The organism is Enterobacter sp. BNK-18, from assembly GCF_047456135.1.
Classification (GTDB): Bacteria; Pseudomonadota; Gammaproteobacteria; order Enterobacterales; family Enterobacteriaceae; genus Enterobacter; species Enterobacter ludwigii.
This window is the reverse complement of record NZ_CP179899.1, coordinates 3370846-3486188: the sequence shown is the minus strand read 5'-3', so window position 1 is coordinate 3486188 and position 115343 is coordinate 3370846. Positions and strand designations below refer to the sequence as shown.

The window sequence follows — 115343 nt, the reverse complement described above, 5'->3', positions numbered from 1 at the left end:
CGTTTGCAGGCGACGCCGCGCGGTATCGGCGTGATGTGTAACTTCTATGCCGATAAAGCCGAAAATGCCACGGTGTGGGACGTCGAGGGTAACGAGTATATCGACTTCGCCGCCGGGATTGCGGTGCTGAATACCGGCCATCGGCATCCAAAAGTTATTGCCGCCATCGAAAAACAACTCCACGCATTTACCCATACGGCATACCAGATTGTCCCGTACGAAGGCTATGTGGCGCTTGCCGAGCGTATCAACCAACGTGTGCCTGTTGATGGGCCTGCCAAAACGGCTTTCTTCTCTACGGGAGCAGAGGCGGTCGAAAACGCGGTAAAAATTGCCCGCGCGTATACCCGTCGTCCTGGCCTGATCGCCTTTGGCGGTGCCTTCCACGGCCGTACCTTTATGACGATGGCGTTGACGGGGAAAGTGGCGCCGTACAAACTCGGTTTCGGTCCGTTTCCCGGATCGGTTTATCACGCACACTATCCAAATGATCTGTACGGCGTCAGCACGGTAGAAGCGTTAAAAAGCCTCGAACGCATCTTCAAAGCCGACATTGCGCCGGACCAGGTGGCGGCCATTATCCTGGAACCGGTTCAGGGGGAGGGGGGATTCAACGTTGCCCCCGCCGATTTTATGCTGGCCCTGCGCGAACTGTGCGATACGCACGGAATTTTGCTGATTGCCGATGAAGTGCAAAGTGGCTTTGCGCGAACCGGCAAGCTGTTCTCGATGGAACACCATTGCGTGAAGCCGGATTTGATCACCATGGCGAAAAGCCTGGCCGGCGGGATGCCGCTCTCGGCGGTCTCTGGCCGGGCGGAAGTGATGGATGCCCCCGCACCTGGCGGGCTGGGCGGGACTTACGCCGGCAACCCGCTGGCGATTGCCGCAGCCCATGCCGTGCTGGATGTGATTGATGAAGAGGATCTCTGCACGCGCGCGGCGCATCTTGGCCATCATCTGGTGGAAGTGCTGAACAAAGCGAAGGGCGACTGTCCGTTTATCGCTGATATTCGTGCTCAGGGCTCAATGGTGGCGGTGGAGTTTAACGACCCGCAAACCGGACTGCCGTCGCCGGAATTCACGCGTCAGGTCCAGGAGCGTGCGTTGCAGGAAGGTCTATTGCTGCTGAGCTGCGGCGTGTACGGCAACGTTATCCGTTTCCTCTATCCGCTTACCATCCCCGAAGTTCAGTTCCGTAAAGCGCTGGATATTATCTCCGCGTCGCTGACACGTTAAAGCCCTGGCCCGGCGGTGATCCCTGCCGGGCTTATCATATATTCATTTCAAATTAGCTATTCCAAAATCATAAAAATGGGGTATGTTTTAGCAGAGTATGCTGAAAAAGCGCGACTGTCATACCTATAACTGAAATAAAGCGCTACACAACAACATCACGACAATCGTAATAACCATAATAATGGGGAATCTCAGGATGAATATGAAGGGTAAAGCGTTACTGGCAGGATGTATTGCGTTGGCATTCAGCACGATGGCACAGGCCGATATTAAAGTGGCTGTCGTGGGCGCGATGTCCGGTCCGGTAGCACAGTACGGCGACCAGGAATTTACCGGCGCAGAACAGGCGGTTGCAGACATTAATGCTAAGGGCGGCATCAAGGGCGAAAAACTGCAGATCGTAAAATATGATGATGCCTGTGACCCGAAACAAGCGGTTGCCGTGGCGAACAAAGTGGTGAACGACGGGATCAAATACGTTATCGGTCACCTGTGCTCCTCTTCCACGCAGCCCGCGTCTGATATCTACGAAGACGAAGGCATTCTGATGATCACCCCGGCTGCAACGGCGCCGGAGCTGACCGCACGTGGCTATAAGCTGACCCTGCGTACCACCGGTCTGGATTCAGACCAGGGCCCAACCGCGGCAAAATACATTCTGGACAACGTGAAGCCGAAGCGTATCGCGATTGTTCACGACAAACAGCAGTATGGTGAAGGTCTGGCGCGTGCCGTGCAGGATGGTCTGAAGAAAGGCAATGCCAATGTGGTCTTCTTCGACGGTATCACCGCCGGTGAGAAAGACTTCTCCACTCTGGTGGCGCGTCTGAAGAAAGAGAATATTGATTTCGTTTACTACGGTGGCTATCACCCTGAAATGGGCCAGATCCTGCGTCAGGCACGTGCGGCCGGCCTGAAAACCCAGTTTATGGGCCCGGAAGGGGTGGCGAACGTTTCCCTGTCTAACATTGCCGGTGAGTCTGCTGAAGGCCTGCTGGTGACCAAACCGAAGAACTATGACCAGGTGCCTGCGAACAAACCGATCGTAGATGCCATCAAGGCGAAGAAACAGGATCCAAGCGGCGCGTTCGTCTGGACCACCTACGCTGCGCTGCAGTCTCTGCAGGCGGGTCTGAACCAGTCAGCCGATCCGGCTGAGATTGCCACCTGGCTGAAGGCTAACTCTGTCGATACCGTGATGGGGCCGCTTTCCTGGGATGCGAAGGGCGATCTGAAAGGTTTCGAGTTCGGCGTGTTTGACTGGCATGCTAACGGAACGGCGACCGACGCCAAATAAAAGCAAACGGCAACCTTTCGGTTGCCGTTTTAGTATTTGCACCCTCTCCTGTGGGAGAGGGGCGGGGTGAGGGCATCAGGCGGCATTCAGCAAACCTGACGTTTCTCCCACCCGTTTTCCTGCGCCGTAAACCCTAACGCCTGCATAAACGCCGCCATCACGCCGCGGTCTTCCACGCCCACGTCGGCCATCCACCAGGAGGTAACGTTCGGGTTTTCACGGATTATTTCTTCAATTAAATACTGCCCCACACCGCGACGACGGGTCACGTCACGTACGCGCAGTGAGTCCAGCGCCCCTTCGGTGCCGCTCAGCGTCACGCGAACCGCGGCGAGCAGACGCTCGTTAAAGCGCGCGGCGTAGATGCGGTGTGTCTCATCGACACGGAGCGACGAAGGGGAATATTCCGGCCAGATCTTGCCCAGGTCGATATGATCCTGGTCGCTAAAGGTCACCAGACGCACGATAGTCAGTTTCATTAGCTGCTTGTCCAAATCAAATTGAGTAGGGGCAGTGTACTCAATTTATTCCCTCAGCGGCTTCCTCTTTTTATCCCGGCCCACCAGGTGATTAGTTTTTTGGCAGCGCGAAGGGCAGTTTGAAAACACATGGATCGAAAAATAAGCAGAATTTTAACCTGAATGGCAGTGAATTATTCGGCGCTTTGTACCGTTATTTTATGCTGCAAACTGCAATTTTATTTGTTTATCTCTGCCTTGTTTCAGAATATTATCTTTGCTTAATCGCCTGAAAAATAGAGATTTTAGTCTGGTTTTTATGAAAAAACTGCGCTAAACCATTAAAGGCGCTGGTAAAAATAGCGTTGTGCATTAAAAGTACAGAATGCTTTTTAACCATAATAAAACAAAATATATACACGACATCACGAATGGGGATTCAGAGATGAAAAGGAACGCGAAGACGTTACTCGCGGGGATGGTTGCATTGGCGATTTCGCATGCAGCCATGGCGGAAGATATTAAGGTTGCTGTAGTGGGTGCGATGTCCGGTCCTGTTGCCCAGTGGGGGGATATGGAGTTCAACGGTGCTCGCCAGGCAATCAAAGACATCAACGCCAAAGGCGGCATCAAAGGCGACAAGCTGGTTGGCGTGGAATATGACGACGCCTGCGATCCCAAACAGGCCGTCGCGGTCGCTAACAAAATCGTGAACGATGGCATCCAGTACGTGATTGGCCACCTGTGCTCGTCGTCCACCCAGCCTGCGTCGGATATCTACGAAGACGAAGGCATTCTGATGATTACCCCGGGCGCAACCAACCCTGAACTGACTCAGCGCGGTTATCAGCACATCATGCGTACTGCCGGTCTGGACTCGTCTCAGGGACCAACCGCCGCCCGATACATCCTCGATACCGTCAAGCCGACGCGCATCGCCATTATTCATGACAAACAGCAGTACGGCGAAGGCCTGGCGCGTTCCGTTCAGGACGGGCTGAAAAAAGGCGGCGCGAATATCGTCTTCTTTGATGGCATCACCGCTGGCGAGAAAGATTTCTCCGCGCTGATCGCCCGTCTGCAAAAAGAGAATATCGATTTTGTTTACTACGGCGGCTACTACCCGGAAATGGGTCAGATGCTGCGTCAGGCGCGTTCGGTCGGGCTGAAAACCCAGTTTATGGGGCCAGAAGGCGTCGGTAACGCCTCCCTGTCGAACATCGCCGGGGACGCAGGCGAAGGCATGCTGGTGACGATGCCAAAACGCTATGACCAGGATCCTGCGAACAAGGCTATCGTAGACGCGCTCAAGGCGCAGAAGAAAGATCCAAGTGGTCCGTACGTCTGGATCACCTATGCGGCGGTGCAGTCTCTGGCAACCGCGCTGGATCGCACCGGCAGCAAAGAACCGCTGGATCTGGTGAAGGATTTAAAAGCACACGGGGCGAACACCGTGATTGGGCCGCTGAACTGGGATGAGAAAGGCGATCTGAAGGGATTTGAGTTTGGTGTCTTTAAGTGGCACGCCGACGGTTCGTCCTCGGTCGCCAAATAATTATCCCACCGCCCGGACCGCCGGGCGGGTATAAAAAGGTTTGCATATGTCCGAGCAGTTTCTCTATTTCCTGCAGCAGATGTTTAACGGCGTCACGCTGGGAAGCACCTACGCGCTGATCGCCATCGGCTACACGATGGTTTACGGCATTATCGGCATGATTAACTTCGCCCACGGCGAGGTCTACATGATCGGTAGCTATGTCTCCTTTATGATTATCGCCGCCCTGATGATGATGGGTATCGACAGCAGCTGGCTGCTGGTCGCCGCCGGGTTTGTCGGCGCGATTGTGATTGCCAGCGCCTATGGCTGGAGCATTGAACGCGTGGCGTACCGGCCGGTGCGTAGCTCCAAACGCCTGATTGCGCTGATCTCCGCCATCGGGATGTCGATCTTCCTGCAAAACTACGTCAGCCTGACGGAAGGCTCGCGCGACGTGGCGCTGCCAAGCCTGTTCAACGGTCAGTGGGTGGTCGGTGCCAGCGAGAACTTCTCTGCCTCTATCACCACCATGCAGCTGGTGATCTGGGTGGTGACCTTCGTTGCAATGCTCGCCCTGACGGTCTTTATCCGCTACTCGCGTATGGGACGCGCCTGCCGTGCCTGCGCAGAAGATCTGAAGATGGCGAGCCTGCTTGGCATCAACACCGACCGCGTTATCGCCCTGACCTTTGTGATTGGGGCAGCGATGGCGGCGGTCGCGGGTGTCCTGCTGGGGCAGTTCTACGGCGTTATCAACCCGTACATCGGCTTTATGGCCGGGATGAAAGCCTTCACCGCGGCGGTCCTGGGCGGTATCGGCAGTATTCCAGGCGCGATGATTGGCGGCCTGATCCTGGGCGTGGCCGAAGCGCTCTCCTCCGCGTATCTGAGTACGGAATATAAAGATGTGGTGTCGTTTGCCCTGCTGATTCTGGTTCTGCTGGTAATGCCTACCGGTATTCTGGGTCGTCCGGAGGTAGAGAAAGTATGAAACCGATGCATTTCGCAATGGCGCTCCTCTCAGCCGCCATGTTCTTCGTGCTGGCAGGCGTCTTTATGGGCGTCCAGTTAGAGCTGGACGGCACAAAACTGGTGGTGGATACCGCCGCTGACATTCGCTGGCAGTGGATATTCATTGGCACCGCGGTCGTGTTTCTGTTCCAGATGCTGCGTCCTGTGTTCCAGAAGACGCTGAAAAGTGTCTCCGGTCCGAAATTCGTTCTGCCGGCTCTCGACGGCTCAACCGTTAAGCAGAAGCTGTTCTTCGTGGCGCTGCTGGTGGCTGCGGTGGCGTGGCCGTTTGTGGTCTCTCGCGGTACGGTCGATATCGCGACCCTGACCATGATCTACGTGATCCTCGGTCTGGGCCTGAACGTGGTGGTGGGGCTGTCTGGCCTGCTGGTGCTGGGCTACGGTGGTTTCTACGCCATCGGGGCCTATACCTTCGCGCTACTGAACCACTATTACGGTCTCGGCTTCTGGACCTGTCTGCCGCTGGCGGGCCTGGTCTCCGCCGCGGCGGGCTTCCTGCTGGGCTTCCCGGTCTTACGCCTGCGCGGTGACTATCTGGCGATTGTGACCTTAGGCTTCGGCGAAATCGTGCGTATCCTGCTGCTCAACAACACCGAAGTGACCGGCGGCCCGAACGGGATCAGCCAGATCCCGAAACCGACCTTCTTTGGTCTGGAGTTCAGCCGTACGGCTCGCGAAGGGGGCTGGGATACCTTCAGCAACTTCTTTGGCGTGAAGTACGATCCGTCCGACCGGGTGATTTGGCTCTACCTGGTGGCGCTGCTGCTGGTGGTGCTTACCCTGTTCGTGATTAACCGTCTGCTGCGTATGCCGCTGGGCCGTGCGTGGGAAGCGCTGCGTGAAGATGAAATCGCCTGCCGTTCGCTGGGCCTCAACCCGACCCGCATCAAGCTGACTGCGTTTACCATCAGCGCCGCGTTTGCCGGTTTTGCCGGTACACTGTTTGCCGCGCGTCAGGGCTTTGTCAGCCCCGAATCGTTTACCTTTGCCGAATCTGCCTTTGTACTGGCGATTGTGGTGCTCGGCGGTATGGGCTCGCAGTTTGCCGTTATCCTGGCGGCCATTCTGCTGGTGGTCTCCCGTGAGCTGATGCGCGACTTTAACGAATACAGCATGCTGATGCTGGGTGGTTTGATGGTGCTGATGATGATCTGGCGTCCGCAGGGCTTGCTGCCGATGACCCGTCCACAGCTGAAGCTGAAAAACGGGCAAGCGAAAGGAGAGCAGGCATGAGCCAGCCATTATTATCCGTTAACGGCCTGATGATGCGTTTTGGCGGCCTGCTGGCCGTCAACAACGTGAATCTGGATCTGCACAAGAAAGAGATTGTCTCCCTGATTGGCCCTAACGGCGCGGGGAAAACCACGGTCTTTAACTGCCTGACCGGTTTCTACAAGCCGACGGGCGGCACCATCAAGCTGCGCGACCAGCATCTGGAAGGGCTTCCGGGCCAGCAGATTGCCCGCATGGGGGTGGTGCGTACCTTCCAGCACGTGCGTCTGTTCCGCGAGATGACGGTGATAGAGAACCTGCTGGTGGCGCAACACCTGCAGCTCAAAACCGGCCTTTTCTCTGGCCTGCTGAAAACCCCGGCCTTCCGCCGTGCTCAGGATGAAGCGCTCGACCGCGCCGCCACCTGGCTCGACCGTATCGGCCTGCTGCAGCATGCGAACCGTCAGGCCAGCAACCTGGCCTACGGTGACCAGCGTCGTCTGGAGATCGTACGCTGCATGGTGACGCAGCCAGAAATCCTGATGCTCGATGAACCGGCGGCAGGGCTTAATCCGAAAGAGACCAAAGAGCTGGACGAGTTGATTGCCGAACTGCGCGATCATCACGACACCACCATCCTGCTGATTGAGCATGACATGAAGCTGGTGATGGGCATTTCTGACCGTATCTACGTGGTAAACCAGGGCACGCCGCTGGCAAACGGGACGCCGGAAGAGATCCGCAACAACCCGGACGTGATCCGTGCATACCTGGGTGAGGCATAAGATGGAAAAAGCGATGTTAACGTTCGACAAGGTTAATGCTCACTACGGCAAGATACAGGCGCTGCACGACGTCAGCCTGCATATCAATCAGGGCGAAATCGTCACCCTGATTGGCGCGAACGGTGCGGGTAAAACCACGCTGCTCGGCACCCTGTGCGGCGACCCGCGCGCCACCAGCGGGCGGATTGTCTTTGATGGCAAAGATATTACCGACTGGCAAACCGCCAGAATCATGCGTGAAGCGGTGGCGATTGTCCCGGAAGGGCGTCGCGTCTTCTCACGAATGACGGTGGAAGAGAACCTTGCGATGGGCGGCTTCTTTGCTGACCGCGACCAGTACCAGTCCCGCATCAAATGGGTCTATGAGCTGTTTCCGCGTTTGTGGGAGCGCCGTATTCAGCGGGCCGGCACGATGTCCGGTGGTGAACAGCAGATGCTGGCGATTGGCCGCGCGCTGATGAGCCAGCCGCGTTTGCTGCTGCTGGATGAACCGTCGCTCGGTCTTGCGCCGATCATCATTCAGCAGATCTTCGACACCATCGAACAGCTGCGTAAAGAGGGGATGACCATCTTCCTCGTCGAGCAGAACGCCAACCAGGCGCTGAAGCTCGCCGACCGCGGCTACGTGCTGGAAAACGGCCACGTGGTGCTCTCCGATACCGGCGACGCGCTGCTGGCAAACGAAGCGGTGCGAAGCGCCTATCTCGGCGGCTAGATAAAAGCAAAAGCAAAAAGGCAACGTCAGTTGCCTTTTTTCATGCAGGGCACCAGACCGCACCGAACTTACCCCAACCGCCTTCACACAACCATCATCCGCCTGACGTTTTGTTGTCATCTCACTGTAAAGAAACAGTTATTTTTCTGTCATTCGAGCATGTCATGTTACCTCGCGAGCATAAAAACGCGTGATATCGCGCATCCGGCACAATAAGAGAGATGACAATGACATCGTTACGACACACAGCTTTGGGTCTGGCAATGGGGCTGACTTTTGCGGCGAACGCAATGGCTGTCACCACCATTCCGTTCTGGCATTCCATGGAAGGGGAGTTGGGTAAAGAAGTTGACTCCCTGGCGCAGCGTTTCAACGACACCCATCCGGATTACAAAATTGTGCCGGTGTACAAAGGTAACTACGAGCAGAGCCTGAGCGCGGGCATTGCCGCTTTCCGTACCGGTAATGCACCTGCGCTGCTTCAGGTTTACGAAGTCGGTACTGCGACCATGATGGCCTCTAAAGCCATTAAACCGGTCTACGAAGTGTTTAAAGACGCAGGTATCAACTTCGACGAATCGCAGTTCGTGCCGACCGTGGCGGGTTACTACACCGATTCCAAAACCGGTCATCTGCTGTCTCAGCCGTTTAACAGCTCCACGCCGGTGCTGTACTACAACAAAGACGCCTTCAAGAAAGCCGGTTTAGATCCGGAACAACCGCCAAAAACCTGGCAGGATCTGGCGGCGTACACCGCTAAGCTGAAAGCGGCGGGGATGAAGTGCGGCTACGCCAGCGGCTGGCAGGGCTGGATCCAGATTGAAAACTTCAGCGCCTGGCACGGCCTGCCGGTGGCCACCAAAAACAACGGCTTCGACGGCACCGACGCGGTACTGGAGTTCAACAAGCCAGAGCAGGTGAAGCACATCGCTCTGCTCGCCGATCTCAACAAGAAGGGCGATTTCAGCTACTTCGGGCGTAAAGACGAATCCACCGAGAAGTTCTACAACGGTGACTGCGCGATTACGACCGCCTCTTCCGGCTCTCTGGCGGATATCCGTCATTACGCAAAATTCAACTACGGCGTAGGCATGATGCCTTACGACGCTGATGTGAAAGGCGCACCGCAGAACGCCATCATCGGTGGGGCGAGCCTGTGGGTCATGCAGGGCAAAGACAAGGGCACCTACAAGGGCGTGGCCGAGTTCCTCGACTTCCTGGCGAAACCAGAGAATGCTGCCGAATGGCATCAGAAAACCGGCTACCTGCCTATCACCACGGCCGCGTATGACCTGACCCGCGAGCAGGGCTTCTACAGCAAAAACCCGGGCGCGGATATCGCGACGCGTCAGATGCTCAACAAGCCGCCATTGCCGTTCACCAAAGGCCTGCGTCTGGGGAACATGCCGCAGATCCGTACCATCGTAGATGAAGAGCTGGAAAGCGTGTGGACCGGGAAGAAAACCCCACAGCAGGCGCTGGATTCTGCGGTAGAGCGCGGTAATCAGCTGCTGCGACGCTTTGAGCAATCAACAAAGTCTTAATCATTTTACCCTCATCCTGTCCCTCTCCCTGCGGGAAGGGCTGGGGTGAGGGCTACCTATGCTGAGCTAAACTATGTCCTCATCCCGTCCGGTGTTCCGTTCGCGCTGGCTGCCGTATTTGCTGGTCGCGCCGCAGCTGGTCATCACCGTTATCTTCTTTATCTGGCCTGCGGGCGAGGCGCTCTGGTACTCGGTACAAAGCGTCGATCCGTTTGGGCTTTCCAGCCAGTTTGTCGGGCTGGACAACTTTACCGCACTGTTCCATGACAGCTATTACCTCGACGCCTTCTGGACGACCATGAAGTTCAGCGCGCTGGTCACTGTCAGCGGCCTTGTCGCATCGCTCTTTTTCGCGGCGCTGGTGGATTACGTGGTGCGCGGCAGCCGTCTGTATCAGACGCTGATGCTGCTACCTTACGCCGTGGCGCCTGCCGTCGCCGCCGTGCTGTGGATCTTCCTGTTTAATCCAGGGCGCGGGCTGATTACCCATTTTCTGGCGGAGTTCGGCTACGACTGGAACCACGCCCAGAACAGCGGTCAGGCGATGTTCCTGGTGGTCTTCGCGTCGGTGTGGAAACAGATCAGCTACAACTTCCTGTTCTTCTTTGCTGCGCTGCAGTCTATTCCGCGCTCGCTGATTGAAGCCGCGGCGATTGATGGTGCAGGGCCGGTCCGTCGTTTCTTTAGGCTGTCGCTGCCGCTGATTGCCCCGGTGAGTTTCTTCCTGCTGGTGGTCAACCTGGTTTACGCCTTCTTCGACACCTTCCCGGTGATCGACGCCGCCACGGCCGGTGGCCCGGTGCAGGCCACGACGACGCTTATCTATAAGATCTATCGCGAAGGCTTTGCCGGTCTGGATCTCTCGGCATCCGCCGCCCAGTCGGTCGTGCTGATGTTCCTCGTCATCCTTCTCACGGTAGTGCAGTTCCGTTATGTCGAAAGTAAGGTGCGCTACCAATGATCGAGAACCGTCGCGGGCTGACGATGTTCAGCCACACCATGCTGATTTTGGGCATCATCGTCATTCTGTTCCCGCTGTACGTGGCCTTCGTTGCCGCCACGCTGGACACCAAAGCGGTGTTTGATACGCCGATGACGCTGATCCCTGGTGGGCATCTTTTCGAAAACATGAAAACCATCTGGACCCAGGGCGTGGGCGCTAACAGCGCGCCATTCTGGCTGATGATGCTGAACAGCTTCATCATGGCGTTCGGTATTACGGTGGGCAAAATCACGGTGTCGATGCTCTCGGCCTTCGCCATCGTCTGGTTCCGCTTTCCCCTGCGTAACCTGTTCTTCTGGATGATCTTCATCACCCTGATGCTGCCGGTCGAAGTGCGTATCTTCCCGACGGTGGAAGTGATCGCTAACCTGAAGATGCTGGACAGCTACGCAGGTTTAACCCTGCCGCTGATGGCCTCGGCCACCGCCACCTTCCTGTTCCGCCAGTTCTTTATGACCCTGCCGGACGAGCTGATTGAGGCCGCGCGTATTGACGGAGCCTCGCCGATGCGCTTCTTCCGTGACATCGTGCTGCCGCTGTCGAAAACCAACCTTGCGGCGCTGTTTGTCATCACCTTTATCTACGGCTGGAACCAGTATCTGTGGCCGCTGCTGATTATTCAGGACGTCAATCTTGGCACCGCCGTGGCGGGCATCAAAGGCATGATCGCCACCGGTGAAGGCACCACGCTCTGGAATCAGGTGATGGCGGCGATGCTGCTCACCCTTATCCCCCCGGTCGTTATCGTTTTAGCCATGCAGCGTGCGTTCGTGCGTGGTTTAGTGGACAGTGAGAAATAAGATGGCAGGTTTAAAATTACAGGCAGTGACCAAAAGCTGGGACAACAAAACCCAGGTCATTCAGCCGTTAACGCTCGACGTGGCGGACGGGGAATTTATCGTGATGGTTGGCCCGTCAGGCTGCGGAAAATCGACGCTGCTGCGCATGGTTGCCGGGCTTGAACGTGTGACCAGCGGCGATATCTGGATCGATCGCCAGCGCGTGACCGAGATGGAGCCGAAGGACCGGGGCATCGCGATGGTGTTTCAGAACTACGCCCTTTACCCGCACATGAGCGTGGAAGAGAACATGGCCTGGGGGCTGAAAATCCGCGGGATGGGCAAAAGCCATATCGATGAGCGCGTGAAAGAGGCGGCGCGTATTCTGGAACTGGATGGCCTGCTCAAGCGACGTCCGCGTGAACTGTCCGGCGGACAGCGCCAGCGTGTGGCGATGGGGCGCGCCATTGTGCGTGACCCTGCGGTGTTCCTGTTCGACGAGCCGCTCTCAAACCTTGATGCCAAGCTGCGCGTGCAGATGCGCCTTGAGCTGCAGCAGCTGCACCGTCGTCTGAAAACCACCTCCCTGTATGTGACGCACGATCAGGTGGAAGCGATGACCCTCGCCCAGCGCGTGATGGTGATGAACAAAGGCGTCGCCGAGCAGATTGGCACCCCGGTAGAGGTATACGAGAAACCGGCCTCCCGCTTTGTGGCGAGCTTTATTGGCAGCCCGGCGATGAACCTGCTGGAAGGGCGGCTCAGCAGCGCCGGTACGCACTTTGAGCTGGAAAGTGGGATGGCGCTGCCCGTAAACGGGTACTATCGTAGCTATGCCGGGCGTAAGATGACGCTCGGTATCCGCCCGGAACATATTGGGTTAACCTCACAGGCGGAAGGCGGCGTGCCGCTGGTCATGGACACGCTGGAGATGCTGGGGGCTGACAACCTGGCGCACGGACGTTGGGGTGAACAAAAAATGGTGGTGCGTCTGGCCCATCAGGAGCGCCCTAAAGCAGGCAGCACGCTGTGGCTGCATCTGCCGGAAAATCACCTGCACGTATTCGACGGTGAAACAGGACAACGTATATGAGTAACTGGCCTTATCCCCACATCGTCGCCCACCGGGGCGGCGGTAAACTGGCGCCGGAAAACACGCTGGCGGCTATCGATATGGGCGCGCATTACGGTCACACGATGATCGAGTTCGACGCCAAGCTATCGAAAGACGGCGAGATTTTCCTTCTGCATGATGACAACCTCGAACGCACCAGCAATGGCTGGGGCGTGGCGGGAGACCTGCCGTGGCGCGATCTGCTGAACGTCGACGCCGGAAGCTGGTACAGCAGCGAGTTCAAAGGCGAGCCGCTGCCGCTGCTGGCGGAAGTGGCTGACCGCTGTCGTCTGCACGGCATGATGGCCAATATCGAAATCAAACCAACCACCGGCACCGGGCCACTCACAGGTAAAGTCATTGCGCTGGCCGCGCGTGAGCTGTGGGAGGGCATGACGCCACCCCTGCTGTCGTCGTTTGACATTGATGCCCTGGAGGCGGCGCAGGCGTCCGTTCCGGCGTTGCCGCGCGGACTGCTGCTCGACACGTGGCGTGATGACTGGCGTGAGCTGACCAGCCGTTTAGGGTGTGTGTCTATTCACCTGAACCACGCGCTGCTGGATGAGGCGCGGGTAAAAATGTTGAAAGAGGCGGGGCTGCATATCCTGGTCTATACCGTCAACAAACCCCAGCGCGCGGCAGAGCTGCTGCGCTGGGGGGTGGACAGTATCTGTACCGATGCGATTGACGTAATCGGCCCGAACTTTAGTTCTGCGAAGAATTAAGCATCCCGCCATTCGACGGTGACTGGGACGGCAGCATATGCTGCTGTCCGCTGCCCGACGAGGTCATCCCGCCCAGCATTCCGCCGTTCGGGTTAGGCAGCGGCTGCTCACGCACCTGACCCTGCTGTATGCGCTGGGTGTTGGTGTTCATCTGATTTTGCAGGCTTTGCTGCTGCATCTGGGTCTGCGTTTTCAACTGCTGGTTCAGCATCCCTTTCTGCTGTTGCTGCTGGCTCATCATCTCCGTTTGCATACGCTGCTGGCTTGGAATGACGTAGCCCTGCTGGTTCGGGTTGTTCATCGTATTGAGTGGCTGTGCGAGCGCGGCAAACGGAAGCAGCGCCGTAAGAATCAGTAAGCGTTTCATTGTCATCTCCCTTCTTTTGAGGCTTCTCTTAAGTTTACCCTGATTTCACCATGACGATGATTTTTTAGGAGTTGTGAACCAGGCTTAAGCGGGGAATATGGCCCTCTTCACCTGGAGAACAATAATGATGAAACCAACGTTTTTGCGCTGGATAGCGATCGCCGCGCTGATGGCAGGCGGCACATTTAGCGTGGCGGCCAACCCGCCAGCGGCTCCGCCAGTCTCGTACGGCGTGGAGGAAGATGTTTTTCATCCCGTGCGGGCAACGCAGGGTATGGTGGCGTCGGTGGATGCGCTGGCAACGAAAGTGGGCGTCGATATTCTCCGGCAGGGCGGTAATGCGGTGGATGCGGCAGTCGCGGTGGGCTATGCGCTGGCGGTGACGCATCCGCAGGCGGGGAACCTGGGCGGCGGCGGCTTTATGATGCTGCGGACCAAAGACGGCAAAACCACCGCCATCGACTTCCGTGAGATGGCCCCCGGACAGGCTTCCCGCGATATGTTCCTTGACGATCAAGGCAACCCGGACAGCAAAAAATCCCTGACCTCGCACCTCGCCTCCGGTACGCCGGGCACCGTCGCAGGCTTCTCCCTGGCGCTGGAAAAATATGGCACCCTGCCGCTCAACAAAGTGGTACAGCCTGCGATTAAGCTCGCCCGCGAAGGTTTTGTGGTGAATGACGCCCTGGCTGACGATCTTAAAACCTATGGCAGCGAAGTGATTCCGAATCACGAAAACAGCAAGGCTATCTTCTGGAAAGACGGTGAACCGCTGAAGAAGGGCGATAAGCTGGTGCAGAAGAACCTGGCGAAAAGTCTGGAGCTGATTGCGGAGCACGGCCCGGATGCGTTCTACAAAGGGGCGATTGCCGACCAGATTGCCGAAGAGATGCAAAAGAACGGTGGGCTTATCACCAAAGCGGATCTCGCGGAGTACAAGGCCGTCGAGCGTGAGCCGATTCACGGAAGCTATCGCGGCTATGACGTTTTCTCGATGCCACCGCCGTCTTCCGGCGGCATTCACATCGTGCAGATCCTCAACATTCTTGAAAACTTCGATATGCACAAGTTCGGCTTCGGCAGTGCGGATGCCATGCAGGTGATGGCAGAGGCGGAAAAACGCGCCTACGCCGACCGTTCAGAATACCTGGGCGACCCGGACTTCGTGAAGGTGCCGTGGCAGGCGCTGACCAATAAAGCCTATGCCAAATCGATTGCTGATGAGATTGACATCAACAAGGCCAAACCGTCGAGCGAGATCCGCCCGGGCAAGCTGGCACCGTATGAGAGCAACCAGACCACCCACTTCTCGGTGGTGGATAAAGACGGTAACGCGGTGGCGGTGACCTATACCCTCAACACCACCTTTGGTACAGGCATCGTGGCAGGCAACAGCGGGATTCTGCTCAATAACGAGATGGATGACTTCTCGGCCAAACCGGGCGTGCCGAACGTCTACGGGCTGGTGGGTGGGGATGCGAATGCGGTCGGACCGAAGAAGCGTCCGCTATCGTCCATGTCGCCTACCATCGTGGTCAAAGACGGTAAAACCTGGCTGGTGACAGGCAGCCCTGGCGGCAGCCGTATTATCACCACGGTGCTGCAGATGGTGGTGAACAGCATCGACTTTGGAATGAATGTCGCCGAAGCGACGAACGCACCACGTTTCCATCATCAGTGGCTGCCGGACGAGCTGCGTGTTGAGAAGGGCTTTAGCCCGGACACCTTAAAACTGCTGGAGCAGCGCGGACAGAAGGTGGCGCTGAAAGAGGCAATGGGCAGCACCCAGAGCATTATGGTCGGCCCGGACGGCACGCTGTTTGGGGCCTCGGATCCGCGTTCGGTGGATGATTTGACGGCGGGGTTCTGATTTTATTGCCCGGTAAGCGTCGCGTTACCGGGCAATTTATCACTTCAGCCGCGCCATGTAATACGCGTCCACATAGTCGCCGTTACGCAGGGCGAAGTTCCTGCCGGTCCCTTCGATTTCAAACCCAAACTTCTTATACAGCGCCAGTGCCGCAGGGTTATCCGCAAAAACCGTGAGCTCAATGCGTTCAATGCGCAACCAGTTGTCGCAGAGATTGACCATTTCGCGCATGAGCGCACGACCCACACCGCGTCCCTGTACATCAGCGGCCACGCTAATGCCGAACGTTGCAACGTGGCTGCGGCGGGGATTTTCCATCACATCGAGTGCCATATGCCCAACCACTCGCTGGTCAAGACAGGCGACGAGATGCCGTCTTCCCGGTTTCGTCGCGACCCGGTCATGCCACATATCCATTGAGGGATGGGGAAGTTGTAGCGTGTCGTGATACACCCCAGGATGCGACATAATGTCACGTAACGCTTCTGCATCGCGGGCTTCGATATGGCGTATCACAATCTCACTCATTCCTTCATCCTCAGTCAGTTAAACGTCCATTCCAACATCAGTGAGATTAAAATTTGAGTCAACTGCTAATTTTTGCAAAAAAGATTGGACAAGTGCGAATGAGAATGATTATTATTGCTATGCGTTCAGGAAGACCCCTACGGGAACCTGAAAGCACGACATTGCTCACATTGCTTCCAGTATTACTTTAGCCAGCTTTTAGCTGGCTTTTTTTTTGTCTTTTTTCGCCCGCTCCCCGTGGAAGAGGGCTGGGGTGAGGGCAAAACTTGCGCTATGGTTGCACTCAGTAACCTTAAAAAGGACTGAGCCATGACATTACATTGCGCATTTATTGGATTTGGCAAAAGCACCACGCGTTACCACCTTCCGTATGTTCTCAACCGCAAAGACAGCTGGCACGTTGCCCATATCTACCGGCGTCGCGCGAAGCCGGAAGAGCAGTCTCCCCAGTACTCCCATATTCATTTCACCAGCGATCTTGATGAGGTCCTCAACGATCCGCAGGTCAAACTGGTGATTGTCTGTACCCATGCTGACAGCCATTTCGAGTACGCAAAACGCGCGCTGGAGGCGGGCAAAAACGTGCTGGTGGAAAAGCCGTTTACCCCGACAATGGCAGAGGCGAAAACGTTGTTTGACCTGGCGAAGCGCAAAGGGCTGACCGTTACGCCGTACCAAAACCGCCGCTTTGACAGCTGCTTCCTGACGGCAAAAAAAGTGATTGAGAGCGGTAAACTGGGTGACATCGTCGAGATTGAAAGCCACTTTGATTACTACCGCCCGGTGGCCGAAACGCATCCCGGCCTGCCGCAGGATGGCTCATTCTATGGTCTGGGCGTGCATACGCTCGATCAAATCATCTCTCTGTTTGGCCGACCGGACCACATGGCGTACGACATCCGCAGCCTGCGCAACAAAGCCAATCCGGATGACACCTTCGAAGCCCAGCTGTTTTACGGCGACCTGAAAGCCATCGTCAAAACCAGCCATCTGGTGAAAATTGACTACCCGAAATTTATTGTGCATGGCACCCGAGGCTCGTTTATCAAGTACGGTATCGACCAGCAGGAGACCAGCCTGAAGGCGAACATTATGCCCGGCGACCCGGGGTTTGCGGCGGATGACTCCGTGGGCGTGCTGGAGTACGTCAACGCAGAGGGCATCACCGTTAAAGAGGACGTAAAACCCGAAGCGGGTGACTACGGACGCGTTTACGATGCGCTGTATGAGACCCTGACTAACGGTGCGCCCAATTACGTCAAGGAATCTGAAGTTATGACCAATCTCGAACTCCTTGAACGGGCCTTCGAACAGGCCTCTCCTGCCACGATAACCCTCGCCAGATAAGAAATTATGACTCCTCTTTGCTTGTTCTAAATTTTTGAACAGAGGAGTCAATTTTCACCCTCTATGATCCCAGGCCGTTTGCGTCCACACTTACTCCATCGAAACGAACTGAGGGTGAAACAATGATCTACTTACGCAAAGCAAACGAACGTGGTCACGCGAATCATGGCTGGCTGGACTCATGGCATTCATTCTCGTTTGCTGACTACTACGACCCGAACTTTATGGGCTTCTCCGCACTGCGCGTCATTAACGATGACGTGATTGATGCAGGCCAGGGCTTCGGTACCCACCCGCACAAAGACATGGAAATCCTGACGTATGTGCTGGAAGGGGCGGTTGAGCACCAGGACAGCATGGGCAACAAAGAGCAGGTTCCGGCGGGCGAGTTCCAGATTATGAGTGCGGGTACCGGGGTGCGTCACTCTGAATACAACCCAAGCAAAACGGAAAAACTGCACCTGTATCAAATCTGGATCATTCCGGAAGAAACCGGCATCACCCCGCGCTACGAACAGCGCCGCTTTGATGCTAAACAGGGCAAACAGCTGGTGCTCTCTCCGGATGCGCGTGACGGTTCGCTGAAAGTGCACCAGGATATGGAACTGTACCGCTGGGCGCTGGCAAAAGACGAACAGTCTGTCCATCAGATTGCCGCTAACCGCCGCGTCTGGATCCAGGTGGTGAAAGGCGAGGTGTCTATTAACGGCACGAAAGCTACCACGGCGGATGGTCTGGCAATCTGGGATGAGCAGGCACTGTCCGTGCATGCCGACAGTGAAAGCGAAATTCTGCTGTTTGATCTGCCACCGGTGTAATAAATCATAAATAAATGCCCATCCTTCCCTTTGACAGGGGAAGGATGGGCTTTGTCCGTGATAAACTGAGCAAATCTATCACTTACGATTTCTCAGGACGATGAAAAAGAAACGCCCCGTACTTCAGGATGTAGCCGATCGCGTCGGTGTGACCAAAATGACGGTCAGCCGGTTTTTACGTAACCCGGAACAGGTTTCCGTGGCGTTGCGTGGCAAGATTGCCGCTGCCCTCGATGAACTGGGGTATATCCCTAACCGCGCCCCCGATATTCTTTCGAATGCGACCAGCCGCGCGGTTGGCGTCCTCCTGCCTTCCTTAACCAACCAGGTTTTTGCCGAAGTGTTGCGCGGCATTGAAAGCGTGACCGATGCCTTTGGCTATCAGACCATGCTCGCCCACTATGGGTACAAGCCGGAACTGGAAGAAGAACGTCTTGAGTCCATGCTCTCCTGGAACATCGACGGTCTGATTTTAACCGAACGTACTCACACCCCCCGTACGCTAAAAATGATTGAAGTGGCAGGCATTCCGGTGGTGGAGCTGATGGACAGCCAGTCGCCGTGTCTCGATATTGCGGTGGGCTTTGATAACTTCGAAGCGGCGCGCCAGATGACGGCGGCTATCATTGCCCGCGGCCATCGCCATATTGCCTACCTGGGTGCACGTCTGGATGAACGTACTATCATCAAACAGAAGGGTTACGAGCAGGCAATGCTCGACGCCGGTTTAACACCGTACAGCGTGATGGTTGAGCAGTCGTCATCCTATACGTCGGGTATTGAGCTGATGCGTCAGGCACGACGCGAGTATCCGCAACTGGACGGTATTTTCTGTACCAACGATGACCTTGCGGTCGGTGCAGCGTTCGAATGCCAGCGTCTGGGGCTGAAGATCCCCGAAGACATGGCGATTGCCGGTTTCCACGGCCACGACATCGGCCAGGTGATGGAACCCCGTCTGGCGAGCGTCCTGACACCGCGTGAACGTATGGGCCGTATTGGCGCAGAACGCCTGCTGGCGCGCATACGTGGCGAGATGGTGACGCCGAAAATGTTAGATTTAGGTTTCACCTTGTCACCGGGTGGATCTATTTAAGCTGACAAATTTGAAGTGGGTCACACTTATTCACTTCGCGCACGTTTGGATATTGCTTCTCTTTTGCCCCGGCAGGACAATGTTACCGATAACTGTTACCCGTAACAATTGACTGAGGGACACCCTTTGAGCACGACTAATCATGATCACCACGTTTACGTCCTGATGGGCGTTTCCGGTAGCGGTAAATCTGCCGTGGCCAGCGAAGTGGCGCATCAACTTCATGCGGCGTTTCTTGATGGCGACTTCCTCCATCCGCGCAGCAATATCATGAAAATGGCCTCCGGCGAGCCGCTGAACGATGACGACCGCAAACCGTGGTTGCAGGCGCTGAATGACGCCGCGTTCGCGATGCAGCGTACCAACAAGGTCTCCCTGATCGTCTGCTCCGCGCTGAAAAAAACCTACCGCGACCTGCTGCGTGACGGCAACCCGAACCTCTCTTTCATCTACCTGAAAGGCGATTTCGAGGTGATTGAGAGCCGTCTGAAGGCGCGTAAAGGCCACTTCTTCAAAACCCAGATGCTGGTGACGCAGTTCGAAGCGTTGCAGGAGCCGGGTGACGATGAGAAAGACGTCTTAGTGATTGATATCGATCAGTCACTGGAGGGTGTTGTTGCCAGCACCATCGAGGTCATTAATAAAAGGCAGTAAGTTTTGAGTACATTAACGCTAGTTTTAACAGCAGTTGGTTCCGTATTGCTGCTGCTGTTTTTAGTGATGAAAGCGCGTATGCATGCTTTCGTTGCCTTAATGGTGGTGTCTATTGGTGCAGGTCTCTTTTCCGGTATGCCGCTCGATAAGATCGCAGCGACGATGGAAAAAGGGATGGGAGGCACGCTGGGTTTCCTGGCCATTGTGGTCGCGCTGGGCGCGATGTTTGGCAAGATCCTGCATGAGACGGGCGCAGTCGACCAGATTGCCGTCAAAATGCTCAAATCCTTCGGACACAGCCGTGCGCACTACGCGATTGGCCTCGCCGGTCTGATTTGTGCGCTGCCGCTGTTCTTCGAAGTGGCCGTGGTGCTGCTGATTAGCGTGGCGTTCTCGATGGCGCGCCATACCGGCACTAACCTCGTGAAGCTGGTGATTCCGCTGTTTGCGGGCGTGGCGGCTGCGGCGGCGTTCCTGTTGCCTGGGCCTGCGCCGATGCTGCTGGCTTCTCAGATGCACGCCGATTTTGGCTGGATGATCCTGATTGGCCTGTGTGCGGCAATCCCGGGAATGATTATTGCCGGCCCGCTGTGGGGCAACTTCATCAGCCGTTACGTTGAGCTTCACATTCCGGATGACGTCACCGAGCCGCACCTTGGCGAAGGCAAAATGCCGTCCTTCGGCTTCAGCCTGGCGCTGATCCTGCTGCCGCTGGTGCTGGTGGGGCTGAAAACCATCGCCGCGCGTTTCGTGCCGGTAGGGTCTACCGCGTACGAATGGTTTGAGTTTATCGGCCACCCGTTCACGGCGATCCTGGTGGCGTGTCTGGTGGCGATGTACGGCCTGGCGATGCGTCAGGGCATGCCGAAAGACAAAGTGATGGAAATCTGCGGCCATGCGCTGCAGCCGGCGGGTATCATTCTGCTGGTGATCGGTGCCGGTGGCGTGTTCAAACAGGTGCTGGTGGATTCCGGCGTGGGTCCGGCGCTGGGCGAAGCCCTGACCGGCATGGGGCTGCCCATTGCGGTGACCTGTTTCGTACTGGCTGCGGCGGTGCGTATCATCCAGGGCTCTGCGACGGTGGCATGTTTAACCGCCGTGGGTCTGGTGATGCCGGTGATTGAACAGCTTAACTACTCCGGTGCCCAGATGGCCGCACTCTCAATCTGTATTGCGGGCGGTTCGATTGTGGTGTCACATGTCAACGACGCCGGCTTCTGGCTGTTCGGTAAATTTACCGGTGCGACCGAAGCGCAAACCCTGAAAACCTGGACGCTGATGGAAACCATCCTCGGCACGACGGGTGCCATTGTCGGGATGATTGCGTTTACGCTGCTGAGTTAAACCCGGCTAAAAGCAAAAGGACAACGTGAGTTGTCCTTTTTTGTTTTTACCTAGCCCTTCATCCACGCGCGGATCCCGTCCAGGAACATCTGCGTCGCCATCATCACCAGAATCAACCCCATCAGGCGCTCCAGCGCGTTTACGCCTTTCTCACCCAGCAGACGCAGGAACAACGACGACTGCAGCAGAATGATAAACGTCCCGCCCCAGGCAATCAGCAAGGCAATCACCAGATGGCTCATCTGATTGGGGTACTGATGCGACAGCAGCATCAGCGTTGCCAGAATCGTCGGTCCGGCGACAAGGGGAATCGCCAGCGGCACAATAAACGGCTCTTCCCCCGCGGGCAGGCCGCTGCTGCTGCCTTCGGCGCTCGGGAAAATCATCTTAATCGCTATCAGGAACAGGATAATCCCACCGGAAATCGAAACCGTTTCGGCACGCAGATTCAGGAAGGCGAGGATTTTCTCACCGGCAAACAGGAAGATGAACATCACCAGCAGCGCGATAAGCAGCTCGCGGATCATGATCGCCCGACGGCGTTTGGGTTCGGTGTGCTTCAGCACCGACATGAAGATAGGCAGGTTGCCCAGAGGATCCATTATCAGGATCAATAAAACCGCCGCGGATATGATTTCACTCATTAAAATTATCCCTGAAACTCTCTATGGTTATTATGATGATTAGCGCTATTTCTGATTGGGGGGCCATCATCGATTAATTTCGCTTGCGACTTTGGCAGCATTTTGTAATGTGAAGCATATCCCAGTTGAATACTGGTTTGCACAATCAGCACACACCCTCTGCAGGAAAAAAATGCTATGAAAAACGTTGGTTTTATCGGCTGGCGCGGTATGGTCGGCTCTGTTCTCATGCAACGCATGGTTGAAGAGCGCGATTTTGACGCCATCCGCCCGGTCTTCTTCTCCACTTCCCAGCTCGGCCAGGCTGCACCTTCTTTTGGCGGCAGCACCGGTACGTTGCAGGATGCTTTCGATCTGGAAGCGCTGAAGGCACTCGACATTATTGTCACTTGCCAGGGCGGCGATTATACCAACGAAATTTATCCAAAGCTGCGTGAAAGCGGCTGGCAGGGCTACTGGATTGATGCGGCGTCTTCACTGCGCATGAAAGACGATGCCATCATCATTCTCGACCCGGTCAACCAGGACGTCATCACCGACGGCCTGAACAACGGCGTAAAAACCTTTGTCGGCGGTAACTGCACCGTCAGCCTGATGCTGATGTCCCTCGGCGGCCTGTTCGCACAGGACCTGGTGGAGTGGGTCTCCGTGGCGACTTACCAGGCCGCATCCGGCGGCGGTGCGCGTCATATGCGCGAACTGCTGACGCAGATGGGCCAGTTGCACCACAGCGTTGCGACCGAGCTGGCAAATCCGGCCTCCGCTATTCTCGATATCGAGCGTAAAGTCACCGAGCTGACCCGCAGCGGCGAGCTGCCGGTGGATAACTTTGGTGTACCGCTGGCCGGTGGTTTGATCCCGTGGATCGACAAACAGCTGGATAACGGCCAGACCCGCGAAGAGTGGAAAGGTCAGGCTGAGACCAACAAAATACTCAATACCGCGAACACCATTCCAGTTGACGGTCTGTGCGTACGTATCGGCGCGCTGCGCTGCCACAGCCAGGCCTTCACGATTAAACTGAAAAAAGATGTGTCGATTCCGACCGTGGAAGAGCTGCTGGCTGCACACAACCCGTGGGCGAAAGTGGTTCCAAACGATCGCGACATCACCATGCGTGAATTGACCCCGGCTGCCGTCACCGGCACGCTGACCACCCCGGTTGGTCGTCTGCGTAAGCTGAACATGGGGCCGGAGTTCCTTTCTGCATTCACCGTCGGCGACCAGCTTCTGTGGGGCGCAGCCGAGCCGCTGCGTCGCATGCTGCGCCAGCTGGCGTAATAATTTGTTAAACCCCGGGGGTGATTTTCACCCCCTTTTCCGCGTACTACATGGAGTAAAACGCATATGTCTTATTTTTTATCAGGAGTCATTTAGAGCGTTGGCTATGCTTTAAGGAAGAGTTATTTCTTACCTGAGGTTAGGACGGGGCTGAGAGGATGCCCGTTCAGGTCACATTAAAGTCGTCCCAGGCGCTAAAAAAGGACGACATAAAAAACAGGATGAATACCATGTCCGATCGTGTGGATAGAGACGTGATTAATGCGCTTATTGCGGGTCATTTTGCCGACCCCTTTTCCGTACTGGGGATGCACCGTACCGAGGCCGGGCTGGAAGTCCGGGCACTGTTACCGGATGCCACAGAAGTGTGGGTTATCGAACCCAAAACCGGCCGCAAGGTCGGCAATCTGGAATGCCTCGATTCTCGTGGCTTCTTTTCGGGCGTAATGCCCCGTCGTAAAAACCCTTTTCGTTATCAGCTTGCCGTTATCTGGCATGGTCAGCAAAATCTCATCGATGATCCCTACAGTTTTGGGCCTCTTTTACAGGAGATGGACGCGTGGCTGCTGTCTGAAGGTACCCACCTGCGACCTTATGAAACGCTGGGTGCCCATGCCGATACGATGGATGGCATCACCGGCACGCGGTTTGCCGTGTGGGCGCCTAACGCCCAGCGAGTTTCCGTTGTCGGCCAGTTCAACTACTGGGATGGCCGTCGTCACCCGATGCGTCTGCGCCGTGAAAGCGGTATCTGGGAGCTGTTTATCCCCGGTGCGCACAACGGCCAGCTGTATAAATTCGAGATGATCGATGCGCACGGCAAGCTGCGTATTAAGTCCGACCCGTACGCCTTCGAAGCGCAGATGCGTCCAGAAACCGCGTCAATGATTTGCGGCCTGCCGGAAAAAGTTGTCCAGAGTGAAGAACGCAAGCAGGCCAACCGCTTTGATGCGCCAATCTCCGTCTACGAAGTGCATCTCGGTTCCTGGCGTCGCCATACCGATAATAACTTCTGGCTCAGCTACCGGGAGCTTGCCGACCAGCTGGTTCCGTACGCGAAATGGATGGGCTTTACCCACCTTGAGCTGCTGCCAATTAATGAACACCCGTTCGACGGAAGCTGGGGTTATCAGCCGACCGGGATGTATGCCCCGACGCGTCGCTTCGGCACGCGCGATGACTTCCGCTATTTTATCAATGCCGCGCACGCCGCCGGGTTAAACGTGATCCTCGACTGGGTGCCGGGCCATTTCCCGTCCGATGATTTTAGTCTTTCAGAGTTTGACGGCACTAAGCTGTACGAGCACAGCGACCCGCGCGAAGGCTATCACCAGGACTGGAACACGCTGATCTACAACTACGGTCGTCGTGAAGTGGCAAACTACCTCGTGGGCAATGCGCTGTACTGGATTGAGCGCTTTGGCATTGATGCCCTGCGCGTTGATGCCGTGGCGTCGATGATCTACCGCGACTACAGCCGCAAAGAAGGCGAGTGGATCCCGAACGAGTATGGCGGCCGTGAAAACCTGGAAGCGATTGAGTTTCTGCGCAACACCAACCGTATTATCGGCGAGCAGGTAGACGGTGCGGTGACGATGGCGGAAGAGTCCACCGACTTCCCTGGCGTCTCCCGTCCACCGTCAACCGGCGGACTGGGGTTCTGGTACAAATGGAACCTGGGGTGGATGCACGACACGCTCGACTACATGAAGCTGGATCCCGTCTACCGTCAGTATCACCATGACAAACTCACCTTCGGGCTGCTCTACAACTACACCGAGAACTTCATGCTGCCGCTGTCGCATGACGAAGTGGTGCATGGCAAAAAATCCATTCTCGACCGCATGCCGGGCGATGCATGGCAGAAGTTCGCCAACCTGCGCGCCTACTACGGCTGGATGTTCGCCTTCCCGGGTAAAAAACTGCTGTTTATGGGCAATGAGTTCGCCCAGGGGCGCGAGTGGAACCACGACACCAGCCTCGACTGGCATCTGCTGGAAGGGGGCGACAACTGGCACCACGGCGTACAGCGTCTGGTGCGGGACCTGAACCTGACCTACCGTCACCACAAAGCCCTGCATGAGCTTGATTTTGACCCGTACGGTTTCGAGTGGCTGGTGGTGGATGACCATGAGCGCTCGGTGTTTGTCTTTGTGCGGCGGGATAAAGCCGGCAACGAAATTATCGTCGCCAGCAACTTTACCCCTGTACCGCGCCATCATTATCGCTTCGGGATTAACCAGGCCGGCAAGTGGCGTGAAATCCTGAATACCGATTCCACGCACTACCACGGCAGCAATGCCGGTAACGGTGGTCTGGTGCAAAGCGATGCCATTGAAAGCCACGGGCGACCGAATTCCCTGAGCCTTACGCTACCGCCGCTCAGTACCATCTGGCTGATCCGGGAGGGGGAATGACCCAGCTTACGGCAGGTAAACCCGAACCGCTCGGGGCACGTTTTGATGGAAAGGGGGTGAATTTCACGCTCTTTTCTGCCCATGCGGAGCGGGTTGAACTGTGCGTATTTGACGGCGAGGGTAATGAACATCGTTACGACCTGCCGTCTCGCACAGGAGATACCTGGCACGGCTACCTGGCCGGGGGACGGCCAGGAATGCACTACGGCTATCGCGTACACGGCCCGTGGGCACCTGCGCAGGGGCACTGGTTTAACCCGGCGAAGCTGCTGATCGATCCGTGTGCGCACCGCGTGGATGGCGAGTTTAAAGACGACCCTATTTTCCATGTCGGCTACGGTGAACCCGACCACCGCGACAGCGCCCCCGTGGCGCCTAAAAGCGTGGTGGTGAACGATCTCTACGACTGGGAAGACGATGCCCCGCCGCGCACGCCGTGGGGCAACACCGTTATCTACGAGGCGCATGTCAAAGGGCTGACGTATCTGCATCCGTCAATCCCGAAAGAGATGCGCGGCACCTACCAGGCGCTCGGTCATCCGACCATGATTGCCTACCTCAAGCACCTCGGGATCACGGCCCTGGAGCTGTTGCCCGTCGCGCATTTTGCCAGTGAACCTCGTCTGCAGCGGCTGGGGCTCAGTAACTACTGGGGCTACAACCCGCTGGCGATGTTTGCGCTCGAACCCCGCTATGCCACTCATCCGGACAAGGCGCGGGACGAGTTTCGTGATGCGGTAAAGGCGCTTCATGCGGCAGGTATTGAGGTCATTCTGGACGTGGTACTGAACCACAGTGCGGAAAGCGATCTCGATGGACCGACGCTCTCCATGCGCGGAATTGATAACCGTAGCTATTATTGGATCAGGGACGATGGCGATTACTTCAACTGGACCGGTTGCGGTAACACGCTCAATCTCAGCCACCCGGCGGTCATGCATTTCGCGTATGAATGCCTGAAGTACTGGGTGGACACGTTCCACGTCGACGGTTTTCGTTTTGATCTGGCACCCGTTATGGGGCGTACGCCGGCCTTCAGCCAGCAGGCGCCGCTGTTTGAAGCGATCAAAAACTGTCCGGTGCTGTCACAGGTGAAGCTCATTGCCGAGCCGTGGGACATCGGTGAAGGGGGTTATCAGGTCGGGAATTTCCCGCCCCTGTTTGCCGAGTGGAACGATCACTATCGCGATGCCGCGCGCCGCTTCTGGCTGGAACGGAATCTGTCGCTGGGGGAGTTCGCCGGACGCTTTGCCGGGTCCAGCGATCTTTTTAAGCGCGATGGCAAACGACCGTCTGCGACGATCAACCTGCTGACGGCGCACGACGGTTTTACGCTCCGGGACTGCGTTTGTTTCAATCAGAAACACAATGAAGCGAACGGCGAGGAGAATCGCGATGGCACTAACAATAACCATAGCTTCAATCATGGTATAGAAGGGTTAGGCGGAAGCCTTGATGTTATCGAGCGGCGACGCGCCAGCGTGCATGCGCTGCTGACAACGCTGTTATTGTCGCAGGGCACGCCGATGCTGCTGGCAGGCGATGAACATGGTCACAGTCAGCATGGTAATAACAATGCGTATTGCCAGGACAACACGTTGACCTGGCTCGACTGGGGTGAAGCGAACAGCGGGTTGATTCACTTTACCGCTGCGCTGATCCATCTTCGCCAGCAAATTCCCGCGCTCACCGCCGATCGCTGGTGGGAAGAGGGCGACGGTAATGTCCGCTGGCTGAATCAAGACGCGCAACCCTTAAGCGCGCAAGAGTGGCAACACGGCGTACCACGCCTGCAAATCCTGCTTTCGGAGAGGTGGCTGGTCACGCTGAACGCGACGGATGACGTCGCTGAGATTGTTTTACCTGACGGGGAATGGCGCGCTGTTCCCCCATTTGCCGGAGCGGATAATCCGGTAGTAATGGCTGTCTGGCACGGGCCTGCGCACGGAGTGTGCGTATTCCAAAGATGATAAAAAAGGAGTTAGTCATGGTTAGATTAGAGAAGAACGATCCCTTAATGTTGGCACGCCAGCTACCATTAAAAACTGTTGCCCTGATACTCGCAGGCGGGCGTGGTACTCGTCTGAAAGATTTGACCATCAAACGCGCCAAACCTGCCGTCCACTTTGGTGGTAAGTTCCGTATTATCGACTTTGCGCTCTCCAACTGCCTGAACTCAGGCATTCGCCGCATTGGCGTCATTACGCAGTATCAGTCGCATACTCTGGTGCAGCACATCCAGCGCGGCTGGTCATTCTTCAGTGAAGAGATGAATGAGTTTGTCGATCTTCTGCCTGCCCAGCAGCGCGTTCACGGTGAGAACTGGTATCGCGGGACGGCGGATGCGGTGACGCAAAACCTCGACATTATTCGCCGTTATAACGCGGAATACATCGTGATCCTCGCGGGCGATCATATCTACAAGCAAGACTACTCCCACATGCTGATCGACCACGTCGAAAAAGGGGCGCGTTGCACCGTGGCATGCCTGCCTGTGCCTGTTGCTGAGGCGACGGCATTTGGGGTGATGCACGTCGACGCCGACGACAAGATTATCGATTTTGTCGAAAAACCGGCGAACCCACCGACAATGCCGGGGGACGATACCAAATCACTCGCCAGCATGGGGATCTATGTCTTTGATGCCGATTATCTTTACGCGCTGCTGGAAGAAGACGACAAAGACGAAAACTCCAGCCACGACTTCGGCAAAGACATCATTCCGAAAATTACCAAAGCTGGCATGGCGTATGCACATCCCTTCCCGTTGTCCTGCGTGCAGTCTGATCCGAATGCTGAACCTTACTGGCGCGACGTCGGAACGCTGGAGGCCTACTGGAAGGCAAACCTCGATCTCGCGTCGGTGACGCCTGAACTGGATATGTACGACCAGAACTGGCCAATCCGTACCCACATGGAATCGCTGCCGCCGGCGAAATTCGTTCAGGACCGCTCCGGCAGTCACGGCATGACGCTGAACTCGCTGGTGTCCGGCGGATGCATTATCTCGGGGTCGGTGGTGGTGCAGTCGGTGCTGTTCCCCCGCGTGCGCGTGAACTCATTCTGTAATATCGATTCGGCGGTGCTGCTGCCGGATGTCTGGGTCGGACGCTCATGCCGTCTGCGCCGTTGCGTTATCGACCGTGCCTGCGTCATACCTGAAGGCATGGTGATTGGTGAAAATGCGGAAGAAGACGCGCGTCGTTTCTACCGTTCGGAAGAGGGGATCGTGTTAGTAACACGGGAAATGTTGCGGAAGCTGCAGGTCAAACAGGAGCGATAATGCAGGTTTTACATGTATGTTCTGAGATGTTCCCGTTGTTAAAAACGGGCGGTCTGGCGGATGTTCTTGGCGCATTGCCTGCGGCGCAAATCGCCGGGGGGGTAGATACCCGAGTTCTGTTGCCCGCTTTTCCGGATATCCGGCGTGGTATTCCAGATGCAAAGGTGGTCACTCGTCGTGAAACCTTCGCCGGACGCATCACCCTGCTGTTTGGACATTACAATGGCGTAGGCATTTACCTGATTGATGCGCCGCATTTATACGATCGACCGGGTAGCCCGTATCACGATACGAACCTGTTCGCCTATACCGACAACGTGCTGCGTTTCGCACTGCTCGGCTGGGTCGGTGCTGAAATGGCAACCGGGCTGGATCCGTTCTGGCGCCCGAATGTGGTACACGCTCACGACTGGCACGCCGGGCTTGCACCGGCGTATCTGGCGGCGCGCGGCCACCCGGCGAAATCGGTCTTTACCGTTCACAACCTGGCGTATCAGGGCATGTACTATGCCCATCACATGAATGACATCGATCTGCCATGGTCGTTCTATAACATGCACGGGCTGGAGTTTAACGGGCAGATTTCGTTCCTGAAAGCCGGCATCTACTACGCCGATCACATTACGGCCGTGAGCCCGACCTACGCCCGGGAAATTACCCAGCCGGAGTTTGGTAACGGTCTGGAAGGGTTGCTGCGACAGCGCCATCGTGAGGGCCGCCTGTCGGGGATCCTCAACGGCGTTGATGAGCAGATCTGGAATCCGGAGACCGATCTTCTGCTGGCGGCACGCTATGGCCGCGATTCCGTGGAAGACAAAGCGGAAAACAAACGCCAGCTGCAGATTGCGATGGGGCTGAAGGTGAACGATAAAGTGCCGCTGTTCGCCGTCGTCAGCCGTCTGACCAGCCAGAAAGGGCTGGATTTAGTGCTGGAGGCGCTGCCGGGCTTACTGGAGCAGGGGGGACAACTGGCGCTGCTCGGTGCCGGCGACCCGGTGCTGCAGGAAGGTTTCCTTGCGGCTGCGGCGGAACACCCCGGGCAGGTAGGGGTGCAGATTGGCTATCACGAAGCGTTTTCGCACCGGATTATGGGCGGCGCTGACGTCATTCTGGTGCCGAGCCGTTTCGAACCGTGTGGCCTGACGCAGCTCTATGGCCTGAAATACGGCACGCTGCCGCTGGTACGTCGTACCGGCGGGCTGGCGGACACCGTATCGGACAGTTCTCTGGAAAACCTTGCGGACGGTATCGCCAGCGGGTTTGTCTTTGAGGACAGTAATGCCTGGTCGCTGCTGCGGGCGATTCGGCGTGCTTTCGTCTTGTGGTCCCGTCCATCTCTGTGGCGTTACGTTCAGCGTCAGGCGATGTCTCTGGACTTTGGCTGGCACGTTGCGGCGCAGTCATACCGCGACCTTTATCAACGCTTGATGTAACGAGGCGAAGTTACTGATATGAATGCTCCTTTTAGCTATTCTTCACCCACGCTCAGCGTTGAGGCGTTAAAGCACTCTATCGCCTATAAGCTGATGTTCACCATCGGGAAAGACCCGGTCATCGCCAACAAACACGAGTGGCTGAACGCCACGCTGTTTGCCGTGCGTGACCGCTTAGTGGAACGCTGGCTGCGCTCTAACCGCGCCCAGCTCTCGCAGGAAACGCGGCAGGTTTATTACCTGTCGATGGAATTTTTGATTGGCCGCACGCTGTCCAATGCGCTGTTGTCGCTCGGTATCTATGACGACGTCAAAACCGCACTGGAAGAGATGGGGTTAGATTTAGAAGAGCTGATTGACGAAGAGAACGACCCGGGCCTCGGTAACGGCGGCCTGGGGCGCCTGGCCGCCTGTTTCCTGGACTCGCTGGCGACGCTGGCCCTGCCGGGCCGCGGCTACGGGATTCGCTACGACTACGGCATGTTCAAGCAGAACATCGTGGAAGGCCGACAGAAAGAGTCTCCGGACTACTGGCTTGAGTACGGTAACCCGTGGGAATTCAAACGACACAACACGCGCTACAAAGTGCGCTTTGGTGGCCGTATTCAGCAGGAAGGGAAAAAATCCCGCTGGGTTGAGACGGAAGAGATCCTGGCCGTGGCCTATGACCAGATTATCCCCGGCTACGACACCGATGCCACCAACACCCTGCGCCTGTGGAGCGCCCAGGCCAGTAGCGAAATCAACCTCGGTAAATTCAACCAGGGCGACTATTTTGCGGCGGTGGAAGATAAAAACCACTCTGAAAACGTCTCCCGCGTGCTCTATCCGGATGACTCGACCTATTCCGGACGCGAACTGCGTCTGCGTCAGGAGTATTTCCTTGTGTCCGCGACGATTCAGGACATCCTGAGCCGTCATTATCAGCTGCACAAAACCTACAGTAACCTGGCGGAAAAAACCGCCATTCACCTCAACGACACCCACCCGGTGCTTTCGATCCCCGAGCTCATGCGTCTGCTGATCGACGAGCACAAATTCAGCTGGGATGATGCGTTTGAAGTGACCTGCCAGGTCTTCTCGTACACCAACCACACCCTGATGAGCGAAGCGCTGGAAACCTGGCCGGTCGACATGCTCGGTAAAATTTTGCCGCGCCATCTGCAGATTATCTTTGAGATTAACGACTACTTCCTGAAGACGCTGCAGGAGCAGTATCCGAACGATACTGGCCTGCTGAGCCGGGCTTCAATCATTGATGAATCCAACGGTCGCCGCGTGCGTATGGCCTGGCTGGCGGTGGTGATCAGCCACAAGGTGAACGGGGTTTCCGGACTGCACTCGAACCTGATGGTGCAGTCGCTGTTTGCTGATTTCGCGAAGATCTTCCCGACGCGTTTTTGCAACGTGACGAACGGTGTTACCCCGCGTCGCTGGCTGGCGCTGGCTAACCAGCCGCTCTCCGACGTCCTGGACGAACATATTGGCCGCACCTGGCGTACCGATTTGAGTCAGCTGGGCGAGCTTGAACAGCACCTGGATTTCCCGGCGGTGAACAAAGCCGTGCGTGAAGCCAAGCTTCTGAACAAGAAGCGGCTGTCGGTGTATCTTGCGCTGCACCTGAACGTGGTGGCCAACCCGAAAGCGTTGTTTGATGTGCAAATCAAGCGTATCCATGAGTACAAGCGACAGCTCATGAACGTGCTGCACGTCATCACGCACTACAATCGCATCAAAGCCGACCCAACGGCCGACTGGGTGCCACGGGTGAAAATCTTTGCCGGTAAGGCGGCGTCGGCATACTACATGGCGAAGCACATTATTCATCTCATCAATGATGTGGCGAAGGTGGTCAACAACGATCCGGATATCGGTGACAAGCTGAAGGTGGTCTTTGTCCCGAACTACAGTGTGAGTCTGGCGCAGTTGATCATTCCGGCGGCGGACCTGTCTGAGCAGATTTCCACGGCCGGTACGGAAGCCTCCGGCACCAGTAATATGAAGTTTGCCCTGAATGGCGCACTGACCATCGGTACGCTGGATGGCGCGAACGTTGAGATGCTGGAACATGTGGGGGCAGAGAATATCTTTATCTTCGGTAACACGACGGAGGAGGTGGAGGCGCTTCGCAGGAAGGGCTACTCGCCGCGCGAGTACTACGAAGAAGATGAAGAGCTGCGTCAGGTGTTGACGCAAATCGCCACCGGCGTGTTTAACCCTGAAGAGCCGAGCCGCTATCGCGATCTGGTCGATTCACTGATTAACTTTGGTGACCACTATCAGGTGCTGGCGGATTACCGCAGCTATGTCGACTGTCAGGACAACGTGGACGAGTTGTACCGTCAGCAGGAGAAGTGGACCAGCGCCGCGATGCATAACATCGCCAATATGGGGTATTTCTCATCAGACCGTACTATCAAAGAATACGCTGAAACTATCTGGCATATCGATCCCGTGCGGTTATAAAAAAACAGAGCCGGGTGGCGGCTTCGCCTGACCCGGCTTGTGCGATCTGCAGGCCCGGGAAGCGTAACGCCACCGGGCTTTTTTACATCACGATGCTAATGACAGCTCACGCTTTCCCGCGTTCTGCGCCAGCCACTGCGCCACGCGCGACTGCTGCTCGGCATCCAGCCACATCCCTTCTTTGGTACGACGCCAGATGGCATCATCCAGGCGGCGCACCCACTCGTTCTCCACCAGATAGCGCAGTTCGGCTTCGTAGAGTTCGTGACCGAAATGTTCACCCAGGTCGGCAAGCGTTTTGGCTTCACCCAGGATCCATTCCGTATTACTGCCGTAGGTACGGGCGTAGTGACGCGCCATCCCTTCGGTGATGAACGGGTAGCGACGGCGCAGTTTCGCGGCATAATCATCGCGGTTATCCCCGATATCGCCGCCAGGCAATACGGCACCTTTAGTCCAGGCCGGGCCAATCCCTTTGTAGTACGGCACCAGTTTTTCCAGTGCGTGTTCGGCCAGCTTACGATAGGTAGTGAGCTTGCCGCCAAAGACCGACAGCAGCGGTGCCTGGCCGTCCACGTCATGAATATCCAGCGTATAGTCGCGGGTGATGGCCTGCGGTGAGTCCGATTCGTCATCACACAGCGGACGCACGCCGGAGTAAGTCCAGACCACGTCATCGCGTGCCAGCTGTTTTTTGAAGTGCGCGTTATACACTTTCAGCAGGTAGCTGACTTCACTTTCATCGATCTCGACATTTTTCGGATCGCCTTTGTACTCCACGTCGGTGGTGCCGATGATGGAGAACTCGTCCATCCACGGGATCACAAACACGATACGTTTATCTTCGTTTTGCAGGATATAGGCCTGCTTCTGGGTATGCACGCGTGGCACGACAATGTGGCTGCCTTTGATCAGGCGGATGCCGTACGGCGAAGGCAGGTGCATTCCCTCATCAAAGAACTGTTTCACCCACGGCCCGGTGGCGTTTACCAGGCCGCGCGCTTTCCAGCTGAACTTCTCGCCGGTATCCACGTCTTCCGCTTCAACAATCCACAGGCCGTTTTCACGACGGGCAGCCGTGGCGCGGGTGCGGGTTTTCACCTCGCCGCCTTTTTTCACCACCATCTGCGCATTGGCAAGGACCAGACGCGCATCGTCTACCCAGCAGTCGGAATATTCGAATCCGCGCACGATTTCAGGTTTAAGGACCGATTCTGAGCCAAAACGCAAACCGGTCGATCCTGGCAGGCTGGTACGTTTGCCCAGATGATCGTACATAAACAGACCGATTCGAATCATCCACGCCGGACGCAGATGCGGGCGGTGGGGCAGGCGAAAGCGCATCGGAATCGCCAGATGCGGGGCCATTTTCAGCAGCACTTCACGTTCGGCCAGGGCTTCGCTGACCAGGCGGAATTCGTAGTGTTCCAGGTAGCGCAGGCCACCGTGGATCAGTTTGGAGCTGGCGGACGAGGTCGCGCAGGCGAGATCGTTAGCTTCCAGCATCAGCACGGATAAACCGCGTCCTGCAGCATCGGCCGCAATCCCGGCACCGTTGATGCCACCGCCTATCACAATCAGATCTTTGGTTTCCATAACACCCTCACGCACTTTCGTTAAAGCTCAGAAATGTTCGATATCGCTCATAATAGCAAAGGAACGCGCTTTTGGTAACATCAAAAAAACAATTTAGAGTGATATGGATAACATAATGGCGTTTACCCGCCGCCAGGACGTACACTACGGGGTAAAATAGTGCCGCTTGATGCCCTCGCCCATCCTTCTCACTTCAGGAGAGAGTGGGGGTGAGAGGAAGCGCACCACACCTGAATATAAGATGAGAGCACCATGGATCAGTTTGAATGTATTAACGTAGAAGAAGCCCATCAGAAAATGCACCAGGGAACGGCTGTGCTGGTGGACATCCGCGATCCACAGAGCTTTGCGATGGGCCACACGCCAGGCGCGTTCCACCTGACCAACGACTCCCTGGCCGCGTTTATGCGCGATAACGACTTCGACACGCCGGTGATGGTCATGTGCTACCACGGCAACAGCAGTAAAGGTGCAGCGCAGTACCTGCTTCAGCAGGGCTACGATGCGGTTTACAGCGTCGATGGCGGCTTCGATGCCTGGCATCGTCATTTCCCGGCAGAAGTTGAATACGCGTTTGAGCGCTGATACCGCTATACTGTCCCCTTTTGTGTGGAAATAAGCGACGGCTGCCCATGTTGATGATCACCTCTTTTACCAACCCGCGCGTCGCCCAGGCGTTTGTCGACTATATGGCGACGCAGGGCGTTATTCTGACCATCCAGCAACATCATCAGACCGATGTGTGGCTGGCCGACGAGAGCCAGGCCGCGAGGGTAAATGAGGAGCTGGCGCGATTCCTTGAGAACCCTGGCGACCCGCGCTATCTGGCCGCAAGCTGGCAATCAGGCCAGACGGGCAGCGGGCTGCACTATCGTCGTTTTCCCTTCTTTGCCACCGTGCGCGAACGCGCGGGTCCGTTTACGCTGCTGCTGATGGCGGCCTGCATTATCGTGTTCATTATGATGAACGTGGTCGGCGACCAGAGCGTCATGATCGCCCTGGCATGGCCCTATGACCCTTCACTGGACGTTGACGTCTGGCGCTATTTTACCCACGCGCTGATGCACTTCTCGGTGATGCATATTCTCTTTAACCTGCTGTGGTGGTGGTACCTTGGCGGTGCCGTCGAGAAGCGTCTTGGCAGCGGGAAGCTGATTGTGATCACCGTCATCAGTGCCCTGTTGAGTGGCTATGTGCAGCACAAATTCAGCGGCCCGTGGTTTGGCGGATTATCAGGTGTTGTGTATGCCCTGATGGGCTATGTCTGGCTCAGAGGTGAGCGCGATCCTGAAAGTGGCATCTATCTGCAACGCGGGTTAATAACCTTTGCGTTAATATGGCTAATTGCCGGATGGTTTGATCTGTTTGGTATGTCTATCGCCAATGGTGCACACGTCACCGGGCTGGCCGTTGGGCTGGCGATGGCGTTTGCCGACACGCTCCATGCGCGAAAACGAACATAATTCTCAGGGATAATTGATGAAACAAACACAACGTCATGACGCCATTATCGAACTGGTTAAAAAACAGGGATATGTCAGTACCGAAGAGCTGGTCGAGCAGTTTGCCGTCAGCCCGCAGACCATTCGTCGTGACCTGAACGACCTTGCCGATCAAAACCGTATTCTGCGCCACCACGGCGGGGCGGCGCTGCCGTCCAGCTCGGTCAATACCTCATGGCATGACCGTAAAGCCACGCAAACGGCGGAGAAAGAGCGCATTGCGCGGAAAGTCGCCAGCCAGATCCCTAACGGGGCGACGCTGTTTATTGATATCGGCACCACGCCGGAAGCGGTCGCCCATGCGCTGCTGGATCATGAAAACCTGCGCGTCGTGACCAATAACCTGAATGTCGCGAATACCCTGATGCAGAAAGACGATTTCCGCATCATTCTTGCGGGCGGCGAGTTGCGCAGCCGCGACGGCGGCATCATCGGTGAAGCGACGCTCGACTTTATCTCTCAGTTCCGTCTCGATTTCGGCATTCTCGGGATCAGCGGTATCGACAGCGATGGCTCCCTGCTGGAGTTTGATTATCATGAAGTCCGCACCAAGCGCGCGATTATTGAGAATTCACGCCACGTTATGCTCGTGGTGGACCACTCCAAGTTTGGCCGTAACGCGATGGTGAATATGGGCAGCATCAGCATGGTTGATGCGGTTTATACCGACGTGATGCCGCCGGCAGGCGTGATGCAGGTGATTAAGGATAATAATCTGCAGCTGGAACTGTGCTGACGTAAAAGCAAAACGGCAACCGAAGGTTGCCGTTTTTAGTTTCTGCAAAACAGGCCGGGTGAGGGCACCCACGCGCACCGGAATTACACGCCGTACCCCATCATCTTCAGCAGCTGCTGTGCATGCTGCACCGCATCCTGACGATGGGCGACGCCCAGCTTCTGATAGAGATTACGGATATGGGTTTTGATGGTGGTCGCCGCCACCGCCAGTTCACCGGCGATCTGCTCGTTGCTGTAGCCTGAGTAGATCAGCCCCAGCACCTGCCATTCGCGCTGAGTGAGCGGGCTGGTGCGGATCAGTTCCGGTACTTCCGGATGGTTCAGCAGACGTTCAACAAAGTTCTCATCAAAGTGCGCAAACTTATGGCGATGGTGCTGGTTAATCTCGCGCAGAATACGCTGGGCACGATGCTGATCCAGCTCTGGCAGCGTATTGAGTTGAATCAACTGTCGCAGCTGCTGGGCCATCACTTCACCTTCAATGACAAAGTGGCTGATAAACCCGGTGCGGTTCGCCAGCTGCAGCGCTTCCAGCAGGACACGCTGGGCATCGTTTTTGCGGCCCGCCTGCCAGTAAAGCTGGTTCAGCAGAAGCAGGTTGCGGTTGAGATCGCTCATCAGCCGCAGGCTGCGGGCGTTTTCATTAAGCTCTTCCAGCACGATTTCGGCAGGTTCTAATTCACCGAGCAGGATCTGGACGCGGGCAATATTGCGCCACTGGCTCTGCAGGAAGTGGTTGTTGGCAAATTCCGGTTTAGGGGTCTGACGTAACCAGTTAGCGGCGGATTTTTTGTCGCCGGTCATCTGCCAGTAAATCACCCGCACCTTATCGGCGTTGGACACCCAGTCGCTGTGGTACTGACCGTTACCGAGCAGGTTTTCCAGACGGTTAAGGTGGTTGCGGGCGTTATCGAGATCGCCACGCGCCAGCGAGCACTGGACCAGCAGCGCCAGACACTGCAATTGCTGCTGTGGCTGGAAGCTGGAGAGAACGTCCACACCCTGACGGGCGCAGCTTTCCGCTTCATCCAGACGCGACCATGCCCAAAGGAGCTGTGCACGAATGCGCAGCAGGAACTCGTGCATCGGCAGCTGTTCCAGATGCTGCTCACGAATCAGCTGGAAAGCCTTTTCCTGATTTTCCCAGGCGGCCTGCAGGAACCCCTGCGCAAACAAAATTTCACTTTGCTGGATCAGGCTCCACAGCGCGTAATGCCAGACATCGTGGCGGCGGGCCATCTGTTCAGTTTGTTGCATGAGCGAAAGGGAGCGCGTCAGCTCGCCTTTGCAGTGCAGAACTTCACCGTGTACCGAGGTGGCCACAATACGGCTGTAGAAATTGGCCAGCGGCAGTTCATCCAGCGCAACCATCGCCAGGCGCTCTGCCTCTTCCGGGTCACCGTCGTTAATCGCCACCTGCGCCCGCAGGGCGTTGAATTCGCCGTGCAGGGTGGCATCCATATCGCTTTCCATCTCCTGCTCGGCACGTGCCAGCAGGGTATTTACTTCACTGTAGCGATGCTGGCTCTGCATCAGCCAGGCCTGCAGCAGCACCAGGCGCGGATTCTCCAGCAGGCTCTCCCACGGCAGGGCTTTCAGTGACTCTTCAAGCAACGTCAGCTCGCTGTGGTTAAACAAGCCCCATGCGTGGTTAAGGAGGATATCGCGCAGCATGCCGGCATCACCGGCGGCAAGCGCGTGGTGAATCGCCTCGCTCGGGAAACCTTGGGCCATCCAGCTTTCGGCGGCGGCGCGATGGATTTCCGGCAGTTCCGTCGCAAGCTCCCACTGACAGCGCTGGCGCAGGAAGCTGCCGAACAGTGGGTGATAGCTGAACCACTCGCCGGGATCGTCCATTCGGGTCAGGAACAGGCCCTGGCGTTCAATCTCTTCCAGCTGCAGCTGACCGTTTTCACAGCCGGTCACGCGCACGATCAGCGCGTCGTTCATGGAACGCAGCAGAGAACTTTTGAGCAGGAAATTTCGGGTCGACGGATCAACGCTGTTCAGCACTTCGTCGACGAGATAATCAGAAAGATGGCTCGCGTTAATCCCCGCCAGGCGACGCGCAGACTGGTGCGTTGGGCTGTTATTTTGCCGGGCAGAGAGGGCAATCAGCTGCAGCGCCGTCGCCCAGCCGGCGACATCATCACACAGGCGGCTGCTTTCGGAGGCCTCAATTGGCGAGTTCAGTCGACAGTCAAAGAACTGTTTGGCTTCCTGATGGGTAAAGGCCAGCTGCTGGCTGCCGACTTCCAGCAGCTGATCGCGCACGCGCAGGTTGGCGATGCCCAGTTGCGGCAGGTTACGCGACAGCACGACCAGGGTCAGGTTTTCCGGCTGATGACGCAGGAAGAAACGCATCGATTCATGGATAACCGGGTTAGTGATGAGATGATAATCATCAATCACCACGTACAGCGGGCGATGCCATTCGGCCAGTTCGATAAACAGCTGTGAGAAAAGGGAAGACAGGCTGGCGTACTGGCGCTTTTGCACCATGACCTCACTGGCGACGCAGTGTCCGTTGGTTGCCTGCTGAATGGCAGCAATCAGATAGCTGGCAAAACGCTCTTGCTGGTTATCGCCCTCATCAAGGGAGTACCAGCCAAGGTCGCTCTTACCTGCGGCCCATTGCGAAATGAGCGTTGTTTTTCCATAACCTGCAGGGCTCGTAACCAGCGCCAGTCGGAAATTATGCGCGCCGGAAAGTTTAGCCAGCAGACGCTCGCGGACCACTGTATGGTCAAGACGAACCGGGCGACTTAATTTAGACGGAATCAACATAGTTTTCACTTCACTGTGGGGAACGAGAGAATTTATTTTTTTTGCGCTTCGTAATTAATAGCTATAAGGTCGGCCAGAAAGAGAACTATTGCAAGTTATGTCTGGGTTTTGTGGCTCTGAATTTGCACTCTGTCACAAAACATTCAGGCGAGTACCGGAACTTTTCCAGAATGGCTTTAACACCGCGTCAGCGCTGGCTTGTCCCAGTGTCACACGGTTACGCTGAAACTGGTTTCAGAAAGGTATAGTGACGTCAAATTTAATAAAGTTCGGGTAAAGTTGAGTGAGATTAATAATCCCCTTAGGTAAGGCCCCATTGCAGAAATATTATTCTGCGTAAGTAATCATTTCGGCGCGGATTAATTTCATCCGAAACTGTATTTCATTTTTTTGACATTCTCCCCGGTTATCTTTTTTTCTTCCTGGCACACTCACACTATGCTCTCAGAGTGGCCTTGATCACACTTTTATGCTCATCCCCGCTACTCCTCCCTGCCTAATCCCCTGCGGGATGAGGAAGAGGCGAAATGAGCCTGGCACACTAGCGCCAACATGTGTTTTCTCTCTACAGGATGCCAATTCCCTATGTCACAGCCTACCTTTAACAAAGCTCAATTCCAGGCTGCCCTGACGCGTCAGTGGCAGCGTTTTGGCCTTCACGCTGCAAACGAGATGACGCCTCACCAGTGGTGGCAGGCAGTGAGCGGTGCGCTCGCGGAGCAGCTGGATGCTCAACCGTTGGCAAAACCGGCGAAAGACCAGCGCCACGTTAACTACATCTCAATGGAGTTCCTGATTGGCCGTCTGACAGGTAACAACCTGTTGAACCTCGGCTGGTATAAGGAGGTGGGTGATGTGCTGAAAGAGCATGACATTAACCTGACCGACCTGCTGGAAGAAGAGATTGACCCGGCGCTGGGTAACGGTGGTCTGGGACGTCTGGCGGCCTGTTTCCTTGACTCGATGGCCACCGTGGGTCAGTCGGCCATTGGCTACGGTCTGAACTACCAGTACGGCCTGTTCCGTCAGTCGTTTGCTGATGGTCATCAGATGGAAGCGCCGGATGACTGGCACCGCAATACTTACCCCTGGTTCCGCCACAATGCACAGCTTGATGTGCAGGTGGGCATTGGTGGTAAAGTCACGAAGCAGGGGCTGTGGGAGCCTGCGTTTACCCTGACCGGCGAAGCCTGGGATCTGCCGGTGCTGGGCTACCGTAACGGCGTGGCGCAACCGCTGCGTCTGTGGCAGGCAAAGCACGCTCATCCCTTCAACCTGACCAAATTCAACGACGGCGATTTCCTGCGTGCCGAGCAGCAGGGGATCGACGCCGAGAAACTGACCAAAGTCCTTTACCCGAACGACAACCATCTGGCGGGCAAGAAACTGCGTCTGATGCAGCAGTACTTCCAGTGTGCCTGTTCCATTGCGGATATTCTGCGTCGTCATCACCTGGCGGGCCGCAAGCTGGCGCAGCTGCCGGACTTCGAAGTGATCCAGCTTAACGATACGCACCCGACGATTGCGATTCCTGAACTGCTGCGCGTGCTGATTGACGAGCACCAGCTGGGCTGGGATGACGCGTGGGCGATCACCAGCCGTACGTTTGCCTATACCAACCACACCCTGATGCCTGAAGCGCTGGAGTGCTGGGATGAGAAGCTGGTGAAAGCCCTGCTGCCGCGTCATATGCAGATCATCAACAAGATTAACGACGCGTTTAAAAAGCAAGTGGATAAAACCTGGCCGGGCGACAAAGCGGTGTGGGCGAAGCTGGCTGTGGTACATGACAAACAGGTGCGCATGGCGAACATGTGCGTGGTAAGCGGTTTTGCGGTGAACGGTGTGGCGGCGCTGCACTCGGATCTGGTGGTGAAAGACCTGTTCCCGGAATACCACCAGCTGTGGCCGACCAAATTCCATAACGTGACTAACGGCATCACGCCGCGTCGCTGGATTAAGCAGTGCAACCCGCTGCTGGCTGGCCTGCTGGACAAAACCCTGAAGAAAGAGTGGGCCAACGATCTGGACCAGCTTATCAATCTGGAAAAGTATGCCGACGACGCGGCATTCCGCGAGCAGTACCGCGCCATTAAGCTCGAAAACAAAGTGCGTCTGGCGCATTTTGTCAAAGCGCGTACCGGGATTGAGATCAACCCGAACGCCATTTTCGATATTCAGATCAAACGTCTGCATGAGTACAAACGCCAGCACCTGAACCTGCTGCATATTCTGGCGCTGTATAAAGAGATCCGCGAGAACCCGCAGGCTGACCGCGTACCGCGCGTGTTCCTGTTTGGGGCGAAAGCCGCACCGGGCTACTACCTGGCGAAAAACATTATCCTCGCCATTAATAAAGTGGCCGCGGCCATCAATAACGATCCGAAAGTGGGTGACAAGCTGAAGGTGGTGTTCCTGCCGGACTACTGCGTCTCTGCAGCTGAGATGCTGATCCCGGCGGCGGATATCTCCGAGCAGATCTCCACGGCAGGGAAAGAAGCTTCCGGTACCGGCAACATGAAGCTGGCGCTGAACGGTGCGCTGACCGTCGGTACGCTCGACGGCGCGAACGTCGAGATCGCCGAAAAGGTGGGGGAAGAGAACATCTTTATCTTCGGCCATACCGTCGAAGAAGTGAAAGCCCTCAAAGCCAAAGGTTACGACCCGGTGAAATGGCGTAAGAAAGACAAAGTTCTTGATGCGGTTCTGAAAGAGCTGGAAAGCGGTAAGTACAGCGATGGCGATAAACATGCCTTTGACCAGATGCTGCACAGCATGGACAAACACGGCGGTGACCCGTATCTGGTCATGGCGGACTTTACGGCCTATGTGGACGCGCAAAAACAGGTCGACGTGCTGTATCGCGACCAGGAAGCGTGGACCCGGGCGTGCATTCTGAACACCGCCCGCTGCGGGATGTTCAGTTCTGACCGCTCAATCCGTGATTATCAGGCTCGTATCTGGCAGGCAAAACGCTAAGGAAGCGCGATGGAGAGTAAACGTCTGGACAGTGCCGCGCAGGCGGCGGGGATCAGCCTCAGTTACATTAATGCTCACGGCAAACCACAGTCTATTGGCGCCGACACCAAAAGACGTTTGCTGGATGCCATGCACAAGACCGACGCGAAAGCGTCGGTTGCTCCGGTGCCGAACGTAAAGGTGTTTACCGCCGGTAAAAAGATGCCGCTAACGGTAAACGGGCGCGGCGAATTTAGCTGGCTGCTCACGACCGAAGAGGGGCAACAGCACAAAGGCCACGCCACCGGTGGCAAAGCGCTTAACCTTCCGGCAAAACTGCCGGAGGGCTATCACACGTTAACCCTCACGCAGGACGACCAGCGTTTTCATTGTCGGGTGATTGTTGCGCCAAAACGCTGCTATGAGCCGCAAGCGTTGCTCGAGGGTAAAAAGCTGTGGGGGGCCTGCGTGCAACTCTACACGCTGCGCTCTGACAGCAACTGGGGTATCGGCGATTTTGGCGACCTGAAAAAGATGCTGGCGGATGTGGGCGAGCGCGGCGGTGCGTTTATAGGCCTCAACCCCATTCATGCGCTCTATCCGGCGAACCCGGAAAGTGCCAGTCCGTACAGCCCGTCATCCCGTCGCTGGCTGAACGTGATTTACATTGACGTGAATGCCTTAGACGATTTCAAAAGCAGCAAAGAGGCGCAGGCGTGGTGGAACCTCACGACCACTCAGCAGGCGCTGAAGCAGGCGCGCGAGACGGACTGGGTAGACTATGCCACCGTCACCGCACTGAAAATGGCCGCGTTACGTCTGGCGTGGAAAGGTTTTTCGCAGCGTGATGATGAGCAGATGTCGGCTTTCCGCCAGTTTGTAGCTCAGGAAGGCGAGAGCCTTTACTGGCAGGCGGCGTTCGATGCATTGCATGCTTATCAGGTAAAAGAGGACGAAATGCGCTGGGGCTGGCCGGTATGGCCGGAAGCGTATCAATCTGTCGATACGCCCGAAGTGCAGGCGTTCTGCAAAAAATATGCTGACGAGGTGGATTTCTTCCTCTGGCTGCAGTGGCTGGCTTACAGCCAGTTTGCCGCCTGCTGGCAGGTGAGCCAGGGCTATAAAATGCCGATCGGCCTGTACCGCGATCTGGCCGTTGGCGTGGCGGAAGGCGGGGCGGAAACCTGGTGTGACCGCGAGCTTTATTGCCTGAAGGCCTCCGTGGGCGCACCGCCGGATATTCTTGGCCCGCTCGGCCAGAACTGGGGTTTGCCGCCGATGGATCCGCACGTCATGGCCGCGCGGGCTTACGAGCCGTTTATCGACCTGCTGCGCGCCAACATGCAAAACTGCGGCGCGCTGCGAATTGACCACGTGATGTCCGTCCTGCGTCTGTGGTGGATCCCTTATGGTGAAACGGCTGACCACGGCGCGTATGTACAGTATCCGGTTGACGATCTGCTCTCGATCCTGGCGCTGGAGAGTAAACGTCATCAGTGCATGGTGATCGGCGAAGATCTCGGTACCGTGCCGGTTGAGATTGTCAGTAAGCTCCGCGACAGCGGCGTTTACTCCTATAAAGTGCTCTATTTTGAAAACGACCATGAGAAAACCTTCCGCGCGCCGAAAGCGTACCCTGAACAGTCAATGGCAGTCGCGACGACGCATGACCTTCCTACGCTTCGTGGCTATTGGGAAAGCGGCGATCTGACGCTCGGTAAAACGCTGGGCCTGTATCCGGATGAAGAGGTCTTACGCGGGCTGTATCAGGATCGCGAGCTGGCGAAGCAAGGGTTGCTTGATGCGTTACACAAGCATGGCTGCCTGCCGAAACGCGCCGGGCATAAGGCTTCACTGATGTCGATGACGCCTACGCTCAACCGCGGATTGCAGCGCTATATTGCCGACAGCAACAGTGCCCTGCTGGGTCTGCAGCCGGAAGACTGGATTGATATGGCGGAGCCGGTGAACATTCCGGGTACCAGCTATCAGTACAAGAACTGGCGTCGCAAATTGTCCATCACGCTTGAGAAGATGTTTGCCGATGACGGGGTGAACAGGCTGATTAAGGATTTGGATAAGCGCAGAAAAGCGGTGGGTAAAACGCGGTAGTCTCGCAGAGAGAAGAAAGCCGGGTAAGCGCAAGCTACCCGGCTTTTTGATATCAGATAACCATGTTCAACAGCAGAACCCCGACCAGACCACACACCGAAATAATGGTTTCCAGTGCAGACCAGGACTTGATGGTTTCACCGATAGTCAGGTTGAAATATTCCTTGAACAGCCAGAAGCCCGGATCGTTCACGTGAGAGAAAATCACGCTACCGGAACCTACCGCGATAACCATCAGCTCAGGGCTCACGCCCGTCGTCGCAATCAGCGGCGCAACGATACCACCGGCGGTGATTGCTGCAACGGTTGCAGAGCCGAGCGCGATACGCAGCACCGCAGCGATAGACCACGCCATCAGCAGCGGTGACACATTGGTTTCATGCATCATGGCCGCGATGTATTTATCCACGCCGCTGTCGACCAGCACCTGCTTGAACGCACCGCCACCACCGATAATCAGCAGCATCATGGCAATGATTTTGATGGAAGAGGTCAGCGTGTCGTTAATCTGATCCATCGAACGACCACGGTTCAGGCCGAAGGTGAACATCGCAATCAGCACCGCAATCAGCGTCGCCATCACCGGGTCGCCCAGGAATTCGGCAACGGACAGGAACGGGTGGCCTTTTGGCAGGATCATTTCCGCCACGGCACGCATCGCCATCAGGATAACCGGCACCAGAGAGGTCCAGACGCTGACGCCAAAACCAGGCATCTCTTCTTCCGTGAAGGTTTTCGCGCTGTACAGACCTTCCGGGATAGGCTTATCAATCCCTTTCAGGAAGCGGGCATAAACCGGGCCGGCCAGGATCACCGTCGGGATTGCCAGAATCGTACCGAACAGCAGGGTTTTACCCATATCGGCATGGAAGATGGTGGCGATCGCGGTTGGACCCGGGTGTGGTGGCAGGAAACCGTGCGTAACGGACAGCGCGGCGGCCATCGGTACACCGACATACAGCAGTGGAATGTTCGCTGCCGCTGCGATGGTGAACACCAGTGGCAGCATCAGCACGAAGCCCACTTCATAGAACAGTGCGAAACCGACGGTAAACCCGGTTAACACGACCGCCCACTGAATATTCTTCTTACCAAATTTGGCAATCAGCGTGGTGGCAATACGCTGGGCGCCCCCACAGTCCGCCAGCATTTTGCCGAGCATAGCGCCAAAGCCCATGATCAGTGCCAGGCTACCGAGCGTGCCGCCGACACCGGCTTTAATGGAGCTGATGACTTTCACCAGCGGCATCCCTTGCATCAGACCGACTGCAAGTGCCACCAGAACCAGAGCGATAAACCCGTTCATTTTGAAACGGATCATCAAGAGCAGTAATAACACAACACCGATAGCAACGATGACTAATGGCATGATTTACCTGGCCTTTGAATTGTTATGGGTAACGTCATTGTTTCAACGACAAATTCCGATTGTCCCAACTGGGAACAGAGTGTTAACGGCACTAATACTGTTGCCTTGGAAACTATTAAGTTTAGTCGGCTGTTATGAAGGTGCTTAGTGCCCACGAGAATGATACGGGTAACATGTCGTGGTTGAGAATCACCCTGGGGGGCTAAATTTGAATTATGAGACGCAGGTCAACATATGGGGAGGCAAGGCAGGGAGGGGAAAGCAGGCCCGGTAAGCATAGCGCCACCGGGCAAAAGCAGGCGGGCGCTTAGTAGTAAGAGTGCTCGCCGCGCTGGTGTTCGGTCAGATCGCGCACACCTTTCAGTTCCGGGAATTCGTTCAGCAGCTGCTTCTCGATCCCTTCTTTCAGCGTGACATCAACCATTGAACAACCGTTACAGCCGCCGCCGAATTGCAGGATCGCCAGGCCGTCTTCAGTGATTTCCATCAGGGAAACACGACCGCCGTGGCCCGCCAGCTGTGGGTTGATCTGAGACTGCAGCAGGTACTCGACGCGCTCCATCAGTGGGGCATCGTCAGACACTTTACGCATTTTGGCGTTTGGTGCTTTCAGGGTCAGCTGAGAACCCAGCTGATCGGTGACGAAGTCGATCTCCGCATCTTCAAGATACGGTGCGCTCAGCTCATCAACGTAAGCCGTGAGCTGTTCAAATTTAAGGGCAGTGTCAGTCGCTTCCACTGCGTCCGGAGGACAATAAGAGACACCACATTCTGCATTCGGAGTGCCTGGATTGATCACAAACACGCGGATCTGCGTCCCTTCTTCCTGATTTGCCAGCAGTTTGGCAAAGTGCGCTTGTGCAGAATCGGAAATACGGATCATAGCTTTGGCCTAATAGTTGACTAAATTACCTGGGTATAATCATACGCCCATTGAAGAAGGGCTACAAGGTACGGCACAGACACCATACCTGAACCGACGCGGCGCCGCTTTGCAAAAGCAGTCGGGAAAGTTCAGCAACGGTACTGCCTGTGGTGACGACATCATCCACAATCGCGATATGGAGGCCTTTGACCGGGAATTCAAGACGAAAGGCATTTTTGAGGTTCCTTTTGCGAAGCCGGGCCGTGAGCTGATGCTGGATGGCCGTATTATGGACGCGTTTGAGCGCACGGGCGTCGTAACGGCAACCGAGCCATCGCGCGAGCGGGCGGCAAAGCAGGTCACTTTGGTTGTAGCCGCGTCGCCAGTGTCGGCGACGGTATAAAGGCACGTTAACCACCATGTCGATGTTCGGCAGGCCGCGGGTGCGTCGCGCCTGTAAAACGGCCAGCAGTAACAGGCGGGCGAGGGGACGCGCCAGCACACTCTGGCCGGCAAACTTCAGCGCATGTATAAGGCCGCTTAACGGCGCAACATAATCATCCACAGCCACCAGGGCACACCACGGCGGCGCTTTTTTCAGGCAGCGGCCGCAGGGAACGTCTCGCCCGGTGGCATTTAGCCCACACTGCGGACACGTCATCGCCTGCCTTTTCAGCGAGCGGGTGCAAACGGAGCAGACGCCCCATGCGCTGAGGGCAAGCGGCATCCGGCATAGCCAGCACAAGCCAGGCACTGTTAACATGTGCAACCTCCATGTGAAAAAAGAGAACAGTAACTGATGAAGACGCTGTGGTGGCAGACCGTAGGGACGGGAAATTGCCATCTTGTGCTGCTGCACGGATGGGGCCTGAATGCCGAAGTATGGAATTGCATAACCGGGGAACTCGCCTCGCAATTTACCCTGCATCTGGTGGATTTACCGGGCTTTGGCCGCAGCCGCGGCTTTGGGGCAATGTCGGTCGAGGAGATGGCGCAGCAGGTGCTGGACGCTGCGCCGCAACACGCCATCTGGCTGGGCTGGAGCCTGGGCGGGCTGGTGGCGAGCCAGATTGCGTTGACCCATCCCGAGCGCGTGCGTGCGCTGGTCACGGTAGCCTCGTCACCGTGCTTCAGTGCGCAGGACGACTGGCCGGGCATAAAACCGGATGTGCTGGCCGGGTTCCAGAAACAGCTGAGCGAAGACTTCCAGCGGACCGTTGAGCGTTTCCTGGCCCTGCAGACAATGGGAACCGACACCGCGCGTCAGGATGCCAGAGCGCTGAAGCAGACCGTGCTTTCCCTGCCGATGCCGGACGTTGAGGTGCTTAACGGGGGGCTTGAGATCCTCAAAACCGTCGATTTGCGTGAGCCGCTGGCCGCGCTGGCGATGCCGCACCTGCGTATCTACGGCTACCTCGACGGGCTGGTGCCGCGTAAAGTGGTTCCAGTGCTGGATTCACTCTGGCCACAAAGTGAGTCTCTGGTGATAAACAAAGCCGCGCATGCGCCGTTTATCTCTCATCCGGCGGAGTTTTGTTCAGCGCTCGTTGCGTTAAGTCAACGTTTAGACTGATTATTTTCTATCCAGCCTGGAAAAAGTTTCACACCGCAACCATACTCCAGATGTCGTTGCGGTTGTTCTGCCTACGATAATCAAAACAACAATCCTATGGAGAGTCAGGCTATGAAACTTGTTACAGGTATCGTCACTTCTCTGGTTATTGGGTCACTTTCATTTGGCGCCTTTGCGGCACAAGAGCTGGAAAAAGATAAAGTTGCCGGGATGAATCTGACCAAAGTTGGTGAGATTTCTACGTCTGACACGACCGCGCCGATGGACGCCAAAAGAGAGCTGTCTAAGAAAGCGGATGAGCTGGGTGGGAAGTACTACGTCGTCACCAGTGCCGAAAAACAGACCAAAAACGTGCGCGCAACGGCGGACGTCTATAAGTAATACGTTAATGCCGGGCAGCGATGCCCGGCTTTATGCGCGCAGTGCCCACCACTCTCTGAGGCAGGCTTTTCCTTCCGGGCAGCTTTTACAACTGCCGGACAGGCAGCCCTCCGCCTCTTCCTGAATACGCACCGCTTTTCCCATGGCTTCCAGTCTTTCCAGCATGGCATCGATCATCGGCTGTGGCGTATGCAGGGTGAGGCTCAGCTGTTTCGCCTCCATTCGCCCTTGTAACGCCAGCAGATCACGTACCTGAATCAACGATGCCATGGCTTACCCCTTAGTGACAGTCGCCCGCCGGGCTGTTGCAGCAGGTGGCAGCCGTTTTGCGGTTTGCCAGCAGGTTGATATCAACCCGGCTGCGTGCCCGGCGTAGCAGGCCGAGAACGAGCACGTTAAACAGCACAACCGCCAGGATGCACACCAGGCTATACCGCGGGTGCTGGCTAAAGTTAACGGTCTGATAAAAGAGCGTCGCCAGCGAGTAAGCGATGTTGAGCCCCCACAGAATGGAGAAGCCCATCCAGCCACGGCTGGACTCGCGGGCAATCGCACCCATGACGGAGATGCACGGAATATAGAGCAGAACAAAGATGAGGTAGCTGTAGGCCGCAGAGGCGCTACCAAATTTCTCGCTCATCACGCCCATGGCACCCGTTGCCATTTCGCCGTCACCTTTACTGGCCTCAATAGGGTTCGCCAGCACGCTCAGGCTGAAGGTGTCTTTCAGGCTCTGCCATGTCTCTTCGACGGCGCCCAGCAGTTCGTTACCGAGATGAAACTCTGCCGGATTGAACGCTTGCTCCTGGATGTTCTCCGCGGTGTAGAGCGTATTCAGGGTCCCGACGACCACCTCTTTCGCCATCGCACCGGTGAACAGACCGACGGTCGCCTGCCAGTTATCGTCATGGACGCCGATCGGTTTGAAGACCGGGGTTATGACGCGGCTGACGGAGGCGAGGGCGGAGTCGTTGATGTTATCCGCAGCCTGTCCGCTCAGGGTGAAGCTGTTCAGCGCGCTCAGGAAAATACTCACGATAACAATCACTTTACCGGCACGCAGGACGAAGCCTTTCAGGCGCTGCCAGGTCTGGATCACCAGGCTTTTAAGATGGGGGACGTGGTAGACCGGCAGTTCCATAACGAACGGCGACGCTTCGCCGCGCATGATGGTGTGTTTCAGCATCAGCCCCGTGAGAATGGCCATGACGATACCCAGCACGTACAGCGAGAAGACCGCCAGTGCCCCCTGCTGCCCAAAGAAGGCCGCGGCAAAGACCGCGAAGATAGCCAGTCGTGCACCGCAGGACATAAACGGTGCCATCATAATGGTCATCAGACGTTCACGCGGTGCATCCAGCGTACGGGCACCCATAACCGAGGGCACGTTACAGCCGAAGCCCACGATCAGCGGCACGAAGGATTTGCCTGGCAGACCGAGCGCCTGCATCAGGCGATCCATGACGAAGGCGGCGCGTGCCATGTAACCGGAATCCTCAAGGAAGGAGAGGAACAGATACATCATGCCGATTTGCGGCACCAGAGGCAGTACGGTGTTGATACCACCGCCAATCCCCTGGGCAAGGAAGATGGTCAGCCATTCCGGGAAATGCAGGGTGTAACCCACCCACTGAATGCCATGAACAAAGATAGCAACGGAACCGGCATCGAAAATCGGCTGGAGTGCGCCACCAATGTTAATGGCGAGCAAGAACATCAGGTACATCACCAGCAAGAAGACCGGCAAACCGAGGAAGCGGTTAAGCACAACCTTATCCACGGCCGCGGTGAAGCGGCTCGGTTCCGCCGTCAGGGCGTTACTGACCACGTCGCAAATCGCGGCGATGGCCTGATAGCGAGCATCAGCGATATGCAGGGCCGGATCATCCAGCTCGTCGCTCAGACGGGCGAGGACCACGTCCAGTTTATCTGCCGCATGACCAGCATAGGCGCGGCTGTAGATATCCCCTTCCAGCATTTGCAGGCCGAGCCACAGGCGCTGTTTCGCGGGCATGCTTTGGTCCATCTCTTGTGCCAGCAGATCCGCTTCGCGCAGAAGTGGCTGGGCGTAGTGCACCAGCTCAACGTTACGATTTCCCGCGTGGCGATCGATAGCCAGTTTCAGGGCATCAATACCGCGGGCGCGCGTCGACACCAGCGGAACGACCGGGCACCCCAGCCGTGCGGAGAGGGCATCGACGTCGATACGCAGTTTCTGTTTCTCTGCAATGTCGAGCATGTTGAGCGCCACGATGCAGGGAATGCCCAGCTCCAGCAGCTGCAGCGTCAGGTAGAGGTTACGCTCAAGGTTTGAGGCATCAACCACGTTGATGAGCAGATCCGCGTCGCCGCTAAGAATATAGTGGCAGGCAATCTGCTCATCGAGCGAAGTTTGCGAGGAGATCGTGGTTAAGGAGTACGTGCCGGGCAGGTCAACCAGCGTGACCTGGTTATCTGTTGTTGAGAACAGGCCTTCTTTACGTTCAACCGTTACGCCAGCCCAGTTACCGACGCGCTGGCGCGCACCCGTGAGCTGGTTAAATAGCGTTGTCTTGCCGGAATTAGGATTGCCAATTAAGCCAATAGTTAATTTTTTCATTTTTCTGGACTCACTGAAACCGCTGGCTTGTTATCGGGATAAGGCTTCGACTTCTATTAATGCGAGATCTTTTTTACGCAATACCAGATTTACGCGTCGGGTTTCGATATGCACCGGATCACCTAACGGGGCGACGCGCACGACCTGAAATGACGAGCCGGGCAGCATGCCCAGCGACAGCAGCTTTTGTCGATAGGCTGGGCTAATTTCGTGGGTAAAACCGGTAATTTTCCATGCACTGTCTGGAGTGAATTGCATAATGCCTGATTCCACGAGAGGTTAAAATATCTACTATGGGATGATAATGAGAATAGTTTTTATCAGCAATAATAAAACTGTGACGGAATGTTGTTTGCGGTATTAATTTACGGCCTGTTTGACCTTGCTCAATATTTACTGATTCTGCGGCAGGGAGAGGAAAGGCTTATTTGTTAATAGTGTGATCACTGATAGTTGAAATATAGATATACAACCGGTTTCATATTTTACAATTAATTTCGGCGGGATATCGGCCCGGTGAGTGACGCATCACCGGGCCTTTTTTATGCGGTTAGCGTTTCTTACCCATTGCTGCCGCCAGCGCATCCATCATGGCGCTGTTGCCCGCAGGCTGGGCGTCACGTCCGCGTGGCTTCGCCGCTTTTGCGGCCGGGCGCTGCTGCTCGCGTCCGCCGCCGTTACTGCCGCGGCGCGCGTTGGTTTCACCTGGCTGCTCGTCCAGACGCATCGTCAGGGCGATACGCTTACGCTGCAGATCCACTTCCATCACCTTCACCTTCACAATGTCGCCCGCTTTGACCACGGTATGCGGATCTTCAACGAATTTATCGGCAAGGGAAGAGATGTGGACCAGACCATCCTGATGCACGCCGATATCGACAAACGCGCCAAAGTTGGTGACGTTAGTGACCGCCCCTTCGAGTACCATGCCTGGAAGCAGGTCATTCATGGTTTCAACGCCGTCGGCGAAGGTCGCGGTTTTAAACTCAGGACGCGGATCGCGGCCCGGTTTTTCCAGCTCTTTGATGATGTCCGTGACCGTCGGCACCCCGAACTGTTCGTCGGTAAAATCGACCGCCTTCAGGTTGCGCAGCGCGCTGCTGTCGCCCATCAGGTCTTTCAGCGCCTGCTGGGTTGCGGCCAGAATGCGTTCCACTACCGGGTACGCTTCCGGGTGAACGGTTGAGGCATCCAGCGGGTTATCGCCGTGGTTGATGCGCAGGAAGCCTGCACACTGCTCAAACGCTTTTGGCCCCAGACGGCTCACCTTCAGCAACTGCTGGCGGTTCTGGAACTGGCCGTTTTCATCACGCCAGGCAACGATGTTTTGCGCCATCATGCGGGTTAAGCCCGCCACGCGGGTCAGCAGGGGAACAGAGGCCGTGTTCAGGTCAACGCCGACGGCGTTTACGCAGTCTTCCACGACCGCATCCAGCTTACGGGCCAGCTGAGTCTGGCTCACGTCATGCTGATACTGGCCGACGCCGATGGATTTCGGGTCGATCTTAACCAGCTCCGCCAGCGGATCCTGCAGACGACGGGCGATAGAAACCGCACCGCGCAGGGAAACGTCCAGGTCCGGGAACTCCAGGGCGGCCAGTTCAGACGCCGAATAGACGGAAGCGCCCGCCTCGCTGACAATCACTTTCTGTGCGGTGACTTTCGGGAACTGTTTCTGCACGTCGAGGTAGAAACGCTCGGTTTCACGGGAGGCCGTACCGTTGCCGATGGCCACCAGCTCCACGTTGTATTTCTCGCACAGCGCCGCAACCACGACGGCAGCCTTCGCCGCCTGGCCGGTATGCGGATAAATGGTGTCGGTAGCCACCAGCTTGCCGGTACCGTCAACCACGGCCACTTTTACGCCGGTACGCAGACCCGGATCGAGACCCATGGTGGCGCGCAGGCCGGCAGGTGCGGCCATCAGCAGGTCGTGCAGGTTACGGGCGAAGACGTTGATTGCTTCGTCTTCGGCGCGTTCACGCACGGTGCCCATCAGTTCGGTTTCGAGGTGCATCAGCACCTTGATGCGCCACGTCCAGCTCACCACGCCTTTGCGCCAGCTGTCTGCCGGCGCGTTGTTCAGGCGCAGGCCGAGGTGGTCGATAATGATCTGCTCGCAGTGGCTCTCTTTTGGTGGCTCGTCAAACTGTGGATCGGCATTCAGGGAGAGCTGGAGCACGCCTTCGTTGCGGCCGCGGAACATCGCCAGCGCGCGGTGTGAAGGGGTGGTAGAGATGGGTTCGTGATGATCGAAATAATCGCGGAACTTGGCGCCTTCTTCCTCTTTCCCGCTGACCACGGTAGAGACGATGTGGGCGTTTTTCCACAGATAGTCACGCACTTTCGCGAGCAGGGCGGCATCTTCGGAGAAGCGCTCCATCAGAATGTAGCGCGCGCCGTCGAGTGCGGCTTTGGTGTCTGCGACCCCTTTATCGGCATCGATAAACTTCGCGGCTTCGGTTTCCGGGTCGTGGGACGGTTCGTTCCACAGCAGTTCGGCCAGCGGCTCCAGGCCTGCCTCAATGGCAATCTGTCCACGGGTGCGGCGCTTCGGTTTGTACGGCAGATAAAGGTCTTCGAGTTCGGTTTTGCTCAGGGTGCCGTTGATTGCGGTTTCCAGCTCGCTGGTCAGTTTTCCCTGTTCGCCGATGGATTTGAGGATCGCCTGACGACGGTCTTCCAGTTCACGCAGGTAACCGAGACGGGTCTCCAGGTTACGCAGCTGCGTGTCATCCAGACCGCCGGTGACTTCCTTACGATAACGTGCAATAAACGGCACGGTGTTCCCTTCATCAAGCAGGCGAACGGCAGCTTCTACCTGTTCGGCTCTGGCCTGAAGTTCACCCGCAATAATGCGGCAGAGCGAATCTTTCATCATGGCTTTATCATCTGTTGAGTCGAAAAAATCAGGGGATAGTTATACGGGCTGACACGGCAAAATGCCAGCCGCGGAGGGCGCTCTCGGACTATTTAACGTACGTAATTTCGTTGACGTACCAGCTGGCTTCGCCGCCAGGGGTCTGCACGACGGCCAAATCGCCCACTTCCTTTTTCAGCAGCGCACGGGCCATTGGTGAGTCGATAGAGATGTAATCCTTACGACCAAAAATTTCGTCATAGCCGACGATACGAAAACGCAGGGTGTCGCCATCGTCGTTCTCAATCTCGACCCACGCGCCGAAAAACACTTTGCCTTCCTGCTGTGGGGAGTAATCCACTATTTTGAGGTTCTCAAGGCATTTGGTCAGATAGCGGACCCGCCGGTCGATTTCACGTAACCGTTTTTTGTTGTACTGGTAGTCAGCATTTTCACTGCGATCGCCCAGGCTTGCGGCCCAGGTCACTTTCTTGGTCACTTCAGGACGCTCTTCGCGCCACAGGTAATCCATCTCTTTTTTGAGTTTCTCATACCCTTCGCGGGTGATCAGGGGCGTTTTCATGGGGTGACCTTAAGACTCGACATCATTGCATTCTTTGCGCACATTACGTATCACGTAGTCTAACAGACAACGTTAATAATGATTTATGTGATGAAATGTGCAGATAAGCTGCTGTTAAATATGCTTTGTAACAATTTCGACTAGAATTTATACCAGAATTAGCTGGTCGAACACGTGCACTTTTTTAGAATACGCTGTTATTAGACTATCCGAACCTTTGGGAGTACACACAATGCAAGAGAACTACAAAATTCTGGTCGTGGATGACGACATGCGCCTGCGTGCGCTGCTTGAGCGTTATCTGACCGAGCAGGGCTTCCAGGTTCGTAGCGTGGCCAACGCTGAGCAGATGGACCGTCTGCTGACCCGCGAATCATTCCATCTTATGGTACTCGACCTGATGCTGCCTGGTGAAGACGGGCTTTCCATCTGCCGCCGTCTGCGTAGCCAGAGCAACCCTATGCCGATCATCATGGTGACGGCGAAAGGGGAAGAGGTTGACCGCATCGTTGGTCTGGAAATCGGCGCTGACGACTACATTCCAAAACCGTTCAACCCGCGGGAACTGCTGGCCCGTATTCGCGCCGTGCTGCGCCGTCAGGCGAACGAACTGCCTGGCGCACCGTCGCAGGAAGAAGCGGTGATTGCGTTTGGTAAGTTCAAGCTGAATCTCGGTACCCGTGAGATGTTCCGTGAAGATGAACCTATGCCGCTCACCAGCGGTGAGTTCGCGGTGCTGAAAGCGCTGGTCAGCCACCCGCGTGAGCCGCTTTCACGTGACAAGCTGATGAACCTGGCGCGCGGCCGTGAATACTCCGCAATGGAACGTTCCATTGACGTGCAGATCTCCCGTCTGCGCCGCATGGTGGAAGAAGATCCGGCGCATCCTCGTTATATTCAGACCGTATGGGGTCTGGGCTACGTGTTTGTCCCGGACGGCGCTAAAGCATGAGGCGAATGCGCTTCTCTCCGCGAAGCTCATTTGCCCGTACGCTGTTACTGATTGTCACCCTGCTGTTTGTCAGCCTGGTGACAACCTATCTGGTGGTGCTGAACTTTGCGATCCTGCCGAGCCTCCAGCAGTTCAATAAGGTTCTGGCATACGAAGTGCGTATGCTGATGACCGATAAACTGCAACTGGAGGACGGCACGCAGTTAGTTGTTCCCCCGGCGTTTCGCCGTGAAATCTACCGTGAGCTGGGTATTTCGCTTTACTCCAACGAAGCGGCAGAAGACGCTGGCCTGCGCTGGGCGCAGCATTATGAGTTCCTCAGTCAGCAGATGGCGCAGCAGTTAGGTGGCCCGACGGAAGTGCGCGTTGAGGTCAACAAAAGCTCGCCGGTCGTCTGGCTGAAAACCTGGCTGTCACCCAATATCTGGGTGCGCGTCCCGCTGACCGAAATTCACCAGGGTGACTTCTCACCGCTGTTCCGCTACACCCTTGCCATTATGCTGCTGGCGATAGGCGGCGCGTGGCTGTTTATTCGTATACAGAACCGACCGTTGGTCGACCTGGAGCACGCTGCGCTGCAGGTCGGTAAAGGGATTATTCCTCCGCCACTGCGTGAGTACGGCGCCTCAGAAGTGCGTTCCGTTACGCGGGCCTTTAACCATATGGCGGCCGGCGTGAAGCAGCTGGCAGACGACCGTACGCTACTGATGGCGGGCGTGAGTCATGACCTGCGCACGCCGCTCACGCGTATCCGTCTGGCGACGGAGATGATGGGCGAAGAGGATGGTTATCTTGCGGAGTCCATTAACAAGGACATCGAAGAGTGTAACGCCATCATCGAGCAGTTCATTGACTACCTGCGTACCGGGCAGGAGATGCCGATGGAGATGGCCGATCTGAATGCGGTACTCGGTGAAGTGGTCGCGGCGGAAAGCGGCTACGAGCGGGAAATCGATACCGACCTGCAGGCCGGAGAAATTCAGGTGCGGATGCACCCGCTTTCCATTAAACGTGCGGTGGCCAATATGGTGGTTAACGCGGCTCGTTATGGCAATGGCTGGATTAAAGTCAGCAGCGGGTCTGAGCTCAACCGCGCCTGGTTCCAGGTCGAAGATGACGGTCCGGGCATTAAGCCAGAGCAGCGTAAGCATCTGTTCCAGCCGTTTGTGCGGGGCGATAGCGCGCGCAGTACCAGCGGAACCGGCTTAGGCCTGGCGATTGTGCAGCGTATTGTGGATAACCATAACGGCTTGCTGGAGATTGGGACCAGTGAGCGGGGCGGTTTAAGCATTCGCGCATGGTTACCGGTGCCGGTGACGCGCGGGCAGGTGAGAGAGAGTTAAAAAAGGGTGGCAAAAGCCACCCTTTTTTTTGCAGGTCGGGTCAGCTGTTACAGCTTCGGACCCGCACTCACCAGCGCTTCACCTGCCGGGGTATCGGTATACTTCTCGAAGTTCTCAATAAACAGTTTCGCCAGCGATTCTGCTTTCTCACGCCACTGCTCCGGTGAGCCGTAGGTATTGCGTGGGTCGAGAATACGGGTCTCTACGCCCGGCAGCGCCGTCGGGATTGCCAGATCAAACATCGGCAGCGTGAAGGTTTCGGCGTTATCGAGTGAACCATCCAGAATGGCGTCGATAATGGCGCGGGTATCTTTGATGGAGATACGTTTGCCGGTGCCGTTCCAGCCGGTATTCACCAGGTACGCCTGCGCACCGGACGCCTGCATGCGTTTAACCAGCACTTCCGCGTACTGCGTCGGGTGCAGCGACAGGAACGCTGCGCCGAAGCAGGCGGAGAAGGTTGGCGTTGGCTCCGTCACGCCGCGCTCGGTACCGGCCAGTTTGGCGGTAAAACCAGACAGGAAGTGGTACTGCGTCTGGCTGGCGGTCAGGCGGGACACCGGAGGCAACACGCCGAACGCATCTGCCGTCAGGAAAATCACCTTCGTCGCGTGGCCCGCTTTTGACACCGGCTTCACGATGTTGTCGATGTGGTAGATAGGGTAAGACACGCGGGTGTTTTCGGTTTTCGAAGCATCGTCGAAGTCGATCGTTCCATCGGCACGCACGGTGACGTTTTCCAGCAGCGCATCGCGGCGGATGGCATGGAAGATATCTGGCTCCGCTTCTTCAGACAGGCGAATGGTCTTCGCGTAGCAGCCCCCTTCGAAGTTAAACACGCCGTCATCATCCCAGCCGTGCTCGTCATCGCCAATCAGACGACGTTTCGGATCGGTAGAAAGGGTGGTTTTACCGGTGCCGGACAGGCCGAAGAACACCGCCACATCCCCTTTTTCACCGACGTTTGCCGAACAGTGCATGGAAGCGATACCGCGCAGCGGCAGCAGGTAGTTCATCACCGAGAACATCCCTTTCTTCATTTCGCCGCCGTACCAGGTACCGCCGATCAGCTGAATACGCTCGGTCAGGTTAAAGGCGATGAAGTTTTCGGAGTTAAGACCCTGCTCTTTCCACTGTGGGTTCGTGCATTTCGCCCCGTTCATCACGATGAAGTCAGGGGTGAAATCCTGCAGCTCTTTGTCGTCAGGACGAATAAACATGTTTTTCACGAAATGCGCCTGCCAGGCCACTTCAGTGATAAACCGCACGGAAAGACGGGTGTCGGCGTTAGCGCCGCAGAAAGCATCAACGATAAACAGACGCTTGCCGGAAAGTTGATGGGTAACGAGCCCTTTCAGATGCTGCCAGGTTTCCGGAGAGAGCGGTTTGTTATCGTTCTTCCCTTTGCCTTTATCAGCCCACCACAGTGTGTCGCGGGTGGTCTCGTCTCGGACGATGTATTTATCTTTCGGCGAACGACCGGTAAAGATACCGGTATCGACGGCGATAGCACCAAGGTTAGTCAACACACCTCGCTCGTATCCTTCCAGTGCTGGATTGAGCTCTTCCTGATACAGCGTATCGTAATCGGGGTTGTAGACGATTTCCTGGACGTCGTGAATACCATAAGCCTTGAGATCTTGCGGGGTTAAACCAGTAACACGCATATCACTGCTCCTTAGCCAATATGTACTGTCTGAAATTGTAGGGTTTTTGTGAGGTTGTTAACCGCGACGGGGCTCATAGATTTACGCATCTGGACAAAACCCTTACTAACGGAAAACGCTGCGACTCCAGTCACAGGGCAGGCGGATTATCGCAGGAATCGCTTTTTGGTTGGGGAAAATGTTCCGAAAAGGTTAATGGGTGGTGATTTTATCGGAAGGAATGTGAATGTAATCGCATACACGTAAGAAAATTACGTAAGAGTTACAGTGTTAAAAACGATTCAGCCAGAGAGGGCTTTTTTGCACGTTGCCCTCTCGCAAAAGGGAGAGGGCAAGGTGAGGGCAGGCTTTGCTTAGTGGACCTGAGGATCCGCCGGGGAGGCGTTGTTGCGGATCTCAGCAATATCCATCGAATTGAACACGTAGTGCGTACCGCAGTAGTCACAGTGCATATCGATTTCGCCGTCTTCCGCCATGATGCTGTCGATCTCTTCATCCGGCAGGGTCTTCAGCGCGCCAGCGCAGCGTTCACGTGAACAGGTGCACTTAAATTCCACCGACTGTGGGTCGTAAACCGTCACTTCTTCTTCGTGATAAAGACGCCACAGGACATCGGTCGCCGACAGGGTGAACAGCTCTTCTGCTTTGACGGTTTCCGTCAGGGTCGCGAGGTGCTCGAAGTCGTTGGTCTGCGCGTCCTGCGCAGGCAGAACCTGCAGCAGCATACCGCCAGCAGCAGGCTGACCGTCTACTTCACCGGTGCGGATGAACAGACGCGTCGGCAGCTGTTCTGAACGCATGAAGTAATCTTCCAGGCAGGCTGCCAGCGTATCGCCTTCGAGGCCAACCACGCCCTGATAGCGCTCACCTTCCTCCGGGGAGATGGTGATGACCAGATAGCCATTACCCACCAGCGTTTTCAGGTCCGCGTTTTCAGGAACATCGCCCTGTACGCGCGCCACGCCACGCATCTGCTGCTGGTTATTACCGTTGATGACCGCCAGGGTCATAGGGCCATCACCCTGCAATTGCACGGTGATATCCCCGGCAAATTTCAGGGTGGCAGTCAGCAGGCTGGTGGCAACCAGCAGTTCGCCCAACAGGGTTTTCACCGGCAGCGGGTAGTTGTGGTTTTCCAGAATCTGTTTCCAGGTTTCGGATACGGTGACCAGCTCGCCGCGCACGGCGAATTGTTCAAACAGATAGCGGTGTAATTGGTCGTGTTGGGCCATAATAGTCTCTCGTGCAGGTGAGGGTTACTCGATCTCACCGTGTTTAAATTTCATCAGATCGCGGCGCTCTTTTTTATCCGGACGCCGGTCCGGGTGGGGCATTGTCAGCGCATTCATTTTGCGCGCCAGCGCGGTCTTCTCGCGTTTTTCAATGCTCTCAGCCGTCTCTTCATACAGCAGGACGGCTTCGGTTGCGGGCCGTCGTTGTTCAGTAATGGCTTTAATCACCACGGTACGTTCATCGTTGCCCTGACGCAGCGTTAAGGTGGCATTCAGTTCGACCAGCTTGCTCGGTTTGCTGCGCTGGCCGTTGTAATGCACTTTACCGCCGTCAATCATGTCGCGGGCAAGGGCGCGCGTTTTATAAAAACGGGCCGCCCACAGCCATTTATCCAGTCTTACCCCTTCAGAGGGTTTTTCTTTCATGGCCTCTCCTTCACGGTCAGTGAGGGGATCATCTGGCGATAGTCGTTCAGCCCCGGATGGCGCAGATAGCTTTTTTCAGCCAGGCCAGAGTCAGGATTGGTAACGCCCAGACAATAGCGAATGCCAAACCTGGCCGCGGAATCCAGAATAGGCTCGCTGTCATCAATAAACAGCGTGCGTTCCGGCTGCAAACCGGTCTCTTCCGCCACCGCATGCCACAACCGCTGATCCTCTTTCGGATAACCAAATGTGTGGGTGGAAAGTAATAAATCAAGGTGCGAAGCAAGACCCGTATGCTCCAGCTTCACGGCCAGATTGTGAGGATGGGCGTTGGTCAGCAAGATACGGCGCTTGCCGCTCGCTTTCAGCGCATCCAGAAAAGGCACGGTATCCTCACGCAGTACGGCGCGCGGGCCCTGGGCGGTGGTCATGGCACAAATATCCAAACCGAGGCGCTCGCTCCAGTAGTCAAGACAGTACCAGTTTAGCGTATGCTGCACCGCGCTATATTGCGAACGAATGAATTCCTGCGCTTCTGCCGGGGAGATCCCCTGCTGTTCACCATAGGTTTCCGGAACCAGCTTTTGCCAGAAATAGTTATCAAAGGCGAGGTCGAGCAGCGTGCCGTCCATATCCAGCAGAACGGTATCAACCTCCTGCCAGGCGATATCAAGATGCATAAGGGGGAACTCCAGCCTGAAGAAACGTGCGCGACAGGGTAGCACATCTTGTCGCGCATCGACGTTATCAGATCAGGCTCTCAGAGGAGGGGATCAGCTTAGGGTTAAGGCAATTTTCGTAATACTGCTGGATGTCGGCAAGCCTGGTACGAGAGCGCTGATAGCGACGCAGCGCCATAAAACCGTTCCAGCAAATGCATACCAGCATCGCAATCATCAGCAGCGAGGTGCCGATGTAGCGCCACAGGCCTGCGCTGTCCGGCATACGGTGCAGGCCGATGTGGCGCGTGCCGTTGGCATCGGTAAAGATACTCGTCACAATCCCTTCTGCGCTAAACGGCGTCTGCATCAGCATCTGCGCCAGGCGCTGGAACTGGCCCCACTGTTCCTGAGCCGGGTAGTCATAAAGTGCGACCTGCGGGTATGGCTGATCGACCAGGTCGCTCCCTTCATCACTGACGATCACAAAGCCGCCCGGTGCCGGGCTGTTCAACGCCTGCGCCGCTCGGGTGGTTTCGCGCATCACGAACGGTGCGGTTGACGTGGCGACCAGATTATCCAGCGACTCGGCGCTGACCGGACGCAGCAGCACGTTAACGCCATCCAGCCGTCCCGCTTCCGCGCGTTTCACCAGCGAATCCCAGTCTTTACTGTTACCCAGGTTCACAAGGGCGTTTTTGAGACGTACGCATTCGTCCTGAGCGGAACACAAATCCTGCGTTTTCAAAACGATGTCACCAAAGTCGTCCAGAAGCACCATCCCCGATTTCTGAATGGCCGAGCGCAGGGCAGGGCTCACGCGTGAGTCGTCATCGGGTTTCGGGTGCAGCTGGCGGTTGACCGTCTGGGTAAGCGACGTGGCTTTATTGACAACCTCAGATTCAGGCAGCGGCAGCGGCGGCGCATCATTCCAGATAATTTGTGAGCAATCGAACGGCATGAACGGCGAGCTCTGACGCGTATTCCATGCGCCAGGCGTATGAATGTTACACATGCCGGTGCCCTTCAGGCGCAGCGTATCACCGACCCGCACGCCAGCCTCGTCCAGTTGGTTGACGCTGGTTGCCTCAATGGTTTGCGCCCCTTTTATCCATGACAGGGTAAATTTAATGGGCATATCCAGCGGGACAAACAGCAGAAGCATGATAAAGACCAGCGCTGCCCCCCCGGCAATGACCGCACTGCGTAACCAGTGCTGAAGCGGGAAGTTTTTTACTTCATCATGCAGGGATAAAAAGCGCCCCTGGCGCACCACATGGCGGTCAAGGTAGATATCGATATCGGTTTTCTGCCCTAAATCCTGGGCAATCCACGGCTGCCAGTGGCGCGGGTAGATAAGATCGATAATACCAAGCGAGATATTATTGAGGTGCTCCTGGTCACTCTCACCGAACAGACCCCAGCGCTTAGGAGTACCGCGCAGGCAGTGGATCTCACGTAGCGAGGTTTTTGCCGGCGGGGCAAAGAGCCCCCACAGCCCGGCTGCCAGCAACAGCACCGCACCGCCAGCCAGCCAGGGGACAAACACATCCGGCGTCAGCAGGCAGATGAAAAAGAGCAGGAACGCGGCCACGATCAGAATCGCTTCGCGAATCCCGTCAGGGCGGCTCAGGGCGTACTCTTCATGCGTCTCCTGGCGAATGTTCAGCAGCTCGATCTGCTCTGTCTCTTCGCCACGAATGGAGGCCTGCGTTGAGCTTGCGCGTTCCAGCGCAAAACGCGGGGCTTCCTGAAGATATTCATTCAACGTATGGCCGTTGAGCGAGATAACCAGCGGCAACGAATCGGTATGGATCAGCTCTACGCTGTTTTCGTCATTAATGTACTGCTCCCAGGACGGGGGCAGATGCACTTCAACCGAATCCAGGTAATAGCGCCATTTATTGGGATCGTCTGTGGTGATGCCATAGCGGGTGATCGAGCGCGTCACACAGAGCACTGTGTCACTTTGCGCATTTAACTTGAGCGTCACCGGCGCAGCAGTTGCCCCCGTCGGCCCAGGTGTTAACTGAGAACGGTTCAGTGTTTCGAGATAGTTTTCTACTGCATCGCGCTCTTCTTGCGTCAGTTTACGCGTCGTCGCACCGGCAAAGGCGTTTAAAAAGGGCAGCCGGTAACGACGCCTTACGCGACGCCTGTATACCCACCCTGCAACCAATGCGCCGGCCAGCATAGCAGCGAGAACAATCAAAATGGTGCTCATGCTTTCCCCATCTTACTTATCTTCTTACAGGTGTAGTCAGTAGCACCTTTAACATTGAATGAGAGTCTGTGGTTGGCTATCGGCAAGTATGGAGTCGAACTTGAGCATTCTGAAGCGCATCCCAGTGACCGATGATGATAGCAAAGCCTGTTATGGCGCGATATCAGCAAATTCCTGGAAACATTTCAACCTCTTGACATTTGTTTTGAATTGAGGATTGATTCCTGTTACGTTGCATAAATGTAAATACAGAACAATTGACATTGCCGAAACCGTGCGGCGTATCGCACAATAAAGCCAGTTCCCACTGCTAAGACCCCATCACGATGAGCAAACCACTACAAAAACCCACCATTCTGAATGTTGAAACAGTCGCAAAATCGCGCCTGTTTAATGTCGAAAGTGTGGATCTGGAGTTCAGCAACGGTGTGCGTCGCGTTTACGAACGTATGCGCCCTTCTTCGCGCGAAGCGGTGATGATTGTTCCTGTCGTCGACGACCATCTGATCTTAATCCGCGAGTATGCCGTGGGAACCGAATCTTACGAACTTGGGTTCTCAAAAGGGCTCATCGATCCGGGTGAAACGGTCTTTGAGGCGGCCAATCGCGAGCTGAAAGAAGAGGTCGGTTTTGGCGCGAACGAACTGACGTTCCTGAAAAAACTGAGCATGGCACCCTCCTATTTTTCCAGCAAAATGAACATTGTGGTTGCTGAGGATCTCTATCCAGAATCGCTGGAAGGGGACGAGCCGGAGCCACTGCCACAGGTTCGCTGGCCGCTGGCCCATATGATGGACCTGCTTGAAGACCCTGACTTTAACGAGGCCCGCAACGTGAGCGCGCTGTTCCTGGTACGCGAATGGCTGAAGGGGCAGGGGCGGTTATAACAGCCTGATGTCCACAACGTGTGAGAGAACAAAAAAAACGGCAACCTGAGGTTGCCGTTTTTACGTTGCCCGTTAGAACAACTCGTGCGTTTCGCCGTTATCAATGATTTCTGTACCCACCTCATGCACCGCCTGTGTGGTCGGCTGCGTGCCCTCGATGAAATACTCTGCACGGCTATTGCCGCCATTGGCGAGCTGCCCGGTGCTGCGGTCGATATTGACGGTAACCACGCCCGGTGGTGGCGTCAGCGGTTGCTCCGGAACGCCTTCCAGCACGGATTTCATATAGGCATCCCAGGCCGGTTGCGCACTCTTCGCGCCGCCTTCGTAGCCAGAAATCTGATCTTTAATCGCGCCTGAAGCCGTGGTGCGGCCTAAATCACGGCGATGATCGTCAAAACCGATCCAGACTGACGTCACCACGCCCGGGCCGTAACCGGAAAACCACGCATCTTTCGAGCTGTTTGTTGTTCCCGTTTTACCGCCGATATCATGGCGCTGTAAATCACGTCCTGCCCGCCAGCCGGTCCCTTGCCAGCCAGGTTCGCCGAAGATGTTGGTGTTCAGTGCGCTCTTTATCAGGAACGACAGCGGCGTGTTGATGACATGCGGTGCATACTCCTGCGCCCCGCTCTGCGCTACCAGCGACTGGTTAGCCTGTTCCAGCTGCGGCTGCGGCAACACAGGGTTCGTCTGCTCCTGAGACACGGCAACGTCTTCCATGTCCTTGTTTTCAATCACTTCAGATTTTGGCGTATTGCCGTAAATGACCGGAATATCGCAGTCAGGGCAGGCAATTTTCGGCTTCGCTTCAAACAGCACGCCACCCTGGTCGTTCTCGATTTTACTGATGAAGTACGGGTCAATCAGGAAGCCGCCGTTAGCCATCACCGAGTACCCCCGCGCCACCTGAAGCGGCGTAAAGGATGCAGAGCCTAACGCCAGCGATTCGGTGCGCACGATGTTCTGAGCCGGGAAACCGAAGCGTTGCAGATATTCCGCGGCATAGTCGACACCCATCGCACGCATTGCGCGCACCATCACCACGTTTTTCGACTGCCCAAGACCCTGACGAAGACGAATAGGGCCTGAATATTCCGCCGGTGAGTTCTTCGGCTGCCAGTCAGAACCGGCACCGGCATCCCAGCGGGAGATAGGCACGTCGTTCAGGATACTGGCGAGAGTCAGTCCCTTATCCATGGCTGCGGTGTAGAGGAACGGCTTGATGTTAGAGCCAACCTGACGTAACGCCTGGGTGGCGCGGTTAAATTTGCTCTGGTTGAAATCGAACCCACCGACCAGGGCCAGCACGGCACCGTTCTGCGGATTGATGGACACCAGGGCCGAGTTAACGTCTGGCACCTGCGCCAGCCACCAGCTGTCGCCCACCTTGCGTACCCAGATTTGCTGTCCGGTCTGGACGACATCCGTCACTTTACGCGGCGTCGGGCCTTGCAGGGTGTCTGAGCGGTACGGGCGAGCCCAACGGATCCCGTCCATACGCAGGGAGACAGACGTTCCATCCGCCAGCGTTGCCACTGCTTCCTGTGGATCGGCCTGAGTCACCACGGCAGGAAGGAGCGGGCCATAGGTGGGCAGCGCTTTCAGCGTACTGGTGATTTTTTTGCTGTCCCAGGCGCTTTCGCCGACTTTCCACAGCACATTCGACGGGCCGCGATAACCGTGGCGCATGTCGTAATCCATCACGTTGTTACGCACCGCTTCCTGAGCCGCCTGCTGAACGTTGCGGGTCACGGTGGTGTAAACGCGGTAGCCATCTTCGTAGGCTTTATCGCCGTAGCGGCTCACCATCTCCTGACGCACCATTTCGGTGAGATAAGGGGCAGAGAAGGCAATCTCCGGCGCATGGTAGTTGGCATCGATGACATCGTTGCGCGCCTGTTCGTACTCGCTCTGGCTGATATAGCCTTCGCTCAGCATACGTGACAGGACGACGTTACGACGCGCCGTAGCGCGTTCAAGCGAGTAGAGCGGGTTGAAGGTCGATGGCGCTTTAGGCAGACCGGCAATGGTCGCCATTTCGCTTAACGTCAGCTGCTCGACAGGTTTACCAAAGTACACCTGCGCGGCCGCACCAACACCGTAGGCGCGGTAGCCGAGGTAGATTTTATTGAGGTACAGCTCAAGGATCTCGTCTTTGCTCAACAACTGCTCAATACGGATCGCAAGGAACACCTCTTTGATCTTACGGGTCAGGGTCTTTTCTGGGCTAAGGAAGAAGTTACGCGCCAGCTGCTGTGTAATGGTACTTGCCCCCTGAGAGGCATGACCGGAGAACAGCGCAATACTTGCAGCACGGAAAATCCCCACCGGATCGACACCGTGGTGCTCGTAAAAACGGCTGTCCTCGGTAGCGATAAAGGCTTTGACCATCACGGGCGGAATTTGATTTAAGGTCAGCGGGATACGACGCTTTTCGCCGTACTGCGCCATTAACTCGCCATCGGCGCTGTAGACCTGCATCGGGATCTGGAGTCGCACATCGCGAAGCGTAGCGACATCAGGCAGCTGTGGCTCAATATATTTGTACAAACCATAAATCGAGCCTGCTCCCAGCAGAATGCAACAGACTGCAAGGATTAATAAATACTTTACGAACTTCACCGGAGATTTCCCATTTGGTTTCACTTGGGCAGTTTCTAAACAATCGCGCGGTAGTATAAAGGCAAGCCTGATTCATTGATATAGCCGTCACCTGACGGGCGATAAGGAGATCGTGAAGCATGGCTTTCAAAACATGGCAAACAGGCGTTCATATTCAACAGGATAGGGTGCAGATAGTGGCGCTGGCCCGGGAGCGGTCGGGCTGGCGTTTGTGCAGCTGGTGGGCTATCACTCTGGCCGACGGGATTATCCGGGATGGCAAAATTTGCCAGCCTGAACAACTGGTTGACGCCCTGCGCGACTGGCGGAAAACGTTGCCACACTCCCATCGGGTGTTTCTCTCATTTCCGGCGGCCCGCACGTTGCAACGATCGCTTCCCCGTCCGGGCGTGGCGTTGCGCGACAGCGAACAGCTCTCCTGGCTGGGGGCGACGCTCGCGCGTGAACTGGAGATGGCTGCTGACACGCTCTGTTTTGATTATGCGCAGGATACGTTCAGCAATACATTCCATGTCACCGCTGCACAAAACAACGAGATTCACCCCCTGCTGACGCTGGCAAAGATGTTGCGTTTACGGCTCGTGACGATCACCCCGGATGCCAGTGCGCTGGCGAATCTTCTCCCTGCGGTAGCGCCAGCGCAGTGTGTCGCCTGGCGGGATGGGCATCAGTGGCTTTGGGCGATGCGCCATCAGTGGGGACGGCGTTTTACCACGGAAGCGGAAAACGTGGCCGATCTCGCGGCACTGCTGGCCCTCACGCCGCAGGACATTGCCCTCTTTGATAGCCAGCGAGACCCCTGGGACGCCCTGGTTCGTTGCCATGCCCCTCTGCCGGCATGCGGCGCTGATTATACCGTCGCGCTGGCGCTGGCCATGAGTGAGGTACCGGAATGAGCATGACGAACTTTCTGCCGTGGCGGCGGCAGCGACGCGTGCGCTGCCTGCGATTCTGGGGCGTACTGTTTGTCGCTACGTGGCTGCTGATACTGATGGGGGTTTTCAGCCTGCGGATGAATCCTCTCGTGATGACGCGTGCGCTGCATATTCAACTGGCGGGCATGCAGTCCGTGCAGCAGGCGCTGGTGTCTCGTACAAGGTCAGGCACGGAGACGCCAATGCCCGCGCCAGCGCCTCAACGACGCGCCTGGCAGCCGGTGCTGGAGTCCTTTGCCGGGATGATGCCATCCCAGGTCTGGCTGACCGAACTGCGCTATCAGCCCCCTTCACTGATGTTAACCGGATATGCCGCAACACTCCCCGCGCTCTCTGCTCTGCGGGATGGGCTCGGAAAGATGGCGGGGTTTACCCCCGGGCCGACGGGGGAATTACAGCAGGATGACCTGGGGCGCTGGATGTTCACCTTTCATCTGCGAAGCGAGGGCTAACGCGTGGAAACCTTGTTCGAACGCTGGTGCGAAAGCAGCCCCCGATGGCGGGTGCTGTGCTGGTGTCTGAGCGTTCTCTTTCTGGGGAGTACGACATGGGGCATGGTGCTTCGACCGGTTGCAAAGCAGGTGGCTGAACTTCAGCGGCAGGTCAGCGAGGCCGCACAGGCTAATGTCTCGCTATGGCCCGCCGCCAGTCATGTGCCGCGGCGTCACGCCCCCCGTGAAGCCACGGTAATGACGCCTTTTTCGCCACTCGAGTTTCAGGGGGCGGGCACAAGACTGGTTCACTGGAAGCCGTTGCAAAACGGAGGGGAACTGACGCTGGATGCTGAATGGCAGGCCATCCCGACTGTTTTCAGCCGGCTGGCGCAGCGGGATGTTCAGGTTGCCGCCTTTGCTCTCTCTGCACAGGGTTCGGCATTACGCCTGCGGGTGGAGCTGGAGGAGCAGCATGCGAAATAGCGCGCGTTGCCTGCTGGTGTGTTGCGCCCTGTTAGTGACCGGGATGCGGGATCCTTTTCGCCCGCCGGATGACCCTTGTGCGGTAGGGCAACTGGCGCAGTGGCATTACCACGGGATGGTGGGCGGCACTCAGGACACTGGCATTTTACAGGACGGGCAAAAGCGCTGGCATCGCCTGACACCGCAACAACATCTCCCGGTGGGCTGGCGGGTAACGGCCCTCAATGAAAGGGAACTGGTCGTCGATGTGGGGGATGCATGTGAACCCAGACAATGGACGTGGCAACGAGAAGGAACGAAAAGGAATGAACATAAGGATAACGCTGTGGCTGCTGGCGTTCAGTCATCCGCTGTGGGCCGCCGCGCCAAAGCCGGTCACGCTGGTGGTGGATGAGGTACCGGTGGTGCAGGTGCTACAGGCGCTGGTCGCACAGGAGAACCGTAATCTGGTGGTGTCGCCAGATGTCAGCGGCACGCTGTCGCTCAATCTGACACGCGTCCCCTGGCGACAGGCGCTACAGACGGTCGTCACCAGCGCCGGGCTTGTTCTGCATGAAGAAGGGGGCATTTTTTATGTTCACACCGCAGCCTGGCAGCGTGAACAGCTGGAACGCAAAGAGCAGGAGCGGACACGCCGACAGCTTGATGCGCCGCTGGTCTCGCACAGCATACCTTTTTCTTACGCTGACGCCGGGGAACTGCAAAAAGCGGCGGAAAAACTACTCAGTCCAAAAGGGAGTTTGTCTGTCGACAAGCGCACGAACCGTCTGCTGATACGGGATAACCAGGCGGTGCTTGATACGCTGCAGCACTGGGCGACGCAGATGGATATCCCTGTCGAGCAGGTGGAACTGGCGGCGCATATCGTGACCATCAATGAAAAAAGCCTGCGTGAGCTGGGGGTGAAGTGGAATCTCGCCGACGCAACGGAGGCGGGCAAGGTCGGGCAACTCACAACGCTTGGCAGCGATCTGTCCGTGGCAAACGCCACCACCCATGTGGGTTTTAACATTGGGCGGATTAACGGCAGGCTGCTGGATTTGGAATTGTCGGCGCTGGAGCAAAAGCAGCAGGTCGATATCATCGCCAGCCCACGACTGCTGGCCTCGCATATGCAACCGGCCAGTATTAAGCAGGGCAGTGAGATCCCATATCAGGTCTCCAGCGGTGACAGCGGGGCGACCTCCGTAGAATTCAAAGAGGCGGTGTTAGGCATGGAGGTGACGCCGGTGGTGCTGCCCGGCGGTCGCGTACGCCTGAAGCTGCACATCAGTGAAAATATGCCGGGACAGGTGCTACAGCAGGCCGATGGTGAAACGCTCGCCATCGATAAACAAGAAATTGAAACCCAGGTGGAAGTAAAAAGTGGAGAAACGCTGGCGCTGGGCGGAATTTTTTCGCAAAAGAATAAAACCGGAAGCGATCGCGTACCCGGGCTGGGCAATATCCCGTGGCTTGGACAGCTTTTTCGCCATGACGGAAAGGACAATGAACGACGGGAGTTAGTGGTATTTATTACACCACGACTGGTCGGTATTCGCTGAAGAGTCACGATCCTCCCAATGATTTTGCATTCAGATTGTTGCAGATGTTTGACGTGGGGCATGAATTAGCATACAAGGAGTACCGATTTGAGTTGGACTTACGTCTTATTGCCTTATGCGTCTGGTGCGGTGATTTAATCAGTTGCCAAACAAGCCGGAGTATTGAGATAATTTTTAGTCTGACTCTCGCTCTATTGCATATGAGGTTTCAGTTCATGTCCTGCTACGCCGGGTGTCTGCGAAGCGGGGATTACCATTAACGAATAGTCTTAGTAGTACCGATAAAATGGCAGAGAAACGCAATATCTTTCTGGTTGGGCCTATGGGTGCCGGCAAAAGCACTATTGGGCGTCAGTTAGCTCAACAACTCAATATGGAATTTTACGATTCTGATCAAGAGATTGAGAAACGAACCGGAGCTGATGTGGGCTGGGTTTTCGACGTAGAAGGCGAAGAAGGTTTCCGTGACCGAGAAGAAAAAGTGATCAACGAACTCACGGAAAAGCAGGGCATTGTTCTGGCAACAGGCGGTGGCTCTGTCAAATCTCGCGAAACCCGCAACCGTCTCTCCGCCCGTGGCGTAGTGGTCTATCTCGAGACGACCATCGAAAAACAGCTGGCACGTACGCAGCGCGATAAAAAGCGCCCGTTGCTGCAGGTTGAAACGCCACCACGCGAAGTTCTGGAAGCGTTGGCCGATGAACGCAATCCGCTGTACGAAGAGATTGCTGATGTGACCATTCGTACTGACGATCAGAGCGCTAAAGTGGTTGCAAACCAGATTATTCATATGCTGGAAAGCAACTGATTCTGGCTTTATATACAATCGCCTGCGGGTAAAAGCATTAAAGGTGGATGTCGCGTCATGGAGAGGATTACAGTTACTCTCGGGGAACGTAGTTACCCAATCACCATCGCGGCTGGTTTGTTTAACGACCCAGCTTCCTTTTTACCACTGAAAGCGGGTGATCAGGCGATGCTGGTCACCAATGAGACGCTGGCTCCGCTTTATCTCGACCGCGTTCGCCACCTGCTTGAACAGGCGGGCGTCAAAGTCGACAGTGTGATTCTGCCCGATGGCGAGCAGTATAAAAGCCTGGCGGTACTGGATACCGTCTTTACCGCATTGCTGCAAAAACCGCATGGTCGCGATACAACACTGCTTGCCCTGGGCGGCGGTGTTGTGGGCGATCTGACGGGCTTTGCGGCTGCAAGTTATCAACGTGGTGTGCGTTTTATTCAAATCCCTACCACGTTACTGTCTCAGGTCGACTCTTCTGTCGGCGGCAAAACGGCCGTTAACCATCCGCTCGGTAAAAATATGATTGGCGCGTTCTACCAGCCGGCATCGGTGGTGGTGGATCTCGACTGTCTGAAAACCCTACCGAAACGCGAGCTGGCTTCCGGTCTGGCTGAAGTGATCAAATACGGCATCATTCTGGATGGCGAGTTCTTTGACTGGCTGGAAGAGAATATGGATGCGTTGCTGCGCCTGGATGAGGCGACACTGGCTTACTGCATTCGTCGTTGTTGTGAGCTGAAAGCGGAAGTTGTCGCTGCAGACGAGCGTGAAACGGGCTTACGTGCTTTACTGAATCTTGGGCATACGTTTGGTCACGCGATTGAAGCCGAAATGGGTTACGGTAACTGGCTTCACGGTGAAGCAGTCGCTGCCGGAATGGTAATGGCTGCCCGCACTTCTGAACGTCTGGGGCAGTTTAAACCGGAAGAGACGGCACGTATCATCATGCTGCTTGAGCGTGCGGGCTTGCCGGTAACCGGGCCGAAAGAGATGTCGGCACAAGCGTATTTACCCCACATGATGCGCGATAAAAAAGTATTGGCAGGTGAGATGCGTCTTGTACTCCCGCTTGCAATAGGGAAGAGTGAAGTACGCGGCGGAGTGCCGCATGATGTGGTTCTTGGCGCTATTGCTGACTGTCAGCAGGCGTAACAACTAGAAAGGTCAGGCCACTGTTACAGGTGGTCGTTTAGCTTCAGGCGAAATGCAAAGTCGTTGGCATAAGCCTTTGAGTGGGGTGTTAAATGGATGAATTCAAACCAGAAGACGAGCTGAAACCCGATCCCAGCGATCGTCGTACTGGTCGTTCTCGTCAATCTTCAGAACGTGATAACGAGCCGCAGATCAACTTTGACGATGTTGATCTGGATGCAGACGATCGTCGCCCTTCGCGTAGCCGCAACGCGCGTGATGAGCGAGAAGAAGAGGGTTATGAGTCCGAAGAAGATTCAATGGACGAAGAGCCTGTAGAGCGTCGCCCACGTAAACGTAAAAAAGCCGCTGCGCAGAAACCCGCCTCCCGCCAGTACATCATGATGGGACTCGGCGTTCTGGTGCTCGTGCTGCTGATTGTCGGTATTGGTTCTGCGCTAAAAGCGCCTTCGACCCCTTCCGGTGAGCAAGCAGCATCCACTGAGAAGAGCATCAGCCTCTCTGGTAACGATGCGACCGATCAGGCGAATGGTGCACAGCCAGCGCCGGGTACCACCTCCGCCGAGCAGACTGCCGGAAATACAACACAGCCGCAGGATGTTTCTCTGCCGCCAGTTTCTTCTACCCCCGCACAGGGTCAGGCACCTGCCACGCCTGAAGGCCAGCAGCGTGTAGAAGTTCAGGGCGACCTGAACAATGCCCTGACGCAGCCGCAAAATCAGGCGCAGGTGGACAATGCCGTGGTTAACTCTACGCTGCCAACTGAACCTGCGACCGTTGCACCGATCCGCGGTGGTAACGCTCAGCCGCAAACGGCTGCAACCGAAACCAAACCGCGCCAGACGCAACCTGCGACCCGTCCTGAACGTAAGCAGGCTGTGATTGAACCTAAGCGTGAAACCAAACCTCAGGCAGTCGTCAAAGCGCCTGAAGTGAAAGCGCCGGCTCAGACAAAACGTACTGAAACGGCCACGGTGAGCGAACCGGCAAAAGCACCGGTTACGCAGACTGCACCGAAAGCAACGGCGACCACCACGGCACCGGCTGCCACTTCGGCACCAGCTGCAACTGCACCTGCAGCGACGGCAACAACCAGCGCCGCAGCAGGCAAGACTGCAGGTAACGTCGGTTCGCTGAAGTCAGCCCCGTCCAGCAATTACACGCTGCAGCTGAGCAGTTCGTCTAACTATGACAACCTCAACGGTTGGGCGAAGAAAACAAATCTGAAAAACTATGTGGTTTATCAGACGACCCGTAATGGTCAGCCGTGGTACGTGCTGGTAAGTGGCGTTTATGCTTCAAAAGATGAAGCGAAACGTGCTGTCGCAACGTTGCCCGCCGACGTTCAGGCGAAAAACCCATGGGCTAAGCCAATTCATCAGGTTCAGGCTGATCTGAAGTAATGTTTAAAGCGCAGGATGCTGTCGGAGCTTTCTCCACAGCCGGAGAAGGTGTAATCAGTTAGTCAGCATGAAAAAAAATCGCGCTTTTCTGAAATGGGCAGGGGGGAAATACCCCCTGCTCGATGATATTAAAAAGCACCTGCCGAAAGGCGAGTGTCTTATCGAGCCCTTTGTGGGCGCTGGATCGGTATTCCTGAATACCGATTTTTCTCGTTATATCCTGGCGGATATCAACAGCGACCTCATCAGCCTCTACAACATCGTCAAGCTGCGGACCGACGAGTACGTGGAAGAGGCTCGGAGGCTGTTTACACCCGAGCACAATAATCCGGACGTTTACTACCAGTTCCGCACTGAGTTTAATCAAAGTCAGGATCCGTTCCGCCGGGCGCTGTTGTTCCTCTATCTCAATCGACACGGCTACAACGGCCTGTGCCGGTATAATCTTCGTGGTGAATTTAACGTGCCGTTTGGCCGTTATAAGCGTCCGTATTTCCCACAGGATGAGTTGTATCACTTTGCTAAAAAAGCGCAGAATGCCGAATTCCACTGCCTCTCCTATGAAGAGTGCATGGAGCTGGCAGGCGTAAACTCGGTGGTCTATTGCGACCCGCCTTACGCACCGCTGTCCGCGACGGCAAATTTCACCGCTTATCACACCAACAGCTTCAGTCCGGCCGAGCAGGCCCGTCTGGCGGAGATGGCGGAAAAGCTGGTCAGCAAAAGAATTCCGGTGTTAATTTCGAATCACGATACCCCTGATACGCGCGAATGGTACAAAGCCGCGAAGCATTTTCAGGTCAAAGTGCGGCGTAGCATAAGCAGCAACGGCGGCACACGTAAAAAGGTGGACGAACTCCTGGCTCTTTATCGCCCCTGAGCCGTTTTGCCCGCCGGTAAACACATTTCAAGGAGATGCGGATGAAACAGTTTTTGATTGCTCCCTCAATTCTGTCGGCCGATTTTGCCCGCCTGGGTGAAGACACTGCAAAAGCACTCGCGGCGGGCGCGGATGTCGTCCATTTCGACGTTATGGATAACCACTACGTTCCTAATCTGACCATTGGCCCGATGGTGCTTAAAGCGCTGCGTAATTACGGTATTACCGCGCCGATTGATGTCCATCTGATGGTGAAGCCTGTTGACCGTATCGTGCCTGATTTTGCCGCTGCGGGAGCCAGTATCATCACCTTCCACCCTGAAGCGTCTGAACATGTGGATCGCACGCTGCAGCTCATCAAAGAGAATGGCTGTAAAGCGGGTCTGGTTTTCAACCCGGCTACGCCGCTGAGCTATCTCGACCATGTGATGGATAAGCTGGATGTCATTTTGCTGATGTCCGTTAACCCGGGCTTTGGCGGTCAGTCGTTTATCCCTCATACGCTGGATAAACTGCGTGAAGTACGCCGTCGTATTGATGAGTCAGGTTACGACATTCGTCTGGAAGTCGACGGTGGCGTAAAAGTGAATAACATTGGTGAAATTGCGGCAGCGGGCGCGGATATGTTCGTTGCAGGTTCAGCGATTTTCGACCAACCGGATTACAAAAAAGTCATTGATGAAATGCGCCGTGAACTGGCGAAGGTAAGTCATGGATAAATTGCAGGCAACCCGGGGTATCGCATTTGACCTCGACGGCACGCTGGTCGACAGCGCGCCGGGCTTAACCAGCGCCGTAGACCAGGCGCTGTATGCTCTTGAACTGCCCGTTGCGGGCGAAGAGCGTGTCATCACGTGGATTGGCAATGGCGCCGATGTCCTGATGGAGCGCGCGTTGACATGGGCCCGCCAGGAGCGTGTGTCCCAGCGTTCCGCACAGGGTAAACCGAGCGTGGATCATGCGGATATCCCGCAGGAAGAACAGCTGCGTATCCTGCGTAAATTGTTCAATCGTTTCTATGAAGAGACGGTCGAAGAGGGCAGTTTCCTGTTCCCGGATGTCGCAGAAACGCTGAGTGCGCTTCATGCCAACGGCATTCCGCTGGGGCTGGTGACAAACAAACCGACACCTTTTGTCGCCCCTCTGCTGGAAGCGCTGGATATCGCGAAGTATTTTTCCGTCATTGTTGGCGGTGATGATGTGCAGAACAAAAAGCCGCATCCGGAACCGTTACTGCTGGTGGCAGGAAAATTATCCTTAACGCCCGCGGAGCTGCTCTTTGTCGGTGATTCCCGCAATGATATTCTGGCTGCCAGAGCGGCGGGTTGTCCTTCAGTGGGATTAACCTATGGCTACAACTACGGTGAGGCCATCACGCTGAGTGAGCCGGACGTCGTGTTCGACCACTTCAAAGATTTGTTGCCCGCACTCGGGCTTTCGCACAGTGATAATCAGGAATTGAATAATGACTAAGCCCATCGTTTTTAGTGGCGCACAGCCGTCAGGTGAATTGACCATTGGTAACTACATGGGTGCGTTACGTCAGTGGGTCAGCATGCAGGATGATTACCATTGCATTTACTGCATCGTGGATCTGCATGCTATCACTGCACGTCAGGATCCTGAGAAGCTGCGTAAAGCCACCCTGGACACCCTGGCGCTGTATCTGGCCTGCGGAATTGATCCTGAGAAGAGCACCATTTTCGTTCAGTCTCACGTTCCAGAGCATGCGCAGCTGGGCTGGGCGCTGAACTGCTACACCTACTTCGGCGAACTGAGCCGCATGACGCAGTTCAAGGATAAATCCGCGCGCTACTCAGAAAACATCAACGCCGGTCTGTTTGATTACCCGGTACTGATGGCAGCAGACATTCTGCTGTACCAGACCAACCAGGTGCCGGTTGGCGAAGATCAGAAACAGCATCTGGAACTGAGCCGCGATATCGCCCAGCGCTTTAACGCGCTGTACGGCGACGTGTTCAAAGTGCCTGAGCCGTTCATTCCGAAATCCGGCGCACGCGTGATGTCGCTGCTGGAGCCAACCAAGAAGATGTCCAAGTCTGACGATAACCGCAACAACGTTATCGGCCTGCTGGAAGACCCGAAATCGGTGGTTAAAAAGCTCAAGCGTGCGGTGACCGACTCGGATGAGCCACCTGTTGTGCGTTACGACGTGCAGAACAAAGCGGGCGTCTCCAACCTGCTGGATATCCTCTCCGGTGTGACGGGCCAGAGCATTCCTGAGCTGGAACAACACTTCGAAGGCAAGATGTATGGTCACCTGAAAGGGGAAGTGGCGGATGCCGTTTCCGGCATGCTGACCGAGCTGCAGGAGCGTTATCACCGCTACCGTAACGACGAAGCTTTCCTGCAGAAAGTGATGAAAGAGGGCGCGGAAAAAGCCAGTGCCCGCGCGTCTGAAACCCTTAAGGCGGTGTACCAGGCGATTGGGTTTGTGGGTAAACCGTAACCCTGTTTTGTCGGGTAAGCATGAGCGCTCCCCGACAAAAAACGCGCTGAGCCAGACAAAAAACCGGGACATTCCCGGTTTTTTTACGCCTGAAAAACGCTTACTGCTGTGCGGCCGGGCCGCAGCCACCGATGATCTTCGAAATGGAAATTGCCGGGTGCAGCAGGTAATCATAGCTGCAATTATTTTTGGTATTTTGAACGTGACCGGTGCAGGCGGTCAGAGTCGATAACATGCCTACCAGAACGGCGGCTTTTGCCAGTTTAAACATACGCATTCCTTGTCTGAAAAAAAACGAAAATTGGATCTAACGTGAGGGAATAAATGGAAAAATTCCATTTCGCGGGCGGTATGTTATCGGGAGCGGTAAGAGGGGAGTAGTCCGCATAAGGACTACTCCGGGAAGGGGGAATATGCGTTAGTGATTCGAGAACCAGTTCAGTTTATCGCGCAGTTCCACCACGCGTCCGACAATAATCAGCGCCGGGCTTTCAACCTGCTGTGCCAGCTCACCTAACTGCGTCAGGACGCCGTTCACCACGCGCTGCTTAATGGACGTGCCGTTTTCCACCAGCGCGACGGACATATCCTCTTCCATGCCGTGCTCAAGCAGTTTGGCCTGAATGGTCGCGGCCTGGTTTAACCCCATATAGAACACCAGCGTCTGTTTTTCGGCGGCCAGGTTATGCCAGTCCAGCTCACTGCCGGTTTTCAGGTGTCCCGTCACCAGGCGTACGCTCTGGGCATAGTCACGGTGGGTTAGCGGAATGCCCGAGTAAGCTGAGCAGCCGGAAGCTGCCGTGATGCCCGGCACCACGGAAAACGGAATGCCCGCGTTGCACAACGTTTCCAGCTCTTCACCGCCGCGACCAAAGATAAACGGATCGCCACCCTTGAGGCGCACCACGCGTTTTCCTTTTTGCGCTTCGCGCAGCAGGATCTGGTTAATCTCCTCCTGCGGTACACAGTGGTACCCGGCACGTTTACCGACAAATACGCGATCAGCATCGCGGCGGACCAGGTTCATTATCTCATCGGAGACCAGACGGTCATAAACCACAATATCCGCCTGCTGGATCTGCTGCAGCCCTTTCAGCGTCAGCAAACCGGCATCGCCCGGGCCGGCACCCACCAGCACCACTTCACCGCGATGATCCAGCGGCTCGCAGAGCAACTGCGCCGTCGTCTCTTCCACCGCTTTATGATCCTGATTCGCCAGCGACTGGGCCAGCCTGTCATTCACAAAGAATTTTTCCCAGAAGCGACGGCGTTCACCCACGGTCGCGAAGGTTTGCTTAACCCGTGAACGCAGCTGCCCGGCATAGTGGGCAATCTGGCCAAGATGCTGCGGCAGAATGGCTTCCAGTTTTTCCCGCAGCAGGCGGGCCAGAACGGGAGAGCGGCCGCCGGACGATACCGCAATCATCAGCGGCGAACGGTCAATGATCGACGGCATGATAAAGCTGGCTTCCTTCGGGGCATCCACCACGTTACAGAAGATGCGGCGCGCTTCACAGGCGTCGCTGACGTGCTGATTCACTTCATCGTCATCCGTGGCGGCTATGGTCAGCCAGCAGGTATCAAGCAGGGATTCATTAAACCCCCCCTGCACCAGCGTGAGCATCCCTTCTTTTTCCCAGGCCTCAAACTGCGGGGCGAAGGCCAGGGCGTTAACGGTGAGTCGGGCTCCTGCTTCTAACAGCAAGCGCGCTTTGCGTTCAGCCACATCGCCGCCGCCTACAAGCAGACAGTCGCGATGGCGTAATTGACAGAAAATCGGCAGGTGGTCCACGACATTACCTCACAGCATTCAAGGAGGGGGTAAGAAATTGAGGTCAGGATAACAGCAGGAATCGTACAGAACATACGGTTTTTCCTGCCGTTACCCATAAGGGGTCATAAGCTTTTCATATTGAAAAGGCGAGAGATTAGCCTTTCAGCTGCACCTTACCGTCCTTCACGCGGACATCGTAGGGCTTCACGGAATAATGCTCATCTTCCATGCAATACCCGTCGCGTAAACGAAAACGCTGTTTCTTCAACGGGCTGGCGACCCAGAGTTCACCCTGATGCTCTGCGATTAATCCCCGGGACAGGACGCTGGCCTCAAAGAACGGGTCGATATTGCTGATGGCAAAAACCTGTTCATCATGGCGAGGGCGAAATATTGCGACCTGCTCGTTACCCAGCAGGGCACAGACCCCGGTGGCAGGCAGAATGTCGTTAATGTTGCAGATGTTTACCCACTGGCTCATGCGTTTTCCTCCACCAGAGTCACCGGAATACGTTCATAAGGTGTCGCCGGACGATGCTGCTCGCGTTCTGCCACAACCTGCACATTCGGGTCGCGCTGGGTGCTGTTGATAAAGTGTCTGAAGCGAGTCTGCGCCGCCGGGGTGTTGACGGTTTCAGTCCACTCGCAGATCACCGCCTCGCGCAGGCGCGCCATTTCCGCTTCCAGATGGTCGTTCAGGCCCAGTTTGTCGTCAATGATGACCGATTTCAGGTACTCGATACCGCCTTCCAGGTTATCGAGCCAGGACGCGGTACGGGTCAGCTTATCGGCGGTACGGATGTAGAACATCATAAAGCGGTCGAGATACTGAATCAGCGTATCGCGGTCGAGGTCTGCAGCCAGCAGGTCTGCATGGCGTGGTTTCATGCCGCCGTTACCACAGACGTACAGGTTCCAGCCTTTCTCGGTGGCAATGATACCCACATCTTTACCCTGCGCTTCCGCACATTCGCGGGTACAGCCGGAGACGCCAAACTTCATTTTATGCGGTGTACGGATGCCTTTGTAGCGGTTCTCCAGCTCCACACCGAAGCCGACGCTGTCGCCTACGCCGTAGCGGCACCAGGTACTGCCCACACAGGTTTTTGCCATACGCAGCGCTTTCGCGTAGGCGTGGCCGGTTTCGAATCCCGCGTCAATCAGCTGACGCCAGATTTCAGGCAAGTCATCTTTTTGTGCACCAAACAGGCCGATACGCTGAGAGCCGGTGATTTTGGTATACAGGTTAAATTCGCGCGCGATACGGCCAACAGCCACCAGCCCTTCCGGGGTGATTTCGCCACCGGCGGAGCGTGGGATGACGGAGTAAGTCCCGTCTTTCTGAATGTTCGCCAGGAAGTTATCGTTGGTATCCTGCAGGGGCGTATGCTCTGGTTTGAGAACGTACTCGTTCCAGCAGGAGGCCAGCAGGGAACCCACGGTAGGTTTACACACTTCACAGCCATAGCCCTGGCCGTGTTTCGCCAGCAGTTCGTCGAAGGATTTGATGCCTTCCACGCGGATCAGGTGGTACAGCTCCTGGCGAGAGTAAGCGAAATGCTCGCACAGGTTATTGTTGACTTCGATACCCTGTTTCGCCAGTTCTGCGTTCAGAACCTGTGTGACCAGCGGGATACACCCACCGCAGCCGGTACCGGCTTTGGTTTCCGCCTTCAGGGCCGCGACGGTATGGCAGCCTTTATTGATGGCCGAAATCAGCATGCCTTTGGTCACATCGAAGCAGGAGCAAATCTGCGCGCTGTCGGGCAGTTTATCCACGCCAATGGACGGCTTACCGCTGGACGCATGCGCCGGAAGGATCAGCGCGTCCGGGTTTTCCGGCAGTTCGATGGCGTTCAATACCAGCTGAAGCAGGTTACCGTAGTCGCTGGTATCGCCCACCAGCACCGCGCCGAGCAGGGTTTTGTTGTCCTGACTGACGATAAGACGTTTGTACACCTCTTTGCTTTCATCGAGGTAAACATAGCTGCGTGCGCCCGGGGTGCGGCCATGCGCATCGCCAATACCGCCTACGTCTACGCCCAGCAGTTTCAGCTTGGCGCTCAGGTCAGCCCCTTCGAAGGCGTTCTGGTTGCCGAGAATATGGTCAACGGCAACCTGCGCCATTTTGTAGCCAGGCGCGACCAGACCGTACACGCGGTTGTTCCAGCTGGCGCATTCGCCGATGGCGTAGATATCCGGGTCGGAGGTCTGGCAGGTATCGTTAATCATGATCCCGCCGCGCTGAGCGACGGCCAGACCGCACTGGGTGGCCAGCTTGTCGCGTGGGCGAATACCGGTAGAGAAGACGATAAAGTCCACTTCCAGTTCGCTGCCATCGGCAAAGCGCATGGTTTTCCGCGCTTCGGTGCCTTCCTGCACAATCTCTTTGGTATTTTTGCTGGTGTGAACCTTCACGCCCATGCTTTCGATTTTACGGCGCAGCTGGTCACCACCCATGTGGTCAAGCTGCTCTGCCATCAGCATCGGGGCAAATTCGATGACGTGGGTTTCAACACCGAGGTTTTTCAGCGCACCGGCGGCTTCCAGACCCAGCAGCCCCCCCCGACCACGGCGCCACGTTTACTGCGGCGGGCACATGATTCGATCGCATTGAGATCTTCGATGGTACGATAAACGAAGCAATCCTGCGTTTCCGAGCCTTTGATCGGCGGGATCCACGGGTACGAGCCAGTCGCCATGATCAGCTTGTCGTAAAAAACCGTACGTCCGGCGCTGGAGTGGATCACTTTTTCCTGACGGTTGATGGTGATAGCGCGTTCGCCCACCAGCACTTTCACGCCATGCTTCTCGTAGAAACCATCGCGCACCAGAGAGAGCTCTTCAGCGGTATGATGGGAGAAGTAGGAAGACAAGTGCACACGGTCGTACGCCTTGCGGGGTTCTTCACAGAACACGGTAATATCGAACTGGTTAGCATCGGCTTTATCGAGAAGATCCTCAATAAAGCGGTGGCCGACCATGCCGTTACCGATAATAGCGAGTCTGACTTTGCTCATTTTTGCCTCGATTTCTTTTCTATTACTGCCTACCTTAACGATTCAGCAGGGGCACTTATTGATGCAAATCAAATACGCCTTCGCCTACTCCTTAGGTGGTATATGGCTGATTTGTCAGGATTTTTATAAGTTGTGGAAATCGCTGGCTTTTCGAGGTCGCCGATTTTATGTACAAATTAAGGGGCGCGTTGTCAAAATGCGTACTCCCAAATTTCAGCCGCGTTTTTCAGGGGAAAGGCATGTCTACAACACCGCTTGGGCTTATTCAGAATGTTCGCTTACCGGGTCGCGAAGGGCTGTGGCAAATCGCCATTGAGCAGGGCCGTTTTGGTGGCATAACGCCGATGGGCGATACCGAAGACGAAAACGTAAGGATCTTAAACGCGCGTGGCGGCCTTGCCATCCCCCCGTTTATTGAACCGCATATCCACCTTGATACCACCCAGACGGCAGGCGAGCCGAGCTGGAACCAGTCCGGTACGCTGTTCGAAGGCATTGAGCGCTGGGCGGAGCGTAAGGCACTGCTTAGCCATGAGGATGTAAAAGCGCGCGCCTGGAAGACGCTGAAAGGGCAAATTGCCAACGGTATTCAGTTTGTGCGCACCCACGTGGACGTCTCTGACCCGACGCTCACCGCCCTGAAGGCCATGCTGGAGGTGAAGCAGGAAGTTGCGCCGTGGATCACGCTGCAAATCGTGGCGTTCCCGCAGGAAGGCATCCTTTCTTACCCGGACGGCGCGGCGCTGCTTGAGGAGGCGTTGAAGCTGGGCGCCGATGTGGTCGGGGCAATCCCGCATTTTGAATTCACCCGCGAGTATGGCGTGCAATCGCTGCACATTGCCTTTGAACTGGCGAAGAAATATGACCGTCCGCTGGATATCCACTGCGATGAAATTGACGATGAGCAGTCCCGATTTCTGGAAACGGTGGCCACTCTGGCCTATGAGTCAGGGTTAGGCCCACGGGTCACGGCCAGCCATACCACGGCGATGCACTCCTATAACGGGGCATACACCTCGCGGCTTTTCCGCCTGCTGAAGCTGTCAGACATCAACTTTGTCGCCAATCCACTGGTGAATATCCATTTACAGGGACGCTTTGACGATTATCCCAAACGACGCGGGATTACCCGAGTGAAGGAGCTGCTGGAGGCGGGGATCAACGTCTGTTTCGGGCATGATGATGTCTTCGACCCGTGGTACCCGCTTGGCACCGGCAATATGCTGCAGGTACTGCATATGGGGCTGCATGTGTGTCAGATGATGGGGTATTCGCAAATCGACAACGGTTTGAACCTGATAACCCACAACAGCGCCCGAACCTTCGGCCTGACGGATTACGGTATCGAAACGGGAAATCTGGCTAACCTGATCGTGCTGCCTGCGGAGAGCGGGTTTGAAGCGGTGCGCTGCCAGGTGCCGGCGCGCTGGTCAATTCGGGAGGGGCGAGTGATTGCCACGACGCAGCTTGCGCAGACGTGGATCAAAATGGACGACGTTGCGGAAGAGCACATCTTCACGAAAAACAGCCCCTTCGCTGAGCGCAAAGGGGCGTAGGGGATCAGTGGGACGCCGCTGCCGTATTATGCTGGCGGTGGCGGGTCACAAAGCCCAGAACCAGGCACATCACAAACACCACCGCGTACAAACCGTTAGCGGTATGCAGCGCGGCCAGCGGGCCGCTGTGGGCGACGATCGGGCCGGTGACCACGAAGGTCAGCATGGTGCCGATGGTGCCGCAGGTCAGCACGAAGTTCACCAGTTTCGGTGACGCCACTTTGGTCTGCAGAGAGCCCAGCGTAATGATAGAGGTGTAAATCGCGCTGGAGAAGAAGCCCAGGGTCAGGATGAACCACGGCATATGCTCCGGTGAACCGTTAATGAACAGGTACATCAGCACGGTTGCCATGCCTGCCAGCACGGTCAGAATGCGCTGCAGGTCGAAGAAGCGCAGGATGAAGCTAAACGCCCACATGCCGAACATGTAAGACATCCAGAAATCGCTCACCAGTTTACCCGCGTCGTTCAGGCTCATGCCCAGGCCTTTGGCGTATTCCGGTACCCAGGAGATAAAGCCCAGCTGACCGAGGATGTAGCACAGTGCGGCAACGGAGAGGAACAGTACGCCGATACCCCATTTCTCTTTCGCGACCGGCTCGTCCGTGGATTGCGCTTTTTTGCCCAGAACCGGGAATTCACAGCCGAAGGTCAGAATAAAGATTGCCACGTAGACCAGACCGATACAGGCATAAACCCAGTACCACTCAATGCTGCGTGCCAGCAGAACGGCCGCTACCATCGGGAAAATCATCCCCGCCATGCTGAAGAAGGAGTCGGTAAACAGCAGACGTGCGCCACGCTGACGACCTTCATACATGTGGGTAATCAGGAACGTACCGATGGACATCGTAATACCGCTCACCAGACCCAGCACAAACATGGCGGCAGAGAACAGGGCGATGCTGTGGCTCACCATTAAACCCGCGACCGCGGCGACCATCAGCACGAAACCAAAACGCAGCTGCGTTTTCAGTGGAACAATTTCCATCAGCCAGGCATTCAGGAAAATGGAGATCAGGATCCCGGCGTTGAGGAAGGTAAAGGTGTTACTCATGCTGGAAACGGGCAGCTGGAAGTAGTCTGCGATATTACCCATCACCATCCCGGTGACGATCACCAACGCGCCGGTCAGGGCGTAGGAGAAGAAGCTGATCCATGTGAGCTTGATACGATTGCTGTTAGTCATGTCTGGCCTGTTCAGGAAAAGAAAAGCGCCCGAGGGGCGCTGAGAGCGGGCAGATTTTAGACATTAAAGTGATCCATTCATATCTTTTAAGAGAAATTCGATCGCTATTGCAGGTTTTTATGTGATTCAGATCACATTAATTGGCGTCATAACCAATCGTTTGCGTGGTTACAACTGTTTCAATTTCGTAAAATTAGGTAAAAGGCTGGTCTCCGTTCATACTGCTCTTTAGAATCAAGCCATTCGCTTTTTATACTGCGCTTTGTTAAGGAATTCTCATGCTCAAATCAACGCTGGCGGCTGTCGCAGCTGTGTTTGCTCTTTCTGCCGTTTCCCCTGCTGCGCTGGCAGCCAAAGGAGACCCTCACGTTCTGCTGACCACCTCCGCCGGGAATATTGAGCTGGAACTGAATAGCCAGAAAGCTCCGGTTTCTGTGAAAAACTTCCTCGACTACGTGAATAACGGTTTCTATAACGGCACCACTTTCCACCGTGTGATCCCGGGCTTTATGGTGCAGGGTGGTGGTTTTAACGAGCAAATGCAGCAAAAGCAGCCTAACGCACCGATTAAAAACGAAGCGGATAACGGCCTGCGCAACACCCGCGGTACCATCTCAATGGCGCGTACGGCAGATAAAGACAGCGCCACCAGCCAGTTCTTTATCAACGTGGCGGATAACGCCTTCCTCGATCACGGCCAGCGCGACTTCGGTTACGCGGTCTTCGGTAAAGTGGTGAAAGGGATGGATGTTGCTGACAAGATTTCTCAGGTGCAGTCCCATGACGTTGGCCCGTACCAGAATGTGCCGACGAAACCGGTTGTGATCCTCTCTGCAAAAGTTCTGCCGTAACCTTCTTTGACACGGGCGCTTCTCGCCCGTGTTTCGCTCCCCTCCCTGCGAAAGCGCGTTTTGCTGCTTATACTTGTGGCACACGGACATCTTCAGGGAGGCGTTAAGTGAAAAAACTCACCGATAAGCAAAAATCCCGTCTCTGGGAGCAGCAGCGAAACAGTAATTTCCAGGCCAGCCGCCGCCTTGAGGGGGTTGATAGCCCGCTCGTTACGCTAAACGCCCAGGATGCGCAAAGCCGTCTTGAAGAACTCAGGAGGCACTATGAGCGATAAAATCGGTGACGATCGTGACCCGTATCTCTACCCGGGTCTGAATGTGATGCGTAACCGTCTGAATATCCGCCAGGCTGACCGTCTTGCAAAGGCATCCTATGAGATCACCGCGCTGCGGGTGGCGACGCTCGGCTTAGGCCCGTCGGCGCCGGGGTTGCCGCATCTCTGTGCAATCCACCGCCACCTTTATCAGGATATTTTTGACTGGGCGGGCGATATCCGCGAAATCGATATTTATCAGGGCGACACCCGCTTCTGCCACTTCGCCTACATCGAGAAAGAGGGCAATGTCCTGATGCAGGATCTCGAGGAAGAGGGGTATCTCAACGGTCTGCAGAAAGAGGAGTTTGTGGCCCGCCTGAGTCACTACTACTGTGAGATCAACGTGCTCCATCCCTTCCGGATTGGCAACGGTATCGCTCAGCGGATCTTCTTCGAACAACTTGCCATCCATGCAGGCTATCAGCTGAGCTGGAAAGATATCGACCCGGGCAAATGGGCGGCGGCCAACCAGAGCGGCGCAATGGGCGATTTAACGGCCCTGAACGCCATCTTTGCCAAAGTAGTGAGCGAAGCGCGGGAAACTGAGTAGAATAGGGCGGCACGTTTTTCTGGAGCCGCCATGATTCTGCTGATTGATAACTACGATTCCTTCACCTGGAACCTTTACCAGTATTTTTGTGAACTGGGTGCAGAGGTGGTGGTCCGCCGCAACGACGACATCAGCCTGGCCGAAATCGACGCGCTTGCCCCGCAGAAAATCGTTATCTCGCCGGGGCCCTGCACGCCGTCGGAATCGGGCATTTCGCTGGATGTCATTCATCACTACGCCGGTAAGTTGCCCATTCTTGGCGTCTGCCTGGGCCACCAGGCCATTGGGCAGGTGTTTGGTGCGACCATTGTGCGCGCCGCCAAAGTGATGCATGGCAAAACCGCGCCGGTGACCCATACCGGCACGGGCGTGTTTACGGGGCTTAATAATCCGCTTACCGTGACGCGCTACCATTCGCTGGTCATTGACCCGTCAACGCTGCCGGAATGCTTTGAGGTTACTGCCTGGAGCGATACCCGGGAGATCATGGGGATCCGACATCGTGAATGGGATCTCGAAGGGGTGCAATTCCACCCGGAGAGTATCCTCAGCGAGCAGGGACACCAGCTGCTGGCAAATTTCCTCAATCGTTGAATAGTGGTTGCCTTGCTGTGATTTTTTATGCATATTTTGTGATTATATTTTCATAATCACTGTGACATAAAATGGATGGTCATGACATGGCAACTGAACAATCTGCAATTACCCGCGCGACATTCGATGAAGTCATTCTGCCGATTTATGCACCGGCTGAGTTTATCCCGGTAAAAGGGAAAGGCAGCCGAGTCTGGGATCAGCAGGGGAAAGAGTATGTTGATTTCGCCGGTGGGATTGCGGTGACGGCGCTGGGTCATTGCCATCCTGCGCTGGTAGAGGCGCTGAAAACCCAGGGGGAAACCCTGTGGCATACCAGCAACGTCTTTACCAACGAACCGGCGCTACGTCTGGGCCGCAAGTTAATCAGCGCGACCTTCGCCGAACGCGTGCTGTTTATGAACTCCGGTACCGAAGCGAACGAAACCGCCTTCAAGCTGGCGCGCTACTATGCCTCCACGCGCCACAGCCCGTACAAAACCAAAATCATTGCTTTCCACAACGCCTTCCACGGTCGCTCGCTGTTTACCGTTTCCGTCGGTGGACAGCCAAAGTATTCCGATGGTTTTGGACCAAAACCGGCCGATATTATCCATGTGCCGTTTAACGATCTCCATGCGGTAAAAGCGGTAATGGATGATCACACCTGTGCGGTGGTGGTGGAGCCGATCCAGGGAGAAGGCGGCGTAACGGCTGCCACGCCTGAGTTCCTGAAAGGGCTGCGCGACCTGTGCGATGAGCATCAGGCGCTGCTGGTATTTGATGAAGTGCAGTGCGGGATGGGCCGTACCGGCTCCCTGTTTGCCTACATGCATTACGGCGTGACGCCGGATATTCTGACCAGCGCCAAAGCGCTCGGCGGCGGCTTCCCGGTCAGTGCGGTATTAACGACGCAGGAGATTGCCTCCGCGTTCCACGTGGGTTCCCACGGCTCCACATACGGCGGCAACCCGCTGGCGAGTGCCGTCGCGGGTGCCGCGTTCGACATTATCAACACCCCTGGGGTTCTGAGCGGCGTCAACGCGAAGCGTGAGCTTTTCGTGAAGCATTTGCAGCAGATTGATGACCAGTATGACGTCTTCAGCGAGATCCGCGGGATGGGGTTACTGATCGGCGCGGAGCTGAAGCCACAGTACAAAGGCCGCGCGCGCGATTTCCTGCACGCCGCCGCCCATGAAGGGGTGATGGTGCTCAATGCCGGACCGGACGTGATGCGCTTTGCGCCGTCGCTGGTGGTCGAAAATCAGGACATTGAAGACGGATTAAACCGTTTTGCCGCGGCGGTCGCGAAGATCGTAAACGCTTAAGACTCCGTTCGCGTTAAGCGACGGGTTAACCATATCCCGTGGTGAGGGCGCTGACGCCATGCTACCGACGAAATGGTGTGCATGGTGTTCAGATGCCCGAGAACGCGCTGCAGATGCTGCTCCAGGGTGCTCATTGGCCCGTGGGTGAGCGTCTCTGGCGCCTCCAGAATGTTCGAATCCCCTGACTCGCCAGGCGCGTCATACTCGAGTCGCTGCTGACACCGCTGCAGGGCAATCTCACACGACTGCAGGTAGCGCTGCGCCAGATCGGGCGTCAGCATCGTATGTTCCCGCGCCAGCGTGGTCATCGCGTTGATATGCTCAACGATAAACTGGCTGTGCGTCACCCAGAGCTTCATGTCCGCCAGATAGTGCGAGTTAAAGCCGGGCTCCTGCATCGCCTGATTCAGCGAGTTAAACAGGGCGTTATGCGCCTGGTTGACCTTCATCCGCTGATACGCCAGCGGGGAGGGCTGCGGGTCGTCACTCAGGATCAGGCGAATGGCCTGCTGGTCGGCCTCCAGCGCATCATGGGCGTTCTGTCTGAGCAGCCCGCTTTGCCACTGAGGCCACAACCAGACCATGCCGCCAAAGGCAATCAGGCAGCCGATCAGGGTATCGACCAGCCTGGCGATAATAAACTGCTCGCCGTTGAGCGTGAGCAACTGCAGGGTATACACCGCCGTTACCGTAAAGCCCACCATCGCCCAGCCGTAGTTTTTGCGGATGATCAGGTAGCTCACCATCGTGATCACCAGCATCCCTGCCAGCGTATAGCCTTCCGGCACGTGAAAGTGCAGCGTAACGCCCGCAATGATCAGCCCCGCCATCGTTCCGCCTGCCCGGTGCAGAATGCGCACCCGCGTCGCGCCATAGCCGTTCTGGGTGACAAACAGGATGGTCATTAAAATCCAGTACGGTTTGGGCAGATGCAGCGCCATGCCCATCAGGCTGGCAATGCTTAGCATCACGCTAATTCGCGCGGCGTTGCGCAGGGCAGATGATTTAAGGGAGAGGTAGCTTCTGAGCGCTGGCAGCAGCGGCAGGCGTTTTTGTTTGTCGGCCATCAGGTCGCGCGGATAAAGCGGACGCTGGGTTCGTAACACGCGGGCGATACGGCTGAAGTGCCAGGCGGCAAACTGACCCACCGGGTTGTCTTCATGCTGACGGGCAATCTTCTCCAGCGCGCCGAGCTGTTTGTCCATGTTAAAGCGCGTGGGGTAGCGGTGATACAGAATATCGTCAGCCAGCACCCGAAGGCGCGCGGAGACGGTTTGCGCGTTCCAGCGGATCACCGCTTCGGCATGGCTGCGCTCGACCAGTTTTTGCACCTCCTGCGGCTGGTGCAGGCTCACGGAGATATGCTCCTGTAAGTCCAGCCCCACCTGAAAGACGCGCAGCAGCCGCTTATATTCGTGGTTCTTATTGGCGGCGAGCATATGCAGCTGCTGATAACACTGGCTTATCAGGTCCACCACCTTTTGCTGACGTGTCAGCAGCGGCGGCAGTGATTTTTCTGGATCGGTATGCTGGGTGAGCAAGGTGTATTTGGCTTCACAGTAATCCGCCAGCTGCACGTAGAGCAGGCTCAGGGATTCCCGCAGCGGCTGTTCCCGCCACAGCCAGAACCAAAACCAGTTAAACAGTCCGTACCACAGCGTACCGAGGGCGTAGATCAGCAGCGGCTCCCACACCGGCATGTTACCCGCAAGGCTCAGCGTGAAGATGGCGGCAATCAGCGACGCGGGAAGCAAACGCGCGTGCAGTGAGCTGATTTCAGCGGTTACGCCCAGGGTCATCGCCAGGACGGTGAGGATCAGCGGCAGCGGGATATCGCGGGCCAGCAAAAGCTGCACGGCGAGGCTACAGCCCGCAAACAGCGAGCCGCCCACGATCAGCCGTTTGAAAAAGCGCTTATGCGGTGTATCCAGACCGGCAATGTTGCAGCAGGCGGGAACAAGAGAGAAGAGCAGACCTTGCTGAAGATGGCCCAGAATCAGGCCTACGGCCACAGGAAGGCACAACACCAGCGTTTGTCGCAGTGCGTAGTTAACTTCCGGGTGATAAATCAGCCTGCGCCACATGGGGAATAGAGACAAAAACGGCGTGACACCTTGCGATGGCACGCCGTTTGAGCGGAATTAACGCGTTCCGTAAACCACGATGGTTTTACCGTGTGCGGAGATCAGGTTCTGATCTTCCAGCATTTTCAGAATACGGCCCACTGTTTCACGGGAGCAACCGACAATCTGACCGATTTCCTGACGGGTAATTTTAATTTGCATGCCATCAGGGTGAGTCATCGCATCGGGTTGTTTCGCCAGATTCAGCAGGGTCTGAGCGATACGGCCGGTCACGTCCAGGAAGGCGAGGTTACCCACTTTCTCAGATGTCACCTGCAGACGGCGCGCCATCTGCGAAGAAAGACGCATCAGGATGTCAGGGTTAACCTGAATCAACTGACGGAATTTCTTGTAGGAAATTTCAGCCACTTCACATGCTGTCTTTGCACGAACCCAGGCGCTACGTTCCTGGCCTTCTTCAAACAGGCCCAGTTCACCGATGAAATCGCCCTGGTTCAGATAAGAAAGGATCATCTCTTTCCCTTCTTCATCTTTGATCAGCACTGCCACCGAGCCTTTGACGATGTAATACAACGTTTCCGCTTTTTCACCCTGGTGAATCAGCGTGCTCTTCGATGGGTACTTATGAATGTGGCAATGAGACAAGAACCATTCGAGAGTCGGGTCTGTTTGCGGTTTGCCAAGCACCATGCGCTGTTATCCTCTGTTATAAGCTGTCACCAGAGTCATAAGATGCATCCGGACTCTGGGGTTGCAATCGAATTCTTACCCATACCCTGGGAAGTCGGCTATCGTAACGTTTCGCAGCCAGTAAAGTTTGATGTCCTCTGCATACATGTGTAACGTCAATGTATTACTGTAGCATCCTGAGTGTTTTAGCATAGCTTTCGCCGCGTGTCTCCTGGTGTCTCGCTTCAGCATGACGCAGGTCGCCTTCCATTGCGAGAAATGTAACGCACGCGTAATCTGTCACCAAAAATGCAACGTTGGAGTGAGTGAATATGCAAGCGCGTGTGAAATGGGTTGAAGGTTTAACGTTCCTGGGCGAGTCCGCTTCAGGACACCAGATTTTGATGGATGGTAACTCCGGCGATAAAGCACCAAGCCCAATGGAAATGGTGCTGATGGCAGCAGGTGGATGCAGCGCAATTGATGTGGTGTCGATCCTGCAAAAAGGCCGTCACGATGTGACCGACTGCGAAGTAAAACTCACCTCAGAACGCCGCGAAGAGGCACCACGCCTGTTTACCCACATTAACCTGCATTTCATCGTCAGCGGGAAAGAACTGAAAGACGCGGCGGTCTCACGCGCGGTCGATCTTTCAGCGGAGAAATACTGCTCGGTCGCCTTAATGCTCGAGAAAGCGGTAAAAATTACGCATTCGTATGAAGTGATCGACGCCTGATATTGGGGGGGCATCGTTCACCCCGATGCCCTCACCGAAGCCCTCTCCCACGCGGAGAGGGAAATCATCAGGCGATTTTCTTCCCTTCTATCAACCGCTGCACCAGCGGCATCATAATTAATTCCATTGCCAGCCCCATTTTTCCGCCCGGAACCACTAACGTATTCATGTGCGAAATAAATGAGCCCTGCAGCATCGCCAGCAGCCAGGGGTAATCAATGCCGTCGAGATTGCGGAAATGGATAACCACAAAGCTCTCATCCAGCGACGGGATACTTTTGGCGGCGAACGGGTTAGAGGTGTCCACTGTCGGTACGCGCTGGAAGTTGATATGCGTGCGGGAGAACTGCGGCGTCAGGTAAGTAATGTAGTCTTCCATGGAGCGCACGACGGAATCCATCACCGCCTCGCGTGAATGGCCGCGCTCGCTGATGTCACGCGTCAGCTTCTGGATCCACTCAAGGTTCACGATGGGCACCACGCCAACCAGCAGATCCACGTGACGCGCCACGTCATGCTGCGGCGTCACCACGCCACCGTGCAACCCTTCGTAAAACAGGACGTCGGTCGGTTCCGGCAGCGGTTGCCAGGGGGTAAAGGTGCCGGGCACCTGGTTCCAGGGAACGGCTTCATCGTAGGTGTGCAGATATTTGCGTGACTGCCCCTTGCCGATCTGGCCGTACTCCTGAAAGGTTTGCTCCAGCAGGCCGAAGTCATTGGCCTCCGGGCCGAAGTAGCTGATGTGTTTACCCAGATCGCGCGCCTTGCGGATAGCCATATCCATCTCCGGGCGCGTGTAGCGGTGAAAGCTATCGCCTTCGACCTCCGCCGCACGGAGATTCAGTTGGGCGAAAATCTTACGAAAAGCGAGGCTGGTCGTGGTGGTTCCCGCACCACTCGAACCCGTAACGGCAATAACCGGATGTCTGGCAGACATAGCAACTCCCTGACTGGAAAGGTTTAAAGATCAGCCATGAAACGCGTTGCGGGGCATGATATTGACCGTCTCATGCAGTTCAGACCATACCAGCACCACGTCGCCGCTTTTGAGCTGGCGCTTCACATCGTTGACCTTTTGCTCAAGCGAACGTTCATGTTCACCATAATCGGTACCTTCGCGCAAGACAAAGCTTTCAATCAGATTATCGAGCGTGTCGGGGGAGAGGTCCTGCCATGGAATAATCATTTTGCACCGTCCAGATAAGGGGTAAGCCAGTCAGGAATACGCGACTCCAGCCACATTTTCGGGCGGCGCAACGTTCCACCGATGAACCCCACGTGACCACCATGCTCTGTCAGCTGGTAGTGAACGTTGGCAGGCAAAAATTCCTGCGCGGGGATAGAGTGATGATCCATAAACGGGTCATCTTTGGCATGAATGATAAGCGTCGGTTGCGTGATCTTGCTGAGCAGCGGCATGGCGCTGCACTGACGATAGTAATCAATCGCATCGGCAAAGCCGTGAATTTTGGCGGTGATCAGATCGTCGAATTCACGGATGCGACGGACCTTTTTCAACTGACGCAGGCTCACCGGCAGCGTATCCGGATAGGCCTTCAGCTTGCGCGCCGCGTTGGCTTTCAACAGGTTGAGCAGGTAACGCTGATAGACCCGGGAAAAGCCTTTCTCCATATGGTAGCTGCACTGCTCCAGCATAAAGGGCGCGGAGACAATGACGGCCGCATCCAGCGGCACGGTGTCGCCCTCTTTTGCCAGCAGGCAGGCCAGCATATTGCCGCCCAGCGAGTAGCCCACGGCCGCTGTCGGGACGGTACCAAAGTTTTCCCGTAACCAGTGTAAAAACCAGGTGCCGTCTTCGGTTTCACCCGAGTGATAGATGCGCTTCTGGCGATTCGGTTCGCCGCTACAGCCGCGAAAGTGCATCACCACGCCGAGCCAGCCCCGCGCTTTGGCTGCCTGGATGAGCCCGTGTGCATAGGGGCTGTGCAGACTGCCTTCCAGACCGTGAAAGACCACCAGACGCGGCTTGTGGCGCGCCTGTTCTGGCTCTTCGCTCCATGCCAGGTCCAGAAAGTCACCGTCCGGTAAGTCCAGCCGTTGCCAGTGCGGCGTGAACTGAACCTTACGGCGGATGAGTCGCGGCAGCATGGTCTGCAGATGGCAATTGGCCACGCCGCGCATGGGCACGAACTCGGTGCTGTCTTCGGCGATGATGTCGAAGTCTGATGGAATGATTTGGCTCATAACGGCGATGCTAATTCTTGTCAGTTATTTTCTGTTCTTTCCGAATTGTACCCCGTTTAGCCTGGTTTTCCGAAACATGAACTGATCTCGATCACAAATATTTACCTTGATTATTACTCTCAGGCTAATGATTCCGCCCTGCGCTTAATTGATGGCTTCCTCGCCACAGCGCACACTTTACTCAACGTTAAGCAAATCAGAATGATGTGCTGAATCAGGAGGTTAATAATGTTATCTGGGCAAACACCCACCCGGCAATGGAACACACGACGCACCGAGAAAGCGCGTCGTCTGGCCTCCGTACCGGTGCAGGGCAAGGTACTGCCAACCGGCGATCTTGTCGCCATGCTGGAAAAACTGATCGCGCCTGGCGACAAAGTCGTTCTGGAAGGTAATAACCAGAAGCAGGCCGATTTCCTTTCACGCTCGCTGGCTGAAGTGAACCCGCAAATCGTGCATGACCTGCACATGATTATGCCAAGCGTGGGCCGTAGCGAGCATCTGGATATCTTTGAGAAAGGTATCGCCCGCAAGCTGGACTTCTCCTTCTCCGGTACCCAGAGCCTGCGCATCTCGCAGCTGCTGGAAGATGGTCAGCTCGAAATTGGCGCTATCCATACCTACATAGAACTCTATTCACGTCTGTACGTGGATCTCTCGCCAAACGTGGCGCTGATTGCCGGCTTTAAAGCGGACCGAAAAGGTAATCTTTATACCGGCGCAAGCACCGAAGATACCCCCGCGCTGGTGGAAGCGGCCGCGTTCCATGACGGCATTGTCATCGCACAGGTGAATGAGCTGGTGGACGACGAATGCGACCTGCCGCGCGTTGATATTCCCGGCTCCTGGATTGACTTCGTGGTGGTGGCCGACAAACCGTTCTTTATCGAACCGCTGTTTACCCGCGACCCGCGTCTCATCAAACAGGAACATATCCTGATGGCGATGATGGCCATTAAGGGCATTTATGCGGAACATCAGGTGCAATCCCTGAACCACGGGATTGGTTTCAATACCGCGGCGATTGAACTGCTGCTGCCGACCTACGGTGAACAGCTCGGCCTGAAAGGCAAAATCTGTAAACACTGGACCCTTAACCCGCACCCAACCCTGATCCCGGCGATTGAAAGCGGCTGGGTGGAAAGCGTGCACTGCTTCGGCGGCGAACTGGGGATGGAAGAGTACATTCGTGCACGTCCGGATATCTTCTTTACCGGTGCCGACGGCTCTATGCGTTCCAACCGCGCCTTCTGTCAGCTGGCAGGCCAGTACGCCGTTGATATGTTCATCGGCTCAACCCTGCAGGTTGACGGGTATGCCAACTCCTCAACCGTGACCCGTGGTCGTCTCTCTGGTTTCGGCGGTGCGCCAAACATGGGCCATGACCCGCATGGTCGTCGTCATGCCACCCCGGCCTGGCTGAACATGATCACCGAACCTGATCCGATGCAGCGCGGTAAAAAACTCGTCGTCCAGATGGTGGAAACCTTCCAGGCAGGCGTGAAACCGACCTTTGTGGAAAAACTCGATGCTGTTGACGTTGCGAAAGCGTCCGGAATGCCTCTGGCTCCGGTCATGATCTACGGCGACGACGTGACACATGTGCTGACGGAAGAGGGGATTGCTTACCTCTATCGCGCAGAAAGTCTGGAAGAGCGCCGGGCGATGGTTGCGGCCGTCGCGGGGATCACCGATATCGGTCTGGGCGTCGATGCCAAACGTGTGGCGCAGTTGCGCCAGAGCGGCAAAGTGGTTTACCCGGAAGATATGGGGATTCGCCGCACCGATGCCACCCGTTCTCTGCTGGCAGCAGGCAGCGTGTCAGACCTGGTTGAATGGTCTGGCGGTCTTTACAACCCACCTGCGAAATTCCGGAGCTGGTAATGAAACTTCTGCCCCAGATTCAGGTTGAAGGCGGTGCCGAATGGCTGGCGCGAACCGCCACGCAGTGTCTGATTGACGAAGCACAGTTAAGCCCGAAACCCGGTCTGGTGGACAGTCGGGGGAACGGCGCGCACCACGATCTGTCGCTCGCGTTGATGGAGCATTCCGCGCGCAGCCTGACCCCCACGTTTCAGGCGCTGGCGCAACACAGCTGGCAGCGTCCGGCGGATATTGCGCTCAGGCAAACCATAGGGCGACTCGGCCGTGAAGGTGAGCAGCAGATGATGGCGGCTACCGACGGTGTAAATACCCACCGCGGCGCGATTTGGGCGCTGGGGCTGCTGGTCAGTGCCGTGGCGATGCTCGGTGGCGATGCCAGCGCGCAGGCGGTAGCGAATACCGCGGCACAGCTGGCGAAACTGCCCGATGACGCGGCGCCGAAAGTGTTCAGCAAAGGGCTACGCGCCACGCGCCGCTACCGGGTTCCGGGCGCACGTGAAGAGGCTCAGCAGGCATTTCCACACGTGATGCAGCGTGCTCTGCCGCGGCTTCGTCTGAGCCGTCTTAACGGCAGCAGCGAAACGTACGCAAGGCTCGATGCGCTGATGGCCATCATGACGTCGCTTACCGACACCTGCGTGCTGTCGCGCGCCGGGATGGCGGGGCTGGAGGCCATGCAGAACGGTGCGCGTGCGGTGCTGAGCGCCGGAGGATGCGCGACATCCGCAGGCCAGATGGCGCTGGCGAGATTAGACCGTCACATGCTGGCACTCAATGCCTCACCGGGCGGAGCTGCCGACCTGCTTGCCGCCACGCTGTTTCTCGATCGCATCGAAACGCCTTATTCAAAGCATTAAGAGGATGTTATGGAAAAAATCACATTAACCATGCCAGCGAGCCGCGCGTTAAGCGGCAAAGCGCTCGCAGGGGTTGTTGGTTCCGGGGATATGGAGGTGCTGTTTGCCGCCGAACCGGGCCAGACGTTAACCATTGATATCACCACGTCCGTCGACAACAGCCGCGGTCGCTGGGAGGCGTTATTCAACCGCCTGCACACCGTCAGCAGCCTGCCTGCAGGAAAACTGACGATCCACGACTTTGGCGCGACGCCGGGGGTGGCACGCATTCGTATCGAACAGGTTTTTGAAGGGGTGAGCCATGCGTGATGATCGGAGTTTTATTGAATTAAAAGCTCGCCAGCGTGCTCAGGCATTGCTGGACGACGGGAGCTATCGCGAACTGCTGGATCCTTTTGAAGGCATTATCTCCCCGTGGCTGGGGCCGCAGGGTATCGTTCCTCAGGCCGATGACGGCATGGTGGTCGCCAAAGGCACCCTCAACGGCCAGCCTGCGGTAGTGGTGGCGATCGAAGGTGCGTTCCAGGGCGGCAGCATGGGCGAAGTGTCCGGCGCCAAAATGGCGGCCGCGCTGGAGCTGGCAGCAGAAGATAACCGCAACGGGATCCCGACGCAGGCGGTACTGTGTCTCGAAACCGGCGGCGTGCGTCTGCAGGAAGCCAACCTGGGCCTGGCGGCCATTGCCGATATTCATGCGGCAATTGTTGACCTGCGTCGTTACACCCCGGTGGTCGGGATTGTGGCCGGGACCGTGGGCTGCTTCGGTGGGATGTCTATCGCTGCTGCACTGTGCAGCTACCTGATTGTCACCCGCGAAGCGCGTCTCGGTCTGAATGGTCCTCAGGTTATCGAGCAGGAAGCGGGAATTGAAGAGTATGACTCCCGCGACCGTCCGTTTATCTGGAGCATGACCGGTGGCGAAGTCCGCTATGAAAGCGGCCTGGTGGATGCGCTGGTTGGCGATGGCGTGAACGCGGTGAAAGCGGCGATGAACGACGCGATTGCCAAAGGCGTGCCTGCAAAACATCGCACCGATAACTATGACGATTACCTGAACCGTCTGACGAATTTCGACACCCGCAAACAGGCCGATGCCGAACAGATTAAAGCGCTCTTTGCCCGGGAGGTGAAATGATGACTAACTCAGTAAGCCGTGGCGAACTCTGGCTGCAAACACTCGCGCCGAACGCCAGACGCCTGGAGGGTTTATGCCCGTCCGTACAGGCGGCCGATGGTGAACTTAACGGTGAAACGGTACGTTTTGTTGCCGTGGTACCGGATGCCAACAACCACTTCCCGCGCGCGGCGAAAGGGGAAGTCGGTCTGCTGGAAGGCTGGACGCTGGCGAAAGTGGTGAGCGAAACCGTTGCCGCCGATGCCAACAGCGCCGTGAAGCGCCCGATCGTGGCGGTGATTGACGTGCCAAGCCAGGCCTATGGCCGTCGTGAAGAGGCATTTGGTATTCACCAGGCGTTGGCCGGCGCGGCGGCGGCCTATGCTAACGCGCGTCTGGCCGGTCATCCGGTGATTGGGCTTATCGTTGGTAAAGCGATGTCCGGCGCGTTTCTGGCGCACGGGTACCAGGCAAACCGCCTGATTGCCTTTAACGATAAAGGCGTGCTGATCCATGCCATGGGTAAAGAGTCTGCGGCGCGTATTACGCTACGTACCGTGGACGCGCTGGAAAAACTGGCGGCAACGATCCCGCCAATGGCCTATGACATTAGCAACTACGCCACACTGGGGCTGCTTTCCAACCTGCTGGACATCAGCAACCCGGATGCCCCTTCTGAAAACGATCTGATGCAGGTGAAAACCACGCTGCAACAGGCCATCCATGACGCTCGTCAGGACAACACCCTGAAAAACCGTCTCGGTGCTGACAATCGCCGCAGCTCTGCCCTCGTACGCGAACGCATGCGGGCAAGCTGGTAAGTAAAAAGAGACCTGCCAGATGCACTCCCCGCGGACGTAACCGTTACGTCCGCGCGGGAACCTGCATCCTGAAAATAATAATCATCGCGCCAGTGCTTAAACTTTTTTACTACAGGTGAATTATGACTTACGTAATTGTTCATGCTCTTGCACCGATTTTCGTCATCATGCTGCTGGGATTCTGGGCCGGTAAGGCAAAGATGGTCGATAACAAAAATGTCTCCCTGCTCAATATCTTCGTCATGGATTTTGCTTTGCCTGCCGCGCTGTTCAGCGCCACGGTGCAAACCCCGTGGACCGGCATCGTAGCCCAGTCACCGCTGATTCTGGTGCTGACCCTGGCGATGTGGATAACCTACGCGGCCATTTACTTCCTCGCGACCAGCGTCTTTAAAAAATCCCCACAGGATGCCGCCGTGCTTACGCTGACGGTGGCGCTGCCAAACTATGCCGCGCTTGGCTTGCCGATTCTGGGCAGCGTGCTGGGTGAAAGTTCTTCAACCTCACTGTCCGTGGCGGTCTCTATTGCCTGTGGTTCGGTACTGATGACGCCGTTCTGCCTGCTGATTCTGGAACGTGAAAAAGCGCGTGCCGAAGGCAATAACTCCGGTTCAACGCTCTCGATGCTGCCGGTGCTGATGTGGCGCTCGATTAAAAAACCGATTGTGATGGGTCCCCTGCTGGGTGTGATTTTGTCTGCTATCGGCATCAAAATGCCTGAACTTGTTCTGGCCGCCATTAAGCCACTGGGGCTTTCTGCAACGGCTGCCGCGCTGTTCCTGACCGGGGTGATCCTCTCTGCGCGTAAGCTGCAGATCAACACCATGGTGATTACCTCAACCGTTGCCAAGCTGCTGATCCAGCCTGCGATTGCCTGGGGTATCGTTCTGATCTTCGGTCTGCACGGCTCCGTGGCGATCACCGCTATCCTGATGATTGCGCTCTCAGCCGGTTTCTTCGGCGTGGTGTTCGGTAACCGCTTTGGCGTGCAGTCTCCGGATGCGGAAGCGGTGCTGCTGTTAAGCTCGGTACTGTGTATCCTGTCGCTGCCACTGTTTATCTCGCTGACTTCAGGAATGTAATCATGACCACAACATTACGCCCTCACGACCTCATCTGGCTTAACGCGCGTGACGCGCTGGAAGGCATCACTGACGACTGGGTGGATGCGGTATGGCATACCGGTTTGCCGGTGGTCGTGCGGCGTGATGTTGATAACGCTGGCCGTATTCCCGTTGGCGTACGCGGTTTACGCCGCGACCAGCGGGCGGCCGGTTGGGTGAAGCCAGACAACGTCGTGCGGGTGGTCTCACCCGAGGCGTTGAGCGTGACCGCCGATCTTCTGCGTTCACCGTTTGTGACTCAGCCACCGGTGCAGGTGGCGTTGCAACTTTCTCAGCAGGCATGGCCGTGGACGTGGGGAATTACGGGCAGCACGGGCTACGCCCTGGCGACCGGTATCCCGGTCATTCATGCCGACAGCGATCTCGATCTGCTGGTGCGAGCCCCTCAGCCTCTGTCGGCTGACGCTTTTCGTGTCTGGGCGTCACAGCTCAGCCGCGCGTTATGTCGGGCAGACACCCAGGTGGACACCCCTGAAGGCGGCTTTGCGCTGACGGAGTGGCTGCGCGACGGCAAAACGTTGCTGAAGACCCGCCGTGGGCCGCGCCTGGTGGCGGACCCGTGGCACAGGGAGGAGTGATGAAAATACTGTTTACCTTTCCAGGGCAGGGCACCCAGCATGTCGGTATGCTGCAAAACCTGCCTGGCACGACGCTGGAGCAGGCCCGCGAGGTATTGGGTGGCGAAGTCGATATGCTGGATACCGCGGCAGCGTTAACCCACACGCGAGCCGTTCAGCTTTCGTTGTTAATTGCCGGTGTTGCCTGGGCGCGTGAGCTTGAACAACGCGGCGTGGCACCGGATATCGTCAGCGGTCTGTCTATTGGCGCGTATCCGGCCGCGGTCATTGCCGGTGCGCTGGAATTTGCCGACGCGCTGAAGCTGGTCGCGCTGCGTGGCGATCTCATGGAGCAAGCCTATCCGCACGGTTATGGCCTGACCGCGATAATGGGGCTGACCCTGCCTCAGGTTGAAGCGTTGCTGGAAGGCACCGGAACGTATATCGCCAATTTGAACGCGGAAACACAGATTGTGATCGCCGGCACCGATGAGGGGATGGCGCAGGTGGCGAAACGCGCGCTGGCAAAAGGGGCTAATAAGGCGCATCGGCTGACCGTCAGCGTGCCTTCCCATTGCGAACTGCTGGCGGAGCCGGCGCACAAGCTGGTGGAGGCGTTCACATCCGTCACGCTCACACGCCCGCGCTGTGCTTACCTGAGCGGCAGCACAGGACGCGTGCTCTGGACGCCTGAGAAAATCGCGGACGATCTGGCGATGAATATGGCGCGCACGGTGCGCTGGCAGGAAGCGGTGATTTCTGCCAACGAGCGTGAAGCTCGGCTGGCGATTGAAATGCCACCTGGCGGTGTACTGACCTGCCTGACGCGTCAGGCGGCCTGGGAAGGGGAGTCAGTTTCGCTGGAGCGCAGTGGTGTTGACGTGGCGGTACACCTGGCTAAGCGGCTACAGCGGTAGGGTCTGCGCAGGGTCGGTGGCGATACTGCGGGCATACATTCGCCCTTCGGCTGCCAGTGCCCGCAGGCTGGGGTCTTGCTCGCGGTTGCGGGCAAACACAATGGCAATCAACTGCTGCATTTGATACGGCTGAGCCAGCTTCAGTAGCTGTACTGAGTTCTCATACACTTTCTTCATTCTGCCTGGCATGAGCGTAAAGCCCACGCCCGCCTGCACCAGACTCAGCATTGAGAAAATGTCATTTACGCGGGTGACGATTTCCGGTTCGAAACCGGCAATATGAAACGCTTCCTGAAACCCGGCGTAGGTGGCAAACCCTTCCGACAGCGCGACAAACTTCTGGTCTTTGTAATCACGTAAGTCGGCAGGCCCGCTGGTGTTCAGCGTGGCAGAGGCCGGTGCGGCAAGAAAAATGTCGTCATGGAACAGGGGGAGCACTTCCAGACTGTTGCGGTCGATATCGCTTTCGGAAATAGAGATGAGGATGGCGTCGAGCAAACCGTCGTCCAGCATACGCAACAGGGTCTCGTTAGAGCCCATCGTCAGATCCATCTCCAGGTCCGGACGGCGCAGTTTCATCCCCATAATCAGGCGTGGCACGGTTTCCAGCGTCAGCGAGTAGAGCGTGCCGACGCGCAGTCGTCCCTGGCCAACACCGGCCGTTTTGCGCGCTTCTTCCAGCCCGCGCGCCATTACCTGCATCACTTCCTGACAATATTCCAGCAGCGTCCAGGCTGAAGGCAGCGCAATGAGATTGCGACCTTTGTGCGTAAAGAGCGGGCAGCGCACATTTTCTTCGAGAGTATGCAGCGCGCGGTGCACGCTAACGCCGCTCAGGCCAAGCGCTTCGGCGGTACGGGCGATATTGCCCTTCTCCATAAAGGTCATGAAGATGCTGAGTTTACGAAATGTAATGTCGCTCGTGATATCGAAACTCATAACCCTCCCGGGGATTTAGTCGGCCTGCAGCATGGTTTCCAGCTGTTCCTGGGCGTCCAGCCACGCCATCTCGCACGCTTCGAGGCTGGATTTCGTCTTCGCCTGTGTCTGCAGGCAGTCGGTCAGTTCTGCCTTACGGCTCTGGTCATACAGACCGCTGTCACCCAGCTTCTCTTCAACGGTAGCCAGCAGAGCGTTAAGTTTCTCCATCTCCTTTTCGAGACGGGCAATCTCTTTACGCAGCGGCTGGGTTTGAGTACGCAGTTCCGCTTCACGGCGCTTCTGGTCTTTACGCGCCTGGGCGCTGTTGGCGTTATCTTTCGACGAGTCATCCGGCTGGTTTTCCTGCTTCTGCACGTCCGTCAGCCACTGCTGATAGTCTTCCAGATCGCCATCGAACGGCTCGACTTTGCCATCGTGCACTAAATAGAGATCGTCCGTTGTGGAGCGGATCAGGTGACGATCGTGCGAGACGACAACCAGCGCGCCTTCAAACTCAATTAACGCTTCGGTCAGCGCCTGACGCATGTCGAGATCGAGGTGGTTTGTAGGTTCATCGAGCAGCAGCAGGTTCGGACGCTGCCAGACGATAAGCGCCAGCACCAGACGCGCTTTCTCGCCGCCGGAGAAACGTTCGGTGTTTTCGGTGACTTTATCGCCCTGGAAGCCAAAGCCGCCAAGGTAATCGCGCAGCTTCTGCTCCATCTCCTGCGGCGCCAGTCGCGCGAGGTGTTGGATGGGCGATTCATCCGCGCGTAAGAATTCCAGCTGATGCTGGGCGAAGTAGCCAAGCTTAATGCCTTTTGCCAGGCCGATCTCGCCGCTGACCGGGTTAAGCTCGCCCGCGAGTAGTTTAATCAGCGTCGATTTACCGGCGCCGTTACGTCCCAGCAGACCAATACGTGAACCCGGCACCAGGTTGAGCTTGATGGAGTCGAGAATAATGCGATCGCCGTAGCCAGCGCTCACCTTTTCCATCTTCAGCAGTGGGTTCGGCAGGCTCTCGGGCTCGCGAAAACTGAAGTGGAACGGGTTATCGACGTGCGCCGGGGCGATCATCTCCATGCGTTCCAGCATCTTGATGCGGCTCTGGGCCTGCTTGGCTTTAGAGGCTTTTGCCTTGAAGCGGTCAACAAAGCTTTGCAGATGCGCCACGCGCTGCTGCTGGCTTTCGTACATCGCCTGCTGTTGAGCAAGGCGCGTCGCGCGCTGGCGCTCGAATGAGCTGTAGTTGCCGGTGTATTCAAACAGGCTTTGCTGTTCGATATGAATGATTTTATCCACCACCGGGTCGAGGAAGTCGCGGTCGTGGGAGATCAGAATCAGAGTGCCCTGATAGCTCTTGAGCCACTTCTCCAGCCAAATAACCGCATCGAGATCGAGGTGGTTAGTGGGTTCATCAAGCAGCAGCAGGTCGGAACGGCAAATCAGTGCCTGCGCCAGGTTAAGGCGCATACGCCAGCCGCCGGAGAAGTCGCTGACGGGGCGTTCAAGCTGTTCGTTGCTGAAACCCAGACCGTGCAGCAGGCTGGAGGCGCGGGAGCGAATGGTCCATGCGTCGATGGCGTCCAGCTTACCGTGGACGGTGGCGATAGCATGACCGTCATTACGCTCGTTGGCGGCGTTCAGTTCAGCTTCCAGCTTACGGTATTCACGATCGCCGTCGATAACATAGTCGAGAGCGGGTTCGCTCAGGGCAGGCGTCTCCTGATTTACCCAGGCAAGCTGCCAGTTGCCCGGATAGGTAAAGTTACCGCCGTCAGCGCTAATCTCGTTTTTCAGCAGCGCAAGCAGGGTCGATTTTCCGCAGCCGTTTTTGCCGACCAGACCCACTTTTTGACCGGGATTGATGGTGGCGGAGGCGTTATCCAGCAGGACGCGCACGCCGCGGCGAATTTGTAACGAGGAGAAAACAATCATAGAAGCGCCGTATGTTCCGACTATGTTAATTTGTCATTATGATAATGTAAGGTGTGGGCCATTTTCCGCACCGGGCCGCCATGGTAGCCCAAAACAACGACGATACACAAAAACAGAAACAGAACCGGGAGGGGAGTGATGTCTCAGACAGCGAAAGTGCTGCTGCTGTATGCCCATCCGGAATCTCAGGACTCGGTGGCAAACCGGGTTCTGCTTAAGCCGGCTACTCAGCTCAGCAATGTGACGGTGCACGATCTCTACGCGCACTATCCTGATTTCTTTATTGATATTCCTTACGAGCAGGAACTGCTGCGTCAGCATGACGTGATTGTGTTCCAGCATCCGCTTTATACCTATAGCTGTCCGGCACTGCTGAAAGAGTGGCTGGACCGTGTGCTGAGCCGGGGGTTCTCCAGCGGGGTGGGGGGCAACCAGCTGGCGGGAAAGTACTGGCGCAGTGTCATTACGACCGGTGAGCCAGAGAGCGCTTACCGCCACGACGGTCTTAACCGTTATCCCATGAGTGATATCCTGCGGCCGTTTGAGCTGACGGCTGCGATGTGCCGCATGCACTGGATGAGCCCGATTATTGTCTACTGGGCGCGTCGCCAGAAGCCTGAAGCGCTGGCGAGCCACGCCAGAGCGTATGGCGATTGGCTTGCATCACCGATATCGGCGGGAGGTCGCTAATGGAAGGATCGAATTTACTCCTGGCCGGCGTGCTGTTTTTATTTGCCGCAGTGGTGGCGGTTCCGCTGGCCGCCCGGCTGGGCATTGGCGCGGTGCTGGGCTACCTGCTGGCCGGGATCGCCATTGGCCCCTGGGGGCTGGGATTCATCAGCGATGTGGATGAAATTCTCCACTTCTCTGAACTGGGCGTAGTGTTCCTGATGTTCATCATTGGCCTCGAACTGAACCCGTCAAAACTGTGGCAGCTCCGGCGATCGATATTTGGCGTGGGGGCGGCGCAGGTCTTGTTCAGTGCCGCAATTCTGGCCGGGCTGTTAATGCTGACCAACTTCTCGTGGCAGGCGGCGGTGATCGGCGGAATAGGTCTTGCGATGTCGTCGACAGCGATGGCGCTGCAGTTAATGCGTGACAAAGGGATGAACCGCAACGAGGCAGGACAGCTGGGCTTTTCGGTACTGCTGTTTCAGGACCTGGCCGTGATCCCGGCGCTGGCACTGGTGCCGTTACTGGCAGGCTCCGGTGACGATCATTTTGACTGGGTCAAAATCTCCATGAAGGTGCTGGCCTTCGCCGGCATGCTGATTGGCGGACGTTTCCTGCTGCGTCCTGTGTTTCGTTTTATTGCCGCCTCTGGCGTGCGCGAGGTGTTTACTGCCGCGACGCTGCTGCTGGTGCTGGGCTCGGCATTGTTTATGGACGCGCTGGGGCTGTCGATGGCGCTCGGTACGTTTATCGCCGGGGTGCTCCTTGCCGAAAGCGAATATCGTCACGAACTGGAAACGGCTATCGATCCGTTTAAAGGGCTGCTGTTAGGGTTGTTCTTTATTTCGGTGGGAATGGCGCTTAACCTGGGCGTGCTCTATACCCATTTGCTGTGGGTGGTGATGAGTGTTGTTGTGCTGGTGGCGGTAAAAACGCTGGTGCTGTACGTCATGGCACGGATATACGGGCTGCGCAGTTCCGAGCGCATGCAGTTTGCCAGCGTCTTAAGTCAGGGCGGAGAGTTCGCGTTCGTGCTGTTCTCCACTGCCTCCTCCCAGAAGCTGTTTAAAGACGATCAGATGGCGCTGCTGCTGGTGACGGTCACGCTGTCGATGATGACCACCCCGCTGCTCATCAGGCTGGTGGATAAGCTGCTCTCACGGCGCTTAAATCCGACGGAGGATGAAGATGAGATGCCGTGGGTGGAGGATGATAAGCCGCAGGTGATTGTGGTGGGCTTTGGCCGCTTTGGGCAGGTGATTGGACGTCTGCTGATGGCAAACAAAATGCGCATCACGGTGCTGGAGCGCGATATCAGCGCGGTGAATCTGATGCGTAAATACGGCTACAAGGTTTACTACGGCGACGCGACCCAGCTCGAACTGTTGCGTTCAGCGGGAGCAGAAGCGGCAGAGTCCATCGTGATTACCTGCAACGATCCGGAAGATACGATGAAGCTGGTGGAACTGTGCCAGCAGCATTTCCCGCATCTGCATATTCTGGCGCGTGCGCGTGGACGTGTTGAAGCGCACGAACTGCTGCAGGCAGGTGTGAAACACTTCTCCCGTGAGACATTTTCCAGTGCGCTGGAGTTGGGGCGTAAAGTGCTGATTTCGCTGGGTATGCATCCCCATCAGGCTCAGCGGGCCCAGATGCATTTTCGCCGGCTGGACATGCGAATGCTGCGCGAATTAATGCCGGTACACTCTGATACGGCGCAGATCTCGCGCGTGCGGGAAGCGCGTCGCGAGCTGGAAGAAATTTTCCAGCGAGAGATGCAACAGGAACGACGCCAGCTCGATGGCTGGGATGAATTTGAATAAAGGGTAACGAAAGATGGCTGTACGTAAACGCTTTATTGCGGGCGCAAAATGCCCGAGCTGCCAGGCGCAAGATACGCTGGCGATGTGGCGGGAAAATAATATTGATGTCGTAGAGTGTGTTAAGTGCGGTCATCAGATGCGCGAGGCGGATAAAGAAGCCCGCGATCATGTTCGCAAAGAAGAGCAAGTTATCGGGATTTTTCATCCGGACTAGCGATATGCCCTGAGTTTTTTTAAGCTAAAGGGTACACGGGTGCAGATTTCCGCTACAATCTGCGCCAGCAATTTTCCCTTGCTCAGGAGATATCATGAAAGTAGCAAAAGACCTGGTGGTCAGCCTGGCCTATCAGGTACGTACAGAAGACGGTGTGTTGGTTGATGAGTCTCCGGTGAGTGCGCCGCTTGACTACCTGCATGGTCACGGTTCCCTGATTTCCGGCCTGGAAAACGCGCTGGAAGGTCACGACGTTGGCGACAAATTCGACGTTGCTGTTGGCGCGAACGACGCTTACGGTCAGTACGACGACAACCTGGTGCAGCGTGTTCCTAAAGACGTGTTCATGGGCGTTGACGAACTGCAGGTTGGCATGCGCTTCCTGGCGGAAACTGACCAGGGTCCGGTTCCTGTTGAAATCACTGAAGTGGAAGACGACCACGTTGTGGTTGACGGCAACCACATGCTGGCTGGCCAGAACCTGAAATTCAACGTAGAAGTTGTTGCGATCCGTGAAGCGACCGAAGAAGAGCTGGCTCATGGCCACGTTCACGGTGCGCACGGTCACGACCATGACCACGATCACGGCCACGACGGCTGCTGTGGTGGTCACGGCCACGATCACGACCATGGTCACGACCACGGTAAAGGTGGTTGCGGTAACGGCGGCTGCGGTTGCCACTAATTCCGTTATGCGGAAAATAAAAAAGCGGGATAATAATCCCGCTTTTTTTACGCCTCAATAGTGAGGTGGTGGCGTCTCTTCTGACTGAGAGGCAATATGTGACGGCTGTGTGGCCTTCAGTTTGTCCGTCAGCAGGCGCATGAGATCCCGCAGTTTCGCCATTTCCAGTTCATGTGCGGTCACGGTCTGGTTTAGCTCTTCGATGGTGATGTCCTGAAAAGCCAGGCGGCTTTCCAGCTCAGCCATTCTCGCTTCTAACATTGTGTCCTTCATCTTTCACCTCGTTGTATCTCATTAACCACAATCGGCCAGCGGCGGCGAAGTTTAACTGAGTTTATCCTTAAGTTCAGTATCTATCCCCTTGGCAAGAAACTTATTTAAACAAAAATAGTCTGAAAAGTGGCGAGAATCGGGAGAGTCTGTCTGTAGATTTCTTCCGCAACGTTTTATAGTACGTAACTCATTTACGTTTAACGCTGGGGTGAGAGTCCCCAGGCCCTGGAGATATGGATGAAATCACTGTTTAAAGTAACGCTGCTGGCGACGACGATGGCTGTTGCGCTGAACGCGCCGCTGTCCTTCGCTGCTGATACTGCTGCGAAGCCTGCTGCAACTGCAGACAGCAAAGCGGCGTTCAAAAATGACGACCAGAAATCCGCCTACGCACTTGGCGCATCTCTGGGTCGTTACATGGAAAACTCTCTGAAAGAACAAGAGAAACTGGGCATTAAACTGGACAAAGCTCAGCTGATCGCGGGCGTTCAGGACGCATTTGCAGATAAGAGCAAACTGTCTGACCAGGAAATTGAACAGACTCTGCAGGCGTTCGAAGCACGTGTGAAAGGTGCCGCTCAGACTAAGATGGAAGCGGATGCAAAAGACAACGAAGCGAAAGGCAAAGCCTACCGCGATACCTTTGCTAAAGAGAAGGGCGTGAAAACCTCCTCTACGGGTCTGGTGTACAAAGTTGAGAAAGAAGGTACCGGTGACGCGCCTAAAGACAGCGATACTGTCGTGGTTAACTACAAAGGTACGCTGATCGACGGTAAAGAGTTCGATAACTCTTACACCCGTGGTGAGCCTCTCTCCTTCCGTCTGGATGGTGTGATCCCAGGCTGGACTGAAGGTCTGAAAAACATCAAGAAAGGTGGCAAGATCAAACTGGTTATTCCACCGGATCTGGCATATGGCAAAACCGGCGTTCCAGGTATCCCTGCTAACTCTACCCTGGTCTTTGACGTAGAGCTGCTGGACATCAAGCCAGCGCCGAAAGCTGATGCGAAACCAGAAGCGCAGGCAGAACAGAAAGCTGCGACAGACGCGAAGAAGTAATGGAATGAAAACCGCCGCCTTTAAGGCGGCGGTTTTTTTTATTGTGGGGCAGATATAATTAACACTGGAAAGCGTTATGCACGCTGTATTAATTTAGTTGTCCGTGTAGATAATGAGCCTGCCCTGAAAACCTAACGACAGGCTCCTGAAAAGGAGTGTTTTTTTCATGTCCAGGTCGCTTTTAACCAACGAAACCAGTGAACTTGATTTACTGGATCAACGTCCTTTCGACCAGACCGACTTCGATATTCTGAAATCCTACGAGGCGGTAGTGGACGGGTTAGCGATGCTCATTGGGTCCCACTGCGAAATCGTATTGCACTCCCTGCAAGATCTTAAGTGTTCCGCCATCCGCATTGCTAATGGTGAGCATACTGGCCGTAAAATTGGTTCGCCAATCACCGACCTTGCATTGCGTATGCTGCATGACATGACCGGCGCGGACAGCAGCGTCTCCAAATGTTATTTCACTCGCGCCAAAAGCGGCGTACTAATGAAATCAGAAACCATCGCGATTCGAAATCGCGAGCATCGCGTGATCGGTCTGTTGTGCATCAACATGAACCTTGATGTGCCGTTCTCGCAAATCATGAGCACTTTCATACCGCCTGAAACGCCGGACGTTGGCTCCTCAGTTAACTTTGCCTCCTCGGTTGAAGATCTGGTGACGCAGACGCTTGAGTTCACTATCGAAGAGGTGAATGCCGATCGCAACGTATCGAACAACGCCAAGAATCGTCAGATCGTGCTGAATCTCTATGAGAAAGGGATTTTTGACATCAAAGACGCCATTAACCAGGTGGCCGATCGCCTGAACATTTCCAAGCATACGGTCTACCTCTACATCCGCCAGTTCAAAAGCGGTGATTTCCAGGGGCAAGACAAGTAATGCGTTTTTCGCTGATGGTGACAGGCCCAGCGTATGGTACTCAGCAGGCCAGCAGCGCGCTGCAGTTTGCGCATGCGTTACTGGCTGCCGGACATGAGCTGGTGAGCGTCTTCTTTTATCGGGAAGGGGTGTATAACGCCAACCAGTTTACCTCACCGGCCAGCGATGAATTTGATCTGGTGCGCGCCTGGCAGACGCTGAACGAGACAAGGGGGGTTGCGCTGCATATCTGCGTGGCGGCAGCCCTGCGTCGCGGCGTGACCGATGCCACCGAAGCTGAACGTCTTGGCTTGCCAGGGGCCAACCTGCAGCCGGGGTTTACGTTGAGCGGTCTGGGCGCACTGGCACAGGCTGCGTTAACCTGCGACAGAGTGGTGCAATTCTGATGAAACGCGTGGCGTTTGTTTTTTCATCTGCTCCGCACGGTAGTGCGTCCGGCAGAGAAGGGCTGGATGCGTTGCTCGCAACATCAGCACTGACCGAAGACATCGGTGTCTTCTTTTTAGGGGATGGCGTGTTTCAGCTTCTGGCAGGCCAGCAGCCGCAGGCTATTCTGGCGCGGGATTACATCGCGACCTTTAAAGTGCTGCCGCTTTACGACATTGAAACCTTTTTTGTCTGCGCTGATTCTCTTGCTGCGCGCGGTCTGAGCGATAAGACGTCTTTCGTGCTGGATGTAACACTCCTCCCGGCCGACGCGCTGCGCGACCAACTTTCCCATTACGACACCGTTCTGAATTTCTGAGGCTGACATGCTCCATACCCTGAGCCGTTCACCGTGGCATTGTGATATCGACGCATTACTGAGCATGCTGCGCGAAGGTGATGACCTGCTGCTGATTCAGGATGGCGTACTGGCTGCGCTTGAAGGGAGTCGTTTCGTTGAAATTCTCAGCAATGCCCCCATATCCGTCTCTGCGCTGAAAGACGATCTTGAGGCGCGAGGTCTTTCTGGTCAAATTTCAGCCAAAATTGACGTGGTTGGCTATACTGATTTCGTCAATCTTACTGTGACGCACGCCAGTCAAATGAACTGGTGATCCGAGATCGCTGTATATTTCTTGACACCTTTTCGACGTAGCCCTAAAATTTCGCGTCCTCATATTGTATGAGGTCGTTTTATTACGTGTTTACGAAGCAAAAGCTAAAACCAGGAGCTATTTAATGGCAACAGTTAACCAGCTGGTACGCAAACCACGTGCGCGCAAAGTTGCAAAAAGCAACGTGCCTGCACTGGAAGCCTGCCCGCAGAAACGTGGCGTATGTACTCGTGTATATACCACCACTCCTAAAAAACCAAACTCCGCACTGCGTAAAGTATGCCGTGTGCGTTTGACTAACGGTTTCGAAGTGACTTCCTACATCGGTGGTGAAGGTCACAACCTGCAGGAGCACTCCGTGATCCTGATCCGTGGTGGTCGTGTTAAAGACCTTCCGGGTGTTCGTTACCACACCGTTCGTGGTGCGCTGGACTGCTCAGGTGTTAAAGACCGTAAGCAGGCTCGCTCCAAGTACGGCGTGAAGCGTCCTAAGGCTTAATGGTTCTCCGTTAAGTAAGGCCAAACTGATTTATCTTAATGTCAAACTAAACTCGTAGAGTTTTGGACAATCCTGAATTAACAACGGAGTATTCCCATGCCACGTCGTCGCGTCATTGGTCAGCGTAAAATTCTTCCAGATCCGAAATTCGGATCAGAACTGCTGGCAAAATTTGTAAATATCCTGATGGTAGATGGTAAAAAATCTACTGCAGAAGCAATCGTATACAGCGCGCTGGAGACCCTGGCTCAGCGCTCTGGTAAAAATGAACTGGAAGCTTTCGAAGTCGCTCTCGACAACGTGCGCCCGACTGTAGAAGTTAAGTCTCGCCGCGTTGGTGGTTCTACTTATCAGGTTCCAGTTGAAGTTCGTCCGGTTCGTCGTAATGCTCTGGCAATGCGTTGGATCGTTGAAGCTGCTCGTAAACGCGGTGATAAATCCATGGCTCTGCGTCTGGCGAACGAACTTTCTGATGCTGCAGAAAACAAAGGTACTGCAGTTAAGAAACGTGAAGACGTTCACCGTATGGCAGAAGCCAACAAGGCGTTCGCACACTACCGTTGGTAATCCCTTCGGAGTATTAGTCACCAGGCGGGCGCTTCAGCGAAGCTGCCCGTCCTGGGTTACTTAACTGAACGCCTAAAGAAACAAACGAGGAATCAAATGGCTCGTACAACACCCATCGCACGTTACCGTAACATTGGTATCAGTGCGCACATCGACGCCGGTAAGACCACTACTACCGAACGTATTCTGTTCTACACCGGTGTAAACCATAAAATCGGTGAAGTTCATGACGGCGCAGCCACCATGGACTGGATGGAACAGGAGCAGGAGCGTGGTATTACTATCACCTCCGCAGCGACTACTGCATTCTGGTCAGGTATGGCTAAGCAGTACGAACCGCATCGCGTTAACATCATCGACACCCCAGGGCACGTTGACTTCACCATCGAAGTAGAACGTTCCATGCGTGTTCTTGACGGCGCGGTAATGGTTTATTGCGCAGTTGGTGGTGTTCAGCCACAGTCTGAGACCGTATGGCGTCAGGCGAACAAATATAAAGTTCCACGCATCGCGTTCGTTAACAAAATGGACCGTATGGGTGCTAACTTCCTGAAAGTTGTTGGTCAGATCAAATCCCGTCTGGGCGCGAACCCTGTTCCGCTGCAGCTGGCAATTGGTGCTGAAGAAGGCTTCACCGGCGTTATCGACCTGGTGAAAATGAAAGCCATCAACTGGAACGATGCAGACCAGGGCGTTACCTTCGAATACGAAGATATCCCAGCTGAGATGCAGGACCTGGCTGACGAATGGCACCAGAACCTGATCGAATCCGCTGCTGAAGCTTCTGAAGAGCTGATGGAGAAATACCTGGGTGGTGAAGAACTGACTGAAGAAGAGATCAAAAAAGCTCTGCGTCAGCGTGTTCTGAACAACGAAATCATCCTGGTAACCTGTGGTTCTGCATTCAAGAACAAAGGTGTTCAGGCGATGCTGGATGCGGTAATTGATTACCTGCCATCCCCGGTTGACGTTCCTGCGATCAACGGCATCCTGGACGACGGTAAAGATACTCCGGCTGAACGTCACGCAAGCGACGAAGAGCCGTTCTCTGCACTGGCGTTCAAAATTGCTACCGACCCATTCGTGGGTAACCTGACCTTCTTCCGCGTTTACTCTGGTGTGGTTAACTCCGGTGACACCATCCTGAACTCCGTGAAAACGGCGCGTGAACGTTTTGGCCGTATCGTACAGATGCACGCTAACAAACGTGAAGAGATCAAAGAAGTTCGTGCGGGCGACATCGCTGCAGCAATCGGTCTGAAAGACGTGACTACTGGTGACACCCTGTGTGACCCGGATCACCCGATCATTCTGGAGCGTATGGAATTCCCTGAGCCGGTAATCTCCATCGCGGTTGAACCAAAAACCAAAGCTGACCAGGAAAAAATGGGTCTGGCTCTGGGCCGTCTGGCGAAAGAAGACCCATCATTCCGCGTATGGACTGATGAAGAATCTAACCAGACCATCATCGCTGGTATGGGTGAACTGCACCTGGACATCATCGTTGACCGTATGAAGCGTGAATTCAACGTTGAAGCGAACGTGGGTAAACCTCAGGTTGCTTACCGCGAAGCGATTCGTGCGAAAGTTACCGATGTTGAAGGTAAACACGCTAAGCAGTCTGGTGGTCGCGGTCAGTACGGTCACGTTGTGATCGACATGTACCCACTGGAGCCGGGCTCTAACCCTAAAGGTTACGAGTTCATCAACGACATCAAAGGTGGTGTAATTCCTGGCGAATACATCCCAGCCGTTGATAAAGGTATCCAGGAACAGCTGAAAGCGGGCCCTCTGGCTGGCTATCCGGTTGTTGACATGGGTGTCCGTCTGCACTTCGGTTCTTACCACGACGTTGACTCCTCTGAACTGGCGTTTAAACTGGCTGCGTCTATTGCCTTTAAAGAAGGCTTTAAGAAAGCAAAACCAGTTCTGCTTGAGCCAATCATGAAGGTTGAAGTAGAGACTCCTGAAGAGAACACCGGTGACGTTATCGGTGACTTGAGCCGTCGTCGCGGTATGCTGCGCGGTCAGGAATCCGAAGTAACTGGCGTTAAGATCCATGCTGAAGTTCCGCTGTCTGAAATGTTCGGATATGCAACTCAGCTGCGTTCTCTGACCAAAGGTCGTGCATCATACACCATGGAATTCCTGAAGTATGATGATGCGCCTAACAACGTTGCTCAGGCCGTTATCGAAGCCCGTGGTAAGTAATCCACAGGATTAAAACCTAAGTCCCGTGCTCTCTCCGAAGGGGAGAGCACTATAGTAAGGAATATAGCCGTGTCTAAAGAAAAATTTGAACGTACAAAACCGCACGTCAACGTTGGTACTATCGGCCACGTTGACCATGGTAAAACTACCCTGACCGCTGCAATCACTACCGTACTGGCTAAAACCTACGGCGGTGCTGCTCGTGCATTCGACCAGATCGATAACGCACCAGAAGAAAAAGCGCGTGGTATCACCATCAACACTTCTCACGTTGAATATGACACCCCGACTCGCCACTACGCACACGTAGACTGCCCAGGCCACGCCGACTATGTTAAAAACATGATCACCGGTGCTGCGCAGATGGACGGCGCGATCCTGGTTGTTGCTGCGACTGACGGCCCAATGCCTCAGACTCGTGAGCACATCCTGCTGGGTCGTCAGGTAGGCGTTCCTTACATCATCGTGTTCCTGAACAAATGTGACATGGTTGATGACGAAGAGCTGCTGGAACTGGTAGAGATGGAAGTTCGTGAACTGCTGTCTCAGTACGATTTCCCAGGCGACGACACTCCAATCGTTCGTGGTTCCGCGCTGAAAGCGCTGGAAGGCGAAGCAGAGTGGGAAGAGAAAATCATCGAACTGGCTGGCTTCCTGGATTCTTACATCCCAGAACCAGAGCGTGCGATTGACAAGCCGTTCCTGCTGCCAATCGAAGACGTATTCTCCATCTCCGGTCGTGGTACCGTTGTTACCGGTCGTGTTGAGCGCGGTATCATCAAAGTTGGCGAAGAAGTTGAAATCGTTGGTATCAAAGAGACTGCTAAGTCTACCTGTACTGGCGTTGAAATGTTCCGCAAACTGCTGGACGAAGGCCGTGCTGGTGAGAACGTAGGTGTTCTGCTGCGTGGTATCAAACGTGAAGAAATCGAACGTGGTCAGGTACTGGCTAAGCCAGGCTCAATCAAGCCACACACCAAGTTCGAATCTGAAGTGTATATCCTGTCCAAAGACGAAGGCGGCCGTCATACTCCGTTCTTCAAAGGCTACCGTCCACAGTTCTACTTCCGTACAACTGACGTGACCGGTACCATCGAACTGCCAGAAGGCGTTGAGATGGTAATGCCAGGCGACAACATCAAGATGGTTGTGACTCTGATCCACCCAATCGCGATGGACGACGGTCTGCGTTTCGCAATCCGTGAAGGCGGCCGTACCGTTGGCGCGGGCGTTGTTGCTAAAGTTCTGGGCTAATTACTTATCCCTGAATTAAAAAAGGACGCTTCGGCGTCCTTTTTTGTTTTCTGCCGTTATGTGTCTGTCACAAATTTTCGCATTTTTCGTCCTCTCCCGCCCCGTATACGGGTGTTTGTGCTATTGTAATCATAACCATTCT

The 115343-nt window shown here is 55.9% G+C and carries 106 protein-coding genes and 1 pseudogene (1 of these 107 running past the window's edge); 74 read left to right on the top strand and 33 right to left on the bottom strand.

The annotated features are described in order from the left end of the window. Together ACMGG3_RS16825 and livJ are read left to right on the top strand one after the other, a co-directional pair. Window positions 1-1239 carry the 3' portion of a 4-aminobutyrate--2-oxoglutarate transaminase gene (locus tag ACMGG3_RS16825; RefSeq protein ID WP_150343830.1) on the top strand. 27 nt of this gene lie to the left of the window's left edge, so 1239 of the gene's 1266 nt are visible here — the last part of the coding sequence; its start codon lies beyond the left edge, outside the window; its stop codon occupies window positions 1237-1239. 196 nt (window positions 1240-1435) lie between these two features. After that, window positions 1436-2536 (top strand): branched chain amino acid ABC transporter substrate-binding protein LivJ, encoded by a 1101-nt coding sequence (gene livJ / locus ACMGG3_RS16820; protein ID WP_072126534.1) that lies wholly within the window; start codon window positions 1436-1438, stop codon window positions 2534-2536. Between the two features lie 86 nt (window positions 2537-2622). On the opposite strand, the gene panM is transcribed toward livJ, so the two are convergent. After that, window positions 2623-3015, bottom strand: coding sequence for an aspartate 1-decarboxylase autocleavage activator PanM (panM, locus tag ACMGG3_RS16815; protein WP_020884545.1), 393 nt, complete (start codon window positions 3013-3015; stop codon window positions 2623-2625). 424 nt (window positions 3016-3439) lie between these two features. Between panM and livK the strand changes: the two genes are divergently transcribed. The 10 genes from livK (at window position 3440) to ugpQ (ending at window position 13440) form a co-directional block, all read left to right on the top strand. Continuing rightward, window positions 3440-4549 carry a high-affinity branched-chain amino acid ABC transporter substrate-binding protein LivK gene (gene livK, locus ACMGG3_RS16810; RefSeq protein WP_049022901.1) on the top strand — a complete coding sequence of 370 codons (1110 nt, stop codon included), beginning with the start codon at window positions 3440-3442 and terminating at the stop codon, window positions 4547-4549. 46 nt (window positions 4550-4595) lie between these two features. Continuing rightward, window positions 4596-5522 (top strand): high-affinity branched-chain amino acid ABC transporter permease LivH, encoded by a 927-nt coding sequence (gene livH / locus ACMGG3_RS16805; protein WP_020884547.1) that lies wholly within the window; start codon window positions 4596-4598, stop codon window positions 5520-5522. Next, the gene (livM, locus tag ACMGG3_RS16800; protein ID WP_014172003.1) at window positions 5519-6796 is read left to right on the top strand and encodes a branched chain amino acid ABC transporter permease LivM; all 1278 of its coding nucleotides are present in this window, start codon (window positions 5519-5521) and stop codon (window positions 6794-6796) included. Before livH ends, livM begins: the two co-directional genes overlap by 4 nt. Further along, window positions 6793-7560, top strand: a complete 768-nt coding sequence (livG, locus tag ACMGG3_RS16795) for a high-affinity branched-chain amino acid ABC transporter ATP-binding protein LivG (RefSeq protein ID WP_014172002.1) — start codon at window positions 6793-6795, stop codon at window positions 7558-7560. Before livM ends, livG begins: the two co-directional genes overlap by 4 nt. 1 nt (window position 7561) lies before the next feature. Beyond that, window positions 7562-8275 (top strand): high-affinity branched-chain amino acid ABC transporter ATP-binding protein LivF, encoded by a 714-nt coding sequence (gene livF / locus ACMGG3_RS16790; protein WP_020884549.1) that lies wholly within the window; start codon window positions 7562-7564, stop codon window positions 8273-8275. Between the two features lie 227 nt (window positions 8276-8502). Continuing rightward, window positions 8503-9819, top strand: a complete 1317-nt coding sequence (ugpB, locus tag ACMGG3_RS16785) for a sn-glycerol-3-phosphate ABC transporter substrate-binding protein UgpB (protein WP_032679132.1) — start codon at window positions 8503-8505, stop codon at window positions 9817-9819. A gap of 73 nt (window positions 9820-9892) precedes the next feature. Continuing rightward, complete coding sequence (gene ugpA / locus ACMGG3_RS16780) at window positions 9893-10780, top strand: sn-glycerol-3-phosphate ABC transporter permease UgpA (RefSeq protein ID WP_414149321.1); 888 nt, start codon at window positions 9893-9895, stop codon at window positions 10778-10780. After that, window positions 10777-11622 carry a sn-glycerol-3-phosphate ABC transporter permease UgpE gene (gene ugpE, locus ACMGG3_RS16775; RefSeq protein ID WP_014171997.1) on the top strand — a complete coding sequence of 282 codons (846 nt, stop codon included), beginning with the start codon at window positions 10777-10779 and terminating at the stop codon, window positions 11620-11622. The genes ugpA and ugpE overlap by 4 nt, the downstream gene beginning before the upstream one ends. A gap of 1 nt (window position 11623) precedes the next feature. After that, complete coding sequence (locus tag ACMGG3_RS16770; protein WP_041162891.1) at window positions 11624-12694, top strand: sn-glycerol-3-phosphate import ATP-binding protein UgpC; 1071 nt, start codon at window positions 11624-11626, stop codon at window positions 12692-12694. Beyond that, complete coding sequence (gene ugpQ / locus ACMGG3_RS16765) at window positions 12691-13440, top strand: glycerophosphodiester phosphodiesterase (protein ID WP_059305699.1); 750 nt, start codon at window positions 12691-12693, stop codon at window positions 13438-13440. The genes ACMGG3_RS16770 and ugpQ overlap by 4 nt, the downstream gene beginning before the upstream one ends. Here ugpQ and ACMGG3_RS16760 read toward each other — a convergent pair. Further along, window positions 13421-13807 (bottom strand): DUF2756 family protein, encoded by a 387-nt coding sequence (locus tag ACMGG3_RS16760; protein WP_020884553.1) that lies wholly within the window; start codon window positions 13805-13807, stop codon window positions 13421-13423. The genes ugpQ and ACMGG3_RS16760 overlap by 20 nt on opposite strands. A gap of 127 nt (window positions 13808-13934) precedes the next feature. On the opposite strand from ACMGG3_RS16760, the gene ggt reads away from it, so the two are divergent. Further along, entirely contained in the window at window positions 13935-15677 is a 1743-nt protein-coding gene (gene ggt / locus ACMGG3_RS16755) for a gamma-glutamyltransferase (protein ID WP_025202845.1), read from the top strand. A gap of 39 nt (window positions 15678-15716) precedes the next feature. Here ggt and yhhY read toward each other — a convergent pair whose 3' ends face one another. Then, window positions 15717-16205: an N-acetyltransferase gene (yhhY, locus tag ACMGG3_RS16750; protein WP_014171992.1), complete on the bottom strand. Its 489-nt coding sequence runs from the start codon at window positions 16203-16205 to the stop codon at window positions 15717-15719. 309 nt (window positions 16206-16514) lie between these two features. On the opposite strand from yhhY, the gene ACMGG3_RS16745 reads away from it, so the two are divergent. The 5 genes from ACMGG3_RS16745 to gntU all read left to right on the top strand — a co-directional run bounded on the left by ACMGG3_RS16745 (window position 16515) and on the right by gntU (window position 21464). Beyond that, a complete protein-coding gene (locus tag ACMGG3_RS16745; protein ID WP_228176361.1) occupies window positions 16515-17552 on the top strand; it encodes an oxidoreductase in 1038 nt (345 codons plus the stop codon). Window positions 17553-17674: 122 nt separating this feature from the next. Next, window positions 17675-18370, top strand: a complete 696-nt coding sequence (locus ACMGG3_RS16740) for a pirin family protein (protein ID WP_014171990.1) — start codon at window positions 17675-17677, stop codon at window positions 18368-18370. Between the two features lie 100 nt (window positions 18371-18470). Further along, entirely contained in the window at window positions 18471-19466 is a 996-nt protein-coding gene (gene gntR / locus ACMGG3_RS16735) for a gluconate operon transcriptional repressor GntR (protein WP_044857807.1), read from the top strand. A gap of 126 nt (window positions 19467-19592) precedes the next feature. Further along, entirely contained in the window at window positions 19593-20120 is a 528-nt protein-coding gene (gntK, locus tag ACMGG3_RS16730; protein WP_414149320.1) for a gluconokinase, read from the top strand. 3 nt (window positions 20121-20123) lie between these two features. Next, complete coding sequence (gene gntU, locus ACMGG3_RS16725) at window positions 20124-21464, top strand: gluconate transporter (protein WP_014171987.1); 1341 nt, start codon at window positions 20124-20126, stop codon at window positions 21462-21464. A gap of 50 nt (window positions 21465-21514) precedes the next feature. Here the strand turns inward: gntU and yhgN are convergent, their stop codons facing one another. Continuing rightward, window positions 21515-22108 (bottom strand): NAAT family transporter YhgN, encoded by a 594-nt coding sequence (gene yhgN / locus ACMGG3_RS16720; RefSeq protein WP_003861574.1) that lies wholly within the window; start codon window positions 22106-22108, stop codon window positions 21515-21517. A 177-nt stretch (window positions 22109-22285) separates the two neighbouring features. Between yhgN and asd the strand changes: the two genes are divergently transcribed. The 6 genes from asd (at window position 22286) to glgP (ending at window position 32988) form a co-directional block, all read left to right on the top strand. Continuing rightward, window positions 22286-23389, top strand: coding sequence for an aspartate-semialdehyde dehydrogenase (gene asd, locus ACMGG3_RS16715; protein ID WP_014171986.1), 1104 nt, complete (start codon window positions 22286-22288; stop codon window positions 23387-23389). A gap of 230 nt (window positions 23390-23619) precedes the next feature. Next, a complete protein-coding gene (gene glgB, locus ACMGG3_RS16710; RefSeq protein ID WP_047954779.1) occupies window positions 23620-25806 on the top strand; it encodes a 1,4-alpha-glucan branching enzyme in 2187 nt (728 codons plus the stop codon). Then, on the top strand, window positions 25803-27776 hold the full coding sequence (glgX, locus tag ACMGG3_RS16705; RefSeq protein WP_196087520.1) for a glycogen debranching protein GlgX: 1974 nt from the start codon (window positions 25803-25805) through the stop codon (window positions 27774-27776). The genes glgB and glgX overlap by 4 nt, the downstream gene beginning before the upstream one ends. A gap of 17 nt (window positions 27777-27793) precedes the next feature. Continuing rightward, a complete protein-coding gene (gene glgC, locus ACMGG3_RS16700; RefSeq protein WP_020884559.1) occupies window positions 27794-29089 on the top strand; it encodes a glucose-1-phosphate adenylyltransferase in 1296 nt (431 codons plus the stop codon). Beyond that, entirely contained in the window at window positions 29089-30522 is a 1434-nt protein-coding gene (gene glgA, locus ACMGG3_RS16695; protein WP_014171982.1) for a glycogen synthase GlgA, read from the top strand. The genes glgC and glgA overlap by 1 nt, the downstream gene beginning before the upstream one ends. 18 nt (window positions 30523-30540) lie before the next feature. Beyond that, entirely contained in the window at window positions 30541-32988 is a 2448-nt protein-coding gene (glgP, locus tag ACMGG3_RS16690; protein ID WP_014171981.1) for a glycogen phosphorylase, read from the top strand. Between the two features lie 87 nt (window positions 32989-33075). Here glgP and glpD read toward each other — a convergent pair whose 3' ends face one another. After that, a complete protein-coding gene (gene glpD, locus ACMGG3_RS16685; RefSeq protein WP_025202849.1) occupies window positions 33076-34584 on the bottom strand; it encodes a glycerol-3-phosphate dehydrogenase in 1509 nt (502 codons plus the stop codon). 252 nt (window positions 34585-34836) lie between these two features. Here glpD and glpE point away from each other — a divergent pair, with 252 nt between their 5' ends. Genes glpE through ACMGG3_RS16670 form a run of 3 tightly spaced genes read left to right on the top strand, consistent with a single transcriptional unit; the run spans window position 34837 to window position 36822 of the window. Further along, window positions 34837-35169, top strand: a complete 333-nt coding sequence (gene glpE, locus ACMGG3_RS16680; RefSeq protein ID WP_041162890.1) for a thiosulfate sulfurtransferase GlpE — start codon at window positions 34837-34839, stop codon at window positions 35167-35169. A gap of 47 nt (window positions 35170-35216) precedes the next feature. Continuing rightward, complete coding sequence (gene glpG / locus ACMGG3_RS16675) at window positions 35217-36047, top strand: rhomboid family intramembrane serine protease GlpG (RefSeq protein ID WP_032679123.1); 831 nt, start codon at window positions 35217-35219, stop codon at window positions 36045-36047. Between the two features lie 16 nt (window positions 36048-36063). Next, entirely contained in the window at window positions 36064-36822 is a 759-nt protein-coding gene (locus tag ACMGG3_RS16670; RefSeq protein ID WP_008503060.1) for a DeoR/GlpR family transcriptional regulator, read from the top strand. An 83-nt stretch (window positions 36823-36905) separates the two neighbouring features. Here the strand turns inward: ACMGG3_RS16670 and malT are convergent, their stop codons facing one another. After that, the gene (malT, locus tag ACMGG3_RS16665) at window positions 36906-39611 is read right to left on the bottom strand and encodes an HTH-type transcriptional regulator MalT (RefSeq protein WP_020884564.1); all 2706 of its coding nucleotides are present in this window, start codon (window positions 39609-39611) and stop codon (window positions 36906-36908) included. A 585-nt stretch (window positions 39612-40196) separates the two neighbouring features. Between malT and malP the strand changes: the two genes are divergently transcribed. Both malP and malQ read left to right on the top strand, forming a co-directional pair. After that, window positions 40197-42590 carry a maltodextrin phosphorylase gene (gene malP / locus ACMGG3_RS16660; RefSeq protein ID WP_328704638.1) on the top strand — a complete coding sequence of 798 codons (2394 nt, stop codon included), beginning with the start codon at window positions 40197-40199 and terminating at the stop codon, window positions 42588-42590. A 9-nt stretch (window positions 42591-42599) separates the two neighbouring features. Then, window positions 42600-44681, top strand: a complete 2082-nt coding sequence (malQ, locus tag ACMGG3_RS16655) for a 4-alpha-glucanotransferase (protein WP_025202852.1) — start codon at window positions 42600-42602, stop codon at window positions 44679-44681. A 52-nt stretch (window positions 44682-44733) separates the two neighbouring features. Here malQ and gntT read toward each other — a convergent pair whose 3' ends face one another. From gntT to gntX, 3 genes are all read right to left on the bottom strand, one after another. After that, window positions 44734-46050, bottom strand: a complete 1317-nt coding sequence (gntT, locus tag ACMGG3_RS16650) for a gluconate transporter (protein ID WP_014171973.1) — start codon at window positions 46048-46050, stop codon at window positions 44734-44736. 307 nt (window positions 46051-46357) lie between these two features. Next, complete coding sequence (gene nfuA / locus ACMGG3_RS16645; protein WP_003861601.1) at window positions 46358-46933, bottom strand: Fe-S biogenesis protein NfuA; 576 nt, start codon at window positions 46931-46933, stop codon at window positions 46358-46360. A 61-nt stretch (window positions 46934-46994) separates the two neighbouring features. Further along, window positions 46995-47678 (bottom strand): DNA utilization protein GntX, encoded by a 684-nt coding sequence (gntX, locus tag ACMGG3_RS16640; RefSeq protein ID WP_020884567.1) that lies wholly within the window; start codon window positions 47676-47678, stop codon window positions 46995-46997. A gap of 36 nt (window positions 47679-47714) precedes the next feature. Between gntX and bioH the strand changes: the two genes are divergently transcribed. Together bioH and ACMGG3_RS16630 are read left to right on the top strand one after the other, a co-directional pair. After that, window positions 47715-48488, top strand: coding sequence for a pimeloyl-ACP methyl ester esterase BioH (gene bioH / locus ACMGG3_RS16635; protein WP_025202854.1), 774 nt, complete (start codon window positions 47715-47717; stop codon window positions 48486-48488). Between the two features lie 111 nt (window positions 48489-48599). Beyond that, window positions 48600-48869 carry a YdgH/BhsA/McbA-like domain containing protein gene (locus ACMGG3_RS16630; RefSeq protein ID WP_020884569.1) on the top strand — a complete coding sequence of 90 codons (270 nt, stop codon included), beginning with the start codon at window positions 48600-48602 and terminating at the stop codon, window positions 48867-48869. Between the two features lie 30 nt (window positions 48870-48899). On the opposite strand, the gene feoC is transcribed toward ACMGG3_RS16630, so the two are convergent. The 5 genes from feoC to greB form a co-directional block, all read right to left on the bottom strand. Then, a complete protein-coding gene (gene feoC, locus ACMGG3_RS16625) occupies window positions 48900-49139 on the bottom strand; it encodes a [Fe-S]-dependent transcriptional repressor FeoC (RefSeq protein ID WP_014171968.1) in 240 nt (79 codons plus the stop codon). Window positions 49140-49149: 10 nt separating this feature from the next. Then, a complete protein-coding gene (feoB, locus tag ACMGG3_RS16620; RefSeq protein WP_050737691.1) occupies window positions 49150-51468 on the bottom strand; it encodes a Fe(2+) transporter permease subunit FeoB in 2319 nt (772 codons plus the stop codon). Window positions 51469-51498: 30 nt separating this feature from the next. Continuing rightward, the gene (feoA, locus tag ACMGG3_RS16615; RefSeq protein WP_020884570.1) at window positions 51499-51726 is read right to left on the bottom strand and encodes a ferrous iron transporter A; all 228 of its coding nucleotides are present in this window, start codon (window positions 51724-51726) and stop codon (window positions 51499-51501) included. 292 nt (window positions 51727-52018) lie between these two features. After that, window positions 52019-54349, bottom strand: a complete 2331-nt coding sequence (locus ACMGG3_RS16610; protein WP_025202857.1) for a Tex family protein — start codon at window positions 54347-54349, stop codon at window positions 52019-52021. Between the two features lie 88 nt (window positions 54350-54437). After that, window positions 54438-54911 (bottom strand): transcription elongation factor GreB, encoded by a 474-nt coding sequence (gene greB / locus ACMGG3_RS16605; RefSeq protein ID WP_014171964.1) that lies wholly within the window; start codon window positions 54909-54911, stop codon window positions 54438-54440. Between the two features lie 232 nt (window positions 54912-55143). On the opposite strand from greB, the gene ompR reads away from it, so the two are divergent. Both ompR and envZ read left to right on the top strand, forming a co-directional pair. Continuing rightward, window positions 55144-55863, top strand: coding sequence for a two-component system response regulator OmpR (gene ompR, locus ACMGG3_RS16600; protein ID WP_006177890.1), 720 nt, complete (start codon window positions 55144-55146; stop codon window positions 55861-55863). Then, complete coding sequence (gene envZ, locus ACMGG3_RS16595) at window positions 55860-57206, top strand: two-component system sensor histidine kinase EnvZ (protein ID WP_014171962.1); 1347 nt, start codon at window positions 55860-55862, stop codon at window positions 57204-57206. The genes ompR and envZ overlap by 4 nt, the downstream gene beginning before the upstream one ends. 47 nt (window positions 57207-57253) lie before the next feature. On the opposite strand, the gene pckA is transcribed toward envZ, so the two are convergent. The 5 genes from pckA to ACMGG3_RS16570 all read right to left on the bottom strand — a co-directional run bounded on the left by pckA (window position 57254) and on the right by ACMGG3_RS16570 (window position 63414). Then, window positions 57254-58873 (bottom strand): phosphoenolpyruvate carboxykinase (ATP), encoded by a 1620-nt coding sequence (gene pckA, locus ACMGG3_RS16590; RefSeq protein WP_014171961.1) that lies wholly within the window; start codon window positions 58871-58873, stop codon window positions 57254-57256. A 353-nt stretch (window positions 58874-59226) separates the two neighbouring features. Beyond that, window positions 59227-60105 (bottom strand): Hsp33 family molecular chaperone HslO, encoded by an 879-nt coding sequence (hslO, locus tag ACMGG3_RS16585; protein ID WP_014171960.1) that lies wholly within the window; start codon window positions 60103-60105, stop codon window positions 59227-59229. A gap of 24 nt (window positions 60106-60129) precedes the next feature. After that, complete coding sequence (gene hslR / locus ACMGG3_RS16580; RefSeq protein WP_014171959.1) at window positions 60130-60531, bottom strand: ribosome-associated heat shock protein Hsp15; 402 nt, start codon at window positions 60529-60531, stop codon at window positions 60130-60132. After that, the gene (gene yrfG / locus ACMGG3_RS16575; RefSeq protein ID WP_025202858.1) at window positions 60528-61211 is read right to left on the bottom strand and encodes a GMP/IMP nucleotidase; all 684 of its coding nucleotides are present in this window, start codon (window positions 61209-61211) and stop codon (window positions 60528-60530) included. Before yrfG ends, hslR begins: the two co-directional genes overlap by 4 nt. Before the next feature lie 67 nt (window positions 61212-61278). Continuing rightward, window positions 61279-63414 (bottom strand): intracellular growth attenuator family protein, encoded by a 2136-nt coding sequence (locus tag ACMGG3_RS16570; RefSeq protein ID WP_014171957.1) that lies wholly within the window; start codon window positions 63412-63414, stop codon window positions 61279-61281. A gap of 326 nt (window positions 63415-63740) precedes the next feature. On the opposite strand from ACMGG3_RS16570, the gene nudE reads away from it, so the two are divergent. Beyond that, on the top strand, window positions 63741-64301 hold the full coding sequence (nudE, locus tag ACMGG3_RS16565) for an ADP compounds hydrolase NudE (RefSeq protein WP_014171956.1): 561 nt from the start codon (window positions 63741-63743) through the stop codon (window positions 64299-64301). A 72-nt stretch (window positions 64302-64373) separates the two neighbouring features. Here nudE and mrcA read toward each other — a convergent pair whose 3' ends face one another. Beyond that, window positions 64374-66926, bottom strand: coding sequence for a peptidoglycan glycosyltransferase/peptidoglycan DD-transpeptidase MrcA (gene mrcA / locus ACMGG3_RS16560; RefSeq protein WP_020884575.1), 2553 nt, complete (start codon window positions 66924-66926; stop codon window positions 64374-64376). A 119-nt stretch (window positions 66927-67045) separates the two neighbouring features. Here mrcA and ACMGG3_RS16555 point away from each other — a divergent pair, with 119 nt between their 5' ends. From ACMGG3_RS16555 to trpS, 12 genes are all read left to right on the top strand, one after another. Further along, window positions 67046-67822: a DNA utilization protein HofM gene (locus ACMGG3_RS16555; protein ID WP_414149319.1), complete on the top strand. Its 777-nt coding sequence runs from the start codon at window positions 67046-67048 to the stop codon at window positions 67820-67822. After that, complete coding sequence (locus tag ACMGG3_RS16550) at window positions 67819-68313, top strand: PilN domain-containing protein (RefSeq protein ID WP_328704636.1); 495 nt, start codon at window positions 67819-67821, stop codon at window positions 68311-68313. Before ACMGG3_RS16555 ends, ACMGG3_RS16550 begins: the two co-directional genes overlap by 4 nt. Before the next feature lie 3 nt (window positions 68314-68316). After that, on the top strand, window positions 68317-68778 hold the full coding sequence (locus ACMGG3_RS16545; RefSeq protein ID WP_328704635.1) for a HofO: 462 nt from the start codon (window positions 68317-68319) through the stop codon (window positions 68776-68778). Continuing rightward, on the top strand, window positions 68768-69172 hold the full coding sequence (locus ACMGG3_RS16540; protein ID WP_032670496.1) for a HofP DNA utilization family protein: 405 nt from the start codon (window positions 68768-68770) through the stop codon (window positions 69170-69172). The genes ACMGG3_RS16545 and ACMGG3_RS16540 overlap by 11 nt, the downstream gene beginning before the upstream one ends. Next, on the top strand, window positions 69084-70322 hold the full coding sequence (gene hofQ, locus ACMGG3_RS16535) for a DNA uptake porin HofQ (protein ID WP_032680150.1): 1239 nt from the start codon (window positions 69084-69086) through the stop codon (window positions 70320-70322). The genes ACMGG3_RS16540 and hofQ overlap by 89 nt, the downstream gene beginning before the upstream one ends. 286 nt (window positions 70323-70608) lie before the next feature. Then, entirely contained in the window at window positions 70609-71130 is a 522-nt protein-coding gene (gene aroK, locus ACMGG3_RS16530) for a shikimate kinase AroK (protein WP_003861630.1), read from the top strand. 57 nt (window positions 71131-71187) lie between these two features. Beyond that, entirely contained in the window at window positions 71188-72276 is a 1089-nt protein-coding gene (aroB, locus tag ACMGG3_RS16525; RefSeq protein WP_047954766.1) for a 3-dehydroquinate synthase, read from the top strand. 92 nt (window positions 72277-72368) lie between these two features. Continuing rightward, window positions 72369-73679 (top strand): cell division protein DamX, encoded by a 1311-nt coding sequence (gene damX / locus ACMGG3_RS16520; protein WP_044857738.1) that lies wholly within the window; start codon window positions 72369-72371, stop codon window positions 73677-73679. A gap of 67 nt (window positions 73680-73746) precedes the next feature. Next, complete coding sequence (gene dam / locus ACMGG3_RS16515; RefSeq protein ID WP_414149318.1) at window positions 73747-74559, top strand: adenine-specific DNA-methyltransferase; 813 nt, start codon at window positions 73747-73749, stop codon at window positions 74557-74559. 41 nt (window positions 74560-74600) lie between these two features. Further along, window positions 74601-75278 carry a ribulose-phosphate 3-epimerase gene (rpe, locus tag ACMGG3_RS16510; RefSeq protein ID WP_014885523.1) on the top strand — a complete coding sequence of 226 codons (678 nt, stop codon included), beginning with the start codon at window positions 74601-74603 and terminating at the stop codon, window positions 75276-75278. Further along, window positions 75271-76032 (top strand): phosphoglycolate phosphatase, encoded by a 762-nt coding sequence (gph, locus tag ACMGG3_RS16505; protein WP_020884582.1) that lies wholly within the window; start codon window positions 75271-75273, stop codon window positions 76030-76032. The genes rpe and gph overlap by 8 nt, the downstream gene beginning before the upstream one ends. Further along, window positions 76025-77029, top strand: a complete 1005-nt coding sequence (gene trpS, locus ACMGG3_RS16500; protein ID WP_014171943.1) for a tryptophan--tRNA ligase — start codon at window positions 76025-76027, stop codon at window positions 77027-77029. Before gph ends, trpS begins: the two co-directional genes overlap by 8 nt. A gap of 100 nt (window positions 77030-77129) precedes the next feature. Here trpS and ACMGG3_RS16495 read toward each other — a convergent pair whose 3' ends face one another. From ACMGG3_RS16495 to nirB, 4 genes and pseudogenes are all read right to left on the bottom strand, one after another. Next, on the bottom strand, window positions 77130-77300 hold the full coding sequence (locus ACMGG3_RS16495) for a YhfL family protein (protein WP_020884583.1): 171 nt from the start codon (window positions 77298-77300) through the stop codon (window positions 77130-77132). A gap of 147 nt (window positions 77301-77447) precedes the next feature. After that, complete coding sequence (gene cysG / locus ACMGG3_RS16490) at window positions 77448-78821, bottom strand: siroheme synthase CysG (protein ID WP_414149317.1); 1374 nt, start codon at window positions 78819-78821, stop codon at window positions 77448-77450. 136 nt (window positions 78822-78957) lie between these two features. Beyond that, window positions 78958-79284 (bottom strand): nitrite reductase small subunit NirD, encoded by a 327-nt coding sequence (nirD, locus tag ACMGG3_RS16485; RefSeq protein ID WP_020884585.1) that lies wholly within the window; start codon window positions 79282-79284, stop codon window positions 78958-78960. Next, window positions 79281-81823: pseudogene (nirB, locus tag ACMGG3_RS16480) on the bottom strand (nitrite reductase large subunit NirB). Before nirB ends, nirD begins: the two are co-directional and overlap by 4 nt. Window positions 81824-82062: 239 nt before the next feature. Between nirB and ACMGG3_RS16475 the strand changes: the two are divergent. Continuing rightward, the gene (locus tag ACMGG3_RS16475) at window positions 82063-83379 is read left to right on the top strand and encodes a cytosine deaminase (protein WP_414149316.1); all 1317 of its coding nucleotides are present in this window, start codon (window positions 82063-82065) and stop codon (window positions 83377-83379) included. A gap of 4 nt (window positions 83380-83383) precedes the next feature. Here the strand turns inward: ACMGG3_RS16475 and tsgA are convergent, their stop codons facing one another. Then, the gene (gene tsgA, locus ACMGG3_RS16470) at window positions 83384-84568 is read right to left on the bottom strand and encodes an MFS transporter TsgA (protein WP_020884588.1); all 1185 of its coding nucleotides are present in this window, start codon (window positions 84566-84568) and stop codon (window positions 83384-83386) included. Window positions 84569-84846: 278 nt separating this feature from the next. Here tsgA and ppiA point away from each other — a divergent pair, with 278 nt between their 5' ends. From ppiA to argD, 5 genes are all read left to right on the top strand, one after another. After that, window positions 84847-85419 carry a peptidylprolyl isomerase A gene (gene ppiA, locus ACMGG3_RS16465; protein ID WP_014171936.1) on the top strand — a complete coding sequence of 191 codons (573 nt, stop codon included), beginning with the start codon at window positions 84847-84849 and terminating at the stop codon, window positions 85417-85419. A 107-nt stretch (window positions 85420-85526) separates the two neighbouring features. After that, entirely contained in the window at window positions 85527-85694 is a 168-nt protein-coding gene (locus ACMGG3_RS16460) for a YhfG family protein (protein WP_014171935.1), read from the top strand. Next, window positions 85684-86286: a putative adenosine monophosphate-protein transferase Fic gene (locus ACMGG3_RS16455; protein ID WP_025202869.1), complete on the top strand. Its 603-nt coding sequence runs from the start codon at window positions 85684-85686 to the stop codon at window positions 86284-86286. The genes ACMGG3_RS16460 and ACMGG3_RS16455 overlap by 11 nt, the downstream gene beginning before the upstream one ends. Window positions 86287-86316: 30 nt before the next feature. Further along, on the top strand, window positions 86317-86880 hold the full coding sequence (gene pabA, locus ACMGG3_RS16450; RefSeq protein ID WP_014171933.1) for an aminodeoxychorismate synthase component 2: 564 nt from the start codon (window positions 86317-86319) through the stop codon (window positions 86878-86880). Window positions 86881-86966: 86 nt separating this feature from the next. Beyond that, a complete protein-coding gene (gene argD, locus ACMGG3_RS16445; RefSeq protein ID WP_190320322.1) occupies window positions 86967-88187 on the top strand; it encodes a bifunctional acetylornithine/succinyldiaminopimelate transaminase in 1221 nt (406 codons plus the stop codon). On the opposite strand, the gene ACMGG3_RS16440 is transcribed toward argD, so the two are convergent. Both ACMGG3_RS16440 and crp read right to left on the bottom strand, forming a co-directional pair. Further along, entirely contained in the window at window positions 88184-90271 is a 2088-nt protein-coding gene (locus ACMGG3_RS16440) for a YccS/YhfK family putative transporter (RefSeq protein WP_020884592.1), read from the bottom strand. The genes argD and ACMGG3_RS16440 overlap by 4 nt on opposite strands. A gap of 57 nt (window positions 90272-90328) precedes the next feature. Beyond that, entirely contained in the window at window positions 90329-90961 is a 633-nt protein-coding gene (crp, locus tag ACMGG3_RS16435) for a cAMP-activated global transcriptional regulator CRP (protein ID WP_000242758.1), read from the bottom strand. Window positions 90962-91272: 311 nt separating this feature from the next. Between crp and ACMGG3_RS16430 the strand changes: the two genes are divergently transcribed. Beyond that, window positions 91273-91677 carry an OsmC family protein gene (locus tag ACMGG3_RS16430; protein ID WP_025202873.1) on the top strand — a complete coding sequence of 135 codons (405 nt, stop codon included), beginning with the start codon at window positions 91273-91275 and terminating at the stop codon, window positions 91675-91677. 67 nt (window positions 91678-91744) lie between these two features. Here the strand turns inward: ACMGG3_RS16430 and ACMGG3_RS16425 are convergent, their stop codons facing one another. Genes ACMGG3_RS16425 through ACMGG3_RS16415 form a run of 3 tightly spaced genes read right to left on the bottom strand, consistent with a single transcriptional unit; the run spans window position 91745 to window position 93882 of the window. Continuing rightward, entirely contained in the window at window positions 91745-92614 is an 870-nt protein-coding gene (locus ACMGG3_RS16425) for a phosphoribulokinase (RefSeq protein WP_324279782.1), read from the bottom strand. A 30-nt stretch (window positions 92615-92644) separates the two neighbouring features. Next, the gene (locus ACMGG3_RS16420) at window positions 92645-92863 is read right to left on the bottom strand and encodes a YheU family protein (RefSeq protein ID WP_014171926.1); all 219 of its coding nucleotides are present in this window, start codon (window positions 92861-92863) and stop codon (window positions 92645-92647) included. Further along, window positions 92860-93882 (bottom strand): hydrolase, encoded by a 1023-nt coding sequence (locus ACMGG3_RS16415; RefSeq protein WP_014171925.1) that lies wholly within the window; start codon window positions 93880-93882, stop codon window positions 92860-92862. The genes ACMGG3_RS16420 and ACMGG3_RS16415 overlap by 4 nt, the downstream gene beginning before the upstream one ends. 228 nt (window positions 93883-94110) lie before the next feature. Here ACMGG3_RS16415 and mdcA point away from each other — a divergent pair, with 228 nt between their 5' ends. The 8 genes from mdcA (at window position 94111) to mdcH (ending at window position 101156) form a co-directional block, all read left to right on the top strand. Further along, window positions 94111-95766, top strand: a complete 1656-nt coding sequence (gene mdcA / locus ACMGG3_RS16410; RefSeq protein ID WP_014171924.1) for a malonate decarboxylase subunit alpha — start codon at window positions 94111-94113, stop codon at window positions 95764-95766. Further along, a complete protein-coding gene (locus ACMGG3_RS16405) occupies window positions 95766-96623 on the top strand; it encodes a triphosphoribosyl-dephospho-CoA synthase (protein ID WP_414149315.1) in 858 nt (285 codons plus the stop codon). The genes mdcA and ACMGG3_RS16405 overlap by 1 nt, the downstream gene beginning before the upstream one ends. Window positions 96624-96632: 9 nt before the next feature. Then, window positions 96633-96932 (top strand): malonate decarboxylase acyl carrier protein, encoded by a 300-nt coding sequence (gene mdcC / locus ACMGG3_RS16400; protein ID WP_020884595.1) that lies wholly within the window; start codon window positions 96633-96635, stop codon window positions 96930-96932. Continuing rightward, window positions 96925-97758 carry a biotin-independent malonate decarboxylase subunit beta gene (locus ACMGG3_RS16395; RefSeq protein WP_014171921.1) on the top strand — a complete coding sequence of 278 codons (834 nt, stop codon included), beginning with the start codon at window positions 96925-96927 and terminating at the stop codon, window positions 97756-97758. The genes mdcC and ACMGG3_RS16395 overlap by 8 nt, the downstream gene beginning before the upstream one ends. Continuing rightward, the gene (mdcE, locus tag ACMGG3_RS16390) at window positions 97758-98558 is read left to right on the top strand and encodes a biotin-independent malonate decarboxylase subunit gamma (protein ID WP_044857567.1); all 801 of its coding nucleotides are present in this window, start codon (window positions 97758-97760) and stop codon (window positions 98556-98558) included. The genes ACMGG3_RS16395 and mdcE overlap by 1 nt, the downstream gene beginning before the upstream one ends. A gap of 122 nt (window positions 98559-98680) precedes the next feature. Then, window positions 98681-99640: an AEC family transporter gene (locus ACMGG3_RS16385; RefSeq protein WP_014171919.1), complete on the top strand. Its 960-nt coding sequence runs from the start codon at window positions 98681-98683 to the stop codon at window positions 99638-99640. Window positions 99641-99642: 2 nt separating this feature from the next. Beyond that, window positions 99643-100260, top strand: a complete 618-nt coding sequence (locus tag ACMGG3_RS16380; RefSeq protein ID WP_044857565.1) for a malonate decarboxylase holo-ACP synthase — start codon at window positions 99643-99645, stop codon at window positions 100258-100260. Further along, window positions 100260-101156 (top strand): malonate decarboxylase subunit epsilon, encoded by an 897-nt coding sequence (mdcH, locus tag ACMGG3_RS16375; RefSeq protein ID WP_041162885.1) that lies wholly within the window; start codon window positions 100260-100262, stop codon window positions 101154-101156. Before ACMGG3_RS16380 ends, mdcH begins: the two co-directional genes overlap by 1 nt. On the opposite strand, the gene ACMGG3_RS16370 is transcribed toward mdcH, so the two are convergent. Next, window positions 101145-102095, bottom strand: a complete 951-nt coding sequence (locus ACMGG3_RS16370; RefSeq protein WP_014171916.1) for a LysR family transcriptional regulator — start codon at window positions 102093-102095, stop codon at window positions 101145-101147. The genes mdcH and ACMGG3_RS16370 overlap by 12 nt on opposite strands. A gap of 15 nt (window positions 102096-102110) precedes the next feature. Further along, entirely contained in the window at window positions 102111-104015 is a 1905-nt protein-coding gene (locus ACMGG3_RS16365) for an ABC transporter ATP-binding protein (RefSeq protein WP_014171915.1), read from the bottom strand. A gap of 138 nt (window positions 104016-104153) precedes the next feature. Between ACMGG3_RS16365 and kefG the strand changes: the two genes are divergently transcribed. The 4 genes from kefG to slyD all read left to right on the top strand — a co-directional run bounded on the left by kefG (window position 104154) and on the right by slyD (window position 107409). Continuing rightward, window positions 104154-104705 (top strand): glutathione-regulated potassium-efflux system ancillary protein KefG, encoded by a 552-nt coding sequence (gene kefG, locus ACMGG3_RS16360; RefSeq protein WP_020884601.1) that lies wholly within the window; start codon window positions 104154-104156, stop codon window positions 104703-104705. Beyond that, window positions 104705-106510, top strand: a complete 1806-nt coding sequence (gene kefB, locus ACMGG3_RS16355) for a glutathione-regulated potassium-efflux system protein KefB (RefSeq protein ID WP_250369469.1) — start codon at window positions 104705-104707, stop codon at window positions 106508-106510. Before kefG ends, kefB begins: the two co-directional genes overlap by 1 nt. A gap of 13 nt (window positions 106511-106523) precedes the next feature. Further along, the gene (locus ACMGG3_RS16350; RefSeq protein WP_013099038.1) at window positions 106524-106724 is read left to right on the top strand and encodes a YheV family putative zinc ribbon protein; all 201 of its coding nucleotides are present in this window, start codon (window positions 106524-106526) and stop codon (window positions 106722-106724) included. A gap of 94 nt (window positions 106725-106818) precedes the next feature. Then, window positions 106819-107409 (top strand): peptidylprolyl isomerase, encoded by a 591-nt coding sequence (slyD, locus tag ACMGG3_RS16345; RefSeq protein WP_014171912.1) that lies wholly within the window; start codon window positions 106819-106821, stop codon window positions 107407-107409. 54 nt (window positions 107410-107463) lie between these two features. Here the strand turns inward: slyD and ACMGG3_RS16340 are convergent, their stop codons facing one another. Further along, window positions 107464-107682: a protein SlyX gene (locus ACMGG3_RS16340; protein ID WP_020884603.1), complete on the bottom strand. Its 219-nt coding sequence runs from the start codon at window positions 107680-107682 to the stop codon at window positions 107464-107466. A gap of 237 nt (window positions 107683-107919) precedes the next feature. On the opposite strand from ACMGG3_RS16340, the gene fkpA reads away from it, so the two are divergent. The 9 genes from fkpA (at window position 107920) to tuf (ending at window position 115201) form a co-directional block, all read left to right on the top strand. Continuing rightward, a complete protein-coding gene (gene fkpA, locus ACMGG3_RS16335; protein ID WP_014171910.1) occupies window positions 107920-108741 on the top strand; it encodes an FKBP-type peptidyl-prolyl cis-trans isomerase in 822 nt (273 codons plus the stop codon). A 166-nt stretch (window positions 108742-108907) separates the two neighbouring features. Next, window positions 108908-109630 carry a transcriptional regulator gene (locus tag ACMGG3_RS16330; protein ID WP_014171909.1) on the top strand — a complete coding sequence of 241 codons (723 nt, stop codon included), beginning with the start codon at window positions 108908-108910 and terminating at the stop codon, window positions 109628-109630. Beyond that, window positions 109630-110016, top strand: coding sequence for a sulfurtransferase complex subunit TusD (gene tusD / locus ACMGG3_RS16325; protein WP_020884604.1), 387 nt, complete (start codon window positions 109630-109632; stop codon window positions 110014-110016). The genes ACMGG3_RS16330 and tusD overlap by 1 nt, the downstream gene beginning before the upstream one ends. After that, window positions 110016-110375 (top strand): sulfurtransferase complex subunit TusC, encoded by a 360-nt coding sequence (tusC, locus tag ACMGG3_RS16320; RefSeq protein ID WP_014171907.1) that lies wholly within the window; start codon window positions 110016-110018, stop codon window positions 110373-110375. The genes tusD and tusC overlap by 1 nt, the downstream gene beginning before the upstream one ends. Before the next feature lie 7 nt (window positions 110376-110382). Then, a complete protein-coding gene (gene tusB / locus ACMGG3_RS16315) occupies window positions 110383-110670 on the top strand; it encodes a sulfurtransferase complex subunit TusB (RefSeq protein ID WP_014171906.1) in 288 nt (95 codons plus the stop codon). 124 nt (window positions 110671-110794) lie between these two features. Then, window positions 110795-111169 (top strand): 30S ribosomal protein S12, encoded by a 375-nt coding sequence (rpsL, locus tag ACMGG3_RS16310; RefSeq protein WP_000246815.1) that lies wholly within the window; start codon window positions 110795-110797, stop codon window positions 111167-111169. 96 nt (window positions 111170-111265) lie between these two features. Then, on the top strand, window positions 111266-111736 hold the full coding sequence (gene rpsG, locus ACMGG3_RS16305) for a 30S ribosomal protein S7 (protein ID WP_003861706.1): 471 nt from the start codon (window positions 111266-111268) through the stop codon (window positions 111734-111736). Between the two features lie 96 nt (window positions 111737-111832). Beyond that, window positions 111833-113947 (top strand): elongation factor G, encoded by a 2115-nt coding sequence (gene fusA / locus ACMGG3_RS16300; protein ID WP_014171904.1) that lies wholly within the window; start codon window positions 111833-111835, stop codon window positions 113945-113947. 69 nt (window positions 113948-114016) lie between these two features. Then, window positions 114017-115201 (top strand): elongation factor Tu, encoded by a 1185-nt coding sequence (tuf, locus tag ACMGG3_RS16295; RefSeq protein ID WP_014171903.1) that lies wholly within the window; start codon window positions 114017-114019, stop codon window positions 115199-115201. The last annotated feature ends 142 nt before the right edge of the window (window positions 115202-115343 follow it).

Excerpts from the sequence above, each read along its gene's own strand:
- livJ (WP_072126534.1), top strand. The coding sequence starts at position 1,436 with ATGAATATGAAGGGTAAAGCGTTACTGGCAGGATGTATTGCGTTGGCA.
- panM (WP_020884545.1), bottom strand. The coding sequence starts at position 3,015 with ATGAAACTGACTATCGTGCGTCTGGTGACCTTTAGCGACCAGGATCAT.
- livK (WP_049022901.1), top strand. The coding sequence starts at position 3,440 with ATGAAAAGGAACGCGAAGACGTTACTCGCGGGGATGGTTGCATTGGCG.
- livH (WP_020884547.1), top strand. The coding sequence starts at position 4,596 with ATGTCCGAGCAGTTTCTCTATTTCCTGCAGCAGATGTTTAACGGCGTC.
- livM (WP_014172003.1), top strand. The coding sequence starts at position 5,519 with ATGAAACCGATGCATTTCGCAATGGCGCTCCTCTCAGCCGCCATGTTC.
- livG (WP_014172002.1), top strand. The coding sequence starts at position 6,793 with ATGAGCCAGCCATTATTATCCGTTAACGGCCTGATGATGCGTTTTGGC.
- livF (WP_020884549.1), top strand. The coding sequence starts at position 7,562 with ATGGAAAAAGCGATGTTAACGTTCGACAAGGTTAATGCTCACTACGGC.
- ugpB (WP_032679132.1), top strand. The coding sequence starts at position 8,503 with ATGACATCGTTACGACACACAGCTTTGGGTCTGGCAATGGGGCTGACT.
- ugpA (WP_414149321.1), top strand. The coding sequence starts at position 9,893 with ATGTCCTCATCCCGTCCGGTGTTCCGTTCGCGCTGGCTGCCGTATTTG.
- ugpE (WP_014171997.1), top strand. The coding sequence starts at position 10,777 with ATGATCGAGAACCGTCGCGGGCTGACGATGTTCAGCCACACCATGCTG.
- ACMGG3_RS16770 (WP_041162891.1), top strand. The coding sequence starts at position 11,624 with ATGGCAGGTTTAAAATTACAGGCAGTGACCAAAAGCTGGGACAACAAA.
- ugpQ (WP_059305699.1), top strand. The coding sequence starts at position 12,691 with ATGAGTAACTGGCCTTATCCCCACATCGTCGCCCACCGGGGCGGCGGT.
- ACMGG3_RS16760 (WP_020884553.1), bottom strand. The coding sequence starts at position 13,807 with ATGAAACGCTTACTGATTCTTACGGCGCTGCTTCCGTTTGCCGCGCTC.
- ggt (WP_025202845.1), top strand. The coding sequence starts at position 13,935 with ATGAAACCAACGTTTTTGCGCTGGATAGCGATCGCCGCGCTGATGGCA.
- yhhY (WP_014171992.1), bottom strand. The coding sequence starts at position 16,205 with ATGAGTGAGATTGTGATACGCCATATCGAAGCCCGCGATGCAGAAGCG.
- ACMGG3_RS16745 (WP_228176361.1), top strand. The coding sequence starts at position 16,515 with ATGACATTACATTGCGCATTTATTGGATTTGGCAAAAGCACCACGCGT.
- ACMGG3_RS16740 (WP_014171990.1), top strand. The coding sequence starts at position 17,675 with ATGATCTACTTACGCAAAGCAAACGAACGTGGTCACGCGAATCATGGC.
- gntR (WP_044857807.1), top strand. The coding sequence starts at position 18,471 with ATGAAAAAGAAACGCCCCGTACTTCAGGATGTAGCCGATCGCGTCGGT.
- yhgN (WP_003861574.1), bottom strand. The coding sequence starts at position 22,108 with ATGAGTGAAATCATATCCGCGGCGGTTTTATTGATCCTGATAATGGAT.
- asd (WP_014171986.1), top strand. The coding sequence starts at position 22,286 with ATGAAAAACGTTGGTTTTATCGGCTGGCGCGGTATGGTCGGCTCTGTT.
- glgB (WP_047954779.1), top strand. The coding sequence starts at position 23,620 with ATGTCCGATCGTGTGGATAGAGACGTGATTAATGCGCTTATTGCGGGT.
- glgX (WP_196087520.1), top strand. The coding sequence starts at position 25,803 with ATGACCCAGCTTACGGCAGGTAAACCCGAACCGCTCGGGGCACGTTTT.
- glgC (WP_020884559.1), top strand. The coding sequence starts at position 27,794 with ATGGTTAGATTAGAGAAGAACGATCCCTTAATGTTGGCACGCCAGCTA.
- glgA (WP_014171982.1), top strand. The coding sequence starts at position 29,089 with ATGCAGGTTTTACATGTATGTTCTGAGATGTTCCCGTTGTTAAAAACG.
- glgP (WP_014171981.1), top strand. The coding sequence starts at position 30,541 with ATGAATGCTCCTTTTAGCTATTCTTCACCCACGCTCAGCGTTGAGGCG.
- glpD (WP_025202849.1), bottom strand. The coding sequence starts at position 34,584 with ATGGAAACCAAAGATCTGATTGTGATAGGCGGTGGCATCAACGGTGCC.
- glpE (WP_041162890.1), top strand. The coding sequence starts at position 34,837 with ATGGATCAGTTTGAATGTATTAACGTAGAAGAAGCCCATCAGAAAATG.
- glpG (WP_032679123.1), top strand. The coding sequence starts at position 35,217 with ATGTTGATGATCACCTCTTTTACCAACCCGCGCGTCGCCCAGGCGTTT.
- ACMGG3_RS16670 (WP_008503060.1), top strand. The coding sequence starts at position 36,064 with ATGAAACAAACACAACGTCATGACGCCATTATCGAACTGGTTAAAAAA.
- malT (WP_020884564.1), bottom strand. The coding sequence starts at position 39,611 with ATGTTGATTCCGTCTAAATTAAGTCGCCCGGTTCGTCTTGACCATACA.
- malP (WP_328704638.1), top strand. The coding sequence starts at position 40,197 with ATGTCACAGCCTACCTTTAACAAAGCTCAATTCCAGGCTGCCCTGACG.
- malQ (WP_025202852.1), top strand. The coding sequence starts at position 42,600 with ATGGAGAGTAAACGTCTGGACAGTGCCGCGCAGGCGGCGGGGATCAGC.
- gntT (WP_014171973.1), bottom strand. The coding sequence starts at position 46,050 with ATGCCATTAGTCATCGTTGCTATCGGTGTTGTGTTATTACTGCTCTTG.
- nfuA (WP_003861601.1), bottom strand. The coding sequence starts at position 46,933 with ATGATCCGTATTTCCGATTCTGCACAAGCGCACTTTGCCAAACTGCTG.
- gntX (WP_020884567.1), bottom strand. The coding sequence starts at position 47,678 with ATGTTAACAGTGCCTGGCTTGTGCTGGCTATGCCGGATGCCGCTTGCC.
- bioH (WP_025202854.1), top strand. The coding sequence starts at position 47,715 with ATGAAGACGCTGTGGTGGCAGACCGTAGGGACGGGAAATTGCCATCTT.
- ACMGG3_RS16630 (WP_020884569.1), top strand. The coding sequence starts at position 48,600 with ATGAAACTTGTTACAGGTATCGTCACTTCTCTGGTTATTGGGTCACTT.
- feoC (WP_014171968.1), bottom strand. The coding sequence starts at position 49,139 with ATGGCATCGTTGATTCAGGTACGTGATCTGCTGGCGTTACAAGGGCGA.
- feoB (WP_050737691.1), bottom strand. The coding sequence starts at position 51,468 with ATGAAAAAATTAACTATTGGCTTAATTGGCAATCCTAATTCCGGCAAG.
- feoA (WP_020884570.1), bottom strand. The coding sequence starts at position 51,726 with ATGCAATTCACTCCAGACAGTGCATGGAAAATTACCGGTTTTACCCAC.
- ACMGG3_RS16610 (WP_025202857.1), bottom strand. The coding sequence starts at position 54,349 with ATGATGAAAGATTCGCTCTGCCGCATTATTGCGGGTGAACTTCAGGCC.
- greB (WP_014171964.1), bottom strand. The coding sequence starts at position 54,911 with ATGAAAACGCCCCTGATCACCCGCGAAGGGTATGAGAAACTCAAAAAA.
- ompR (WP_006177890.1), top strand. The coding sequence starts at position 55,144 with ATGCAAGAGAACTACAAAATTCTGGTCGTGGATGACGACATGCGCCTG.
- envZ (WP_014171962.1), top strand. The coding sequence starts at position 55,860 with ATGAGGCGAATGCGCTTCTCTCCGCGAAGCTCATTTGCCCGTACGCTG.
- pckA (WP_014171961.1), bottom strand. The coding sequence starts at position 58,873 with ATGCGTGTTACTGGTTTAACCCCGCAAGATCTCAAGGCTTATGGTATT.
- hslO (WP_014171960.1), bottom strand. The coding sequence starts at position 60,105 with ATGGCCCAACACGACCAATTACACCGCTATCTGTTTGAACAATTCGCC.
- hslR (WP_014171959.1), bottom strand. The coding sequence starts at position 60,531 with ATGAAAGAAAAACCCTCTGAAGGGGTAAGACTGGATAAATGGCTGTGG.
- yrfG (WP_025202858.1), bottom strand. The coding sequence starts at position 61,211 with ATGCATCTTGATATCGCCTGGCAGGAGGTTGATACCGTTCTGCTGGAT.
- ACMGG3_RS16570 (WP_014171957.1), bottom strand. The coding sequence starts at position 63,414 with ATGAGCACCATTTTGATTGTTCTCGCTGCTATGCTGGCCGGCGCATTG.
- nudE (WP_014171956.1), top strand. The coding sequence starts at position 63,741 with ATGAGCAAACCACTACAAAAACCCACCATTCTGAATGTTGAAACAGTC.
- ACMGG3_RS16555 (WP_414149319.1), top strand. The coding sequence starts at position 67,046 with ATGGCTTTCAAAACATGGCAAACAGGCGTTCATATTCAACAGGATAGG.
- ACMGG3_RS16550 (WP_328704636.1), top strand. The coding sequence starts at position 67,819 with ATGAGCATGACGAACTTTCTGCCGTGGCGGCGGCAGCGACGCGTGCGC.
- ACMGG3_RS16540 (WP_032670496.1), top strand. The coding sequence starts at position 68,768 with ATGCGAAATAGCGCGCGTTGCCTGCTGGTGTGTTGCGCCCTGTTAGTG.
- hofQ (WP_032680150.1), top strand. The coding sequence starts at position 69,084 with ATGAACATAAGGATAACGCTGTGGCTGCTGGCGTTCAGTCATCCGCTG.
- aroK (WP_003861630.1), top strand. The coding sequence starts at position 70,609 with ATGGCAGAGAAACGCAATATCTTTCTGGTTGGGCCTATGGGTGCCGGC.
- aroB (WP_047954766.1), top strand. The coding sequence starts at position 71,188 with ATGGAGAGGATTACAGTTACTCTCGGGGAACGTAGTTACCCAATCACC.
- damX (WP_044857738.1), top strand. The coding sequence starts at position 72,369 with ATGGATGAATTCAAACCAGAAGACGAGCTGAAACCCGATCCCAGCGAT.
- dam (WP_414149318.1), top strand. The coding sequence starts at position 73,747 with ATGAAAAAAAATCGCGCTTTTCTGAAATGGGCAGGGGGGAAATACCCC.
- rpe (WP_014885523.1), top strand. The coding sequence starts at position 74,601 with ATGAAACAGTTTTTGATTGCTCCCTCAATTCTGTCGGCCGATTTTGCC.
- gph (WP_020884582.1), top strand. The coding sequence starts at position 75,271 with ATGGATAAATTGCAGGCAACCCGGGGTATCGCATTTGACCTCGACGGC.
- trpS (WP_014171943.1), top strand. The coding sequence starts at position 76,025 with ATGACTAAGCCCATCGTTTTTAGTGGCGCACAGCCGTCAGGTGAATTG.
- ACMGG3_RS16495 (WP_020884583.1), bottom strand. The coding sequence starts at position 77,300 with ATGTTTAAACTGGCAAAAGCCGCCGTTCTGGTAGGCATGTTATCGACT.
- nirD (WP_020884585.1), bottom strand. The coding sequence starts at position 79,284 with ATGAGCCAGTGGGTAAACATCTGCAACATTAACGACATTCTGCCTGCC.
- ACMGG3_RS16475 (WP_414149316.1), top strand. The coding sequence starts at position 82,063 with ATGTCTACAACACCGCTTGGGCTTATTCAGAATGTTCGCTTACCGGGT.
- tsgA (WP_020884588.1), bottom strand. The coding sequence starts at position 84,568 with ATGACTAACAGCAATCGTATCAAGCTCACATGGATCAGCTTCTTCTCC.
- ppiA (WP_014171936.1), top strand. The coding sequence starts at position 84,847 with ATGCTCAAATCAACGCTGGCGGCTGTCGCAGCTGTGTTTGCTCTTTCT.
- ACMGG3_RS16455 (WP_025202869.1), top strand. The coding sequence starts at position 85,684 with ATGAGCGATAAAATCGGTGACGATCGTGACCCGTATCTCTACCCGGGT.
- pabA (WP_014171933.1), top strand. The coding sequence starts at position 86,317 with ATGATTCTGCTGATTGATAACTACGATTCCTTCACCTGGAACCTTTAC.
- argD (WP_190320322.1), top strand. The coding sequence starts at position 86,967 with ATGGCAACTGAACAATCTGCAATTACCCGCGCGACATTCGATGAAGTC.
- ACMGG3_RS16440 (WP_020884592.1), bottom strand. The coding sequence starts at position 90,271 with ATGTGGCGCAGGCTGATTTATCACCCGGAAGTTAACTACGCACTGCGA.
- crp (WP_000242758.1), bottom strand. The coding sequence starts at position 90,961 with ATGGTGCTTGGCAAACCGCAAACAGACCCGACTCTCGAATGGTTCTTG.
- ACMGG3_RS16430 (WP_025202873.1), top strand. The coding sequence starts at position 91,273 with ATGCAAGCGCGTGTGAAATGGGTTGAAGGTTTAACGTTCCTGGGCGAG.
- ACMGG3_RS16425 (WP_324279782.1), bottom strand. The coding sequence starts at position 92,614 with ATGTCTGCCAGACATCCGGTTATTGCCGTTACGGGTTCGAGTGGTGCG.
- ACMGG3_RS16420 (WP_014171926.1), bottom strand. The coding sequence starts at position 92,863 with ATGATTATTCCATGGCAGGACCTCTCCCCCGACACGCTCGATAATCTG.
- ACMGG3_RS16415 (WP_014171925.1), bottom strand. The coding sequence starts at position 93,882 with ATGAGCCAAATCATTCCATCAGACTTCGACATCATCGCCGAAGACAGC.
- mdcA (WP_014171924.1), top strand. The coding sequence starts at position 94,111 with ATGTTATCTGGGCAAACACCCACCCGGCAATGGAACACACGACGCACC.
- ACMGG3_RS16405 (WP_414149315.1), top strand. The coding sequence starts at position 95,766 with ATGAAACTTCTGCCCCAGATTCAGGTTGAAGGCGGTGCCGAATGGCTG.
- mdcC (WP_020884595.1), top strand. The coding sequence starts at position 96,633 with ATGGAAAAAATCACATTAACCATGCCAGCGAGCCGCGCGTTAAGCGGC.
- ACMGG3_RS16395 (WP_014171921.1), top strand. The coding sequence starts at position 96,925 with ATGCGTGATGATCGGAGTTTTATTGAATTAAAAGCTCGCCAGCGTGCT.
- mdcE (WP_044857567.1), top strand. The coding sequence starts at position 97,758 with ATGACTAACTCAGTAAGCCGTGGCGAACTCTGGCTGCAAACACTCGCG.
- ACMGG3_RS16385 (WP_014171919.1), top strand. The coding sequence starts at position 98,681 with ATGACTTACGTAATTGTTCATGCTCTTGCACCGATTTTCGTCATCATG.
- ACMGG3_RS16380 (WP_044857565.1), top strand. The coding sequence starts at position 99,643 with ATGACCACAACATTACGCCCTCACGACCTCATCTGGCTTAACGCGCGT.
- mdcH (WP_041162885.1), top strand. The coding sequence starts at position 100,260 with ATGAAAATACTGTTTACCTTTCCAGGGCAGGGCACCCAGCATGTCGGT.
- ACMGG3_RS16370 (WP_014171916.1), bottom strand. The coding sequence starts at position 102,095 with ATGAGTTTCGATATCACGAGCGACATTACATTTCGTAAACTCAGCATC.
- ACMGG3_RS16365 (WP_014171915.1), bottom strand. The coding sequence starts at position 104,015 with ATGATTGTTTTCTCCTCGTTACAAATTCGCCGCGGCGTGCGCGTCCTG.
- kefG (WP_020884601.1), top strand. The coding sequence starts at position 104,154 with ATGTCTCAGACAGCGAAAGTGCTGCTGCTGTATGCCCATCCGGAATCT.
- kefB (WP_250369469.1), top strand. The coding sequence starts at position 104,705 with ATGGAAGGATCGAATTTACTCCTGGCCGGCGTGCTGTTTTTATTTGCC.
- ACMGG3_RS16350 (WP_013099038.1), top strand. The coding sequence starts at position 106,524 with ATGGCTGTACGTAAACGCTTTATTGCGGGCGCAAAATGCCCGAGCTGC.
- slyD (WP_014171912.1), top strand. The coding sequence starts at position 106,819 with ATGAAAGTAGCAAAAGACCTGGTGGTCAGCCTGGCCTATCAGGTACGT.
- ACMGG3_RS16340 (WP_020884603.1), bottom strand. The coding sequence starts at position 107,682 with ATGAAGGACACAATGTTAGAAGCGAGAATGGCTGAGCTGGAAAGCCGC.
- fkpA (WP_014171910.1), top strand. The coding sequence starts at position 107,920 with ATGAAATCACTGTTTAAAGTAACGCTGCTGGCGACGACGATGGCTGTT.
- ACMGG3_RS16330 (WP_014171909.1), top strand. The coding sequence starts at position 108,908 with ATGTCCAGGTCGCTTTTAACCAACGAAACCAGTGAACTTGATTTACTG.
- tusD (WP_020884604.1), top strand. The coding sequence starts at position 109,630 with ATGCGTTTTTCGCTGATGGTGACAGGCCCAGCGTATGGTACTCAGCAG.
- tusC (WP_014171907.1), top strand. The coding sequence starts at position 110,016 with ATGAAACGCGTGGCGTTTGTTTTTTCATCTGCTCCGCACGGTAGTGCG.
- tusB (WP_014171906.1), top strand. The coding sequence starts at position 110,383 with ATGCTCCATACCCTGAGCCGTTCACCGTGGCATTGTGATATCGACGCA.
- rpsL (WP_000246815.1), top strand. The coding sequence starts at position 110,795 with ATGGCAACAGTTAACCAGCTGGTACGCAAACCACGTGCGCGCAAAGTT.
- rpsG (WP_003861706.1), top strand. The coding sequence starts at position 111,266 with ATGCCACGTCGTCGCGTCATTGGTCAGCGTAAAATTCTTCCAGATCCG.
- fusA (WP_014171904.1), top strand. The coding sequence starts at position 111,833 with ATGGCTCGTACAACACCCATCGCACGTTACCGTAACATTGGTATCAGT.